Annotated in this window: 96 protein-coding genes, 1 other RNA gene and 1 pseudogene (1 of these 98 running past the window's edge); 43 read left to right on the top strand and 55 right to left on the bottom strand. The window is 58.1% G+C overall.

The genetic code is table 11. The features are described 5' to 3' along the window. Positions 1–1,162, bottom strand: a 1,162-nt coding sequence (gene argE / locus AC3ZVB_RS03610; protein ID WP_490145787.1) for an acetylornithine deacetylase, incomplete at its 3' end; no start/stop codon positions are given. Positions 1,163–1,318: 156 nt separating this feature from the next. Here argE and AC3ZVB_RS03605 point away from each other — a divergent pair. Continuing rightward, positions 1,319–2,686, top strand: coding sequence for a CYTH domain-containing protein (locus AC3ZVB_RS03605; RefSeq protein WP_162438416.1), 1,368 nt, complete (start codon positions 1,319–1,321; stop codon positions 2,684–2,686). Positions 2,687–2,802: 116 nt separating this feature from the next. On the opposite strand, the gene AC3ZVB_RS03600 is transcribed toward AC3ZVB_RS03605, so the two are convergent. After that, positions 2,803–3,267: an Lrp/AsnC family transcriptional regulator gene (locus AC3ZVB_RS03600; RefSeq protein WP_162438417.1), complete on the bottom strand. Its 465-nt coding sequence runs from the start codon at positions 3,265–3,267 to the stop codon at positions 2,803–2,805. A gap of 126 nt (positions 3,268–3,393) precedes the next feature. Between AC3ZVB_RS03600 and AC3ZVB_RS03595 the strand changes: the two genes are divergently transcribed. The 5 genes from AC3ZVB_RS03595 (at position 3,394) to AC3ZVB_RS03575 (ending at position 7,482) form a co-directional block, all read left to right on the top strand. Further along, the gene (locus AC3ZVB_RS03595) at positions 3,394–3,732 is read left to right on the top strand and encodes an ACT-like domain-containing protein (RefSeq protein ID WP_194690975.1); all 339 of its coding nucleotides are present in this window, start codon (positions 3,394–3,396) and stop codon (positions 3,730–3,732) included. Between the two features lie 90 nt (positions 3,733–3,822). Further along, a complete protein-coding gene (tfpB, locus tag AC3ZVB_RS03590) occupies positions 3,823–5,607 on the top strand; it encodes a type IV pilus assembly ATPase TfpB (RefSeq protein WP_162438419.1) in 1,785 nt (594 codons plus the stop codon). 110 nt (positions 5,608–5,717) lie between these two features. After that, positions 5,718–6,638: an SPFH domain-containing protein gene (locus tag AC3ZVB_RS03585; protein WP_008150402.1), complete on the top strand. Its 921-nt coding sequence runs from the start codon at positions 5,718–5,720 to the stop codon at positions 6,636–6,638. An 8-nt stretch (positions 6,639–6,646) separates the two neighbouring features. Further along, the gene (locus AC3ZVB_RS03580) at positions 6,647–7,093 is read left to right on the top strand and encodes an NfeD family protein (RefSeq protein WP_162438420.1); all 447 of its coding nucleotides are present in this window, start codon (positions 6,647–6,649) and stop codon (positions 7,091–7,093) included. Positions 7,094–7,164: 71 nt separating this feature from the next. Next, positions 7,165–7,482, top strand: a complete 318-nt coding sequence (locus AC3ZVB_RS03575; RefSeq protein WP_150712997.1) for a DUF2388 domain-containing protein — start codon at positions 7,165–7,167, stop codon at positions 7,480–7,482. A gap of 234 nt (positions 7,483–7,716) precedes the next feature. Here the strand turns inward: AC3ZVB_RS03575 and gcvP are convergent, their stop codons facing one another. The 10 genes from gcvP to AC3ZVB_RS03525 form a co-directional block, all read right to left on the bottom strand. Beyond that, complete coding sequence (gcvP, locus tag AC3ZVB_RS03570) at positions 7,717–10,590, bottom strand: aminomethyl-transferring glycine dehydrogenase (protein ID WP_490145786.1); 2,874 nt, start codon at positions 10,588–10,590, stop codon at positions 7,717–7,719. 154 nt (positions 10,591–10,744) lie between these two features. Further along, positions 10,745–11,128: a glycine cleavage system protein GcvH gene (gcvH, locus tag AC3ZVB_RS03565; RefSeq protein ID WP_162438422.1), complete on the bottom strand. Its 384-nt coding sequence runs from the start codon at positions 11,126–11,128 to the stop codon at positions 10,745–10,747. A 48-nt stretch (positions 11,129–11,176) separates the two neighbouring features. Next, positions 11,177–12,259, bottom strand: a complete 1,083-nt coding sequence (gcvT, locus tag AC3ZVB_RS03560; protein ID WP_490145785.1) for a glycine cleavage system aminomethyltransferase GcvT — start codon at positions 12,257–12,259, stop codon at positions 11,177–11,179. Positions 12,260–12,415: 156 nt separating this feature from the next. Next, complete coding sequence (locus tag AC3ZVB_RS03555) at positions 12,416–14,032, bottom strand: ABC transporter permease (RefSeq protein ID WP_162438424.1); 1,617 nt, start codon at positions 14,030–14,032, stop codon at positions 12,416–12,418. Positions 14,033–14,186: 154 nt separating this feature from the next. Then, on the bottom strand, positions 14,187–15,191 hold the full coding sequence (locus AC3ZVB_RS03550; RefSeq protein WP_162438425.1) for an extracellular solute-binding protein: 1,005 nt from the start codon (positions 15,189–15,191) through the stop codon (positions 14,187–14,189). A gap of 129 nt (positions 15,192–15,320) precedes the next feature. Beyond that, positions 15,321–16,538, bottom strand: coding sequence for a 2-octaprenyl-3-methyl-6-methoxy-1,4-benzoquinol hydroxylase (locus AC3ZVB_RS03545; RefSeq protein WP_490145864.1), 1,218 nt, complete (start codon positions 16,536–16,538; stop codon positions 15,321–15,323). Positions 16,539–16,547: 9 nt separating this feature from the next. Further along, positions 16,548–17,033: a DUF4442 domain-containing protein gene (locus AC3ZVB_RS03540; RefSeq protein WP_490145784.1), complete on the bottom strand. Its 486-nt coding sequence runs from the start codon at positions 17,031–17,033 to the stop codon at positions 16,548–16,550. After that, the gene (gene ubiH / locus AC3ZVB_RS03535) at positions 17,026–18,213 is read right to left on the bottom strand and encodes a 2-octaprenyl-6-methoxyphenyl hydroxylase (protein WP_490145783.1); all 1,188 of its coding nucleotides are present in this window, start codon (positions 18,211–18,213) and stop codon (positions 17,026–17,028) included. Before ubiH ends, AC3ZVB_RS03540 begins: the two co-directional genes overlap by 8 nt. Continuing rightward, positions 18,210–19,544: a Xaa-Pro aminopeptidase gene (pepP, locus tag AC3ZVB_RS03530; protein ID WP_162438429.1), complete on the bottom strand. Its 1,335-nt coding sequence runs from the start codon at positions 19,542–19,544 to the stop codon at positions 18,210–18,212. Before pepP ends, ubiH begins: the two co-directional genes overlap by 4 nt. 27 nt (positions 19,545–19,571) lie before the next feature. Then, a complete protein-coding gene (locus tag AC3ZVB_RS03525) occupies positions 19,572–20,132 on the bottom strand; it encodes a YecA/YgfB family protein (RefSeq protein ID WP_490145782.1) in 561 nt (186 codons plus the stop codon). Between the two features lie 128 nt (positions 20,133–20,260). Between AC3ZVB_RS03525 and AC3ZVB_RS03520 the strand changes: the two genes are divergently transcribed. The 4 genes from AC3ZVB_RS03520 (at position 20,261) to AC3ZVB_RS03505 (ending at position 21,684) form a co-directional block, all read left to right on the top strand. Continuing rightward, on the top strand, positions 20,261–20,470 hold the full coding sequence (locus AC3ZVB_RS03520) for a TIGR02449 family protein (protein ID WP_003177365.1): 210 nt from the start codon (positions 20,261–20,263) through the stop codon (positions 20,468–20,470). Beyond that, positions 20,467–20,784 (top strand): cell division protein ZapA, encoded by a 318-nt coding sequence (locus AC3ZVB_RS03515; RefSeq protein ID WP_007942435.1) that lies wholly within the window; start codon positions 20,467–20,469, stop codon positions 20,782–20,784. Before AC3ZVB_RS03520 ends, AC3ZVB_RS03515 begins: the two co-directional genes overlap by 4 nt. A 30-nt stretch (positions 20,785–20,814) precedes the next feature. Then, positions 20,815–20,993, top strand: a non-coding RNA gene (gene ssrS / locus AC3ZVB_RS03510) — 6S RNA. Between the two features lie 85 nt (positions 20,994–21,078). Further along, a complete protein-coding gene (locus tag AC3ZVB_RS03505; protein ID WP_194690973.1) occupies positions 21,079–21,684 on the top strand; it encodes a 5-formyltetrahydrofolate cyclo-ligase in 606 nt (201 codons plus the stop codon). A 116-nt stretch (positions 21,685–21,800) separates the two neighbouring features. On the opposite strand, the gene AC3ZVB_RS03500 is transcribed toward AC3ZVB_RS03505, so the two are convergent. After that, positions 21,801–21,953, bottom strand: a complete 153-nt coding sequence (locus tag AC3ZVB_RS03500) for a hypothetical protein (protein ID WP_178114307.1) — start codon at positions 21,951–21,953, stop codon at positions 21,801–21,803. Between the two features lie 194 nt (positions 21,954–22,147). On the opposite strand from AC3ZVB_RS03500, the gene AC3ZVB_RS03495 reads away from it, so the two are divergent. From AC3ZVB_RS03495 to AC3ZVB_RS03480, 4 genes are all read left to right on the top strand, one after another. Further along, complete coding sequence (locus AC3ZVB_RS03495) at positions 22,148–22,597, top strand: EVE domain-containing protein (protein WP_194690972.1); 450 nt, start codon at positions 22,148–22,150, stop codon at positions 22,595–22,597. Between the two features lie 130 nt (positions 22,598–22,727). Next, positions 22,728–23,693, top strand: coding sequence for an HlyD family secretion protein (locus AC3ZVB_RS03490; protein ID WP_490145781.1), 966 nt, complete (start codon positions 22,728–22,730; stop codon positions 23,691–23,693). Continuing rightward, entirely contained in the window at positions 23,690–26,413 is a 2,724-nt protein-coding gene (gene rbbA, locus AC3ZVB_RS03485; protein ID WP_490145780.1) for a ribosome-associated ATPase/putative transporter RbbA, read from the top strand. Before AC3ZVB_RS03490 ends, rbbA begins: the two co-directional genes overlap by 4 nt. Next, complete coding sequence (locus AC3ZVB_RS03480; protein WP_162440462.1) at positions 26,413–27,531, top strand: ABC transporter permease; 1,119 nt, start codon at positions 26,413–26,415, stop codon at positions 27,529–27,531. The genes rbbA and AC3ZVB_RS03480 overlap by 1 nt, the downstream gene beginning before the upstream one ends. 59 nt (positions 27,532–27,590) lie before the next feature. Here the strand turns inward: AC3ZVB_RS03480 and AC3ZVB_RS03475 are convergent, their stop codons facing one another. Beyond that, positions 27,591–27,998: a flagellar basal body-associated protein FliL gene (locus AC3ZVB_RS03475; RefSeq protein ID WP_162440463.1), complete on the bottom strand. Its 408-nt coding sequence runs from the start codon at positions 27,996–27,998 to the stop codon at positions 27,591–27,593. Between the two features lie 150 nt (positions 27,999–28,148). On the opposite strand from AC3ZVB_RS03475, the gene AC3ZVB_RS03470 reads away from it, so the two are divergent. Beyond that, positions 28,149–29,126 carry an NADPH:quinone oxidoreductase family protein gene (locus AC3ZVB_RS03470; RefSeq protein ID WP_162440464.1) on the top strand — a complete coding sequence of 326 codons (978 nt, stop codon included), beginning with the start codon at positions 28,149–28,151 and terminating at the stop codon, positions 29,124–29,126. Positions 29,127–29,187: 61 nt separating this feature from the next. Here the strand turns inward: AC3ZVB_RS03470 and AC3ZVB_RS03465 are convergent, their stop codons facing one another. After that, entirely contained in the window at positions 29,188–29,802 is a 615-nt protein-coding gene (locus tag AC3ZVB_RS03465) for an energy transducer TonB (RefSeq protein ID WP_162440465.1), read from the bottom strand. A gap of 324 nt (positions 29,803–30,126) precedes the next feature. Here AC3ZVB_RS03465 and glpT point away from each other — a divergent pair, with 324 nt between their 5' ends. Further along, the gene (gene glpT, locus AC3ZVB_RS03460; protein WP_490145779.1) at positions 30,127–31,476 is read left to right on the top strand and encodes a glycerol-3-phosphate transporter; all 1,350 of its coding nucleotides are present in this window, start codon (positions 30,127–30,129) and stop codon (positions 31,474–31,476) included. Here glpT and AC3ZVB_RS03455 read toward each other — a convergent pair. From AC3ZVB_RS03455 to trxA, 5 genes are all read right to left on the bottom strand, one after another. Further along, positions 31,452–32,120, bottom strand: a complete 669-nt coding sequence (locus tag AC3ZVB_RS03455; protein WP_162440467.1) for a gamma-glutamylcyclotransferase — start codon at positions 32,118–32,120, stop codon at positions 31,452–31,454. The two genes, glpT and AC3ZVB_RS03455, sit on opposite strands and share 25 nt — an antisense overlap. Positions 32,121–32,366: 246 nt before the next feature. Further along, positions 32,367–33,335 (bottom strand): CDP-6-deoxy-delta-3,4-glucoseen reductase, encoded by a 969-nt coding sequence (locus AC3ZVB_RS03450; protein ID WP_162440468.1) that lies wholly within the window; start codon positions 33,333–33,335, stop codon positions 32,367–32,369. Further along, complete coding sequence (ubiD, locus tag AC3ZVB_RS03445) at positions 33,335–34,801, bottom strand: 4-hydroxy-3-polyprenylbenzoate decarboxylase (protein WP_490145778.1); 1,467 nt, start codon at positions 34,799–34,801, stop codon at positions 33,335–33,337. Before ubiD ends, AC3ZVB_RS03450 begins: the two co-directional genes overlap by 1 nt. Positions 34,802–34,939: 138 nt before the next feature. Continuing rightward, on the bottom strand, positions 34,940–36,199 hold the full coding sequence (gene rho / locus AC3ZVB_RS03440) for a transcription termination factor Rho (protein WP_007942421.1): 1,260 nt from the start codon (positions 36,197–36,199) through the stop codon (positions 34,940–34,942). A gap of 248 nt (positions 36,200–36,447) precedes the next feature. After that, positions 36,448–36,777 (bottom strand): thioredoxin TrxA, encoded by a 330-nt coding sequence (gene trxA / locus AC3ZVB_RS03435; protein ID WP_003177349.1) that lies wholly within the window; start codon positions 36,775–36,777, stop codon positions 36,448–36,450. Between the two features lie 304 nt (positions 36,778–37,081). On the opposite strand from trxA, the gene ppx reads away from it, so the two are divergent. Continuing rightward, positions 37,082–38,584 carry an exopolyphosphatase gene (gene ppx / locus AC3ZVB_RS03430; RefSeq protein WP_162440470.1) on the top strand — a complete coding sequence of 501 codons (1,503 nt, stop codon included), beginning with the start codon at positions 37,082–37,084 and terminating at the stop codon, positions 38,582–38,584. Between the two features lie 185 nt (positions 38,585–38,769). Here ppx and ppk1 read toward each other — a convergent pair whose 3' ends face one another. Continuing rightward, positions 38,770–40,992, bottom strand: coding sequence for a polyphosphate kinase 1 (ppk1, locus tag AC3ZVB_RS03425; protein ID WP_490145777.1), 2,223 nt, complete (start codon positions 40,990–40,992; stop codon positions 38,770–38,772). A 17-nt stretch (positions 40,993–41,009) separates the two neighbouring features. Then, a complete protein-coding gene (gene hemB / locus AC3ZVB_RS03420) occupies positions 41,010–42,023 on the bottom strand; it encodes a porphobilinogen synthase (RefSeq protein ID WP_008150323.1) in 1,014 nt (337 codons plus the stop codon). A 208-nt stretch (positions 42,024–42,231) separates the two neighbouring features. Here hemB and AC3ZVB_RS03415 point away from each other — a divergent pair, with 208 nt between their 5' ends. Continuing rightward, the gene (locus AC3ZVB_RS03415; RefSeq protein WP_162440473.1) at positions 42,232–42,864 is read left to right on the top strand and encodes a DedA family protein; all 633 of its coding nucleotides are present in this window, start codon (positions 42,232–42,234) and stop codon (positions 42,862–42,864) included. On the opposite strand, the gene AC3ZVB_RS03410 is transcribed toward AC3ZVB_RS03415, so the two are convergent. Next, a complete protein-coding gene (locus AC3ZVB_RS03410; protein WP_490145776.1) occupies positions 42,845–44,080 on the bottom strand; it encodes a sterol desaturase family protein in 1,236 nt (411 codons plus the stop codon). The two genes, AC3ZVB_RS03415 and AC3ZVB_RS03410, sit on opposite strands and share 20 nt — an antisense overlap. A 115-nt stretch (positions 44,081–44,195) precedes the next feature. Here AC3ZVB_RS03410 and elbB point away from each other — a divergent pair, with 115 nt between their 5' ends. Then, positions 44,196–44,864, top strand: coding sequence for an isoprenoid biosynthesis glyoxalase ElbB (gene elbB, locus AC3ZVB_RS03405; RefSeq protein ID WP_490145775.1), 669 nt, complete (start codon positions 44,196–44,198; stop codon positions 44,862–44,864). Positions 44,865–44,943: 79 nt separating this feature from the next. On the opposite strand, the gene AC3ZVB_RS03400 is transcribed toward elbB, so the two are convergent. The 5 genes from AC3ZVB_RS03400 to AC3ZVB_RS03380 all read right to left on the bottom strand — a co-directional run bounded on the left by AC3ZVB_RS03400 (position 44,944) and on the right by AC3ZVB_RS03380 (position 50,926). Beyond that, the gene (locus AC3ZVB_RS03400) at positions 44,944–45,399 is read right to left on the bottom strand and encodes a YaiI/YqxD family protein (protein WP_490145774.1); all 456 of its coding nucleotides are present in this window, start codon (positions 45,397–45,399) and stop codon (positions 44,944–44,946) included. A gap of 29 nt (positions 45,400–45,428) precedes the next feature. Beyond that, a complete protein-coding gene (locus tag AC3ZVB_RS03395) occupies positions 45,429–47,327 on the bottom strand; it encodes an FTR1 family protein (RefSeq protein WP_490145773.1) in 1,899 nt (632 codons plus the stop codon). A gap of 236 nt (positions 47,328–47,563) precedes the next feature. Next, the gene (locus AC3ZVB_RS03390) at positions 47,564–48,196 is read right to left on the bottom strand and encodes a LysE family transporter (protein ID WP_162440477.1); all 633 of its coding nucleotides are present in this window, start codon (positions 48,194–48,196) and stop codon (positions 47,564–47,566) included. A gap of 238 nt (positions 48,197–48,434) precedes the next feature. Next, positions 48,435–49,016 (bottom strand): mechanosensitive ion channel family protein, encoded by a 582-nt coding sequence (locus tag AC3ZVB_RS03385; protein ID WP_162440478.1) that lies wholly within the window; start codon positions 49,014–49,016, stop codon positions 48,435–48,437. Further along, a complete protein-coding gene (locus AC3ZVB_RS03380) occupies positions 49,016–50,926 on the bottom strand; it encodes an ATP-binding cassette domain-containing protein (RefSeq protein ID WP_194690960.1) in 1,911 nt (636 codons plus the stop codon). Before AC3ZVB_RS03380 ends, AC3ZVB_RS03385 begins: the two co-directional genes overlap by 1 nt. Positions 50,927–50,976: 50 nt before the next feature. Here AC3ZVB_RS03380 and AC3ZVB_RS03375 point away from each other — a divergent pair, with 50 nt between their 5' ends. Then, complete coding sequence (locus AC3ZVB_RS03375) at positions 50,977–51,441, top strand: TIGR02444 family protein (RefSeq protein ID WP_490145772.1); 465 nt, start codon at positions 50,977–50,979, stop codon at positions 51,439–51,441. Here the strand turns inward: AC3ZVB_RS03375 and AC3ZVB_RS03370 are convergent. Next, positions 51,438–52,553, bottom strand: a complete 1,116-nt coding sequence (locus tag AC3ZVB_RS03370; RefSeq protein ID WP_490145771.1) for an AlgP family protein — start codon at positions 52,551–52,553, stop codon at positions 51,438–51,440. The genes AC3ZVB_RS03375 and AC3ZVB_RS03370 overlap by 4 nt on opposite strands. 192 nt (positions 52,554–52,745) lie before the next feature. Between AC3ZVB_RS03370 and AC3ZVB_RS03365 the strand changes: the two genes are divergently transcribed. Continuing rightward, positions 52,746–53,411: an FKBP-type peptidyl-prolyl cis-trans isomerase gene (locus AC3ZVB_RS03365; protein ID WP_162436701.1), complete on the top strand. Its 666-nt coding sequence runs from the start codon at positions 52,746–52,748 to the stop codon at positions 53,409–53,411. Between the two features lie 58 nt (positions 53,412–53,469). On the opposite strand, the gene rsd is transcribed toward AC3ZVB_RS03365, so the two are convergent. The 7 genes from rsd to AC3ZVB_RS03330 all read right to left on the bottom strand — a co-directional run bounded on the left by rsd (position 53,470) and on the right by AC3ZVB_RS03330 (position 59,884). Further along, on the bottom strand, positions 53,470–53,928 hold the full coding sequence (rsd, locus tag AC3ZVB_RS03360; RefSeq protein ID WP_490145863.1) for a sigma D regulator: 459 nt from the start codon (positions 53,926–53,928) through the stop codon (positions 53,470–53,472). Positions 53,929–54,106: 178 nt separating this feature from the next. Continuing rightward, positions 54,107–54,658, bottom strand: coding sequence for a disulfide bond formation protein B (locus tag AC3ZVB_RS03355; protein WP_162436700.1), 552 nt, complete (start codon positions 54,656–54,658; stop codon positions 54,107–54,109). A 229-nt stretch (positions 54,659–54,887) separates the two neighbouring features. Next, positions 54,888–56,126: a heme biosynthesis protein HemY gene (locus AC3ZVB_RS03350; protein ID WP_162436699.1), complete on the bottom strand. Its 1,239-nt coding sequence runs from the start codon at positions 56,124–56,126 to the stop codon at positions 54,888–54,890. Next, positions 56,123–57,277 carry a uroporphyrinogen-III C-methyltransferase gene (locus AC3ZVB_RS03345; protein WP_162436698.1) on the bottom strand — a complete coding sequence of 385 codons (1,155 nt, stop codon included), beginning with the start codon at positions 57,275–57,277 and terminating at the stop codon, positions 56,123–56,125. The genes AC3ZVB_RS03350 and AC3ZVB_RS03345 overlap by 4 nt, the downstream gene beginning before the upstream one ends. Before the next feature lie 16 nt (positions 57,278–57,293). Continuing rightward, positions 57,294–58,061 (bottom strand): uroporphyrinogen-III synthase, encoded by a 768-nt coding sequence (locus tag AC3ZVB_RS03340; protein ID WP_490145770.1) that lies wholly within the window; start codon positions 58,059–58,061, stop codon positions 57,294–57,296. Then, positions 58,058–58,999 carry a hydroxymethylbilane synthase gene (gene hemC / locus AC3ZVB_RS03335; protein ID WP_162436696.1) on the bottom strand — a complete coding sequence of 314 codons (942 nt, stop codon included), beginning with the start codon at positions 58,997–58,999 and terminating at the stop codon, positions 58,058–58,060. The genes AC3ZVB_RS03340 and hemC overlap by 4 nt, the downstream gene beginning before the upstream one ends. Before the next feature lie 138 nt (positions 59,000–59,137). After that, positions 59,138–59,884: a LytR/AlgR family response regulator transcription factor gene (locus tag AC3ZVB_RS03330; RefSeq protein WP_162436695.1), complete on the bottom strand. Its 747-nt coding sequence runs from the start codon at positions 59,882–59,884 to the stop codon at positions 59,138–59,140. A 461-nt stretch (positions 59,885–60,345) separates the two neighbouring features. On the opposite strand from AC3ZVB_RS03330, the gene argH reads away from it, so the two are divergent. Further along, positions 60,346–61,740 carry an argininosuccinate lyase gene (gene argH / locus AC3ZVB_RS03325; protein WP_194690953.1) on the top strand — a complete coding sequence of 465 codons (1,395 nt, stop codon included), beginning with the start codon at positions 60,346–60,348 and terminating at the stop codon, positions 61,738–61,740. Positions 61,741–61,847: 107 nt separating this feature from the next. On the opposite strand, the gene AC3ZVB_RS03320 is transcribed toward argH, so the two are convergent. Next, complete coding sequence (locus AC3ZVB_RS03320) at positions 61,848–62,507, bottom strand: glutathione S-transferase family protein (protein ID WP_490145769.1); 660 nt, start codon at positions 62,505–62,507, stop codon at positions 61,848–61,850. A 125-nt stretch (positions 62,508–62,632) separates the two neighbouring features. Here AC3ZVB_RS03320 and AC3ZVB_RS03315 point away from each other — a divergent pair, with 125 nt between their 5' ends. From AC3ZVB_RS03315 to AC3ZVB_RS03305, 3 genes are all read left to right on the top strand, one after another. Further along, positions 62,633–62,917: a hypothetical protein gene (locus AC3ZVB_RS03315; RefSeq protein WP_008150274.1), complete on the top strand. Its 285-nt coding sequence runs from the start codon at positions 62,633–62,635 to the stop codon at positions 62,915–62,917. A gap of 228 nt (positions 62,918–63,145) precedes the next feature. After that, a complete protein-coding gene (locus AC3ZVB_RS03310; protein ID WP_162436692.1) occupies positions 63,146–63,391 on the top strand; it encodes a TIGR02647 family protein in 246 nt (81 codons plus the stop codon). A gap of 207 nt (positions 63,392–63,598) precedes the next feature. After that, entirely contained in the window at positions 63,599–66,436 is a 2,838-nt protein-coding gene (locus AC3ZVB_RS03305; RefSeq protein WP_490145768.1) for a class I adenylate cyclase, read from the top strand. Positions 66,437–66,442: 6 nt separating this feature from the next. Here AC3ZVB_RS03305 and rnk read toward each other — a convergent pair whose 3' ends face one another. The 3 genes from rnk to cyaY form a co-directional block, all read right to left on the bottom strand. Continuing rightward, positions 66,443–66,853 carry a nucleoside diphosphate kinase regulator gene (gene rnk / locus AC3ZVB_RS03300; RefSeq protein WP_162436690.1) on the bottom strand — a complete coding sequence of 137 codons (411 nt, stop codon included), beginning with the start codon at positions 66,851–66,853 and terminating at the stop codon, positions 66,443–66,445. Between the two features lie 156 nt (positions 66,854–67,009). Beyond that, positions 67,010–67,228, bottom strand: a complete 219-nt coding sequence (locus AC3ZVB_RS03295) for a DUF1289 domain-containing protein (RefSeq protein WP_194690950.1) — start codon at positions 67,226–67,228, stop codon at positions 67,010–67,012. 4 nt (positions 67,229–67,232) lie between these two features. Further along, on the bottom strand, positions 67,233–67,565 hold the full coding sequence (gene cyaY, locus AC3ZVB_RS03290) for an iron donor protein CyaY (RefSeq protein WP_162436688.1): 333 nt from the start codon (positions 67,563–67,565) through the stop codon (positions 67,233–67,235). Positions 67,566–67,952: 387 nt separating this feature from the next. On the opposite strand from cyaY, the gene lptM reads away from it, so the two are divergent. Genes lptM through AC3ZVB_RS03260 form a run of 6 tightly spaced genes read left to right on the top strand, consistent with a single transcriptional unit; the run spans position 67,953 to position 72,566 of the window. Then, positions 67,953–68,126, top strand: coding sequence for an LPS translocon maturation chaperone LptM (gene lptM / locus AC3ZVB_RS03285; protein ID WP_162436687.1), 174 nt, complete (start codon positions 67,953–67,955; stop codon positions 68,124–68,126). 9 nt (positions 68,127–68,135) lie between these two features. Further along, the gene (lysA, locus tag AC3ZVB_RS03280; protein ID WP_052964521.1) at positions 68,136–69,383 is read left to right on the top strand and encodes a diaminopimelate decarboxylase; all 1,248 of its coding nucleotides are present in this window, start codon (positions 68,136–68,138) and stop codon (positions 69,381–69,383) included. A gap of 4 nt (positions 69,384–69,387) precedes the next feature. After that, on the top strand, positions 69,388–70,218 hold the full coding sequence (dapF, locus tag AC3ZVB_RS03275) for a diaminopimelate epimerase (RefSeq protein WP_194690948.1): 831 nt from the start codon (positions 69,388–69,390) through the stop codon (positions 70,216–70,218). A gap of 13 nt (positions 70,219–70,231) precedes the next feature. Beyond that, entirely contained in the window at positions 70,232–70,957 is a 726-nt protein-coding gene (locus tag AC3ZVB_RS03270; RefSeq protein WP_162436685.1) for a DUF484 family protein, read from the top strand. Positions 70,958–70,959: 2 nt separating this feature from the next. Beyond that, positions 70,960–71,859, top strand: a complete 900-nt coding sequence (gene xerC / locus AC3ZVB_RS03265) for a tyrosine recombinase XerC (RefSeq protein ID WP_162436684.1) — start codon at positions 70,960–70,962, stop codon at positions 71,857–71,859. After that, positions 71,856–72,566, top strand: a complete 711-nt coding sequence (locus AC3ZVB_RS03260) for an HAD family hydrolase (RefSeq protein WP_162436683.1) — start codon at positions 71,856–71,858, stop codon at positions 72,564–72,566. Before xerC ends, AC3ZVB_RS03260 begins: the two co-directional genes overlap by 4 nt. Positions 72,567–72,761: 195 nt before the next feature. Here AC3ZVB_RS03260 and sutA read toward each other — a convergent pair whose 3' ends face one another. From sutA to glnK, 4 genes are all read right to left on the bottom strand, one after another. Next, a complete protein-coding gene (sutA, locus tag AC3ZVB_RS03255) occupies positions 72,762–73,085 on the bottom strand; it encodes a dormancy-specific transcriptional regulator SutA (protein WP_094470027.1) in 324 nt (107 codons plus the stop codon). A gap of 102 nt (positions 73,086–73,187) precedes the next feature. After that, entirely contained in the window at positions 73,188–73,613 is a 426-nt protein-coding gene (locus AC3ZVB_RS03250) for a secondary thiamine-phosphate synthase enzyme YjbQ (RefSeq protein WP_046818495.1), read from the bottom strand. Positions 73,614–73,825: 212 nt separating this feature from the next. Beyond that, positions 73,826–75,163 (bottom strand): ammonium transporter, encoded by a 1,338-nt coding sequence (locus tag AC3ZVB_RS03245; protein WP_162436682.1) that lies wholly within the window; start codon positions 75,161–75,163, stop codon positions 73,826–73,828. A gap of 39 nt (positions 75,164–75,202) precedes the next feature. Then, entirely contained in the window at positions 75,203–75,541 is a 339-nt protein-coding gene (gene glnK / locus AC3ZVB_RS03240; protein ID WP_002555808.1) for a P-II family nitrogen regulator, read from the bottom strand. Positions 75,542–75,958: 417 nt separating this feature from the next. On the opposite strand from glnK, the gene AC3ZVB_RS03235 reads away from it, so the two are divergent. Both AC3ZVB_RS03235 and AC3ZVB_RS03230 read left to right on the top strand, forming a co-directional pair. Then, complete coding sequence (locus AC3ZVB_RS03235; protein ID WP_194690945.1) at positions 75,959–76,219, top strand: accessory factor UbiK family protein; 261 nt, start codon at positions 75,959–75,961, stop codon at positions 76,217–76,219. Positions 76,220–76,600: 381 nt separating this feature from the next. Beyond that, positions 76,601–77,128 (top strand): BRO-N domain-containing protein, encoded by a 528-nt coding sequence (locus AC3ZVB_RS03230; RefSeq protein ID WP_490145767.1) that lies wholly within the window; start codon positions 76,601–76,603, stop codon positions 77,126–77,128. 11 nt (positions 77,129–77,139) lie between these two features. Here AC3ZVB_RS03230 and AC3ZVB_RS03225 read toward each other — a convergent pair whose 3' ends face one another. Beyond that, on the bottom strand, positions 77,140–77,403 hold the full coding sequence (locus tag AC3ZVB_RS03225) for a HigA family addiction module antitoxin (RefSeq protein ID WP_490145766.1): 264 nt from the start codon (positions 77,401–77,403) through the stop codon (positions 77,140–77,142). A gap of 191 nt (positions 77,404–77,594) precedes the next feature. On the opposite strand from AC3ZVB_RS03225, the gene AC3ZVB_RS03220 reads away from it, so the two are divergent. The 3 genes from AC3ZVB_RS03220 (at position 77,595) to AC3ZVB_RS03210 (ending at position 80,005) form a co-directional block, all read left to right on the top strand. Continuing rightward, the gene (locus AC3ZVB_RS03220; RefSeq protein ID WP_490145765.1) at positions 77,595–78,131 is read left to right on the top strand and encodes an N-acetyltransferase; all 537 of its coding nucleotides are present in this window, start codon (positions 77,595–77,597) and stop codon (positions 78,129–78,131) included. Positions 78,132–78,164: 33 nt separating this feature from the next. Beyond that, a complete protein-coding gene (locus AC3ZVB_RS03215) occupies positions 78,165–78,335 on the top strand; it encodes a hypothetical protein (protein WP_490145764.1) in 171 nt (56 codons plus the stop codon). Between the two features lie 176 nt (positions 78,336–78,511). Beyond that, the gene (locus tag AC3ZVB_RS03210; protein ID WP_490145763.1) at positions 78,512–80,005 is read left to right on the top strand and encodes a YifB family Mg chelatase-like AAA ATPase; all 1,494 of its coding nucleotides are present in this window, start codon (positions 78,512–78,514) and stop codon (positions 80,003–80,005) included. A 129-nt stretch (positions 80,006–80,134) separates the two neighbouring features. Here AC3ZVB_RS03210 and AC3ZVB_RS03205 read toward each other — a convergent pair whose 3' ends face one another. Both AC3ZVB_RS03205 and AC3ZVB_RS03200 read right to left on the bottom strand, forming a co-directional pair. After that, positions 80,135–82,111: a methyl-accepting chemotaxis protein gene (locus AC3ZVB_RS03205; RefSeq protein ID WP_490145762.1), complete on the bottom strand. Its 1,977-nt coding sequence runs from the start codon at positions 82,109–82,111 to the stop codon at positions 80,135–80,137. Positions 82,112–82,296: 185 nt separating this feature from the next. Continuing rightward, a complete protein-coding gene (locus AC3ZVB_RS03200) occupies positions 82,297–83,217 on the bottom strand; it encodes a LysR substrate-binding domain-containing protein (RefSeq protein ID WP_194690940.1) in 921 nt (306 codons plus the stop codon). A gap of 158 nt (positions 83,218–83,375) precedes the next feature. Between AC3ZVB_RS03200 and AC3ZVB_RS03195 the strand changes: the two genes are divergently transcribed. Next, positions 83,376–84,773 (top strand): NorM family multidrug efflux MATE transporter, encoded by a 1,398-nt coding sequence (locus tag AC3ZVB_RS03195; RefSeq protein WP_162436676.1) that lies wholly within the window; start codon positions 83,376–83,378, stop codon positions 84,771–84,773. Between the two features lie 108 nt (positions 84,774–84,881). Here AC3ZVB_RS03195 and AC3ZVB_RS03190 read toward each other — a convergent pair whose 3' ends face one another. Next, positions 84,882–86,555, bottom strand: coding sequence for a putative bifunctional diguanylate cyclase/phosphodiesterase (locus tag AC3ZVB_RS03190; protein WP_490145761.1), 1,674 nt, complete (start codon positions 86,553–86,555; stop codon positions 84,882–84,884). A gap of 263 nt (positions 86,556–86,818) precedes the next feature. Between AC3ZVB_RS03190 and rep the strand changes: the two genes are divergently transcribed. Both rep and AC3ZVB_RS03180 read left to right on the top strand, forming a co-directional pair. Next, entirely contained in the window at positions 86,819–88,828 is a 2,010-nt protein-coding gene (gene rep / locus AC3ZVB_RS03185) for a DNA helicase Rep (protein ID WP_123367140.1), read from the top strand. Between the two features lie 69 nt (positions 88,829–88,897). Then, positions 88,898–89,470, top strand: coding sequence for a xanthine phosphoribosyltransferase (locus AC3ZVB_RS03180; protein ID WP_150745167.1), 573 nt, complete (start codon positions 88,898–88,900; stop codon positions 89,468–89,470). Positions 89,471–89,599: 129 nt separating this feature from the next. Here AC3ZVB_RS03180 and AC3ZVB_RS03175 read toward each other — a convergent pair whose 3' ends face one another. Beyond that, positions 89,600–91,522 carry an acetyl-CoA hydrolase/transferase C-terminal domain-containing protein gene (locus AC3ZVB_RS03175; protein ID WP_490145760.1) on the bottom strand — a complete coding sequence of 641 codons (1,923 nt, stop codon included), beginning with the start codon at positions 91,520–91,522 and terminating at the stop codon, positions 89,600–89,602. Between the two features lie 820 nt (positions 91,523–92,342). Between AC3ZVB_RS03175 and lanM the strand changes: the two genes are divergently transcribed. Genes lanM through AC3ZVB_RS03155 form a run of 4 tightly spaced genes read left to right on the top strand, consistent with a single transcriptional unit; the run spans position 92,343 to position 97,743 of the window. Beyond that, on the top strand, positions 92,343–95,279 hold the full coding sequence (gene lanM / locus AC3ZVB_RS03170; protein WP_490145759.1) for a type 2 lanthipeptide synthetase LanM: 2,937 nt from the start codon (positions 92,343–92,345) through the stop codon (positions 95,277–95,279). Beyond that, a complete protein-coding gene (locus AC3ZVB_RS03165) occupies positions 95,276–96,157 on the top strand; it encodes an ABC transporter transmembrane domain-containing protein (RefSeq protein WP_490145758.1) in 882 nt (293 codons plus the stop codon). The genes lanM and AC3ZVB_RS03165 overlap by 4 nt, the downstream gene beginning before the upstream one ends. Beyond that, the gene (locus AC3ZVB_RS03160; RefSeq protein ID WP_490145757.1) at positions 96,138–97,025 is read left to right on the top strand and encodes a 6TM ABC transporter family protein; all 888 of its coding nucleotides are present in this window, start codon (positions 96,138–96,140) and stop codon (positions 97,023–97,025) included. The genes AC3ZVB_RS03165 and AC3ZVB_RS03160 overlap by 20 nt, the downstream gene beginning before the upstream one ends. Further along, positions 97,018–97,743: an AAA family ATPase gene (locus tag AC3ZVB_RS03155; protein WP_490145756.1), complete on the top strand. Its 726-nt coding sequence runs from the start codon at positions 97,018–97,020 to the stop codon at positions 97,741–97,743. Before AC3ZVB_RS03160 ends, AC3ZVB_RS03155 begins: the two co-directional genes overlap by 8 nt. Before the next feature lie 143 nt (positions 97,744–97,886). On the opposite strand, the pseudogene ltrA reads toward AC3ZVB_RS03155, so the two are convergent. From ltrA to dadA, 6 genes and pseudogenes are all read right to left on the bottom strand, one after another. Further along, positions 97,887–98,972, bottom strand: a pseudogene (gene ltrA, locus AC3ZVB_RS03150) (group II intron reverse transcriptase/maturase); the annotation flags it as partial. A gap of 122 nt (positions 98,973–99,094) precedes the next feature. Then, positions 99,095–99,508 carry a c-type cytochrome gene (locus tag AC3ZVB_RS03145; RefSeq protein ID WP_162436673.1) on the bottom strand — a complete coding sequence of 138 codons (414 nt, stop codon included), beginning with the start codon at positions 99,506–99,508 and terminating at the stop codon, positions 99,095–99,097. Between the two features lie 182 nt (positions 99,509–99,690). After that, positions 99,691–100,239: a cupin domain-containing protein gene (locus AC3ZVB_RS03140; protein WP_064680419.1), complete on the bottom strand. Its 549-nt coding sequence runs from the start codon at positions 100,237–100,239 to the stop codon at positions 99,691–99,693. Between the two features lie 126 nt (positions 100,240–100,365). Further along, positions 100,366–101,439 carry an alanine racemase gene (gene alr / locus AC3ZVB_RS03135; protein ID WP_490145755.1) on the bottom strand — a complete coding sequence of 358 codons (1,074 nt, stop codon included), beginning with the start codon at positions 101,437–101,439 and terminating at the stop codon, positions 100,366–100,368. An 89-nt stretch (positions 101,440–101,528) separates the two neighbouring features. Further along, a complete protein-coding gene (locus AC3ZVB_RS03130) occupies positions 101,529–101,882 on the bottom strand; it encodes a RidA family protein (protein ID WP_162436671.1) in 354 nt (117 codons plus the stop codon). After that, positions 101,854–101,997, bottom strand: partial view of a D-amino acid dehydrogenase gene (gene dadA / locus AC3ZVB_RS03125; RefSeq protein ID WP_162436670.1) — the 3' end only. 1,161 nt of this gene lie beyond the right edge of the window; the window shows 144 of its 1,305 coding nt (coding positions 1,162–1,305); its start codon lies beyond the right edge, outside the window — the gene reads right to left on this strand; its stop codon occupies positions 101,854–101,856. Before dadA ends, AC3ZVB_RS03130 begins: the two co-directional genes overlap by 29 nt.

Raw genomic sequence — 101,997 nt, 5'->3', positions numbered from 1 at the left:
CAGGCACCGTGGTTTTGGCCGGTGTCAGGCAGTAATGTTCAATCAGTTGACGTAATAGATGCACCGTAGGCTGCAAACGTGACATTTCGAGGTATTCCCCCGGCTGGTGTGCGCAGGCGATATCACCTGGGCCCAGCACCAATGTTTCGCAGCCAAGGCGCTGAAGATAAGGCGCTTCGGTGCCGAACGCTACTGCTTCGGCCTGATGACCGGTGAGCTTTTGTGCAATCCGGACCAACTCGGCGTCCTCGTCCTGCTCAAAGGGCGGCACTTCAGGGAACAGCGGGGCGTAGTCGATCTGCACCTGATGGCGTTCGGCGACCGGTTTGAGCCTCGCCAGGATTTCAGCACGCAGGGCTTTGGGGTCCATGCCCGGCAGCGGTCGCAGATCAAATTCCAGCGAACATTGGCCGCAAATACGGTTCGGGTTGTCGCCGCCATGAATGCAGCCGAAATTCATCGTCGGGGTCGGCACGCCAAACTGCGGATTACGGAACTCACGCTGCCACAGCAGGCGCAGACCGCGCAGTTCGCCAATCGCATCGTGCATGGCTTCAAGGGCACTGTGACCCAGACGCGGGTCCGAGGAGTGGCCGCTCTGGCCGAGGATATCGATGCGCTCCATCATGATGCCTTTGTGCATCCGGATCGGCTTCAGTCCGGTCGGCTCGCCAATCACCGCGGCACGACCCAATGGGCGTCCGGCTGCTGCCAGGGCGCGAGCGCCAGACATCGAGCTTTCTTCATCACACGTGGCAAGAATCATCAGCGGTTGCTTGAATGGCTGGTCGAGCAACGGCAGGACCGCCTCGATGGCCAAAGCGAAAAACCCTTTCATGTCGCAACTGCCAAGTCCGACCCAGCGGCCATCGACTTCGGTCAGCTTCAACGGATTGGTCTGCCACAGCGCCTCGTCGTACGGCACGGTGTCACTGTGCCCGGCCAATACCAACCCACCGGGGCCGGAGCCAAAACTGGCGAGCAAATTGAATTTGCCGGGGCTGACCTGTTGAATGTCGCAGGCGAAACCCAGGTCGCCCAGCCATGTCGCGAGCAAATCGATCACCGGGCGGTTGGTTTGATCGAGCCTGGGCTGGGTGCAGCTGACAGACGGTGCAGCGATCAACGCGGCGAATTGATCTTTCATGGACGGCAAAGGCATCGCTGACTCCAACTCCCGAATTGATATCCATCATAGAACCATCCGGCGACAGGAATAAACCGTCGCGGCACGTACCAACTCTCACTCCTGTACACTGCACGGCCTTGGCAGCCACACATTCCCCCGGCTGCGCTCCCGATCCTGGATTTTCCGGCCATGCAGAAAGAAACCGAAATCAAACTCCGCGTCAGCCGCGAAACCCTCGCTGCTCTGCGCGAGCACCCGCTACTGAAAAAACGCAACAAAAGTGGCTGGGAACGCCGTGAACTGATGAACCAGTACTTCGACACGCCTGAGCGCGACCTGGCCCGTGCCAAGGTTGCCCTGCGCCTGCGCCGCGATGGCGAAGAAGTGATTCAGACGCTCAAGACCCGCGGCCAAAGTGTTGCTGGCCTGTCCGAGCGCAACGAGTACGACTGGAACCTGCCCAAAGCCAAGCTCGACGTGAAGAAACTCGACGGCGAATGCTGGCCCGAGGAACTGGCCGAGCTGGACAAGAAAACCCTGAAGCCGATTTTCACTACCGATTTCGTCCGCGAGCGCGCCGAGATTGCGTGGGGCCGTGGCAAGACCAAAGTGGTCATCGAAGCCGCACTGGACCTGGGCCATGTGGTTGTCGGCAAGCAGAAAGAAGAAATCTGCGAGCTGGAACTTGAATTGCGCGAAGGCGAACCGGCTGCCCTGCTGGAACTGGCCGCCGAGCTGGCCGCCACCCTGGCACTGATGCCGTGTGACATCAGCAAGGCCGAGCGTGGTTATCGTTTGTACGATGCCAACAGCTATTCGCTGAGCCTGCCAGCACCGCAGATCACTGCCGAAACTCCGCTGGATGACGCGTTTGCCGCCCTGAGCTGGCATTTGCTGAGCAGCAGCCAGCGCCTGGCTGAGCAGTATCGCTTCAATGGTCATTGGCGACTGCTGCAGGACTGGGTCGAGAACCTCGCTGAAATGCGCGCGTTGCTCAGCAGCCTGGGCCAAGCCGCTCCGCGTCAGTCGACTCACGATCTGCGCGTGGCCCTGGATGCCTTGCTGGAAGACTGGCGTCCGCTGGTACAAGCCGGTCAGGATGACGAAGACGTGCGCAAAGCGGCTCCGGAGCAGTTCCTCGAAGAACTGGAAGATCCGCGTTGGGGCTTGTTCTCGCTGAACACGTCGCGATGGTTGCTTGCGCGTACCTGGACGACTGATCGCAATGTTCGCGGCAATCGCCAGGGCGCTGCGCAACTGGGTAGCTGGCTGCCGCGCTTGTTAGGTGAAGAGGCAACCTCCCTCCAGTTGCAGCGCTACCAGCAACAACCGGAAGACCTGGCCGAACAATTGCCGCGCATCGAACGTATCCAGGCCTGGATGCACCATGCCCGCGGTGTGCTGGAGATCCCGGAAATGGATCGTCTGTACGGTGAACTGAACAAACTCGCGCAACTGGCTAACGAGCCGATTACCGATGAATCGCTGGATGCGCGCAAGCAGCAGGCGATTGCGGTGTATCAGAACCGTGCCTGGAAGATGCTGTTGCGGGTGTAATACTTTGTGGCGAGGGAGCTTGCTCCCGCTGGAGTGCGCAGCGCACCCATCATTTTGGGGCTGCTGCGCAGCCCAGCGGGAGCAAGCTCCCTCGCCACATAAGCGCTCTGCCAGTCTTAAACTGGCAGGCTGGTAGTCGACTTGATCTCCGACAACGCCACAATCGAGTTGACCTCCTGTATCCCCGGCACCATCGATAGTTTTTCGAAGAAGAAACGCTCGTACGCTTCAATGTCCGCTGTGACGATCCTCAGCAAAAAATCCACCGACCCCATTAGCACATAACATTCCAGCACCTCGGGAAAGCCCCGAATCGCTTCAGTGAACTCAGTGAAGTTCGAACGCCCATGGGCGTTGAGTTTGATCTCGGCAAAAATCTGCGTGTTCAGCCCGATCTTCTTTCGATCAAGCAGCGTCACCTGCCCCCGAATGATCCCCTCCTCCTTCATCCGCTGTATCCGCCGCCAGCACGGCGATTGCGACAGCCCCACCTGCTCGGCGATCTGCGCACTCGACAGGGAGGCGTCTTCTTGCAGCAACGCGAGAATCTTGCGGTCGTACCCATCCAGATCGCTGTGCATAAAAAAACCTGATCTCACTATGTTCTTGAATTGTTCGATTCAATCATTCTCAAATAAGCCCCATCATAGATAAGAAATGCCCCGCTTCGAATGTAAAAATTTCCCCAGTGATTTTGGAGAAATAACATGCCGCATCTGGAAGCCGTCAACACCCCTTGCGCTCGAGCCGATGTCTGGAACGTCGGCAACGCTCATTGCCGCGTCCACTACCAACTGCTGGCCGAGGCCGAACCGGATTTGCTGTGTCGCGCGCTGAATCTGTTCGCCTTGCAGTTTCTGACGCCTGAACAGGTCAATGTGCAGCGGACCGACGATCTGCTGTCCATCGACATCGTCATGGAAGGTCTCAGCTGGCATCGCGCCCAGGTAATTGCGGAAAAATTACGCAACCTGATCAGTGTGTGTTCGGTCGATCTGCAAAGGGCTGATTCAGTCTGGGAAGCGCCGGCTCAAGCGACAGGTTGAAAGAACTCGATACGGCTTCGTCGGGTAGTGGCCCAACGGTCGGCGGCAGCGCGACTATCCTTTGCGCACTGTTGTTCATGAGGAGCCCGCATGTCCGTTCAACTCGCCATTCAGGACCGCTGGCTGGATCTCAATGATTTGCTGCGCGAACTGGTCGCCCAAGGCTTTATCAGCCAGGACTCGGCCGAGCACGCGCTCAATGCCCGACGTCGCCATGCTGCCAATGGTCAACTGCATCCATTGGAATTCATCGCCAGCCAACACCTCGACGATCTCAGCCGTCCCGGCAAGCACCTCGATCTGGAAGGCCTGACCCTTTGGTTGTCGCAGCAGGCCGGCCAGCCTTACCTGCGCATCGACCCGCTGAAAATCAATGTCGCGGCCATTACACCGCTGATGTCCTATGCCTTCGCCCAACGCCACAAGATCCTTGCGGTTTCCATCGACCGCGACGCCGTGACCGTGGCCAGCGCCCAGCCGTACGTCAATGGTTGGGAAGCCGATCTGACTCACGTGCTGAAGCTGCCGATCAAGCGTGTTGTCGCCAACCCGGTCGACATCCAGCGCTTCAGCGTGGAGTTTTTCCGCCTGGCCAAATCAGTCAGCGGCGCGAGCACAGGCGATGCACAGTCAAACACCCTGGGCAACTTCGAACAGTTGCTCAATCTCGGTGCCAGCGATCAAGAACCGGATGCCAATGACGCGCACATCGTCAACATCGTCGACTGGCTGTTCCAGTACGCTTTCCAGCAGCGCGCCAGCGATATCCACATCGAACCCCGGCGCGAGCAAGGCACGGTACGTTTCCGCATCGACGGCGTACTGCACAACGTCTATCAATTCCCGCCGCAGGTGACCATGGCGATCGTCAGCCGGCTGAAAAGCCTCGGGCGGATGAACGTTGCGGAAAAACGCAAACCCCAGGACGGGCGAGTGAAGACGAAGACGCCGGACGGCGGCGAAGTCGAACTGCGCTTGTCGACGTTGCCGACGGCGTTCGGCGAAAAGATGGTCATGCGGATCTTCGACCCCGAAGTGCTGCTCAAGGATTTCGACCAGCTGGGGTTTTCCGCCGAGGACTTGCGCCGCTGGCAGGACATGACCCGCCAGCCCAACGGCATCATCCTCGTGACCGGTCCGACCGGTTCCGGCAAGACCACGACGCTCTACACCACCCTCAAGAAACTGGCGACGCCCGAGGTCAACCTCTGCACCATCGAGGACCCGATTGAAATGGTCGAGCCGGCGTTCAACCAGATGCAGGTCCAACACAATATCGACCTGACCTTCGCCGCCGGTGTTCGTGCGCTGATGCGGCAAGACCCGGACATCATCATGATCGGCGAGATCCGCGACCTCGAAACCGCAGAAATGGCGATCCAGGCCGCCCTCACCGGCCACCTGGTGCTGTCGACGCTGCACACCAACGATGCACCCAGCGCCATCAGCCGCCTGCTTGAACTCGGTGTGCCGCACTACCTGATCAAAGCCACGGTGCTTGGCGTCATGGCCCAGCGCCTGGTACGAACCCTGTGCTCGCACTGCAAGGCACCGCTGACCCTCAGTGAAGAAGACTGGCAGACCTTGACCAAACCCTGGCAGGCGCCGTTACCGGGGAATGCGCAGCGCGCCATCGGCTGCCTCGAATGTCGCGACACCGGTTACCGCGGGCGTGCCGGGGTGTATGAAATCATGCAATTGACCGACGGCGTCAAAGCCCTCATCAACCCCGACACAGATTTGCTGGCCATTCGGCGCCAGGCCTTCAAGGAAGGGATGCGCAGCTTGCGACTGTCGGGCGCGCAGAAGGTGGCAGCAGGCTTGACGACCATCGAGGAAGTGCTTCGAGTCACCCCGCAGAGCGAGCAAAAATAAATCCTTTGTCGCTTGATGATGCAACGGCCGACTTACGGTACTTATCCCGACCCGGCACCGCTACACTTCTGCGATCGTAATTTCGTTGCTTCACTCAACAGGGAATCGTTATGCAGATCGGTAGCGTGCTTTTACTTTTTGTCGGCCTGGTGGTCGCCATTCTGTTCATGGGTTTCAAGGTCGTGCCCCAGGGTTATCAATGGACGGTCGAGCGTTTCGGCCGTTACACCAACACCCTCAAACCCGGCCTGAACATCATCATCCCGGTCATGGACCGCATCGGTCGCAAGATCAACGTGATGGAAAGCGTGCTGGATATCCCGCCCCAGGAAGTCATCACCGCCGACAACGCCACGGTGCAAATCGATGCGGTGTGCTTCTTTCAGGTGGTCAACACCGCCCAGGCCGCCTACGAGGTGAACAACCTCGAACACGCGATTCGCAACCTGCTGCAAACCAACATCCGTACCGTGCTGGGTTCCATGGAACTGGACGCGATGCTCAGCCAACGTGATGGCATTAATGAAAAGCTGCTGCGCACCGTCGATGAAGCCACTGCGCCGTGGGGCATCAAGATCACCCGGATCGAGATCAAGGACATCAGTCCACCTGCGGACCTGATGGCGGCAATGTCGGGGCAGATGAAAGCTGAACGAATCAAGCGTGCGCAGATTCTTGAAGCCGAAGGCCTGCGCGCCGCGGCGATCCTGACTGCAGAAGGCAAGAAGCAGGCGCAGATCCTGGAAGCCGAAGGGGGTCGTCAGGCCGCATTCCTCGAAGCCGAAGCCCGCGAACGTCAAGCCGAAGCCGAAGCCCAGGCCACTAAAGTCGTTTCGGAAGCCATCGCCGGTGGGAACGTGCAAGCGGTCAACTATTTCGTCGCTCAGAAGTACATCGATGCGCTGGGTAAACTGGCCTCGGCCAACAACAGCAAAGTGATCCTGATGCCACTCGAGGCCAGCTCGATGATCGGCGCAGTCGGCGGCATCGGCGAAATCGTCAAGGCCACGTTCGACAACAAGAAAGCCTGAGGCGCGCTATGTGGGCATTCCTGCAACATCTATCGTTCTGGGACTGGCTGGCATTAGGCACGTTGCTGCTGATTCTTGAAGTGTTCGGCGCGGGTGGCTACCTGCTGTGGATCGGCATGGCCGCAGCCGCAGTCGGTGTACTGACCTTTCTATTGCCGGGGATGACCTGGGAAATGCAGTTTTTGCTGTTTGGGCTGCTCTCGATCGCCACGGCACTGTATTGGTGGCACCGCCAGCGCAGCGCAGTGCGCCAGAGTGATCAGCCAAATCTGAATCTGCGGGGTCAGGAACTGATCGGTAAAACCTTTGTGGTGCATGAGGCGATTGTCGACGGACGCGGCAAGATCAAGGTCGCCGATGGCGTGTGGATGGCCAGCGGAGCAGACGCCGCTCTCGGCAGCCGTGTTCGGGTGATCGGCCAGCAAGGCGCCATTTTGCTGGTTGAACCGGAGTAATAGGCCGCTATGGAACTCGATTGCCTAAATGGCAATCCAACGCCGTAGTTAATCCTGTGGAGTCACCCATCATGCGTCTCAAACTTGCTGTCGCTACCATCGCGTTGTTGTCCCTTCCAGTCGGTTCAGCGATGGCTGACAGCTTTTGGCGTAACGTTCTCTCGTCCGGTGCCACCACCGGCTCGACCTACCTGACGTTCAAGGATCACAAGCTGATCATTGCAGCCCAGGACGATGCTGGCAGCTTCGTCGCCAGCGACGGCGGCATCCGCGGCCCGTACCTGGAAGCCGCCATGCAAAAAGTCCGGGCCGACAACCCTGGCCTCCAGGCCACGGACATGGAACTGGCCAATGCGATCCTGGCGAAAAATGCCGTAGCTTCAGAATAAGTAAATGTCCCAATAAAAAATGCCGCTCATATGAGCGGCATTTTTTTACTCAAAAATCGTTAGCTGAATGAAACCTGTGGCGAGGGAGTTTACTCCCGCTGGGTCGCGCAGCGGCCCCACTCTGTTACCTGATAAGCAGGGGGCTGCTGCGCAGCCCAGCGGGAGTAAACTCCCTCGCCACGGGTGTAGTGTCGCGCTTTTTGCCTGATACAAAACACCCTGCGGCCTGAAAAATTAGCGGTATTCATCCACCGGAACGCAGGCGCAGAACAGGTTTCGATCGCCATAGACGTTGTCCACCCGGTTCACTGCCGGCCAGTACTTGTGAGCCTTGGTGTGTGCATCCGGCGTTACTGCCTGCTCAATGGTATAGGGCCGTTCCCACACCCCTGTGACATCCGCCAGCGTATGCGGCGCACCTTTGAGTGGGTTGTCTTCGGCCGGCCAGTTGCCGTTCTGCACTTCGGTGATTTCCGCGCGAATGCTCAACATCGCGCCGATAAACCGGTCCAGCTCGGCTTTCGACTCGCTTTCGGTCGGTTCGACCATCAAGGTCCCCGGGACCGGAAACGACATGGTCGGCGCATGGAAGCCATAGTCCATCAGCCGCTTGGCGACGTCCTCTTCGGTGATCCCGGTCAGCGCCTTGAGTGGTCGTAAATCGAGGATGCATTCGTGAGCCACACGCTCATTGCGTCCGGTGTAAAGCACTGGAAAGGCACCGGACAGATGCCGAGCCAGGTAATTGGCCGCGAGAATCGCCACCTCGCTGGCATCCGCCAGTTGCGGCCCCATCATGGCGATGTACATCCAGCTGATGGGCAGAATGCTTGCGCTGCCCCACGGCGCGGCACTTACCGCGCCGTTCTGCGGCAGAGGACCGTCAATTGGTATCACCGGATGGTTGGCCACGAACGGCGCCAGATGCGCCCGCACACCAATCGGCCCCATACCCGGGCCGCCACCGCCGTGTGGGATGCAAAAGGTTTTGTGCAAATTCATGTGAGAAACATCAGCGCCAATGTCCGCCGGCCGTGCCAGCCCGACCTGAGCGTTCAGGTTGGCGCCATCCATGTACACCTGGCCACCCTGGCTGTGGACAACCTCGCAGATCTCGCTGATGCCCTCCTCATACACGCCGTGGGTCGACGGATAAGTCGCCATTAGGCAGGCGAGTTTATCGCCGGCGGTCGCTGCTTTGTCCTTCAGGTCATCCAGATCGACGTTGCCCGCCTGGTCACACTCGACGATCACCACACGCATGCCGGCCATTTGCGCCGACGCGGGGTTGGTGCCGTGTGCCGAGGAAGGAATCAGGCAAATATCCCGTGCGCCCTCATGGCGGCTCTCGTGGTATTTGCGAATCGCCAGCAAGCCTGCGTACTCGCCCTGAGCGCCGGAGTTGGGCTGCATGCAGATCGCATCGAAACCGGTAATTGCGCAGAGCCAGCGCTCCAGCTCCTCGATCATCAGCGAGTAACCGACAGCCTGCTCTTTCGGCGCAAAGGGGTGCAGGTTGGCAAACTGCGGCCAGGTGATCGGGATCATCTCGCTGGTGGCATTGAGTTTCATGGTGCAGGAACCCAGCGGAATCATCGATTGGTTGAGCGCCAGGTCCTTGTTTTCCAGCTGTTTGAGATAGCGCAGCATCTCGGTTTCGCTGTGATGGGCGCTGAACACCGGGTGGCGTAGATAAGGCGAAGTGCGCAGCAATGCGTCCGGAATGCCGACCGAGAGCGTTTCAGCATCCAGTTCGTCGACCTTGAGCCCATGATCGGCACCTAGAAACACGTCAAACAGTTTGGCCACGGTGGATTCGTCGCAAGTTTCGTCCAGGCTCAGGCCCAGTTTCCCTCGCCCCAGAATGCGCAAATTGATCCGGGCGGCGTTGGCACTTTCAATGATCGCGGTTTGAGTGCCACCGACTTCCAACGTCAGCGTGTCGAAGAAGTGTTGATTGATTCTCGTGATTCCATGTCTCTCAAGCCCCGTCGCCAGGAGGCAGGTCAGGCGATGAACCCGCTGGGCAATTCGTTTAAGGCCTTCCGGACCATGGTAGACCGCGTAAAAGCTGGCGATATTGGCGAGTAATACTTGAGCAGTGCAAATGTTCGAGTTGGCTTTTTCCCGTCGGATATGTTGCTCGCGGGTTTGCAGGGCCATGCGCAACGCGACGTTGCCGCGAGCGTCTTTGGAGACACCGATGATCCGCCCCGGAATTGCGCGCTTGTACTCGTCACGACTGGCGAAGAACGCCGCGTGTGGTCCGCCGTACCCCATGGGCACGCCGAATCGCTGGGAGGAGCCGAAGACCACGTCTGCACCCAATTCCCCTGGCGGCGTCAGCAGCAGCAGGCTTAGCAGGTCGGTTGCGACGCAAGCCAGCGCTTGCTGGGCATGCAACTGGTCGATCACCGGCCGCAGATCGCGAATTTCGCCATGGGTGTCGGGATACTGCAGCAGCGCGCCAAACACCTGGTGCTGCTTCAAGTTGTCCACCGCGTCGATGATCAGCTCGAAACCGAAGCCTTCTGCACGGGTCTGCACCACAGAAATGGTCTGCGGATGGCAGTTTTCGTCGACGAAGAACAGATTGCTTTTGGACTTGGCAACCCGTTTGGCCAGCGCCATGGCTTCTGCTGCGGCGGTTGCTTCATCCAGCAGTGAAGCGTTGGCCAGCTCCAGGCCCGTGAGGTCAATGACCAATTGCTGGAAATTCAGCAGCGCCTCCAGCCGTCCCTGGGCGATCTCTGGCTGATACGGCGTGTAGGCGGTGTACCAACCTGGATTTTCCAGAACGTTTCGTAAAATCACGGCCGGTGTGAGGGTGCCGTGGTAGCCCATGCCGATCAGGCTGGTCCAGACCTGGTTCTGTTCGGCGTAACCCCGAAGCTTGGCCAGGGCGGCCTCTTCGTCGAGGGCAGGCGGCAGATCGAGCTCACGGTTCAGGCGAATTCCCGGTGGCACCGTCTGTTCGATGAGCTCAATCCGACTGCCCACGCCCAGACTGTCGAGCATCGCCTGCTGCTCGGCGGCATCGGGCCCGAGGTGGCGGCGAAGAAAGGCGTTGGGGTCGCGTAACTGGCTCAAGGACGGCAACTGGGACATGACGGGCTCTCTCTTGACTGGCGCTCTGCGTCGATGCAACACGGTCAAACCAGCATAGCAGTCAGTGCCAACAGCGAACCCTGCGCGAGCGGGCTTATTCAGCGCCCACAAAAAAGCCCCGACAGGTCGGGGCTTTGGGGGTGACGCTAAACGCTTACTCGCCGATGGCAGCCTTGTAGCCAGCCGCGTCGAGCAGCTTGTCCAGGTCGGCAGCGTTGCTTGGCTTGAGCTTGAAGATCCAGGCGCCGTACGGGTCGGAGTTCAGCAGCTCCGGGTTGGCGCTCAGCTCTTCGTTGACTGCGACCACTTCACCGGCCACCGGGGAGTAAATGTCGGAGGCGGCTTTTACCGACTCAACGACACCGGATTGATCACCCGCAGCGAAGACGGTTCCGACTTCGGTCAGCTCTACAAACACCACATCGCCCAGCGCTTCCTGCGCGTGATCGCTGATGCCCACGGTGACAGTGCCATCGGCTTCAAGACGGGCCCATTCGTGACTTTCGGCAAAACGCAGGTCGGCAGGAATATCGCTCATGTTCTGTGTCCTCAAAAAATGGTCAGCGGTCATGCCCGCCGGAAAAGGTTAAATCAAGGTTTTGCCGTGGCGTACGAAGGTCGGTTTGACCACTCGGACCGGGTACCACTTGCCACGGATTTCCACTTCTGCGCGGTCGGCTGTCGCCATCGGCACGCGCGCCAGTGCAATAGACTTGCTTAGCGTAGGAGAGAAACTACCACTGGTGATCTCTCCTTCGCCAACATCTGCGATCCGAACCACCTGATGAGCGCGCAATACCCCGCGTTCTTCAAGCACCAGACCGACCAATTTGTGCTGAATACCACCCGCTCGCTCGGCTTCCAAAGCACTACGGCCGATGAACTGGCGCGTGGCCGGCTCCCAGGCAATGCTCCAGGCCATATTGGACGCCAGCGGCGAAACGTCCTGGTGAATGTCCTGTCCATACAGGTTCATCCCGGCTTCGACCCGCAGGGTATCCCGCGCGCCAAGGCCGATCGGCGAAATCCCCGCGCCAACCAGATCGTTGAAGAATCCGGGGGCCTGATGCGCTGGCAGGATGATTTCCAGACCGTCTTCGCCGGTGTAGCCGGTGCGCGCGATGAACCAGTCACCGTCCGGCAAACCTTCGAATGGCTTGAGCATCTGGATCAGGTTGCCGCGAGACCGGGTGACGAGTTCGGAGATCTTGTGTCGGGCCTGGGGTCCCTGAATGGCCAGCATCGCCAGCTCCGCGCGCTCATTGAGCGTGACATCGAAGCTGCCGAGATGTGACTGCATCCAGGCCAGGTCCTGATCGCGAGTGGACGCATTGACCACCAGACGATAACCGTCTTCAAGACGGTAGACGATCATGTCGTCGACGATACCGCCATGCTCATTGAGCATAGTGCTGTACAGCGCACGTCCCGGGCTGTGCAGTCGTCCGACGTCATTGCTCAGCAAATGCTGGAGCCAGGCTTTGGCCTGGGGGCCGCCGATATCGATCACGGTCATGTGGGATACATCGAAAACCCCGCAATCGCGGCGCACCTGATGGTGTTCCTCGACCTGCGAGCCGTAATGCAGAGGCATATCCCAACCGCCAAAATCGACCATCTTCGCGCCGAGGGCGAGATGAAGGTCATACAGAGGCGTACGCTGTCCCATGGGTTTCTCCTTCCGGGCGTGGCGAAGGTGCGGGCAAGTACTGCACGGAGTGAAAGCCTTGAAATAGAGGGCTTTCAGCCGATTTCAGCGACCTGGTCTGTAGGACGTGCCGCACCGAATGCCGCGCATTGTAGCTGCAAGGTGTAGGACTGACACCTAGGCGTTTCGATGCGCTGAACGTCGGATCAATCCGATGACCGGTAACAACCCGACCAAAACCAGGGTCAGTGCCGGCAACGACGCACGCGCCCACTCACCCTCGCTGGTCATTTCAAAGATGCGAACCGCCAGCGTATCCCAGCCAAACGGGCGCATCAGCAGGGTTGCGGGCATTTCCTTGAGCACATCGACGAACACCAGCAAAGCAGCACTCAACGTTCCGGGCAGCAGCAACGGCAGATACACTTTGAAAAACAGTCGAGGTCCACTGACGCCCAGGCTACGTGCCGCTTCGGGCAAAGATGGCCGTATTCGCGCCAGGCTGCTTTCAAGCGGTCCGTAGGCCACCGCGATGAACCGCACCAGATAGGCCAGCAACAGTGCCGACAGGCTGCCCAGCAGCAAAGGCTTGCCAGCGCCCCCCAACCAGCCTGACAACGGAATCACCAGTTCACGATCCAGGTAACTGAATGCCAGCATGATCGAGACGGCCAATACCGAACCTGGCAGCGCATAGCCGAGGTTGGCCAGGCTGACACCGGAACGGATCGCCTGCGTGGGTGCCAGTCGACGGGCAAATGCCAACACCAGGGCCACGCTGACGGTGATCAATGCAGCGATGCCGCCCAGGTAGAGGGTATGAAGGATCAGCCCGGCATATCGCTCATCCAGGTCAAAGCGTCCGCGCTGCCAGAACCACACGACCAGTTGCAGCATCGGAATGACAAAGGCGCACGCGAACACCAGGCCGCACCAGCTCATGGCCGCCACGGCTTTGAATCCGCGCAGGTGGTACAGCGCTTTGACGCGTGGTCGTTCGTTGCTCGCCCTGTTGGCCCCGCGTGCACGACGCTCGCCGTACAGCACGACCATCACCACCAGCAGCAACAGACTGGCGAGTTGCGCCGCCGTGGAAAGGCTGAAGAACCCGTACCAGGTTTTGTAGATGGCGGTGGTAAACGTATCGAAGTTAAACACCGACACCGCACCGAAATCCGCCAGGGTTTCCATCAACGCCAACGCCACGCCTGCACCGATGGCAGGTCGCGCCATCGGCAACGCGACTCGCCAGAACGCCTGCCACGGCGATTGTCCGAGGACACGGGCCGCTTCCATCAGGCCTTTACCTTGGGCGAGGAACGCCGTGCGCGCCAACAGGTAAACGTAAGGATAGAAAACCAGCACCAGCACCAGAATCACGCCACCGGTCGAACGAACTCGAGGCAGCCGCAGCCCCGTGCCGAACCATTCGCGCAGCAGGGTTTGCACAGGGCCTGCGAAATCCAGCAAGCCAACAAAGACAAATGCCAGAACATACGCGGGAATCGCGAACGGCAGCATCAATGCCCAATCCAGCCAGCGCCGACCGGGGAATTCGCAAAGACTGGTGAGCCAGGCGAGGCTGACACCGAGCAAGGTCACGCCGACACCCACACCGACCACCAGGGTTAATGTGTTGGCCAGCAGCCGTGGCATCTGGGTTTCCCAGAGGTGGGACCAGATTTGAGTGTCGAGGGTTTGCCAGGAGAGAAACAGGACGCTTAGTGGCAGCAGGACCAGCGCAGCGATGGCGAAGACCAGGGGATACCAGCGGCGTTGGGCGGGGTGGGCCAAGGAAAAGCTCTCTGGGATAAATCAACGAAATGTACGTGAAACCCAAAAAGATCGCAGCCTGCGGCAGCTCCTACATTGAAATTGATCACCCTGTAGGAGCTGCCGAAGGCTCGGGCCGCGTTCGGACGATCTTTTGATCTTCGAACGTTGCGACTCAGTTCCAGCCAGCGCGATCCATCATGCGAATCGCTTCAGCCTGACGCTTGCCCGCGATTTCCACCGGCAAGGTGTCCGCGACAAACTTGCCCCAACTCGCCACTTCAGCGGAGGGCTGAACAGCCGGGTTGGCCGGGAATTCCTGGTTTACGTCGGCAAAGATCTTCTGCGCTTCAGGTGTGGTCATCCACTCAACCAACGCCTTGGCTGCTTCTGGATGCGGCGCATGCTTGGTCAGGCCGATGCCCGACAAGTTGACGTGCACACCACGGTCACCCTGGTTTGGCCAGAACAGCTTCACCGCCAGATCCGGCTTCTGCTTGTGCAGGCGGCCGTAGTAGTAAGTGTTGACGATGCCGACGTCGCATTGGCCAGCGTTGATCGCTTCCAGCACCGCAATGTCGTCGGAGAATACGTCGGTGGACAGGTTATTCACCCAGCCTTTGAGAATTTTCTCGGTTTTGTCGGCGCCGTGGACTTCGATCATGGTGGCAGTCAGGGACTGGTTGTAGACCTTCTTCGCTGTACGCAAGCACAAGCGACCTTCCCAGTTTTTGTCGGCCAGGCCCTCGTACGTCGTCAACTCGCCCGGTTTCACGCGGTCGGTGGAATAGGCGATGGTCCGGGCGCGCAGGCTCAGGCCGGTCCAGGCATGGGCGGAAGAGCGGTATTGCAGCGGAATATTGGCGTCGATCACCTTGGAGGTGAACGGTTGGAGGATGCCCATCTGCTCGGCCTGCCAGAGGTTCCCGGCATCGACGGTGAGCAGCAGGTCGGCGGTTGCGTTCTCGCCTTCGGCCTTGATGCGCTGCATCAGCGGCGCTTCCTTGTCGGTGATGAATTTGATTTTCACCCCGGTTTTGGCGGTGTAGGCATCGAAGACCGGCTTGATCAGCTCGTCGATCCGGGAGGAGTAAACCACCACTTCGTCGGCGGCCTGGGCGGCAGTGCTGCCAATCAGGGTCAGGGCGATTGCGGTCAGTAGACGCTTCGGTGCCAACATGGGAGCGATCCCTCGATAGAAAAGTGAGGGCAAATGATAAGGACTCACATTTACCATCTCAATCGATCAGTTCGCGGAGGCGTTACCAGATGTTGCACAGACGGAAATCGCCCCAAGGTTGTGTAGATCTTAGGGTTTGGCTAAGGCCGGAAGGTCCCCGGTCAAGCCCAGCGCTTCACGCACAAAAAGCGCCTTGGCCTCGGGCATTTGATCAACCAGCTTCAACCCGGCGTTGCGCAGCCAGCGCATCGGCAACGGGTCGGCCTGGAACAATCGCTCGAAACCTTCCATCGCCGCCATCAGCGCCAGGTTATGAGGCATGCGTCGACGCTCGTATCGGCTCAGCACTTTGACATCCGCCAGTTGTTCGCCGCGAGCGGCCGCTTGTAGCAGTACTTCGGCCAGCACGGCGGCATCAAGGAACCCAAGGTTCACGCCCTGCCCCGCCAGCGGGTGAATGGTGTGGGCTGCATCGCCGATCAGCGCCAGGCCTTGCTGGACATAACGCTTGGCATGGCGCTGGCGCAGTGGAACGCACAGACGCGGATCAGCGCTTATCACCTTGCCAAGCCGGCCTTCAAAGGCCCGCTCGAGCTCCCGGCAAAAGACTTCTTCATCCAGCGCCATCAAGCGTTCGGCTTCACTTGGGGTGGTCGACCAGACGATCGAGCACCAGTCCTGCTGTCCATCGCGCTCCAGCGGCAGAAACGCCAGCGGCCCGTTATCGGTGAAGCGCTGCCAGGCGGTCATCTGATGAGGCTGGGTACTGCGTACGCTGGTGACGATGGCGTGGTGCATATAATCCCATTCCCGCGTCGCCATGCCGGTCAGGCGCCGCACGGCCGAGTTGGCACCATCGGCAGCGATTACCAGCGGAGCCCGCAACGTGCGGCCATCCGCAAGAGTCAGCAACCAGTCATCCCCGGAGCGACGCATCTGTTCCAGGCGAGCATTGGCCAGCATGCCCAGGTCGCAGTCATGCAAGCGGTCGAGCAAAGCGTCCTGAACCACGCGGTTCTCGACAATGTGCCCGAGTACTTCGGCATGCACACTGGCGGCCGAGAAGTGAATTTTCCCGGTCCCGCTGCCGTCCCAGACATGCATGTCGGAGTAAGGACTGCTGCGTCGGTTTTCGATGCCTTCCCAGACACCCAAACGCTGCAGAATCCGCTGGCTGGCGGTCGACAAGGCACTCACTCGCGGCTCGAACGGTGTCTCGCTATCGAACGGTTTGACGCTCATGGGGCTGCCGTCCAGCAGCAGCACTTGCAGCCCGCTGTCCTGCAACGCGAGCGCCAGGGCGCTGCCGACCATTCCGGCCCCGACAATCAGCAGATCTGCGCGCATGTCCATGCTTTAAGCCTGTCTCGCTTGCGGCTTGAGCCGCACGTAAAGGGTTTTCCCGACGCGCGCCACCAAGTGACCCGCGCCATCGTGAATATCGACCTGCAACTGCGGCAGGTATTTTTCGCCATCGGCGGTCTGCCGGCGGATCTCATCGAGCAAGGTGTCGTCGATGGTGAAGCGGGCGAACACCGGACCTTTGCCCGGCGAAATGAAATCGATGTCGGCGGCCTTGTCCCAAACGATGTAACGGTGGCCCAGGTTTTCCATCAGCATCAGCATGAAAAACGGGTCGACCATCGAGTACAGGCTGCCGCCGAACTGGGTGCCAACGTAATTGCGGTTGTACCAGCCCAGACCCATGGACACCCGGACATCGCGAAAATCTTCGCTGATGTGCTGCACCCGCACACCGGCGCCGAGATACGGCGGGTAGAAAGTCATGGCCCAACGCATCAACGGCGCTTTTGCGAACCTGCTGGTGAGCCACTTAAGCATCGGGACGGGTACCCAAACCCATGGCCTGCCGGGCAAACCAGCGCTTGGCTGGCGGCAACAGATCGAGACCGAGCAGGCCGAGGTTACGGCCCAGGGAAACCAGCGGCTGGGTGCTGCCGAAAAGACGGGTCACTTGATCGGAGAAGCCTACGGTCAGGTTTTGATCCAGACGCTGGCGCTCGCGGTATGCCTGCAACGTGGCGAAGTCGCCAGGCGCTGTCTCGCTCGCCAGCAACGCATCGGCCAGCGCCTGGGCATCACGCAGCGACAGGTTGAAGCCTTGTCCGGCAATCGGGTGCAGGCTGTGAGCGGCGTTGCCGAGAATCGCCAGATGCGGGCGCACCTGTTCTTCGGCTTCGATCAACGCCAGCGGGTACAAATGCCGTGCGCCGACTTGTTTCAGGGTGCCGAGACGATAACCGAACACACCCTGCAATTCGCTGAGGAAGTCACGATCGTCCAGCGCCGCCAGCCGTTGCGCATCCATGCCCAGACGGGTCCAGACCAGGGCGCAGCGATTGTCCGGCAGCGGCAGCAACGCCATCGGGCCATCGTCGGTAAAACGTTCGAAGGCCACGCCGTTGTGGGATTCGCTCGGGGTGATGTTGGCGATCAGCGCACTCTGGTTGTACGGACGCTTCTTGATGCCGATGCCCAGTTGCTCGCGCAGCCCGGAACGACCGCCATCGGCCAGCACCGCAAGGTCACATTCCAGGGTGGTTTCATCGTTGAGGGTCAGGCGGTAGCCGTCAGTCAGCGGTTCCATCCGGGTGACTTCCGCTGGGCAACGCCAACTGATCACGTCCTCGTCCAGACCTTGCCAGAGGCATTGACCGAGCCAGGCGTTTTCCACCACATACCCGAGCGCCGGAACGCCCTCTTCCATCGCCGACAGCCGCGCGGTGGAAAAACGCCCGCGATCGGAAACATGAATCTGCTTGATCGGCTCGGCGCGGCGGGAGATTTCCTGCCACACGCCCAGCCGTTGATAAATTTGTCGGGCGCCGAAGGACAGCGCCGAAGAACGGGCGTCATAGCTCGGTTGGTAGGTGTCACCCGGAGCGAATGGCTCGATCAGCACGATCTTCCAGCCTCGCGCCTTGGCCCCGGCCTGCAATGCCAACGCCAGACTGGCGCCGACCAGACCGCCCCCGATGATTGCCAGATTGACCCGACTCATGCCGCCTGTGTCCTTGCTGCGGCCATCAGGGCCTCGATCTCGGCGACTGTTTTCGGTACGCCTTGGGTCAGGATTTCACAACCGGTTTTAGTCACCACTACGTCGTCCTCGATGCGCACGCCAATGCCACGCCATTTTTTCGCTACGTTCTGGTTATTCGGAGCGATGTAGATACCCGGCTCCACCGTCAACGCCATGCCGACCTCAAGCACCCGCCATTCACCGCCGACCCGGTACTCGCCCACGTCATGCACATCCATGCCCAGCCAGTGACCGGCGCGGTGCATGTAGAACGCCTTGTACGCCTCGCTGGCGATCAGCTCGTCTACGTCACCCTGCAACAGACCCAGTTCAACCAGGCCCGAAGTAATCACCCGGACCGTTGCTTCATGGGCCTGGTTCCAGTGCTTGTTCGGGGCAATTTCGGCAAATGCGGCTTCTTGTGAGGCCAGCACCAACTCGTAGATTGCCTTCTGTTCCGCTGAATACTTGCCGTTGACCGGCCAGGTGCGGGTGATATCGCTGGCGTAGCAGTCGATTTCACAACCCGCATCGATCAGCACCAGGTCACCATCCTTGAGCACCGCGTCGTTTTGCTGGTAATGCAGGATGCAGCTATTGCGCCCCGCCGCGACAATCGAACCATAGGCCGGCATCTTGGCCCCGCCTTTGCGGAACTCGTAGTCGAGCTCGGCTTCGAGGCTGAACTCATACAACCCTGCCCGGCTGGCCTGCATCGCGCGGATGTGCGCCTGGGCGGAAATCCGCGCGGCCTCGCGCATCACCTTCACTTCTGCCGCCGATTTATACAGGCGCATGTCGTGCAGCAGATGATCCAGGGCAACGTATTCGTTCGGCGGCTGGGCGCCAAGGTGCGCTTTGGAGCGGATCACGTTGATCCAGTCCATCAGGTGCCGATCAAACTCAGGGTTACTGCCCATGGCCGAATAGACCCGGTCGCGGCCTTCGATCAGGCCCGGCAGGATGTCGTCGATGTCGGTGATGGGAAAGGCATCGTCAGCACCGAAGTCGCGAATGGCGCCTTCCTGACCGGCACGCAGACCGTCCCATAACTCGCGTTCGGCATTGCGCTCACGGCAGAACAGGATGTATTCGCCATGCAGGCGTCCGGGCATCAACACGAGAACAGCCTGGGGTTCGGGAAAACCGCTCAGGTACTGAAAATCGCTGTCCTGACGGTAGACGTGCTCGACGTCGCGATTGCGGATAGCAACCGCGGCGGCGGGCAGAATGGCGATGCTGTTGGGTTCCATCTGCGCCATCAAGGCCTTGCGGCGACGGCTGTATTCCGATTTCGGGATATGAATCATGGGCAGATGGCGTTCCCTGGCAGTCGATTAATGCAGTGACGGCTTGGCAGCAGCAGGCGCATCCGGCTTTTTGGTTTCGCTGAACAGCAGCAGCGGTGCAACGCGCAGGTACTCCATCACTTCCATGTAGTCGCTTTCACCGTCGTCGGACACTTCCAGGGCGTCTTGCACCTGGGAAATGGCCGCCAGATCCTGCAGGACTTCCGTGGCTTCGGGGCTCAACATGCTGCTGTCACGGCAGTTCAGGCCGAAACCGCTGAGGAAGCCCTGGCACCATTGGCCCAGTGCAGCGGCACGGTCAGCCAGAGGCTCGTCATCGGTGGGCAGCAACAGTACGACGGTCACGTCGTCACCGGTAAGCTCGCCCTTGACCATCTCCTGCAAGCCGATCAAGGCATTGCGGACGTTATCCTGCGGCTCGCTTTCGAGCAGCTCGGCGGCATCGACCAGCCAGCCCTCGGCATCGAAGCCGGCACCGGCGCAACTGCGCCCGAGCAACAGGCCATGCAGTTCGGCAGGCGAGACGTTATGACCGCTGGAAGTCAGCAGGGTGGTGAAGGCTTGGTACGGGGAATTCTGAATGGGCATGGGCAGCTAGGCGCCAGACGGCGCTATGTCTAGAATGAAGGCCTTGTATCCTACATCGACAGACTCGCCAAGACTATTAAAGGCTGTCCGCCAGCTACCACACACTAGACACAATCTCAGTGGACACAATGGAAGACACAGACCTGCAAGCGCTGATGGCGAGACTCGAGTTGCTAATTGACCGAGTCGAGCAACTAAAGAGCCAAAACGGACTCCTATTAGCTCAGGAAAAGACCTGGCGCGAGGAACGCGCGCACCTCATTGAAAAAAACGAAATCGCCCGGCGTAAGGTCGAATCGATGATTTCGCGCCTCAAGGCCCTGGAGCAAGACTCATGAGTTCAAGCAATAGCGTTACCGTGCAGATCCTCGATAAAGAATATTCGATCATCTGCCCCCAGGAAGAGCGCAGCAATCTGGTGAGCGCCGCCCGTTACCTGGACGGCAAGATGCGCGAAATCCGCAGCAGCGGCAAAGTCATCGGCGCCGACCGCATCGCCGTGATGGCAGCCCTGAACATCACCCACGATCTTCTGCACAAGGAAGAACGCCCGGATGTGCAGGCCAGCGGCTCGACGCGAGAGCAGGTTCGCGACCTTCTGGATCGTGTCGATCTGGTGCTCGCGACCGATCCGGACGTCACCAAGGGCTGAAACGCGAAACAGCTTGAGGTATACTCGCATCACTCCCTGGGGTGCTTGCCAGTTGACCACGTCCCTGAGCCGATTCGCACTACCCTGGAGGTTGCACGTTGGGCTGGTGTGCATGTCCGCTAGACGGAAAGCCTTAAAGCCTACTGCATCTTCCACCTTGAACTTTCGGGTTCAAGGGCTAAGTCAGCAGCGGTTCATCCGGGGAGCCTGATTCCAGTCCGATGCCGGTTTAAATACCGGCATCGGCTTTTTTACGGGTACGATTTGAGTACCCGCCCTCCCGAGCCCGAATTCATGACCGAACCTGCGCTGCTTCCCCGCCCGCAACTTCGACGCATGCTGCGCAAGGCCCGCCGCGCACTCACACCCAGTCAGCAACGCCAGGCCGCTCGCGGGCTGTATAAGCAATTGGCCCAGCACCCGCTGTTTCGCCGCGCCAGACACCTCTCCTTTTATTTGCCCACCGACGGTGAAATAGACCCGCGCCTGCTGCTGCGTGCCGCTCAACGTCGGGGCAAAGCGACGTACCTACCGGTGCTCAGTGCCTGGCCGCGAACCAAAATGGTGTTCCAGCGGATCCGTCCGGGCGAAAAGCTCATACCCAACCGCTTCCGCATCCTTGAACCCCGGCACAACGTTGCCCGCCAACGAAAAGTCTGGACGCTGGACCTTGTGCTGCTGCCCTTGGTGGGGTTTGACGATGTCGGTGGACGACTGGGGATGGGTGGCGGCTTCTACGATCGAAGCCTGGCGTACATGGCCCGACGCAAAAACTGGCGCAAGCCGACGCTGTTGGGATTGGCCCATGAATGTCAGAAGGTCGAGCGGCTGGCTCAGGCGAGCTGGGATGTGCCGTTGCAAGGAACGGTGACAGACAAGGCGTGGTATTTCGCAGGTTAGCCCTGCAAAGGAAAAGCTTGCTCGCGGCAGGGGGTTTTCAGGCGCATCGATGTTGAATGTGACGCCGTCATCGCGAGCAAGCTTTGCTCCTACAGGTGCGGCGTCGAAAGACAGGTCTAGCGCTTGTAAGCCGACGGCTGTTGTTGCTGAGCGATTTCAATCGGCGCATCGGGGTTGTTGTTCCACAGGCTTTGGGCATAGCCGGTGGTCACGACGCCGAGACCGAACAAAATAACCAATATCCATAGTAAATCCGGTTTGCGTTTCATCGATTGCCCCCCAAAGGCACATCAACACGATGACAGCAGCGGTTTCCGTTGTAGGCCGTGCAGCAGCGTCAAGCTAAGAAGGCCGGCATTTTGCGACAACGTGACCCTACACGCAAACGCTGGCGTCAACCGACTGTCGGTTTGTCATAAAATTGCCTGACAACTTGCCCACTCAACCCGCAAGGAGCAAAACCATGGCCTATTGGCTGATGAAATCCGAGCCCGACGAGCTCTCGATCAAAGATCTGGAGAAGCTTGGCAGCGCGCGCTGGGACGGTGTTCGCAACTACCAGGCGCGCAATTTCCTGCGAGCCATGGCGGTGGGTGACGAGTTTTTCTTTTATCACTCCAGTTGCCCTGAGCCCGGTATTGCCGGGATCGGAAAGATTGTCGAAGCGGCGTATCCGGACCCGACGGCGCTGGAGCCAGAGAGTCATTATTACGATCCGAAGGCCACGCCTGAGAAAAACGCCTGGAGTGCGATTGATGTCGCACATGTCGAGACGTTTCCCAAGGTGCTTAAGCTGGATTACCTGAAGCAGCAGACAGCGTTGGCGCAGATGCCGCTGGTGCAGAAGGGTTCGAGATTGTCGGTGATGCCGGTGACGGCCGAGCAATGGGCAGCGGTACTCGATTTACGTTAAATAGGCAGAACCACCCGGTCATCCTCTTTTCTGCGCTCAATAGAGTTAGGCTGCCCCTCAGTTGACTGGTATCAACTCGCCCCGGCGTTAGATCAACCAGACTAGGACGCAACAGCCGCAGGATGCCCGCATGTCTACGCACAGTCGCTCTTCAATATTGTTTGTCAGTGCTTTAGTGATACTGCTGCTGGGTGCCGGGGGCTTTGGCTACTGGAAGTCGACGCATGACCGCTTGCCCGAAGGTTTGTACGTCGGCAATGGCCGCCTCGAAGCCACCGAAGTACAGATCGCCAGTAAAACACCCGGGCGACTGGCCGAAGTACTCGTCGATGAAGGCGACAAGGTCAGCAAAGGCCAACTCCTGGCCCGCATGGACACCCGCACCCTTGAAGCCCAACGCAATCAGGCCGAAGCCGAAGTATTGCGCGCCCGGGAGAATCTCGCCGCCGCCCAGGCCAACGTGCAATTGCGCCAGAGCGAACAACTGCTCGCGCAACAAGAGCTCAAGCGTTCCCAGGAACTGTTCAAGCACGGTTTCGTCAGTGGCCAGATCATCGATCAACAGCAGGCGCGGCGGGACACCGGCGGCGCAGCGGTCGCCGCGGCCCGAGCCCAGGTCTCGGCAGTCGGCGCAGCGATTGGTGCGGCACAGGCCCAAGTCGCGATGTTGGCCAGTGAAATCGACGACAGCAGCCTGCGGGCGCCCATCGAAGGAGTGATCCAGTTGCGCATGGCCGAACCCGGCGAAGTGCTCGGTGCAGGCGGACGGGTTTTGTTGCTGATCGACCCCAACGACCAATACATGAACCTCTACCTCCCGACCTCCGTCACCGGGCGCGTAGCCGTTGGCGATGAAGCACGTATCCTGCTCGATGCCCTGCCCGACAAGCCATTACCCGCCAAAATCACTTTCGTCGCCGGCAAGTCGCAATTCACGCCGAAAGAAGTCGAGACCCGCGATGAGCGGCAGAAACTGGTGTTCCGCGTCAAACTGCGCCTGACCGACCCCAGCGCTCTGCCCCAGGCAAAACCGGGCATGCCTGGCGCCGGTTACGTGCGCACCGCGCCTGTTAGCTGGCCGGCCAATCTGCAATGACTGGCCTGGCGCTGCAAGCCACCGGCGTCAATCACCGTTACGGAAAACAACAGGCCCTGGCCGACATCACTTTCAGCCTTCCCGCCGGCACCCGTTGCGGATTGATCGGCCCGGACGGCGCCGGCAAGTCGAGCTTGCTGGGGCTGATCGCCGGGGTGAAAAGCCTGCAACAAGGTCAACTGGACGTGTTGGGCGGCTCAATCCAGGATCGCCGCCATCGCAACAGCCTCTACCCGCGTATCGCCTTCATGCCTCAGGGTTTGGGCGGCAACCTGTATCCCGAGTTGTCGATCAGCGAGAACATCCACTTTTTCGCCACCCTGTTCGGCCTGTCGAAAGCCGAGTGCGATCAGCGCATGCACAGCCTGCTACTGGCCACCGATCTGCTGCACTTCGCCGATCGCCCGGCCGGCAAGCTTTCGGGCGGCATGAAGCAGAAGCTCGGGCTTTGCTGTGCGCTGATCCATGAGCCTGACCTGCTGATCCTCGATGAGCCGACCACCGGCGTCGATCCGTTGTCCCGGCGGCGCTTCTGGGAACTGGTGGACGATGTGCGCCGCCAGCGCCCGCAACTGACGCTGCTGGTTGCCACGGCATACATGGAAGAAGCCGAGCAGTTCGAACATTGTCTGATGCTCGACGGTGGCAAACTAATCGCCACAGGCCTGAGCAGCGAACTGGCCGCGGTGACCCCCAGCGCTAAACTCGACGAAGCTTTTACCCATTTCCAGGGCGACAGCGGACACGACAACCAAGCCTTGGTGATCCCGCCGCGAACCGGCGCCAATACCGACATCGCCATCGAAGCCCACGACCTTACACTCCGCTTCGGCGACTTCACGGCAGTGGACAAGGTCAGCTTCGCCATCGGTCGCGGGGAAATTTTCGGCTTTCTCGGCTCCAACGGCTGCGGCAAGACCACCACCATGAAAGTCCTCACCGGACTGATACCGGCCAGCGAAGGTTCCGCCACGCTGCTCGGCAAACCGGTGAACGCCAAGGACCTGACCACCCGCAAACGGGTCGGTTTCATGTCGCAGAGCTTCTCGCTGTATGGCGAGTTGAGCGTGCGGCAAAACCTGGATTTGCACGCTCGACTGTTCGATTTACCCAAGGCCCACAGTGACCAGCGCATCGATGAACTGATCCAGCGCTTCAACCTGGTCAACGTTGCCGATCAACAGGCCGGCGGCCTGCCCTTGGGTTTGCGTCAACGCCTATCCTTGGCAGTCGCGGTGCTGCATCGCCCGGAAGTGCTGATCCTCGATGAACCGACCTCCGGCGTCGACCCCGCCGCGCGGGATGACTTCTGGCGATTGCTGATCGAGTTGTCCCGCGAGCAAGGCGTGACGATTTTTCTCTCCACCCACTTCATGAACGAGGCCCAGCGCTGCGACCGCATCTCGCTGATGCACGCCGGCAAGGTGCTGGCCTGTGATACCCCGGCGGCGCTGCAAGAGCAGTTCAAGGGTGAGACTCTGGAGGCGGCGTTTGTTATCTGCCTGGAGCAAGCCCAGGGCCCGGCAGAAACGCCCACGCCCGCAGCGTCCGCCGACGCACTTGTCACACCCGCCGCGCCGATGAAGGAACGTGGTTTCAGTGTCGGGCGCCTGATGGCGGTGGCCAGTCGCGAAGGCAAGGAACTGCTACGCGATAAAGTGCGAATGGCCTTCGCCCTGCTGGGGGCCATTTTCATGATGGTGATCTTCGGCTACGGGATTTCCCTCGACGTGGAAAAACTGGCCTTCGCCGTGTTCGATCAAGACCAGACGCCGCAAAGTCGCACCTACCTGGAGGCGTTCCGCAGCTCACGCTACTTCGCCGAACAGGCACCGATTCGCGACAGCAAAGAACTGCACCGACGCCTGCAACGCTCGGAAATCAAACTGGCGCTGGAGATTCCACCAGGCTTTGGCCGCGACTTGTACGCCGGACTCCAACCGACCGTGGCTGCGTGGCTGGATGGCGGCATGCCGTTTCGCGCCGAGACCAGCCGCAACTATGTGGAAGCGGTGCACCAAGCGAACATCGAGCAGTTAGCCGAGCAAAGCAGCCCTGCGCTGAACCGGCCGCCAGCGGCGAAACTGGAAACCCGTTTCCGCTACAACCAGGACGTGGTCAGCGTTAACGCCATCGGCCCTGGGGTGATGGCGCTGATCCTCGCCTTCATCCCGGCGATGCTCACCGCGCTGGGGATCGTGCGTGAGAAAGAGTTGGGCTCGATCACCAATTTCTACGCCACACCGTTAACCCGGCTGGAATTCCTGTTGGGCAAACAGGCGCCGTATCTGGCGATTAGCCTGGTCAATCTGGCGGTGCTGGTGGCGATGAACCGTTGGCTGTTTGGCGTGCCGTTCAAGGGCAGCGGCGTGACCCTGGCCTTCGGCGGTTTGCTCTACGTGCTGGCCACCACCAGCATGGGCTTGTTGATTTCGGCGTTCACCCGCACCCAGATCGCCGCGATCCTCGGCACCATGATCATCACCAGCCTGCCGACCATCCAGTTTTCCGGGCTGATAGTACCGCGCTCATCCCTCGAAGGCGCAGCGGCCGTGATGGGCATGCTGTTCCCGGCTGGTTACTTCCTCGACATCGCCGTTGGCACCTTCACCAAAGCACTGGACCTGCGACAGTTATGGCCACAATGCCTGGCGCTGTTCGGGTTCTTTCTCGGGTTCACCGGGCTCAGCCTGGTCATGCTGAAAAAGCAGGAGGCCTGATGCATAAGCTTGCGCATATTTTGCGGCTGGGCCTAAAGGAACTGACCAGCCTGCGCCACGACAGTGTGTTACTGCTGTTTCTGTTCTACGCCTTTACCGTGGCGATCTACATGCCCGCCGCCGGCTCCGTTATCGGCGTGCACAACGCCAGCGTGGCCATCGTCGATGAAGATCACAGCCAACTCTCGCGGGAGCTGACCCAGGCCCTGCAACCCCCAGAGTTCCAGCGCCCGGTATTGCTGCCTTACGGGCAACTCGATCAGGTCATGGACAGCGGCCAGTACACGTTCGTGATCAACGTGCCAGCGAATTTCCAGACAGATCTGCTGGCCGGTCGCCAACCGGCGGTGCAGGTCAACGTCGATGCCACGGCAATGAGCCAGGCATTCATGGGCGCGGGCTACATCGGACGGATATTCCAGCGCGAACTGCTGACCTACAGCGGCCAGACCGATCCAGCCAGCAAGGCGCCAGCGCTGCTGACCACTCGCTCGCTGTTCAATACCAATCTGGAAGGAGGCTGGTTCCTGGCGGTGATTCAGATCGTCAACAACATCACCATCCTCGCCATCATCCTCACCGGTACGGCGCTGCTGCGGGAACGGGAACACGGCACCCTCGACCATCTCTTGGTGCTACCACTGACCGCGCTGGAAATCATGTTGGCGAAAATCTGGAGCAACATGCTGGTGGTGGTACTTTGCACCTGGATCTCGCTGGAAGTCATCGTCAAAGGTGCACTGGGCGTGCCGTTGGCGGGATCGATGACGTTGTTTTTGCTGGTGACTGCGGTGTATCTGTTCGCCAGTACGGCGCTGGGGATTTTTCTCGCGACGCTGGCCCGCTCGACGCCGCAGTTCGGTCTGTTAGCGATTCCGGTGATCATCCCGATGTTGCTGCTGTCCGGCGGCAGCACGCCACTGGATAGCATGCCGCAATGGCTGCAATGGGTCATGCAGGGCTCACCGTCGACACATTTTGTCAGCCTGAGCGCCGCGATTCTGTTTCGCGACGCCGGGCTGAGCGTTGTCTGGCCGGACTTGCTCGCGCTGACCGCCATTGGGCTGGTGTTCTTTGCGATTGCGCTGATGCGGTTTCGCAAGAGCCTGGCGTCTTGAGGGAGCGAGCTTGCTACGGGCGGCGTTCCGACGATGAGGCCAGCCCGGACAACAATGACTTACTGAATGATGAGGTTGTTGAACAACAAATCCTCGACCACCGGCTTGCCGGTCTCGTCATTCATGATTTGCTGGGTCTGTCTTAAGGCTTCCTGACGAAGCTTTTCCTTGGCATCCACATTGTTCATCGCCTCAGTCGTTTGCTGGGCAAACAACGCCACCAGTTGATTGCGAATCAACGGTTCATTGGCCTTGACCAGCTTGGTCGCCTCATCACCGGTCACGCGTAACGCTACATCAGCCTTGTAAACCTTGAGCTTCGGCGTCCCGTCCAACCCATAATTGCCCACGAACGGCGGGCTGAGGGTGATGTAGTTAACCTTCGGCGCTGCCTCTTCCTTGGCTTCTTCGGCAATGGCTGCAACAGGCAGCGACAAGGCCAACATCAACATGATCCACGCTTTCACAATTCGCTCCTTATCCGGTTTGCGGTCTAGCATAACGACCCCCTCCTCAAGCACAAGCTTATGGCTGACTATCAGGGTCGGGCATGCTCGTTGACCCATCGACTCACACACCTACACTTATCGGCCATCACTCCCAAAGGAATAGCCCTGATGAAAGCCGTGCTGTGCAAAGCCTTCGGCCCTGCCGAATCGCTGGTGCTGGAAGACGTCGCCAGTCCTGTCGCGAAGAAGAATGAAATCCTGCTGGATGTACATGCCGCCGGGGTGAATTTTCCCGACACGCTGATCATTGAGGGCAAATACCAGTTCAAGCCGCCCTTCCCGTTTTCCCCGGGCGGTGAAGCAGCGGGTGTGGTCAGCGCGGTGGGCGAAAAGGTCAGCCATCTGAAAGTTGGTGACCGGGTCATGGCCCTGACGGGCTGGGGCAGCTTCGCCGAACAGGTGGCCGTTCCCGGCTACAACGTGCTACCGATTCCACCGTCCATGGACTTCAACACCGCCGCCGCCTTCAGCATGACCTACGGCACGTCGATGCATGCGCTCAAACAACGAGGCAACCTGCAACCGGGTGAAACCCTGTTGGTGCTAGGCGCATCCGGCGGCGTCGGGCTGGCCGCTGTGGAAATCGGTAAAGCCATGGGCGCTCGTGTGATTGCCGCCGCCAGCAGCGCGGAGAAACTGGCCGTGGCCAAGGCGGCCGGTGCCGATGAACTGATCAATTACAGTGAAACCAGCCTCAAGGACGAAATCAAGCGCCTGACCGATGGCCAGGGCGCCGACGTGATCTACGACCCGGTCGGCGGCGACCTGTTCGACCAGGCTGTGCGCGCCATCGCCTGGAACGGCCGTCTGCTGGTAGTCGGCTTCGCCAGCGGACGCATTCCGGAATTGCCTGTGAATCTGGCATTGCTCAAGGGCGCCGCGGTCGTCGGCGTATTCTGGGGTTCGTTCGCGCAACGTCAGCCACAGGACAACGCGGCGAACTTCCAGCAGTTGTTCGGCTGGTTCGCGGAAGGCAAGTTAAAGCCGTTGGTGTCGCAGGTTTACCCACTGAGCAATGCCGCGCAGGCAATCAATGATCTCGGCCAGCGCAAGGCCGTCGGGAAAGTGGTGGTGCAGGTTCGCTGAGTGACTCGAAGGCGGTGATCCGGGCTGCAGCAACGCTGTCCAGATCACGCCTTCGACGTGATTAAAGCAACTGTCGAATCTCCTCCGGCAGCAAACTCATGTACTTGCGCACAGGGCTCGCCCTGCATTGCTGGACAATCGTCGGCACACGCTTGTTCAGCTTTGCGATCCATTCCAGCCGTTGTTCCTTCGGCAACTGGGTGGTGTGAAAGACGTTCGACAGATATGCGCGGGTGTAATGAAACGGTCTGGCATCAATCCAGGCGTACTCCGGTACATGGAGCAACTCTTCGTTAATGTCACGGCACTTCAGTCCTTTGATCCACTGATTGGTATGAATGGGCGAAGTCAGATCCAGTCGGAATACCAGCGGCGCGACCACTTCCAACTCAGATGGTCGATCGTCTTTGACAACCCACGGTTTGAACCGCCACTTCTCAATCGTCACTCTAGAAGCTTCAGCCAGGTCCGGGTGGTCGGACTCCAGAATCTTCACCCGGTTAACCGAACCATCGGCATTGACATAGAAGCTGACCCGAACATCACCGGTGAACCCGGCCCGCTGGAGGTTCCTGGGGTACGTCGGCCGGGGATTATCCTCCGGTATCAGAAGCACTTCCTGCGCCTTGACCTCTACTGCCAACACCAGCAAAAGCAAAATGGCTAACCGCCGCATACCGCTCTCCTCCATGAACAAAACTCCAAAACTGCTTCCTGCAAAGGTTACGGCTCAACGCCCTGAAACAGAACGTCACGACTTCCTGTTTGAACGAAGGATCCTTCCGAGAACCTTCCGTTAAAACGAGAAGATGCAGCGCTGAATGACGCGAAGGTAACGTTTCCCACAACGTCCTGCACTTACGTCTGAGCGACATGTTCGTAAAAGAACATGCGATCTTCAATATTTCCGCTGTTTGACCTATGCGAACCGGTGCTATTTTCGGTAACGAAACTGTAACATTCGCATCCGCAGTCAAAACAAGAAAACTGGAGCTCTTGAATGTTTGCTTTCTTTCGTCCTGCCGCACATCAGGCTCCATTGCCTGACGAAAAAATAGACAGCATCTACCGACGTCATCGCTGGCAAATTTTTGCCGGGATTTTCATCGGCTATGCAGGTTATTACCTGCTGCGTAAAAACTTCTCCCTGGCCATGCCCTATCTCATCGAAGAGGGTTACACCCGCGGTGAATTGGGTCTGGCGTTGTCGGCCATTGCCATCGCTTACGGCTTGTCCAAGTTCCTGATGGGCATCGTTTCCGACCGCTCCAACCCGCGCTTTTTCCTGCCGTTCGGCCTGCTGGTGTCGGCGGGGGTCATGTTCATTTTCGGTTTCGCTCCGTGGGCGACGTCGAGCGTGACCATCATGTTCATCCTGCTCTTCATCAATGGATGGGCGCAGGGCATGGGCTGGCCGCCAAGCGGACGAACCATGGTTCATTGGTGGTCGCAGAAAGAACGCGGTGGCGTGGTGTCACTGTGGAACGTGGCGCATAACGTTGGCGGAGGCCTGATTGGCCCGCTGTTCCTGCTCGGCATGGGCCTGTTCAATGACTGGCACGCTGCATTCTATGTGCCCGCCGCGGTCGCATTGGCGGTAGCGGTATTTGCCTTCGCTACGATGCGCGATACCCCGCAATCGGTCGGCCTGCCGCCCATTGAGAAGTACAAGAACGATTACCCGGAAGGCTACGATGCCAGCCACGAAGAAGAATTCAGCGCCAAGGAAATCTTCGTCAAGTACGTGCTGCGCAACAAAATGCTCTGGTACATCGCCTTGGCCAACGTTTTTGTTTACCTGTTGCGCTACGGCGTACTGGACTGGGCGCCGACCTATCTGAAGGAAGCCAAGGGCTTCTCCGTGGATAAAACCTCCTGGGCCTATTTCTTCTACGAGTGGGCCGGTATTCCGGGCACGCTGCTGTGCGGCTGGATGTCGGACAAGATCTTCCGTGGCAACCGTGGCCTGACCGGCATGGTGTTCATGGCCCTGGTGACCGTGGCGACACTGGTGTACTGGCTGAATCCGGCCGGCAACCCGACGGTGGATATGATCGCATTGGTTTCGATTGGCTTCCTGATCTACGGCCCGGTCATGCTGATCGGTTTGCAGGCACTGGAACTCGCGCCGAAAAAAGCGGCGGGTACTGCGGCAGGTTTCACGGGGCTGTTCGGCTATCTGGGCGGTTCGGTCGCGGCCAGTGCAGCGATGGGCTACACCGTGGACCACTTCGGTTGGGATGGCGGCTTCGTGCTGCTGATCGGCTCGTGTCTGCTGGCAATGGCGTTCCTCGCCCCCACGCTGTGGCACAAACAAGTGGCCAGTCAGGGCCGTGAAGCGGTTGCCTGATCGCCCGATGACCTGCAGCGCTTGAGCCGCGCCTCCAGATTTCGGTCTGGCATGGCGTGGCTGCGCAGGGCGTGTGCGGTTTGCTCGACATAATCGCGAGTCGTGCCGTATCGCCCGCAAGCGCTTTCGAACACCTGGCTCAGCACATGATCCGGCAAGTTGCCGGCGTAGCTGGGCAGGTGTCGCTCCAACACAAAGCCCAATGCCTGAACCTGACTGCCGTCTTCGAGACGGCAGTTGAGCCAGTGCGGGCGATAGGACGGGAATGGCATTTCGCGTTGCCACAGGGCGTAAAGCGAGGCATCAAGTTGCTCTTCGGGCAAGCGATAGGCAAAACCGCTGCAAGAGCCGCCACGATCCAGACCAAAGACCAGACCCGGCACTTCCGGTGTGCCGCGATGTTCGTGGGACCACAGGTACAGGCCGCGGTGATAGCCATGCACTCGGCCGCGCACACGTTCAACGGCCGGGCATTCAGGGCGCCAGATCAACGAACCATAAGCGAACAACCAGACCGGCCCACCTTTGTGACGCGCCATGGTCGACTGCATCGAGCTAAGCAATTGTTCGTGAGTGAGCTGCGGCCCCAGATCGAGCCGCGGAGGGTAAGCCAGATTCAAAAAAGCAGATTCAATGGCGCTCATGGCGATTAGCGTTCAGCTCCCCGCGAGTGAAGAATTACTTAATAGAACGCACCGCTGTAACAATAAGGCACATATGTTTTAAGGCAATTTAAGTGCCATGGCACAGTTCTTTAAAAGTTGCCTTTGAGAGATATAACCTACCGGTATTTATAAGATTCTATAAATACCGATCGGCTATATGGGGAGTTATAACGAATAGAGCGAGGATCAAGATCGTGGATCAAGATCGCGGATCAAGATCGCGGATCAAGATCGCGGCGCGTACGCAAATACGTCGGCACGCATCTGATGAGCATCCATACCCGCTTCGACCAGCGCATCCAGCGTGCCGTAGACCATCGCCGGAGAGCCGCTCGCGTACACATGAAGTGGCTTCAGGTCCTGAAAGTCCTCGCATACCGCTTCATGCAACATGCCGCAACGTCCTTCCCAGCCACATTGATCGCTGACGACTTTATGCAAAAACAGGTTAGGCAGCTTCCGCCATTCATCCCAATGCTCGATTTCATAGAAATCTTCAGGACGACGCACACCCCAATACAGATGGACCGGATGTTTGAAACCCGCAGCCCGGCAATGCTCGATCAGGCTATGGATCTGCCCCATGCCCGTGCCAGCGGCGATCAGCACCAGTGGACCGTCCGGCAATTCCGCCAGATGGGTATCGCCGAACGGCATCTCGATGCGCACTAACGGGTTGCGTTGCAGCTGTTCGATCAGGCTGAGCGCACTACTTTCGCGCGCCAGCACATGGATTTGCAGGTCTCGTCCCGCGTGGGGTGCCGAGGCCAGGGAAAATGCGGATTTTTCGCCGTTCTCGCGCTCGATCATCAAATACTGACCGGCATGATAGCGAGGTGGTTTACCAGCGGGCGCTCGCAGGCTGACTCGCCAGGTGTCACCGCCGACGTCCCTGCATTCAATGACCTGACACGCCAAACTGCGCACCGGCAATTCTCCCAGCGCGAGCACGCCATCCCACAGCACGATGCAGTCTTCCAGCGGCTCTGCTATGCAAGTGTAGAACTCGCCGTGGTCGCGCACATTGCCGGCCTGCTCGACCCGACCTTCCACCAACAGTGCAGCGCACACATGGCAATTGCCGTTGCGGCAGCTCTGCGGGCACTCATAGCCCAGGCGCCGCGCTCCATCAAGAATCCGCTCGCCGGGCAGAATCTCAAGCACTGCTCCGGAAGGCTGCAAGGTTACACGCATCAATCTATTCCTAACTGATTCCAGATGGCATCGATCCGTTGGGTCACGGCTTCGTCCTTGACGATGACCCGGCCCCACTCGCGGGTGGTTTCGCCCGGCCATTTATGCGTGGCATCGAGCCCCATCTTCGATCCCAGGCCGGATACCGGCGAGGCGAAGTCGAGGTAGTCGATCGGCGTGTTATCGATCATCACCGTGTCGCGCTTGGGGTCCATGCGCGTGGTGATGGCCCAGATCACGTCGTTCCAGTCACGTGCGTTGATATCGTCGTCACAGACGATAACGAACTTGGTGTACATGAACTGTCGCAAAAACGACCAGACACCCAGCATTACCCGCTTCGCATGGCCGGGATAGGACTTCTTCATGGTCACAATGGCCATGCGGTACGAGCAGCCTTCAGGCGGCAGGTAGAAGTCGGTGATCTCCGGGAACTGCTTCTGCAGGATCGGCACGAACACTTCGTTCAGGGCGACACCCAGAATCGCCGGCTCATCCGGCGGACGACCGGTGTAGGTGCTGTGGTAGATCGGTTTGATCCGGTGGGTGATGCGCTCGACGGTGAACACCGGGAAGCTGTCGACTTCGTTGTAGTAACCGGTGTGGTCGCCATACGGACCTTCGTCGGCCATTTCACCCGGATGAATCACGCCTTCAAGAATGATCTCGGCGGTGGCCGGTACTTGCAGATCGTTGCCGCGGCATTTCACCAGTTCGGTGCGGTTGCCCCGCAGCAGACCGGCGAAGGCGTATTCGGAGAGGCTGTCAGGGACAGGCGTCACGGCACCGAGGATGGTTGCCGGATCAGCGCCCAGGGCCACAGACACCGGGAACGGCTGACCAGGATGCTTCTCGCACCACTCACGATAATCCAGCGCGCCGCCACGGTGGCTCAACCAGCGCATGATGACCTTGTTGCGGCCGATCACTTGCTGACGGTAGATACCCAGGTTCTGGCGATCTTTGTTCGGACCTTTGGTAACCGTCAGGCCCCACGTGATCAGCGGACCGACGTCGCCGGGCCAGCAGGTCTGCACGGGCAGCATCGAAAGGTCGACGTCGTCGCCTTCGATGACCACTTCCTGGCACACCGCGTCTTTGACGACCTTGGGTGCCATGGCGATGATCTTGCGAAAAATCGGCAGTTTGGACCAGGCGTCTTTCAGGCCCTTCGGTGGCTCGGGTTCCTTGAGGAACGCCAGCAGCTTACCGATTTCGCGCAACTCGCTGACCGCTTCGGCGCCCATACCCAGCGCGACGCGCTCAGGTGTGCCGAACAGGTTACCGAGTACAGGAATGTCGTAGCCCGTCGGGTTTTCGAAAAGCAGGGCCGGGCCTTTGGCGCGCAAGGTGCGATCGCACACTTCGGTCATTTCGAGTACTGGGGACACCGGAACCTGGATGCGCTTGAGTTCGCCGCGCTTTTCCAGACCGCTGATAAAGTCGCGCAAGTCGCGATACTGCATGCGTGAGCCTCGTATTGCCGTGGCGTTCGGGGTTGGCAGTTTAGCGCCGAACCCTTCTGTTCAGAACAACGAACTGCCGTTCATCAAAAATCAGATAGCAAAAAGCCGGGTTTCCCCGGCTTTTGCTGGTCTATCGACTTACTTGCGTTTCATCGACAGGAAGAACTCATCATTGGTCTTGGTCGTCTTCAACTTGTCGACCAGGAACTCGATGGCAGCGATTTCGTCCATCGGGTGCAGCAGCTTGCGCAGAATCCACATGCGTTGCAACTCGTCGTCGGCCGTCAGCAACTCTTCACGGCGGGTGCCGGAACGGTTGATGTTGATGGCCGGGAAAACGCGTTTTTCAGCGATACGACGGTCCAGAGGCAGTTCCATGTTGCCGGTGCCTTTGAATTCTTCGTAGATCACTTCGTCCATCTTCGAGCCGGTTTCAACCAGCGCCGTGGCGATGATGGTCAGCGAACCGCCTTCTTCGATGTTCCGCGCGGCACCGAAGAAACGTTTCGGTTTCTCCAGGGCGTGGGCATCGACACCACCGGTGAGTACCTTGCCGGAGCTCGGGATCACGGTGTTGTAGGCGCGAGCCAGACGGGTGATGGAGTCAAGCAGGATCACCACGTCTTTCTTGTGTTCGACCAGGCGCTTGGCCTTTTCGATCACCATTTCGGCAACCTGCACGTGGCGGGTTGGCGGCTCGTCGAACGTCGAGGCAACCACTTCGCCACGCACGGTGCGCTGCATTTCGGTTACTTCTTCCGGACGCTCATCGATCAGCAAAACGATCAGGTGAACTTCAGGGTTGTTACGAGCGATGTTCGCCGCGATGTTCTGCAGCATGATCGTCTTACCGGCTTTCGGCGGTGCAACAATCAGACCGCGCTGGCCTTTGCCGATCGGGGCGCACAGGTCGATCACACGACCGGTCAAATCTTCGGTGGAACCGTTGCCGGCTTCCATCTTCATGCGCACAGTCGGGAACAGCGGGGTCAGGTTCTCGAAGAGAATCTTGTTTTTCGCGTTCTCGGGACGATCGTAGTTGATCGTGTCGACCTTGAGCAGCGCGAAATAACGCTCGCCTTCCTTTGGAGGGCGGATCTTGCCAACGATGGTGTCACCGGTGCGCAAGTTGAAACGACGAATCTGGCTTGGCGAGACGTAGATATCGTCAGGGCCAGCGAGATAGGAAGCGTCAGCGGAGCGAAGGAAGCCGAAGCCGTCCTGGAGAATCTCCAGCACGCCATCACCGGAGATTTCCTCGCCGCTTTTAGCGTGCTTTTTGAGCAGGGAGAAAATCACGTCCTGCTTGCGCGAACGGGCCATATTTTCTATGCCCATCTGTTCGGCCAATTCGAGCAGTTCGGTAATCGGCTTTTGCTTGAGTTCAGTCAGATTCATATAGGAATGACGTAATCATTTATGGAGGGGGGAAATTAAGCTTTTGGCTTAATGAGGCCGCGCCGCAGAGAAGGCGACAGGATCGCGTACTTATTCGAAAAGGAGTGCGTCGGCGACGGCTAGCAGGGGGCAATGGAGAAACCAGTGCGGGGCCGAATGTACCACCTGAGTTTCGGAGCGTCTAGCCCTCAATAACGAAAAAGCCCCGCAATTAGCGGGGCCTTTTTTCGGACACTTTACATCGACACTTAGATGTTGGCGTCGAGGAAAGCAGCCAGTTGCGACTTCGACAGTGCGCCAACCTTGGTCGCTTCAACGTTTCCGTTCTTGAACAGCATCAGGGTCGGGATACCACGCACGCCGTGCTTGGCCGGAGTTTCCTGGTTCTCGTCGATGTTCAGCTTGGCAATAGTCAGCTTGCCTTTGTAGGTTTCTGCAATCTCGTCCAGAACAGGAGCGATCATTTTGCAAGGGCCGCACCATTCAGCCCAGTAGTCGACCAGTACAGCGCCTTCGGCCTTGAGTACATCGGCCTCGAAGCTAGCGTCGCTAACGTGTTTGATAAGATCGCTGCTCATGGAAGTCTCCAGGTTGTAAGCAAAAAAACGTGGCCCATCATAGCTGCCCTTCCCTCGTTCAGGAAGGTGCAGATGATTGAGTCTCGCTATGGTGCTGCATGAGTTTGGGTATAGCTCAAGTCAAGGAGTGACGGGGCCGGAGGAGAGAAATTCGGTGCGTAATCCGACATTGGGTGCTTTCAAGGCAGCCATCGCGAGCAGTCACCGGCTTTCCTGCGCCGGATCAATGCTTTGAACACTGCGCGTTGGCGGCAGCGTTTGATCGTGGCACGATGTCGAGGTTATCGACCGAGACCCCCTGACCATGCCGCAATCCCAAGCCAAGAATCTGTCCCTGATCGCCGCAATCGACCTGGGCTCTAACAGCTTTCACATGGTCGTGGCCAAAGCCCAGAACGGCGAAATCCGTATTCTCGAACGTCTCGGGGAGAAGGTTCAGCTGGCCGCCGGCATCGACGATGAACGCCAGCTCAACGAAGAATCCATGCAACGCGGCCTGGACTGCCTGAAGCGCTTTGCCCAACTGATCAACGGTATGCCTTTGGGTGCCGTGCGAATCGTTGGCACCAACGCCCTGCGTGAAGCCCGCAACCGCGGCGAATTCATCCGCCGCGCCGAAGCCATTCTCGGACACCCCGTGGAAGTCATCTCCGGCCGCGAAGAAGCGCGCCTGATTTACCTCGGCGTTTCCCACACCCTCGCCGACACCCCGGGCAAACGTCTGGTGGCGGACATCGGCGGCGGCAGTACTGAATTCATCATCGGCCAGCGTTTCGAACCGCTGCTGCGCGAAAGCCTGCAAATGGGCTGCGTGAGCTTCACCCAGCGCTATTTCAAGGACGGCAAGATCACTCCGGCCCGCTACGCCCAGGCGTACACGGCGGCACGCCTGGAGATCATGAGCATCGAACACGCCCTGCACCGCCTGACCTGGGATGAAGCCATCGGCTCCTCGGGCACCATCCGCGCCATCGGTCTTGCGCTGAAGGCTGGCGGTCATGGTACTGGCGAGGTGAATGCCGAAGGCCTCGCCTGGCTCAAGCGCAAGCTGTTCAAACTGGGCGACGTCGAGAAAATCGATTTCGAAGGCATCAAGCCTGACCGTCGGGCGATTTTCCCGGCCGGCCTGGCGATTCTTGAAGCAATCTTCGATGCCCTCGAACTGCAGCGCATGGACCACTGTGAAGGCGCCCTTCGCGAAGGCGTGCTGTACGACCTGCTGGGCCGTCATCATCACGAAGACGTCCGCGAGCGTACGCTCAGCTCGTTGATGGAGCGTTATCACGTCGATCTGGAACAGGCTGCACGGGTTGAACGCAAAGCGCTGCACGCGTTCGATCAAGTTGCCGAAGATTGGGACCTGGACGAGGGTGTCTGGCGTGAATTGCTCGGCTGGGCAGCCAAGGTCCATGAAGTGGGCCTGGACATTGCTCACTATCATTACCACAAGCACGGCGCCTACCTGATCGAGCACTCCGACCTTGCCGGATTCTCCCGAGAAGACCAGCAAATGCTCGCTTTGCTGGTGCGTGGTCATCGACGCAACATTCCAAAAGACAAGTTTGCCGAGTTTGGTGATGACGGCATCAAGCTGATTCGCCTGTGCGTTCTGTTGCGCTTTGCAATCCTGTTCCATCACATCCGCGGCACACAGGAAATGCCTCAGGTGATACTGCGCGCCAATCGCGACAGTCTGGATGTGTTGTTCCCGGCCAACTGGCTGGACGAAAACCAGCTGACCCAGGCTGATTTCGCGCTGGAAGCGGAATGGCTGACGCGGGTTGGTTTCGTGCTCAACGTCCGTTAAAGCTGTCGCGGTATTTGATGATTCGCACCCCCTGTAGGAGCTGCCGAAGGCTGCGATCTTTTGATTCTTAAAAGCAAGATCAAAAGATCGCAGCCTTCGGCAGCTCCTACAGGGGGTGGTTCAGGCAGATAAATAAAAATGGCGATCCGCAGGGATCGCCATTTTTTTGCTTCGACTAATGCTGCTTAACGCACTGCCAGAATCGGACTGCCCAACCGCTCCAGCAGCGTGGCCTGGGCACTGCGTGGGTTCTGGTTGCCGGTCGGCGTGTTGCGGATGTAGCGACCGTCAGACTGCAGGCTCCAGCTGTGAGTGTTATCGGTGAGATAAAGCTCCAGCTCTTTCTTGACCCGCATGACCAGCTTCTTGCCCTCCACCGGGAAACAGGTCTCGACGCGCTTGTCGAGGTTGCGCTCCATCCAGTCGGCGCTGGACAGGAACATCTGTTCTTCGCCGCCATTGAGGAAGTAGAAGACCCTTGTGTGCTCCAGGAAGCGACCGATGATCGAGCGCACGTGAATGTTGTGCGAAACCCCGGCGATGCCAGGACGCAGGCAGCACATGCCGCGCACCACCAGATCGATACGCACCCCGGACTGGCTGGCCTTGTACAACGCGCGAATGATCTTCGGATCGGTCAGCGAGTTGAACTTGGCGATGATGTGCGCCGGTTTGCCGTCGAGGGCGAACTGGGTCTCCCGGGCAATCATGTCGAGCATGCCCTTCTTCAGCGTGAAGGGTGCGTGCAGCAGCTTCTTCATGCGCAGGGTTTTACCCATGCCGATCAACTGACTGAACAACTTGCCGACGTCTTCGCACAAGGCGTCGTCCGACGTCAGCAGGCTGTAGTCGGTGTACAGACGGGCGTTGGCCGCGTGGTAGTTACCGGTGCCCAAGTGCGCGTAACGCACGATCTCACCGGCTTCGCGGCGCAGGATCAGCATCATCTTGGCGTGCGTCTTGAAGCCGACCACACCGTAGATCACCACTGCGCCGGCTGCCTGCAGACGGCTGGCGAGTTGCAGGTTGGATTCTTCATCGAACCGCGCACGCAATTCGATCACCGCGGTGACTTCCTTGCCGTTGCGCGCGGCATCGACCAGTGCATCGACGATTTCCGAGTTGGCGCCGGAGCGGTACAGCGTCTGACGGACCGCCAGTACATGCGGGTCCTTCGCGGCCTGACGCAGCAGGTCGACGACCGGCGTGAAGGACTCGAACGGGTGCAGCAACAGGATGTCCTGCTTGCTGATCACGCTGAAGATGTTCTCACTGTTCTGCAGCAGCTTCGGGATCTGCGGCGTGAACGGCATGTATTGCAGCTCGCGCTGACTGTCCAGGCCAGTGATGCTGAACAGACGGGTCAGGTTCACCGGGCCGTTGACCTGATACAGCTCGGTTTCGTGCAGGTTGAACTGCTTGAGCAAGTAGTCGGACAGGTGTTTAGGGCAAGTGTCAGCCACTTCCAGACGCACCGCGTCACCGTAGCGACGGGAAAACAGCTCGCCGCGCAGGGCGCGGGCCAGGTCTTCCACGTCTTCGGTATCCACCGCGAGGTCGGCGTTTCGGGTCAGGCGGAACTGGTAGCAGCCCTTGACCTTCATGCCTTGGAACAGGTCATCGGCGTGCGCGTGGATCATTGACGACAGGAACACATAATTGTCGCCAGAGCCGCCCACTTCTTCCGGCAACTTGATAACGCGCGGGAGTAGACGCGGGGCCGGAATGATCGCCAGACCGGAATCGCGACCGAAAGCGTCGATGCCTTCGAGCTCGACGATGAAGTTCAGGCTCTTGTTCACCAACAGCGGGAACGGGTGCGTCGGGTCGAGGCCGATCGGGGTGATGATCGGCGCGATCTCGTCGCGGAAATAACGGCGCACCCAGGTTTTGATCTTGGTGGTCCAGTGACGCCGACGGATGAAGCGGACCTGATGCTTTTCCAGTTCCGGCAACAGAATGTCGTTGAGGATCGCGTACTGGCGGTCGACGTGGCCGTGTACCAGCTCACTGATGCGCGCCAGAGCCTGATGCGGTTGCAGGCCGTCGGCACCGGCTTGTTCACGGGCGAAGGTGATCTGCTTCTTCAGGCCGGCAACACGAATCTCGAAGAACTCGTCCAGGTTGCTGGAGAAGATCAGCAGGAACTTCAGCCGCTCCAGCAAGGGGTAGGACTCATCCAGCGCCTGCTCCAGCACCCGGATGTTGAACTGCAGTTGCGAGAGCTCGCGGTGGATGTACAGGCTGCTGTCATCCAGGCCGGGAATGGCAATCGCGGGCGCCGCCGAAACGGGCTCGGCCACTACCGTGGGGGGAGCAGGCTCAAGCTCCGGCGGCGTTTCGGCAATTTGCTCCACCACGGGTTGAGCTTCTTTTACGGCAACTTCAGTGAGTCCTTCGGTATTCATGACCTTTTCCTGGAGGGCTATTTTTGCTCTCGTAGCAATTGAGCGGCACGGACGGCAAAGTAAGTCAGGATGCCATCGGCGCCTGCACGTTTAAAAGCGGTCAGGGATTCGAGGATAACCCCTTCGCTCAACCAGCCATTCTGGATTGCCGCCATGTGCATGGCGTATTCGCCGCTGACTTGGTAAACAAACGTCGGCACTTTGAATTCTTCTTTGACCCGGTAAAGGATGTCCAGGTACGGCATGCCTGGCTTGACCATGACCATGTCCGCGCCTTCTGACAAGTCTGCCGCCACTTCGTGCAGGGCTTCGTTGCTGTTCGCCGGGTCCATCTGATAGGAGGCCTTGTTGGCCTTGCCCAGGTTCAGCGCCGAACCGACCGCATCGCGGAACGGCCCGTAGTACGCGCTGGCGTACTTCGCCGAGTAGGCCATGATCCGCACGTTGACGTGATCGGCCAGTTCCAGTGCTTCGCGGATCGCCTGGATCCGACCGTCCATCATGTCCGAGGGGGCCACCACCTGGGCGCCTGCCTCGGCGTGGGACAAGGCCTGCTTGACCAGCGCATCGACGGTGATGTCGTTCTGCACATAGCCTTCTTCGTCGAGGATACCGTCCTGCCCGTGGGTGGTGAACGGGTCCAGGGCGACGTCGGTGATCACGCCAAGCTCCGGGAACTGCGCTCGCAGCGCTCGCGTGGCGCGTTGGGCAATACCGTTGGGGTTCCAGGCTTCGGCGGCGTCCAGGGACTTGAGTTCCGGCGGGGTCACCGGAAACAGTGCCAGGGCCGGAATGCCCAGCTCGACCCACTTCGCCGCTTCTTCCAGCAACAAGTCGATGGTCAGGCGTTCGACACCCGGCATCGAGGCCACCGCTTCACGACGGTTTTCACCGTCCAGCACAAACACCGGCAGGATCAGGTCATCGACGGTCAGAACGTTTTCACGGACCAGTCGACGCGAAAAATCATCGCGACGGTTGCGACGCAGGCGGGTTGCAGGAAACAAACGATTGGCGGGGGTGAAACTCACGGCAGACTCCTGAGCCCGTGCTGACGGGCGAGCGTGACAGTTATAAGCGGGCATTATGACCGTCGTGTGACAGTTATGTGCACTCCCATATTCTGTAGCCACATTCCATTGTCCTTGTAGGAAATGTTCACGTCGAGACACATTTGGACACTTTCATGAATGTGCACGAAGGGTTAGGCTGCGCGTTCATTTCGCCAGCACCCAGACAATGCTCCAGCAATTTCTTCAGGAATTCGGGTATTTCGCCCTCTTTCTCGGCACGTTCTTCGAAGGCGAAACCATTCTGGTGCTCGCGGGCTTCCTCGCGTTTCGCGGATACATGGACATCAAGATCGTCACCATCGTGGCGTTCTGTGGCAGTTACGCGGGTGACCAGCTGTGGTACTTCCTGGGTCGCAAGCACGGGCGCAAGTTGCTCGCGCGTAAACCACGCTGGCAGTTGCTGGGTGATCGGGCGCTGGAGCATATCCGCAAGCACCCCGACATCTGGGTCCTGAGTTTTCGGTTTGTCTACGGTTTGCGCACCGTCATGCCCGTGGCGATTGGCCTGTCGGGCTATCCGCCGGGACGCTATCTGTTGCTGAACGGCATCGGCGCGGCGATCTGGGCAAGCGCGCTGGCAGCGGCGGCTTATCACTTCGGCGCGGTGCTTGAAGGCATGCTCGGCAGCGTCAAGAAATACGAGCTATGGGTGCTCGGCGCCCTGCTGGTGCTGGGTGTCGGCCTGTGGCTGCGCCGGCGCTTCAAGAACGCTCGCCTGGCCAGGAAAGTCTACGCTGACGAGCAAGCCCTGAAGGCCGAACAGGCCAAAGCTGACGCGACTAAGACGCCAACCGAGTAACCCGGTCTCTGCAGCAGTAGAGGCCGATCCCGCTCAGCAGGCTGTAGCTCAGCAACGCGATCCAGCCCACCGCACTGGCAGGCCACAGCCCGACCATCGGCGCCAGCCATACGAGCGGCACGTTCGAAGCCAGCCTCAGCAGCTCGAGCTTCACCGCCCACGGCCGATTCTCCAGGGCGACGCCCAACGTGAACAATCCCAACGCCACCGCGCCCCAGCCGAGCACCAGTGCGGCGCTCGACAGGCTTCGCTCCATATTCATCAAATAGCTGCCAAACGCGATGTAGACGCAAAACTGCAGCGCCACATACACCTGCAGACGCCCGTCCAGAGGCACTTCAAACTTGCGGAACTGACTCAGGTCCGGCTTGCTCATCGGGTAGCTTGCCGCGACATCTGCCGGGCGCCATCCGGTGCGCATGAACCAGATGCGCAGCTTGTCCCATCTGCTCTGCGTCCGTCGCGCGTCATCCCACAACTGCACGTAAAACTGCACGTTCGCCCACAGTGGGTTCCAGCTCGCGAGCGGTGTGGTCACGCCGAAGATAACCGGCTCGTTGTCGTCTTCTTCCTGGAACGAGCCAAACAGACGGTCCCAAATAATGAACACACCGCCATAGTTGCGATCCATGTAGAGAGCGTTCTGTGCATGGTGAGCCCGATGATTGGATGGCGTGACAAAAAACCACTCGTACCAGCCAAGTTTGGGAATGTGTCGGGTATGCACCCAGAATTGGTACAGCAGGTTCAGCGCCGCGACGCTGATGAACACCAGCAGCGGTACACCCAGCACGGCCATGGGCAGGTAGAAAATCCAGCTCAGCAAGAAGCCGGTGCTGGTTTGGCGCAAAGCCGTGGAGAGGTTGTAGTCCTCGCTCTGGTGATGCACCGAATGCGCGGCCCAGAGAATGTTGCGTTCATGGCCCATACGATGCAGCCAGTAGTAGCAGAAATCGTAAAGGACAAAGGCAAACACCCAGACCCAGACGCTGTCGGCAGACAGCTCGAACAGCGCCAGATGCTTGAGCGCATAGGCATAGGTCAGCAACCCGACACCTTTGGTCAGCAGTCCCGTGGTGGTCGACAAGACACCGGTGCTGATGCTGTTGATCGCGTCGGCGATCCGGTAATTGCTCATCCCGCGCCAACGGTCAGCCAACAGCTCTACGGCGATCAGCACCAGGAAAAACGGAACGGCATACAGAATGAGGTCCATGACGCGTCCTGATCGGGATCTTGAACACAGATCCTAGGTGTAGCCGCCCATTATCCCTATGGCAACCGATGACAAATTAGTGGACATTTAGCGCCATAAATAAGGAGAAAAGCCCATGAGCAAAAAAATTGCAGTGATCCTTTCCGGCTGTGGCGTTTACGACGGCGCCGAAATCCACGAGAGCGTGATCACTCTACTGCGATTGGACCAGCGCGGCGCTCAGGTGCAGTGCTTTGCCCCAAACATCGCGCAGCTGCATGTGATCAACCATCTGACGGGGGAAGAAATGCCCGAGTCGCGCAATGTGCTGGTGGAGTCCGCGCGAATCGCACGGGGCAATATCAAGGACATTCGCGAAGCCAGTGTCGATGACTTCGACGCGCTGATCGTGCCGGGCGGTTTCGGCGCGGCGAAAAATCTGTCGAACTTTGCCATCGAAGGCGCCGGCTGCTCGGTGCATCCGGACGTTCTGGCGCTGACCGAAGCCTTCGCCGAAGCGGGTAAGCCGGTCGGGCAGATCTGCATTTCTCCGGCGCTTGCGGCGAAAATCTATGGTCCTGGCGTGACCTGCACCATCGGCAACGATGCCGAGACAGCTGCCGCCATGAACAAAATGGGGGCTACTCACGCGGATTGCGCGGTGACTGACATCGTTGAAGACAAGGCGCGCAAACTGGTGAGCACCCCAGCTTACATGCTTGCTCAGAGCATCGGTGAGGCGGCATCGGGGATCAATAAACTGGTCGACCGCGTGCTCGAGCTGACCCACGAAAACGATGTGTAAAAGAAAAATCAAAAGATCGCAGGCTGCGCCAGCTCCTACGTGGACTGGATGCGCACCTTTTTAAGAGCCTGCGATCGTTTCAGGGCTTGCGGGAAAGCCGTGTGAGTATCCGTTCCAGCGCATTGGCAAACGCTTGCTTCTCGCGCTCGCCAAACGGCGCTGGACCACCGCTCATCTGACCCTGCTCACGCAGATCGGTGAACAGGTTACGCACCGCCAGTCGATCGCCCATGTTCTGTGCATCGAACTCCTTGCCACGGGGATCCAGCGCAGCAACGCCCTTCTTCACCAGACGATCGGCCAGCGGTACATCACTGCAGATCACCAGCTCGCCAGGCACCGCGTGTTCCACCAAATAGTCGTCTGCCGCGTCCGGCCCGCTGGGCACCACAATCAATTTCACCAGGGCCAGACCCGGTTTGATTTGCGGCTGCCCGGCCACCAGCACCACTTCGAACTGGCGCTTGAGGGCGAACTTCACGACCAGGTCCTTCGCCGCCCGAGGGCAGGCATCGGCATCGATCCACACACGCATGAATGTTTCCTCTTTAAACACCAATCAGGTCAGGAAACCTGAACCCGCCGCTTCTCCGCCAACCGGCTACGGCCATACAAGACAATGATCGCAATGATCGCCGCCGCCTGCGCACTCAGCGAATAGGCATCAGCGTGGATGCCCAGCCAGTCGAAGTCAAAGAACGGCACGGGATGGGTGCCAAAGATGCCGGCTTCCTGCAATGCCTTCACGCCATGCCCGGCGAACACCACCGACAACGCGCACAGCAGGCCAGCGTTGATGCCGAAGAACAACGACAACGGCAGTTTCGCCGAGCCTCGCAGGATCACCCAGGCCAAACCGACCAGCAGCACCAACGCCGTTGCTCCGCCGGCCAGCACCGCGTTATGACCGGCCGGGCCCGCCTGCAACCACAAGGTTTCGTAGAACAGGATGACCTCGAACAACTCGCGGTAGACGGAGAAAAACGCCAGCGTCGCGAACCCGAAACGCCCACCACCGCCCACCAGGCTGCTCTTGATGTAATCCTGCCAGGCCGCCGCATGACGGCGATCGTGCATCCAGACGCCGAGCCACAGCACCATGACGCTGGCAAACAGTGCCGTCGCGCCTTCGAGCAATTCGCGCTGGGAACCGCTGACATCGATCACATACGCCGCCAGCGCCCAGGTGGCCAGACCTGCCAGCAGCGCCAGGCCCCACCCCACGTTGACGCTGCGCACGGCGGATTGCTGGCCGGTGTTACGCAGGAACGCAAGGATCGCCGCCAGCACCAGAATCGCTTCCAGGCCTTCGCGCAACAGAATCAACAGACCGGAAATGTAGCTCAGGGACCAACTCAGGCCGTCACTGCCCAACAGACCGGCCGATTCCTTCAATTTGGTTTTCGCCGTGTCCAGTCGTTGCTGAACCTGGGCCACTGGCAGACCATCCTGCAATGCCTGACGGTACGCCATCAGCGACTTTTCAGTGTCCTTGCGGACGTTGGCGTCGACGTTGTCCAGGGAGCTCTCGACCAGTTCGAAGCCCTCCAGGTAAGCCGCTACCGACAAGTCATACGCCTGATCGTGATCGCCCGCACGGTAGGCCGCGATGCTCTTGTCCAGGGTCGCTGCCGTGTAGTCGAGCAGTTGCGCCGGGCCGCGCTTGGCCTGCGGTGGCTGAGCTCGCTGCGCACGATAGACCCCGGCGGCTTGCTGTCCTTCGGCGGCCTGCACTTCAGCAGGCGTTTGTCGGGACAGGTCCGCAATATTGTAGGTTTTCTCAGATGCCGCAGCAGGCGGATCGGCGCTGAAGCTGGCGATATAGGTCGCCAGGTCCCAGCGCTGACGATCGTCCAGTTGATCTGCAAAGGCTGGCATATCGGTGCCTTCGATACCCAGGCCCAGCGTGCTGTAGATCGCGTAGAGACTCAGGTGATCCATGCGTGCGCTGTCGCGCAAATTGGATGGCGGCGGCGTCAGGCCAACGCCAGCCGGGCCGTCGCCTGCGCCCGCATCACCGTGGCAGACCGAACAATGATGTGCATACAGCGGCGCACCCCGGGTCGGGTCGGGCGTAATGATCGGCGCCTGACTGACTTCGTAAGCGACGGCGAGTTTTGCACCGAGCTGCCGCGCCTGACGGGTGACGTCCGCGCCGTTCCGGTGTTCGGTAACGGCACTGCGCAATGCGCTGACGCCCTGCTCCAGCCCGACTTGCTCCGGCTTGGCGGGCATCGCGACGATCAGGCCTTGTAGCGCTTTTATGGAATCGAGCTGCGCCTGGTATTTGGATTCATTGATGACCTTGCCCGCCTGGACCGCTTGCGGATAGTCGGCGCCAATGTAATCGAGCATGTGCAGCGCTTGTGGCGCGCCTTCCACGGTGTCGGCCAGCAGTTGGAAACTGCCGAGCGCAGCGAGCGGCAACACGAGCCAAGCCAGTAGTCGTGACGGGGCAATCATGAATGAATCTCAGTTGGAAATACGAAGTTACACATTGTTCACTTCGAATCCCATTCACTCAAGCTTTGTTCGCTGATACCGGACGTTCTGCGCAGATGACAGAACCCTGTTGAGTCCTCTGTAGCAGCTGCCGAGGTACGAGTCTGCGTTGCGTGTCCGCAGGACCGCCCTCAGGGGCCGCTACGCAGCCCGACGCAGCCTCGAGGACTCAACAGGGTTCCTGGATGTTGGATGATTTACACCGCCGCCTTGCGCAATGTCGCCATAAACGCCGCCGCACCGATGAACAGGCCGGCAAACGTACGGTTCATGCGTTTTTGCTGCGTGGGTGTGCGCAGCAGACGCAGCACCTTCGATGCCAGGCCTGTGTAGCCGGCCATGACGATCAGATCCACACAGACCATGGTGACGCCGATGATCAGGTATTGAGCCAACAGCGGCGCATGCGGGTCAATGAACTGCGGCAGCACCGCCAGCATGAATACCAGTGCCTTGGGGTTGCTGATGTTGACCAGGAAGCCGCGGAACACCAGAGCCATCGGCTTGCCGATCTGACGTATCGCCGCATCGTCGCTCATGTCACTGGGCAGCGCGCGCCATTGCTTGATCGCGAGGTAAACCAGGTAGGCAACGCCGAACCATTTGATGGCATAGAACGCCGTGGCTGATGCGGTGAGGATCGCGCCTACACCCGCACCGACGATTGCAATCTGCACCGCCAGGCCCAGCTGCAAGCCGAGTGCGTTCCAGTAACCGCGCCAGAAACCGTATTGCAGACCACTGGACATCGACGCAATAGCGCCGGCACCGGGGGACAGGCTGATCACCCAGCAGGCGGCAAAGAACGCCAGCCATGTTTGAAGCTCCATTGCACACCTCGACTTGGACTCGTTGACAGACGTCTAAGCTAATGCGGCGCTGGGCCGATGACTAATGATTTTTTTGCAGGATGTTGCGACTAAGGGACGTGCTGAGGGCCTGGAGCGGGCGTCGTCTGACAGACCGTGATCGCGAAGGTTTGCGGTTGGATTGCGGATGTGTGATCGACGCGCTCCCTTTGAGGGAGCGAGCCTGCCCGCGATGACGGAATGTCATGCAACGGAAAAGCTATTTTTCAAACCCGCTCGAAGGAAACACATCACTTCCGCGCCAGCGTCGAACCGAGCGCTGGAAGAACAGGCTATTGGGTACTTGCACCATGGCGCTGCCGGTACCGAGTTCTTCGGCCTCGATCAGCGTGGTGTAGAGCAGGTTGATTGCCACCACCCGACCTTTGACGCCCGGCTTGTCGGTGGTGTCCACCAACTCGACCACATCACCGATGCGAAACGGGCCGACCGTAAAGATCAAAATGGCGCAAAGCAGATTGGAGAGCACGCTCCACATGGCAAAGAACGCCACAGCTGCTACGGCAACGAAACCGGACAATGCCGTCCAGAGCACCGTGGCCGATACCCCGAGTCGTTCCAGCACGAAGATCAGCGCACTGCCCATGATCAGCCAGCGCAGACCGCCTCGCAGCGGCAACAGCAACTGTGGTGGAAACGGATAACGCTCGCCCAGACGGTTCAGGCATTTGGCGACAAAGCGCTGGGCGATGTAACCCGCCAACAGGATCAGCAGAATCTGCACAACCAGCCAGATCGGTTCGATCCACACAGCCGACAGCGGTACCCTGAACGCTTCCATCAGGACAGCGCCTCCAGCTCCGCCTGCATGCTTTCGAGCAATTCGAGGGCTTCCATCCAGGCTTCCTCCAGCTCGGCTTCACGCACCTTCAGCCTGGCTTGTTCAGCCAGCAGATCTCGCAATTCGTTCTTGCGCGCCGGCTCGTAAATATCACTGTCACCAAGGCTGGTATCGATCTTCGCCAGTTTCTCGTGAAGTTTGCCCAGCTCGACTTCAAGCTTGTCCGCTTCGCGCTTGTGCGGCGCCAGTTGCTGACGCAATGCGGCGGCAGCCTGACGTTGGGCCTTCTTGTCGGTCTTGTCCGGATTGACCGGTGTGTTGCTGACCGGCGCATTGCGCTGGCGATAATCCACCAGCCAACGGGTGTAGTCCTCAAGGTCGCCGTCGAACTCCTCGACCTTGCCATCCGCCACCAGGTAGAAATTGTCGGTGGTGCTTTTGAGCAGATGGCGATCGTGGGAGACCACCAGTACCGCGCCCGAGAACTCTTGCAGCGCCATGGTCAGTGCCAGACGCATTTCCAGATCGAGGTGGTTGGTGGGTTCGTCGAGCAGAAGCAGGTTCGGCCGGCCCCAGGCGATCAACGCCAAAGCCAGACGGGCTTTCTCACCACCGGAGAAATTCAGGACGGGCTCGTCGATACGCGCCCCACGGAAGTCGAAACCACCGAGGAAATCGCGCAGGGTCTGTTCGCGCTCGGTCGGCGCCAGTCGCTGCATGTGCAGCAATGGGCTGGCCTTGGAGTCGAGCGAGTCCAGCTGATGCTGGGCAAAATAACCAACCACGGTGTTCTCGCCACGGGTCAGGCGCCCGGACAACGGCTCGAGCTCACCGGCAAGGTTTTTGATCAGGGTCGATTTACCGGCACCGTTGGGACCGAGCAAACCGATACGCGCACCGGGGGTCAGTTGCAGCTTGACCTTCTCCAGCACGGCTCGCTCGCCGTAACCCAATCGAGCGTCGGAGATGTCAATCAACGGGCTGGAAATCTTGTGCGACTCGCGGAAAACGAAGTCGAACGGCGAATCAACGTGGGCGGCGGACAATTCCTCCATCCGCTCCAGCGCCTTGATCCGGCTCTGCGCCTGACGGGCCTTGGTGGCCTGGGCCTTGAAGCGGGCGATGTAGCTTTCCATGTGCGCACGTTGCGCCTGCTGCTTCTCGTACGCCTGCTGCTGCTGAGCCAGACGCTCGGCACGGGCGCGTTCGAAGGCGCTATAGCCACCGCGATACAAGGTGATCTTGCGCTGATCGACGTGCGCCACGTGATCGACCACGGCATCGAGGAAATCCCGGTCGTGGGAAATCAGCATCAAGGTGCCTGGATAGCTTTTCAGCCATTCTTCGAGCCAGATAATGGCGTCGAGGTCCAAGTGGTTGGTTGGTTCGTCGAGCAACAACAGGTCCGATGGGCACATCAATGCCTGCGCCAGGTTCAGACGCATCCGCCAGCCACCGGAGAAATCCCCAACCTGACGATCCATCTGATCGTTGGTGAACCCCAGACCGGCCAGCAGCTTGCGCGCCCGGGCGTCGGCGGTGTAACCGTCGGCGCTGTCGAGTTCAGCGTGCAGGCGGGCCTGAGCGGCACCGTCATGGGCCGCTTCGGCCGCGGCGAGGTCACGTTGCACCTCACGCAGGCGCAGGTCACCATCGAGCACGTAGTCGACCGCGATGCGATCGAGGGTGTCGATCTCCTGGCGCATGTGGGCGATGCGCCAGTCCGCCGGCAAGAAGCAATCACCCGAATCCGGGTGCAGGTCGCCCAGTAGCAAGGCGAACAGGCTCGATTTGCCGGCGCCGTTGGCACCGATGAGGCCGGCTTTGTGGCCGGCGTGCAGGGTCAGCTCGGCGTCTTCTAGCAGACGTTGAGGGCCACGCTGTAAAGTCAGGTTCTGAAGTCGAATCATAATGGCGGCGGAGTCTACCAGCTTCGCTCGCAACTGGCGCGAGTAGCACTATGTCCTCTGACCTGTGGAGCTTTTCCCTTACCACGTACGCCCGACCCGGCGTTGAACAGGCATGCCTGAAATTGCAGGCGGCGGGTGCGAACGTGTGCCTGCTGCTTTGTGGGCTGTGGCTGGATCAACGGAAAGTCGCATGCAGTGAGCAGCGATTGCAGCAGCTTGGACGCATAGCCGAGGATTGGGACGCAGATGTCGTGCAGCCACTTCGTGCTTTGCGTACTCAATGGAAGGCCGCCGCGGCCGAAGATGCCGATCTGGATGCGTTACGCGAGAAAGTGAAGGCGCTGGAACTGGAAGCCGAGCGACGCCTGTTGCTGCGTTTGGAGCAAACGGCGCAGCGATGGCCGCAAGATGAGGTGACCGATTTATCGGCCTGGCTGGAAGGTGTCGCGGCGGACACCGCCAACCTGGACCGCGACGCGCTGCATCAGCTGCGCGTCGCGGCGACCGGCACTTAGGAAGCGCTGGTCGGCGTGGTGCTGGTGCTCGACGAAGCGGCTGGCGTTGGCGCCGGCGAGGTAGTCGAGGTAGTGGCGGCTGGAGCAGTCGAAGCCGAAGCAGACGGCGCTGCAGCTGCTGGTTTGGCAGCAGGAGCAACGGTCGGTTTCACAGCAGCAGCCGGTTTTTTCACGGCAGGTTTTGCAGCCGGTTTTGCAGCCGGTTTTGCGGCGGCCGGTTTCGCAGCAGCAGTTTTTGCAGCCGGCTTGGCGGCAGGCTTGGCCGCGGCTTTTGCAGCAGGTTTAGCAGCTGGTTTTGCAGCTGGTTTTGCCGCCGGCTTGGCAGCGGTTTTTGCCGCTACAGGTTTCGCGGCAGGCTTGGCAGCCGGTTTCGCAGCAGCAGTTTTAGCGGCCGGTTTCGCCGCTGGCTTGGCAGCGGTTTTTGCGGCTACCGGTTTTGCAGCGGCCTTGGCAGCCGGCTTCGCAGCAGCGGTTTTAGCCACTGGTTTGGCAGCAGGTTTTGCAGCTGGCTTGGCCGCTGGTTTGGCAGCAGCTGTTTTCGCCACAGCAGGTTTGGCAGCGGCAGTTCTTGCAGCTGGTTTGGCGGCAGCAGTTTTGGCGGCAGGTTTTGTTGCAGCTTTCACTGGTGCTTTCGCGGCAGCTTTAACCGGTGCTTTTGCAGCAGCGGGTTTGGCAGCGGCTTTCTTGGCAGGTGCAGAAGCAGGCTTGGCTGAACGCAGGGACAACGCCTTGCCGACAGCCTCTTGCACACGACCGACGCCCTGGGCCAGTTTCAGGCTTTCTTGAGCATCGCGTTTGAGTTGCAGAATGTAGGTACGCGTTTCGGATTGACGATCCTTGAGGGCATCGAGCAGGTCCTCAAGTTCTTTCACCGCACCCTTGGCTTTAGTCTGTGCCTTGGCCTTTCCGGCGGACGCCGCATCTTGCAATTTGGTGCGGGACTTGTGCAGTTTTTCCTGCGCTTTTCCGCGCTGCTTTTCCAGTTTGGCGAGCAGTTTTTCAGCATCAGCCAAGGCTTGTGAACAAGCGGTTTCCAAATGTTCGAGCAGGCTGCCCGAGAGTTGTTGGAGTAAGTGCAACGGGGTATTTACTGGCTTCTTGGTGGCCGACATGGTTTACCTCCTGGCTGACGTGGGTGCGGCTCATACTAGACCTCTGCAGACACCGCCGCTAGGTCATCTTGACAGTATCGAAAGCACTACGTTGCAAAGGATCGAAAATCTTCTGCGCCCACGCAAAACCAGTTCACCGTTAAGCGTATTTACGCTGGCATAATCTGCCGCATCTCAGGCCGGAGAGTGCCCATGTCGCGTTACCTTTTTTTATCGTTGTGCGTGTTTTTTTCCGTCGCGCAAGCTGCCGAAAAACCCACAGGAAATGACGCCCATGATCTCGCGTACAGCCTGGGTGCGAGCCTCGGTGAACGCCTTCGCCAAGAGGTTCCGGACTTGCAGCTGCAGGCGCTGCTGGAAGGCTTGCAGCAAGCGTATCAAGGCAAGCCGCTGGCGCTGAAAGACGAGCAGATCGATCAGATTCTGGCCGAGCACGAAGCGCAGATCGCGGAGCAACCGGCCATACCGCAAAGCGAAGTCGCACTGGAAAGAGAGCAGCGATTTCTCACCGAAGAAAAAGCCAAGCCGGGTGTTCGTGAGTTGGAGAACGGAATTTTGCTGACGGAGCTGACACCCGGCACCGGCGCCAAAGCCGGACCGAACGGAAAAGTGCAGGTGCTGTACATCGGACGCCTTCCCGATGGCTCGGTGTTCGATCAGAACAGTCAGCCGCAATGGTTCAGTCTCGACAGTGTGATCACTGGTTGGCGCACTGCCCTGCAGAATATGCCGGTGGGCGCGAAATGGCGTCTGGTGATTCCGTCAGCCCAAGCCTATGGCGCGGACGGAGCCGGCGACCTGATCGCGCCGTTCACTCCTTTGGTGTTCGAAGTAGAATTACGCGGCGCCACGGGTTAAACGGCGGGCACAAAAAAACGGCGCGCAAAGCGCACCGTTTTATCTTGCGGGAAGAGATTCAGGCCTGAACCGAATCCTCTTCCTTGTGAGCGGTGTGCAGCACTTCGATCAGGCAGTCTTCCAGTTCGAAGCGTTCATGCAACAAGCCACCCAGCTCTTTGAATTTCTCAGCGACACATTGACCGGCATCACACAGGTCGTTGAACGCGAGCAGCTTCTCGGTGATGACGTCGATACGAGGGTAGAGGGTCTCGGCCAACTCCAGCCCACGAGTATCGCCAAATGCCTTGGCCTCACCGGTCAACTGTTCGTAGATCTCGAAATGCCCCGCCGATACGTAATCGACCAGCACTCCGCAGAACTCCTGCAACAGCTTTCGGTTCTCGCCCAGAGCCTCAGGCTTGGCGCCGAGAGCATCATAGGCCCGAACCAGTTCGTGACGCTCCTGCAACCAGCGATCGATCAGCAGATGCACTCCACCCCATCGTTCTTGAGCATTCTGACAACTTTCGAGCATGGTGATCTCTCTTCCCTTGTGGGTCATGCTGCCCTACACCTGTCGCACACTTGAAGATCAAGGATCGGCCAGGCAGAGCGTCATTCGAGCAACATAATTCCAATGACACGTGCGGGCCAGATTATGCCCGCGCGACTATCGCTTCAAGGTACGCAGGAGAGAAAGTTCATACAAGTGTTTAATCGCCCGCCAGGGCCCGGTGCGACGACTCGCCGCTGAGTGGTCGGCGAAACGCGATCCAGAGCAGTCGCTGCATCTGCGCGCCTGCTAAAACCATCACGGCGACGAAGAACAACAAACTCCATTCAGGGATACTCAAGTCGAACAATGTCCAGGACATTTGCGCGCACTCGGCGGTGCCGCTGAACAATTGCTCCACCCTGCTCAACCAGGGTGCGTCCTTGAAAACCTCAGACAGACCGGACGAGCAATCGGACAAGTAACGCAGCGGATCACTCTGCAAAACCACTTGCCGCCAAGCCGTGACCATCCCCCCCAAGCTGCAGATAGATACAAGCAGCCAATACAGGGAAGTGCCGAGGCGCCCGGGCCCCTGCACCGCAGCCAGCAGACAAAAGCCGGTTAACAACGCCAGGCTGCCTCGCTGCATGAGGCACAAACCGCAAGGCTTGAGGCCGACCGCATATTCCAGGTAATAGGAAACGCCCAACGCCAGAGCACCCGCGATAAACGCCATGAAAAACAAGGATCGTGAGCAGGCCAAAGACATGGCTTTTCCGTAACAGTAAGAGACAAGCGTTTACGTTAGAGGAAAGAGAGCCGACCTTTCAAGGGATGCCAGCAGGGACAGGGCTATAGAGGTCGAGGGAATTGCCGACAGGATCTGGAGGATCAGGTGTAGCCCTTTGTAGGATGTTTCCTGCAAAGGACCACAAGGGAATAAATCTGACAGCTGGGGGTAATTTTTTGAAGAGGGAGCGGGCTCCCTCATCACAAAATCATGCGTGTACTGGTACCGGGAGCGGTGCTGCCAGCAAGCGTTCATCCAGTAGACCCAAACCTTCCTGGAACAGTTGATTGCTGCGTTCGGTATCGCCCAACTGTGCCAGCAGCCGCGCCAGTTCAGCGCAGGCCTCAGGGTTGCGCTGCACTCGCAAACTGCTCTCAAGATAGTCTCGGGCTTTGCCCCACAGGCTGCTTTGCAGACACAGGCGTCCCAGCGTCAGCAGCAGGCTCGGGTCAGCCGGATGGTCCTTGAGCCAGCCCTCGGCGGTTTGCAGTTGACGAGCCGGATCATTGCCTCGAACAAGTCCATACAATCTGGCCAAATGGCTGTCATAGCTACGCTTGAGCGCTGTACGCAAAACTTCTTCGGCTTCAGCCTGAGCACCCAGTTGACGCAATTGCTCTGCGTAGGCGAGCACCAACTGCGGCTCCTGGCGCTGAGCCGAGGTCAGTTGCTGCCAGGCGCGATTGAGTGACTGCAAGCCGACGGTTCCGTCTTCCTCCCGATGCGCGGCCAGCGAGAGATTTTCTCCCCAGGCTCGGCGCTCCAGTTCTGCGAGTTCGGAGGGGGGCAGAACCTTGTCCTTGCGCAGCTCTGGCAACAGACGAATCACCGCAGACCAATCGCCGCGTTGTTGATGCAGGCGTTGCAACTGACGCAAAGTCTGGACGTTATGCGGATGGCGTTCGTGCATGGCTTGCAGGGTGGCGAGTGCGCCTTCGGTGTCTCCACGGTCGGTTTGCAGTTGCGCATGGTTCAGGGCAATGGCCAACTCTGCCTGAGGCTGACGCTCCAGCGCGCGTTCGAGCAGGTTATCGCTCTCTTCGTACTTGCCCTGCTCGTTCGCGGCGCGGGCAGCGCCGAGGTAGTAAAGAAGCGGTTGACGCTCAGCTTCCGCAGCGCGATGAAGGTGACGCTGCGCGCTGGCCCAGCGACCCTCCGCCAGATCAAGTTGACCGTGTTCGATGGCCACCTGAACCCGGCGGCTGCGATTACGCCGCGACCACGGGTTGACCACGCCACTGGAGGTCATCACGAGCTCGATCAACGCCTTGATGCCCCAGAACACCAGCCAGAGCACCGCAACCAGCGCCAGGGTCGCCCACAGGCTCGACTCGAAACGAAAGCTTTTGTAGGCGATCAGGACATAGCCGGAATGCTCGGCAATGGCCAACCCAAGTGCCGCCGCCGCAGCGATCACCAGAAACACGATCACATAGAGGCGTTTCATGGTGTGGCCTCCTGCGCGGTGTCTGCGGCAGGCTTGGGCATCGGTTTGATCGAGTCCTCGGCGTTCACATTACGCCGCTCCAGATACCCCTGGACTGCGCTCAGTGTGCCGGTCAGGTCCGGTGTGACGACAGTGACAGGTTGCTTGCTCAGTTCGCCAACCTGCTCGAGCATCACTTTGCTCTGGGGATTATCCGGGTTGAAATTACCCTTGAGGACATCCCGCGCTTCGGCCAGCGCCTGAGTGTAAACCGCCGCCTGACCATTGAGCGCCGCCCATTGTGCCTGCTCCAGCGCCAGGCTCAACGCCAGGCGAACCTGGCTCAGGCTCTGACCTGCGAGTAACGGACGGACATTTTTGTCGGCATTGAAATCGATGCGAATGTAACGCGAGATCTGGTCCCACCATTGAGCCCAGCGACTGGCGCCATCGCCATCGGCGGTCAGCCCCAGCAGCGATTCGCCACGGTCCTTGTACTCGGGCGCCAGCTCGGTAAGGCTGATGACCTGGTCACGCAGAGCCCCCAGGCGCAGGAACAAACCGGTGCGATCAGGCTGCTCGGTACTGCGCAGCGCCACCAGCGTTTTGGCCACTTGCTCACGAGCTGCAAAGGAACCCGGATCGTTTTGCTCGCGCAAAATCTCATCCGCTCCCTGGACCAGGGCCTGGGCGCTGCTGATGTCTTGCAGTGCAGAAAGACGCAGGCTGGCCAGGCGCAGCAAGTGCTCCGCCTCCGCCAGACGCCAATCCTTGCGACTGGCACCGAGCACTGTTTCCAGGCGCTGGTTCAGGCGTTGCTGATCGCCTTGCAGCTGAGTCACCAGCCGGTTGCGAGCTTCAAGTTCGTCAGCAGGGGGAAGCTGCTCAAGCCGGGCGCTCAGACGCTGCTCATTGAGTTTCAGGCTCTGAGCCTGATCGTTCAACGCCTGCACCTGACTAAGCTGCTGCTGGTTGTTGGCTTGCAGGTGACGCACCTGCCAGACTCCCCAGCCGCCGACGGCGACACCGGCGGCGCCCAACAGCAGAGCGACGATTGCCAACCCATTGCTACGGCGCTCCACTGGCGCGGGTGGTTCAGTTTGAACCGGTGCTTCTCCTGGCGCGTCGAGCACCGGCAGGACGTCATCTTTTGGCAAGGCTGTTTCGCTCACGTGTCCATCCTTTGCATTAGAGAACGGGTTCGGGATGCTCCCGCAACGCCGTCAGCAAAGCCGCGGCACTGGCGCCACGACAATCCACAACTATTTGGGCCCCGGCGGCGCACGCCAGCTCGGCGACCCTGGGGCTTGGAACAAACAACGGCAACCTCGCCAATTGCGGCCATGCATCGCCAGCCAATTGGTGCAGGTGCTCAAAACCCTGTCCACTGCTGACCACCAGCCCGTTCAAGCGTTCCGCCTGAATCCGGTCGGCAAGCGTTCCCGGTGGGTAGTGAGGCAGCTCGCGGCGGTACAACTCCAGATACTCGACACTAGCACCAAGCTCGCGCAAACGCTCAGCCAGCAACTCCCGACCGCCCTCCCCGCGCATGATCAACACACGAGGATTGTTCCGGGTGATTGCCTCGGACAACGAGGCCAGCCCGAGCAAGGCTTCACTGTCATCACCTTCCTGCGGGAAGCTGACGTCCAGTCCATGGTCTTCCAGAATCCGGGCAGTCGCGGCCCCCACGCTGAACCACTTCGAGGCGGGCGTCTGTGGACAATACTGGCTGACCAGATTCACCGCGATCCGGGCTGCGGGCTTGCTGACTACGATCACTGCGCAGAAGCGATCCAGATCCTGAATCACTTCGCGCATTGTGTCCGAGACCGGCATCGGCGCTATGTCCAGAAGCGGCAAGCTGCTGCTGAAAATCCCCGCGTCGGCAAGAACGCTGCTCAGCGCCGCCGACTCATCCGCCGGACGCGTCAGCAGCAGGCGCCAGCCAGTCACTCGTGACCTGCCTCGCCGTAGACTGCCTTGAGAATGTCGTTGGCGCCCTGACTCAAGAGGTCTTCAGCGACTCGTACGCCCAGGTTCTCGGCATCACTGCGCGGTGCACGGCCTTCGGCACTGAGCAGCAGCCCGCCGCTCGGATCACCCACCAGGCCACGCAACCAGATCTGCTCGCCTTCAAGCACGGCGTAGCAGGCGATCGGCACCTGGCAGCCGCCATTCAGATGTTTGTTGAGAGCTCGTTCTGCGGTCACGCGGGTGGCGGTGTCCAGATGATGCAGCGGGGCCAGCAGCGCGTGAATCTCACTATCAACGCTGCGGCATTCAATGCCCACTGCGCCCTGGCCGCCGGCGGGCAGGCTGTCGTCGACACTGATCGCTGAGGTGATGCGGTCTTCGAAGCCCAGGCGAATCAGGCCGGCAGCGGCAAGGATGATGGCGTCGTATTCACCCGCATCGAGCTTGGCCAACCGAGTGTTGACGTTGCCACGCAGGAAACGGATTTCCAGGTCCGGGCGACGGGTCAGCAATTGAGCCTGGCGGCGTAGGCTGGACGTACCGACGATGCTGCCTGGCGGGAGTTCTTCAAGGCTGGCGAACGTGTTGGAAACGAATGCGTCGCGTGGATCTTCACGCTCGCAAATGCAGAACAGCCCAAGACCTTCCGGGAAGTCCATTGGCACATCCTTCATGGAGTGCACGGCAATATCGGCTTCGTTTTCCAGCAGCGCGGTTTCCAGTTCTTTGACGAACAGGCCTTTGCCACCGATCTTCGACAGTGGCGAGTCGAGCAGCTTGTCGCCGCGACTGACCATGGGTACCAACGTCACAAGCAGACCCGGATGGGCTTCTTCCAGACGGGCTTTGACGTATTCGGCCTGCCACAGGGCGAGAGCACTTTTGCGGGTGGCGATGCGGATTTCGCGAGAGGACATGGATCAATCCGTACTGAATAGATACGGCGGATAATAACAGCTCAGCCAAATCCGCTTTGACTTGTATCAGAAACAGCGTGGCCTCCCTGGCCCTGGATGTCCTGCAATGGGGTACACAACACGCCGACGAGCAGCGGATTAAAGCTGTTGCATCATCTTTCGAACGCCTGCCACATGGCGGCGACTGACGATCAAGGCATCACCGTTCAAGCCTTTGAGGAACAGCTGAAAATGCCCCAGAGGTGTCCGCTGCAAACGCTCGATGCGTTCACGGGCAACCAGTGCGTTGCGATGAATACGCACAAATCGGTCGCCAAACTCATCCTCGAGCGCTTTGAGCGGCTCATCCAGCAACACCTCGCCGCCTTCGTGGCGCAAGGTCACGTACTTGTGATCCGCAATAAAATAAACCACCTGGTCCAGCGGAATCAGCTCGATGCCCTTTCGAGTGCGAGCGCTGATATGGCTGCGTGGGCCACTGCCAGTTTCGGCGGCGGGACGGGTCAATGCTGCAAGCTGAACGCGATTGGGTCGCTCGGCTTTTTTTAATGCTTCATGAAGTTGTTCTGTGCGCACAGGTTTCACCACATAGCCTACGGCGCTGGCCTGTAAGGCTTCCACGGCAAATTCATCGGGCCCTGTGCAAAACACCACGGCGGGCGGGGTTTCGCGTTCGCACAATCGCGCAGCCACTTGCAGGCCATCGAGGCCTGGCATCCGGATATCGAGCAACACGATATCCGGTTTATGGCTGTCAATCAGTGCCAACGCTTCTTCGCCGTTCGTGGCGCTGGGCTCCAGGACGCTGTATCCCTCGAGTTCGCCGACCATTCGGCTCAGGCGCTCGCGGGCCAAGGGTTCGTCATCAACGATCAGGACATTCATATTGCGCTGGATTCCTGCGTGAGTCTCGCACAAGGATAGCGTAGACAGGTGAAGTGACGTCCGTCACCGCGATCCACGCTAAGACTAGCGCGAGGGCCAAAAAGTGCCGCTGGAACGACGGCTAAATTTTCATCTGCCGGGCGTTTGGCGGCCCAGGCCCGCGTTGGCGAGGCATCGCCGTAGGGTTTGCTGATACACAATACGAACACCCCCTCTTCTTATAGTCGTTTTCCAGCGCCCGGAAGTGCGCTGATCCTTCTGTCCAACTGTAGACGGTTGCCGGGACGATATTGCTCAATCGAAAAATATCGTTGCGCAAATCACGACAACCCCTGATCCGAGTATGGACCGCTCTGAGAGAAAAAAACCTGTCGACCAGCGTCAACGACAGGATTGGCAACCCTGTTATTATCCGCGACAGCTTTCAACGTCACTTTTTTCCAGCCGATACGAGCGAATTCATGAGCACTGACAAGACCAATCAGTCCTGGGGCGGCCGCTTCAGTGAACCCGTCGACGCCTTCGTCGCCCGCTTCACCGCCTCCGTCACCTTCGACCAGCGCCTGTATCGCCACGACATCATGGGCTCGATCGCCCACGCAACCATGCTGGCCAAAGTCGGCGTGCTGACCGATGCCGAGCGCGACAGCATCACCGATGGCCTGAAAACCATTCAGGGTGAAATCGAGGCCGGCCAGTTCGACTGGCGCATCGACCTCGAAGACGTGCACATGAACATCGAAGCGCGCCTGACCGACCGGATCGGCGTGACCGGTAAAAAACTGCACACCGGCCGCAGCCGTAACGACCAGGTCGCTACCGATATCCGCCTGTGGCTGCGGGACGAAATCGACCTGATCCTGGCCGAGATCACTCGCCTGCAGCAAGGTTTGCTGGAACAAGCCGAACGCGAAGCCGGCAGCATCATGCCGGGCTTCACTCACCTGCAAACCGCCCAGCCAGTGACCTTCGGGCACCACATGCTGGCCTGGTTCGAGATGCTCAGCCGCGACTATGAGCGCCTGGTGGACTGCCGCAAGCGCACCAACCGCATGCCGCTGGGCAGCGCTGCACTCGCGGGCACCACCTACCCGATCGACCGTGAGTACACGGCTCAGCTGTTGGGCTTCGACGCGGTCGGCGGCAATTCTCTGGACAACGTGTCGGATCGCGACTTCGCCATCGAATTCTGCTCGGCTGCGAGTATCGCGATGATGCACTTGTCGCGATTCTCCGAAGAACTGGTCCTGTGGACCAGCGCCCAGTTCCAGTTCATCGATCTGCCAGACCGCTTCTGCACCGGCAGCTCGATCATGCCGCAAAAGAAAAACCCGGACGTTCCTGAGCTGGTGCGAGGCAAGACTGGCCGCGTATTCGGCGCCCTGATGGGCTTGCTGACCCTGATGAAAGGCCAGCCATTGGCCTACAACAAGGACAACCAGGAAGATAAAGAGCCGCTGTTCGATGCCGCCGACACGTTGCGCGACTCGCTGCGGGCGTTTGCCGACATGATCCCGGCGATCAAACCGAAACACGCGATCATGCGTGAAGCGGCGTTGCGCGGTTTCTCCACCGCGACCGACCTCGCCGACTACCTGGTTCGCCGTGGCCTGCCGTTCCGCGATTGCCACGAAATCGTTGGCCATGCCGTGAAGTACGGCGTGGAAAGCGGGAAAGACCTGGCGGAAATGAGCCTGGAAGAACTGCGCAAGTTCAGCGACCAGATTGACCAGGACGTGTTCGCGGTGCTGACCCTGGAAGGCTCGGTGAATGCCCGTGACCATATCGGCGGTACTGCGCCGGCGCAGGTCAAGAAGGCTGTGGCACGCGGTCAGGCACTACTCGCCAGCCGCTAAAAGCATCGCGGGCAAGCTCACTCCCACATTGGATTGATGGTGAACACCTTGAATCCAGTGTGGTATTGAGCCTGCTCGCGATGGCTGACTTCACAACACGGCAAAACTCATTTCTTGGACGCAACCATCGCCATAAACGCCGGCATCGCCGCGTCCTTGTCTTTCGCGATTCGCTGCACGTTCGGGTTCTGCTCCAAACGCTCCAGCAGCGCTTTCGCCGCCGGCATCTCAGCCAGCAGATCCAGATCAAACAGCTTCTTCGCCACCGCGCAAGCCAGCGGCACGCTGTACAGAAAATACAAATCCGCCACACTCAAGCTTTCCCCTGCGACATAAGGGGCGAACTTGCCATGCCTGCCCAACGAGGCGAATCCCAGCAGTAGCTCAGCCTTGGTCTTCTCCTTGATCGCATCCGGCAGGGGCATGCCAAAAAATGCCTCGCCGTAGGAGGCTCGCCCCGGGAGTTCGATGTACAGCTCGATTTCCTTGGCCAGGGCCAGCACCTGCGCCCGCTCAAAAGGATCGGTCGGTAACAGCGGCACGCCTGCCTGGCTTTGCTCGATGTATTCGAGAATCACACTGGTTTCATTGATGAAACCTTGCTCGACCTCCAGAACAGGTACCTTGCCACGCGGGCTGATCGCCAGCGCTTCGGGGCTGGTGCCCGCATAGAACGGTACTTCTTCAAACGGCAGCCCTTTTTCCAGCAGTGCCAGTTTGACCATGTTGTAGTAGTTGCTGACGGAAAATCCATAAAGCTTGAGCATCACAAAGCCTCCAGGCCGTGCGGGGTTGGCAGTGCCTGTTTTATAGAACGCCGAAGCTGTTTCTGCCAGCAGCATCACGACGCTGAATGCAGGTAAACTGCCCGTCTTAACTTGAGGAGCCTGCCATGAGCGAGCCAACTGATATCGAGATTGACGAAGAAGAGTTCGCCGAGAACACCCTGGTTGAAGCAATCGAAAACCAGATCGAAAGCGACAACCCGCCGGCGGCCAAAGCAACCTTCAACAAACTGACCCTGGTGGGTTACGAGCGTGAAGAAATCCTGAACTTGATGGCCCACGTATTGGCGGTAGAAATCGACGCAATCCTGGAAGAAGACCGCGCGTTCAATACCGAATGGTACGAAGCAGCGTTGCGTGCATTGCCGGAATTGCCGCCAGAAAAGAAGTAAGCCAATCCCCGTGTGGGCGCGGCAAATGCCCGCTCCCACACAGATTGTCACCAATCAAACCTGCCTTCCCCAAGACCCTGACTACACTGGTACGCACCCCGCTGCCGCCCTACCTGCCGGGGAATGCTGCCCCAGGTGAAAAACCCTGTCGCGAGCACTGGACATGCCGCACGAGTGGGATCACCTTAGGGGCGCTGTCGTCCAATTCCTAGAAAGTCTGGAGTCCTTATGTCGTTTACCCCTGAGTTGGTTGCCGAACTGGAAATCCTCGCACTCTTCCCCCTGGACAGCTCCCAGGAAGGTTTGAAAATCCATCAGACCGCTGCCCCGAAAGCCATCGCCGCTGCTCGACGCCTGTATGAGAAAGACCTGATCGACCAACCCGATGGCGGTTATCTGACCAGCCTGGGTCGTGACGCTGCGCAAAATGTGCAAACCGTACTGACGATTTTGAACGTAGAAGAAACTGCCTGATACGCACTGCATCGCCCACGGGAACCCCTGTCACGGGATTTCCGCGGGCCTGTTTCGTACCTGCCCTGTTATCTGCCGTCGCCCTGCGATAAAAATCTGACGCCAGAAATACAAAATCAGCTAAAAAGTCCCGGGACCGAGGCGCTAAACTGCCCCTCATCCTTGAGACCACCTACGTCCGTGCCTCGCGAGCCGGTTTGAGCTGACATGACCCGCAACCATGAAATCCGCCCCGACCTGGACGAAGGAATCGACCGCAAGGTATTGAGCCAGCTGCGCGCCCGTTTTCTGAAGCTCAACGAAGGCCGCATGGCCCGCGCCATGGAAGGTTTGTCGACCCGCCAACAAACCGTGCTGGCACTCCTGCCGCTGTTCTTCCACGTTAATCATCCGCTGCTGCCCGGTTATGTCTCCAGCAGTACACCGGCCGGTTTATCGAACTACGAACCTGAGGCCAATACCCTCGCAGAAGCCCAGCGCCTGACCCGATCGTTTTCCTACAAGCCGCGTCATGGCAGCAACCCGCCGCGACCGATTCACGGCCTGTTCCTGATGGGCAGCCTCGGCACGCTGGCTCAGGCTGATCAGAGCGATATGGACGTCTGGGTCTGCCACGCAACGGATCTCGGCGAGAACGAACTCAACGAGCTGCGCAAAAAATGCCAACTCCTGGAGGTCTGGGCGGCCAGCCAGGGTGCCGAGGCGCACTTCTTTTTAATCGACGCGCCGCGCTTTGTTCGCGGCGAGCGTGACACACAACTCAGCTCCGAGGATTGCGGCACAAGCCAGCACTACCTGTTGCTCGACGAGTTTTACCGCACCGCGATCTGGCTGGCCGGACGTACGCCGATCTGGTGGCTGGTGCCGGTCTACGAAGAAGCGAGTTACGACCGGTATACCCACACGCTGATGTCGAAGCGATTCATTCGCGCCGATGAAACGTTGGACCTCGGGCACTTGGCCTACATCCCTCCCGGCGAATTCATCGGTGCCGGGCTCTGGCAGCTGTTCAAGGGCATCGAATCGCCCTACAAATCAGTGCTCAAGCTGCTGTTGATCGAGGTCTACGCCAGCGAACACCCCAGGGTTCATTGCCTCAGCCTGCGTTTCAAGCAAGCGGTTTTCGCCAATCAGCTCGACCTGGACGAGCTGGACCCTTATGTCGTGGTCTACCGACGCATCGAGGAATACCTTACAGCCCGTGGCGAGCTGGAACGCCTGGAGTTGGTGCGCCGTGCGCTGTATTTGAAGGTCAATCGCAAGCTCACCGGCAGCAGCCGCACCCCGAGCTGGCAGCGTTCCCTGCTCGAACGCCTGGCCCGTGAATGGCAATGGGACGCTCGCCAGCTGGCCTTGCTCGATAGCCGTAGCCAGTGGAAAGTCCGCCAGGTCAGCGCTGAGCGGCGGGCGCTGGTGAGCGAGTTGAATTACAGCTACCGCTTTCTGACCCAATTCGCGCGCACTGAACAAACCGTCAGCCTGATTAACAAGCGTGACCTTAACGTACTGGGACGACGGTTGTACGCAGCGTTTGAGCGCAAGGCGAACAAGGTCGAATTCGTCAACCCGGGCATCGCACCGGACCTGGCCGAAGACACGCTCACCCTGGTGTACGCGGCGAACAAGAAAGAACCAGGACAAACCCAATGGGGCTTGTACAACGGCAGCCTGACTGCCCATGAGTGGGAGCATTTCGCCCCGATCAAGCGCAGCCGCCAATTGCTGGAACTGTTGACCTGGTGCCACCGTAACGGCGTGATCGACAGCAGCACCCGTCTGGCCTTGCATCCGGGCAGCAGCGATATGAGCGAGTTCGAGTTGTTCAACCTGCTCGGCAGCCTTCAACAGAGCATCGCCCTGCCCCTGACCACCGTCGCCGAAGAACCGCTGCTGCGCGCCAGCGTCCCCAGCGAGGTGCTGATTCTGGTCAACGTCGGCGTTGACCCGCTCAAGCACCATCGCGACCTGAACATTCTGATGACCACCGAACGCACCGACTCACTGAGTTACGCCGGTGTCCGGGAAAACCTGGTGTTAACCCTGGACCAGATCACGCTGAACAGCTGGAATGAAGTGCTGGTCAACCGCTTCGATGGCCCGCACGCGCTGCTCGACTGCCTGCGCGATTACCTCAACAACTTGCCGAACGGGCCGCGACAACCGAAGTTGCGCGTACGCTGTTTCTGCCATAACCGCGCGCAGTTCATTGCGCAGCGGGTTGAGGACATCCTCGACACTGCGCAGAACCTGCTGCTGAGCCAGCTCAATCATCGTTACCTGATTCAGGTGCAGCAGCATTACCACGTCATGGAACTGGTGCCCGGCCAGGTCAAGCACATCGCCCTCGCTACGCTACCGGCACTGGTCGACTACCTGGGTGCCGAGCGAACTCGCTACAGCCCGCTGCACCTGGATCCGATGGCGCTGGAAGACCAGGATCTGGCCTTGATTCTGCCGATGGGTCAGCCGGATTGTATCCAGGTGTTTTACCGGGTTCACGACGATCAGGCCGATGTGTACGTGCTGGATGAATTCGATGCCCTGTGGCAACAGCGATTGCCCTATCACGACGACCAAAGCTTGCTGGTGCCGGTGCAACGGTTCTTGCAGGCGATTCTTTATCGACGTGACGCGTTGCAGCCACTGAACACCGTTCAACCGATGGATATCATTTATTACCAATTGCTGCCATCGGGCCCGGTCAGGGCTCGCCGTGTTGAAGCACGACCCGCCCCACAAACCCCCGCCAACAAACCGTTTTACGACGTGCAGGCCATCGTCGGCAAAGCTGCGCCGGGGAAAGTGCACATCACCTTGTATTGCAATCAGCGGGAGTTTTCAGAGCTGGAACATGGCGACCAATTGTTCAAAGTGGTCGCCCGAGAGATTGTCGAGCAGCGACGCGAAACGGAGCGCTATCGCTGCTACATCACCGATCTGGACCTGACGGGCCTGCTCGGTGACGGGCAGAGCTCAAGCAATGTGTATCTGCGCTACAAGTCTGACCTGGAGCGCGCATTGAACGAGGCGCTCGAGCAGTTTTGAACGGTTTTACTCCGGGAAGTCGCCGCCATTGGCAGGCTGAGATTCGACTTCAAGCAGTGTCAGTTTCAGCGTTTTGCCACCAGGCGCTGGCCAATCGATGTGCTGCCCGACCTTGAGGCCGAGCAACGCGCTGCCAACAGGCGCCAGAATGGAGATCTTGCCTTCGTCGGCATTGGCATCCTTGGGATAGACCAACGTCAGGTGATAGTCCTTGCCGCTGCTTTCTTCACGGCAATGGACTTTGGAGTTCATGGTCACGACATCGGCGGGCACATCTTCGTGGCCGACCAGAGTATCGGCGCGATCCAGCTCGGTTTGCAGCGCGATAACGCCCGGCAGCGAGTCATCCAGGCTGTCGATCAGGCGCTCCAGACGTTGTACGTCCAGTCGGGTAAGGGTGATGGAAGGTGCGGTCATGATCAGGGCAGACTCCTTTCTTCTGCACGAAAAAAGCAAAACCCCGCCAGAAAAAGGCGGGGTTTTCACGAACCTCGATGAGTTGAGGTGTATCCGGACACTATCACAGCTCAATAAATATACAAGCCAGGGGCGACCACGGCCCGACGCGGATCATTACGCCAAGGTTTTGCGCTGTGCCGCCTGGGCGCAAATGACACGGCGACGGTCGTCGTCTGCCGAGCGCCATTCGCGAATGTCTTCGACATGGCGAAAACATCCCAGGCAGACCTTTTGCTCGTCCAGCCGACAGACACCGCTGCACGGCGAAGCCACCGCCGGGCTGACATTGCTGTAAAGCGGCTTGGGCGGACGAACAGGGGCGGGCTGGGTCACGATCTCACAAGCCTTCGAAATCAAGTTCGACACCGGCCTGCTGGACCACGATGCGCTCCAGCATTTCGCCTAGCTGCTCTTCGCTCTTGTCGCACATCCAGCGCTCGCTCTCGGCGTCGTAGTCAAAGTGAAAACCACCCGACACGGCCGCCAGCCACAACTGACGCAAAGGTTCCTGACGGCTGAAGATCAACTGGCTGCCATTTTCGAACTTCACGGTCAGTACACCGGCCGAACTTTCCAGGTCGATATCCAGGTCGCTCTCGTCGAAAATATCCTCCAGCGTTTGCTGGGTAGCATCGACCAGATCGTGGAAACGGGCTTCGGTCAAACTCATTACGGCAACCTCAAAAAGTGTCTGATCAGGCTCAAGCGCCGCACGATACGGCCGAGCCCCGGTGAATGCAAAGGATAACGCGGAACTTGTGGGAACGAGCCTGTGGCGAGGGGATTTAACGAAACGTCGCACCGCCCCGTTGGGTCGCGAAGCGGCCCTGATTTTCGGGCTCCGGTGTGTATCAGAAAAATCGCACTCACCGGTTTTGCGACTGCTTCGCAGCCGAACGGGGATAAATCACCTCGCCACAGGCCCGCTCCAACGGGGTTGCGCATAACTGACAGGCACCAAGCACAAGCCCCGCCGGACGGGAGCCCCGTCGCATAGGCAAGCTGACGGGTGGCCGGTATACTCCGGCGCAATTAAAGCATTTTCAAGGATTTCGCCATGAAGCGCCTGATCTCTTCCCTTGCTGCGCTCCTCGCGGTTGCCTGCCTGGTATCGGCCTGCGGTCAAAAAGGCCCGTTGTACCTGCCTGACGATAGCCAGGACCCGGTCGAGCAGGCCAAGTCGTCGCAGCAGCAGCCTGCATCCAAAGCACACAAGCACGACGTCTACTAAGGGAACGCCATGGACGCTTTTAACTACCGTGACGGTGAACTGTTCGCGGAAGGTGTTGCCCTGTCCGCCATCGCCGAGCGCTTTGGCACACCGACCTACGTTTACTCGCGCGCACACATCGAAGCCCAGTACCTGGCTTACGCCGATGCACTGGCCGGCATGCCGCACCTGGTCTGCTTTGCAGTCAAAGCCAACTCCAACCTGGGTGTACTGAATGTCCTGGCGCGCCTCGGCGCCGGTTTTGACATCGTCTCCCGTGGCGAGCTGGAACGTGTGCTGGCCGCTGGCGGCAGCGCTGACAAGATCGTGTTTTCCGGCGTCGGCAAGACCCGTGACGACATGCGTCGCGCCCTGGAAGTCGGCGTGCATTGCTTCAACGTCGAATCCACCGACGAACTGGAACGCCTTCAGGTCGTGGCCGCCGAGCTGGGCGTTCGCGCGCCGATCTCGCTGCGCGTCAACCCGGACGTCGATGCCGGCACTCACCCGTACATCTCTACCGGTCTTAAAGAAAACAAGTTCGGCATCGCCATCGCCGACGCCGAAGACGTGTACATCCGCGCCGCGCAACTGCCTAACCTGGAAGTGGTCGGCGTCGATTGCCACATCGGTTCGCAACTGACCACCCTGCCGCCGTTCATCGATGCACTCGACCGCCTGCTGGGCCTGGTCGACCGTCTCGGCGATTGCGGCATCTACCTGCGCCACATCGACCTCGGTGGTGGCCTGGGCGTGCGTTATCGCGATGAAGAGCCGCCACTGGCTGCCGACTACATCAAAGCCGTGCGCGAGCGTCTTGACGGTCGTGACCTGGCGCTGGTGTTCGAGCCGGGCCGCTTCATCGTCGCCAACGCCGGCGTGCTGCTGACCCAGGTCGAGTACCTCAAGCACACCGAACACAAAGACTTCGCCATCGTCGATGCGGCCATGAACGACCTGATCCGCCCGGCGCTGTACCAGGCCTGGATGGACGTCACCGCCGTGCGCCCTCGCGACTCCGCTGCACGTGCCTACGACATCGTCGGCCCGATCTGCGAGACCGGCGATTTCCTGGCCAAGGACCGTCAGCTTGCGCTGGAGGAAGGCGATCTGCTGGCTGTGCATTCGGCCGGCGCCTATGGGTTTGTCATGAGTTCCAACTACAACACTCGCGGCCGCGCCGCAGAAGTGCTGGTGGACGGTGATCAGGCATTTGAAGTGCGTCGCCGTGAGACGGTAGCCGAGTTGTTTGCTGGCGAAAGCCTGCTGCCGGAGTAAAACCATGCTGCTGCGTTTTACCAAGATGCACGGCTTGGGTAATGACTTCATGGTCCTCGACCTGGTCAGCCAGCACGCGCACATCCTGCCCAAGCATGCCAAGCAATGGGGCGATCGGCACACCGGTATCGGTTTTGACCAATTGCTGATTGTCGAAGCACCGAGCAATCCGGATGTGGATTTCCGTTATCGGATCTTCAATTCAGACGGCTCCGAAGTGGAACAGTGCGGCAACGGCGCGCGCTGTTTCGCCCGCTTCGTACTCGACAAGCGCCTGACCGCGAAACGGCAGATCCGCGTCGAGACCAAAAGCGGCATCATCGAACTGGATATCCGCAGCGACGGCCAGATTGGTGTGAACATGGGTGCGCCACGCCTGGTGCCGGCCGACATCCCGTTCGATGCGCCAGAACAGGCCGTGAGCTACCAGATCGATGTCGATGGCACGCCGGTCGAACTGGCCGCCGTGTCCATGGGTAACCCCCATGCGGTGCTGCGGGTCAGCGACATCAACAATGCGCCGGTGCATGAGCTGGGACCGAAAATCGAACACCACCCGCGCTTCCCGGCACGGGTCAATGTTGGTTTTCTTCAGGTCATCGACCGTAACCGCGCGCAACTGCGTGTCTGGGAACGCGGGGCCGGGGAAACCCAGGCTTGCGGAACCGGCGCGTGTGCGGCCGCAGTGGCCGCGATCAGCCAGGGGTGGATGGATTCGCCGCTATTGATCGACCTGCCCGGCGGGCGTCTGTCCATTGAATGGGCAGGCCCTGGCCAACCGGTGATGATGACCGGCCCGGCAGTTCGTGTTTACGAAGGACAAGTACGTCTTTGAGTGAGTCAAACCCATGACCGACAAGCCCCAGGTTCCCGCCCTACAGCCCGACGAATCCCCTTCCGAAAGCCTTGAGGCGGCGGCGATTGCCGCGTACCTGGAGGCTCATCCGGACTTTTTCGTCGCGCACGAAGAACTGCTACCGTCCTTGCGCATTCCGCATCAGCGAGGGGACACCATCTCGCTGGTCGAACGCCAGATGACCATCCTGCGCGACCGCAACATCGAGTTGCGTCACCGCCTCTCGCATTTGATGGACGTCGCCCGCGACAACGATCGCCTCTTCGACAAGACCCGCCGCCTGATACTCGCGCTGATGGACGCCAATAGCCTTGAAGACGTGGTGATCAGCGTCGAAGACAGCTTGCGCCAGGACTTCCAGGTGCCCTTTGTCAGCCTGATCCTGCTCGGTGACAACCCGATGCCGGTCGGCCGCTGGGTCACTCATGCCGACGCGCAGACAGCCATTGGCGGCCTGCTCTCGGAAGACAAAAGTGTCAGCGGCAGCCTGCGCGAGCATGAGCTGGACTTCCTGTTCGGTGAAGAGCAGCGCAAGCAGATCGGCTCCACCGCCGTCGTCGCCATCAGCTATCAAGGCATCCACGGTGTGCTCGCGATCGCCAGCCGCGACCCACAGCACTACAAGAGCTCCGTGGGTACGCTGTTCCTGAGCTACATCGCTGAAGTCATGGGTCGCGTGCTGCCACGGGTCAACAACTCCCTGCGCTCGGTACGTTAACCATGGAACGGCAACTGGACGCTTACTGCGAACACCTGCGCAGTGAGCGGCAGGTGTCGCCTCACACGCTGTATGCCTATCGCCGCGACCTCGACAAGGTTCTGGGCTGGTGCATCAAACAGAACATCAGTAGTTGGGCGGCCCTGGACATCCAGCGTCTGCGCGGCTTGATCGCTCGTTTACACTCTCAGGGCCAATCGTCCCGCAGCCTGGCGCGACTGCTGTCCGCAGTGCGCGGGCTGTACCATTATCTGAATCGCGAAGGCTTGTGCGACCACGATCCGGCCAACGGCCTGGCACCGCCCAAGGGTGAACGCCGTCTGCCCAAAACCCTCGATACTGACCGCGCGCTACAGCTGCTTGAAGGCGCGGTGGAGGATGATTTCCTGGCGCGTCGGGATCAGGCCATTCTGGAGCTGTTCTATTCTTCCGGGCTGCGACTTTCGGAGCTGACCGGCCTCAATCTCGATCAGCTGGACCTCGCTGACGGCATGGTTCAGGTCCTGGGCAAGGGCAGCAAGACGCGACTGTTGCCAGTGGGTAAAAAAGCCCGCGAAGCCTTGGAGCTGTGGCTCCCGTTGCGGGCCTTGACCAACCCGGCGGACGATGCGGTGTTTGTCAGCCAGCAAGGTCGGCGCCTGGGTCCGCGCGCGATTCAGGTACGGGTCAAGGCCGCCGGTGAACGCGAGCTGGGGCAGAACCTGCACCCACACATGCTTCGACATTCCTTTGCCAGCCACTTGCTGGAGTCCTCCCAGGACTTGCGCGCGGTGCAGGAATTGCTCGGCCATTCGGACATCAAGACGACGCAGATCTACACCCACCTGGACTTCCAGCACCTGGCGACGGTCTACGACAGTGCCCATCCACGGGCCAAACGCATTAAGGGCGATGATTCATGACTCTCCAACTGATCACCTTCGACCTCGACGACACGCTCTGGGACACCGCCCCGGTGATCATCAGCGCTGAAGCGATACTGCGCACCTGGCTCACCGATCATGCGCCCAACCTGGGCGCGGTGCCGGTGGAACATCTGTGGGCCATTCGCGAACGCATCCTGAGCATCGAGCCAAACCTCAAGCACCGCATCAGTGCCCTGCGTCGACGCGTGTTGTTCCAGGCGCTGGAAGAAGCCGGCTACCCTCACGCAGAGGCGTCTGAACTGGCCGATCAGAGTTTTGAAGTGTTCCTGCATGCCCGGCACCAGCTGGAAATCTTCCCTGAGGTGCAACCCACCCTGGAACTGCTGGCCAACCATTACGCTCTCGGCGTGGTCACCAATGGCAACGCTGACGTACGTCGTTTAGGGCTGGCGGACTACTTCAAGTTCGCGTTGTGCGCCGAAGACATCGGCATCGCCAAACCCGATGCCCGGTTATTTCATGAAGCCTTGCAGCGCGGTGGCGCCACGGCTGAGACGGCGGTGCACATCGGTGATCATCCGGGTGATGACATCGCGGGGGCACAGCAGGCTGGCTTGCGGGCGATCTGGTTTAATCCGGCGGGTAAAATCTGGGAGGCCGATCACTCGCCTGATGCCGAAATTCGCAGCCTGACCGAATTGCCGGCGTTGCTGGCTCGCTGGAACTCCCGACACCCGTCCTGATATCACCGATATCCCCTTGTAGGAGTGAGCCTGCTCGCGATTGCGGTGTGACATTCAGCATTTATGTTGCCTGACACACCGCAATCGCGAGCAGGCTCACTCCTACAGGGGATCGACGCAGGCCCAAGATTTTTGTTTCACCCATGAAAAAGCCCGCAGCGACGGCGGGCTTTTTCAGCAAGCAAGGGCAGACGCTTAGATAGGCCGGCTGCCGTACTTGTTATCAGGCTTCTTGGGAGGATCGGCGACCACATTGGCCTCCACTTCCTGCACCTTGCCGCCCTTGGCCAGGAACTCTTCCATGGCCCGCGCAAGCGCATCGCGCTCTTTATTCTTCGCTTCGACGCTCGGCAGCTCATCGACCGAAACCGCAGCCTTGGCTTTGCCTTTGGCGGTCGGAACGGGCGTTTCACCGCCATCGTCTTCAGCGACGTCTTCCGCCGCTGCTTCCAGACCTTCTTCGGTTTCGTCGTCGTCGCCTACTTCGAGGTCGTCGTTTTCCAGATCATCGTCGCTCATGTTCTACCTCATGACTTGCGAAAAGCAGATTAGTTATAGCCCAGCTTCACCGTCTGTCGACGGCTGCCAGAAAAAATTCCACCGCCATTGGTGACCAACGGCTTATGCCCCTTCACCGTGCAAGGTGGCGAGGACTTTACGGGCACCGCCATGATCACGGTGCTCGCCCAGATAAACGCCTTGCCAGGTGCCCAACGCCAGTCGGCCTGCCGAAATCGGCAAACTGAGCTGACAGCCAAGTACGCTGGCCTTGAAGTGCGCCGGGAGGTCGTCCAGGCCTTCGTCGTTATGCTCATAGCCGTCTGTTCCTTGTGGGATCAGACGATTGAAAAATCGTTCGAAGTCGCGACGTACCGCCGGATCGGCGTTCTCGTTGATGGTCAACGACGCCGAGGTATGCTGCAGCCACAAGTGCAACAGACCGACCCGACATGCCTTGAGTTCAGGCAAGCCGGCGAGTAACTCGTCCGTTACCAGATGAAAGCCTCGGGGCCTTGCCCGCAAGGTAATCAGAGTCTGTTGCCACATACAGTTCTCCGCACGTTCGGGGCGCATTCTAGCGCGCTCTGGGAAAAAACAAAGGCCCTAATATTCCTTCAACGTTGTAAGCGATTGGCCGTACAAAATTGCCTGTTGAAAAGGTGTCGAAAGCTGACAGAAAAAACCTTTCAGCCTCACCTTCAATGACAAATCCCGGACAAAAAAATGCCCGGCGAACCGGGCATTATTTTTGCGCGTACTTACAAGTTGTAGCCGCGTTCGTTGTGAAGTGCCAGATCGAGACCGACCGCTTCCTCTTCCTCGGTCACGCGCAGACCCATGACGGCATCCAGGACCTTGAGGATGATGAAGGTGACGATCGCGGTGTAGATCACCGTGAAGCCGACGCCTTTGCACTGAATCCAGACTTGTGCGGCAATGTCGGTCACAGTGCCGAAACCACCCAGGGACGGTGCGGCAAACACACCGGTCAGGATCGCGCCGAGGATACCGCCGATGCCGTGTACGCCAAATGCGTCCAGGGAATCGTCATAACCGAGTTTGCGTTTCAGCGTAGTCGCGCAGAAGAAGCACACGACGCCCGCTGCCAGACCAATCACCAGTGCACCCATCGGGCCCACAGTGCCAGCGGCAGGAGTAATTGCTACCAGACCGGCCACAACACCCGATGCAATACCCAGAGCACTTGGTTTGCCGTGAGTAATCCACTCAGCGAACATCCAGCCCAATGCAGCAGCAGCGGTTGCGATCTGGGTGACCAGCATCGCCATACCTGCAGTGCCGTTTGCTGCAGCAGCAGAGCCGGCGTTGAAACCGAACCAGCCTACCCACAGCATTGCAGCACCCATCAGCGTGTAACCGAGGTTGTGCGGCGCCATTGGCGTGGTCGGGAAGCCTTTGCGCTTGCCCAGTACCAGGCAGCAAATCAGACCAGCCACACCGGCGTTGATGTGCACAACGGTGCCGCCAGCGAAGTCCAGCACGCCCCAGTCCCACATCAGGCCACCGTTACCGGACCAGACCATGTGCGCGATCGGCGCATAAACCAGGGTGAACCAGATGCCCATGAAGATCAGCATGGCGGAGAACTTCATCCGCTCGGCGAAAGCACCGACGATCAACGCAGGGGTAATGATGGCGAAGGTCATCTGGAAGGTGATGAACACCGCCTCAGGAAACAGTGCCGCAGGACCGGTCAGGCTCGATGGCGTGACACCGGCGAGGAACGCCTTGCCCATGCCGCCAAAGAACGAGTTGAAGTTGACGACGCCCTGCTCCATGCCGGTAGTGTCGAACGCAATGCTGTAGCCATAAATGACCCACAGAATGCTGATCAGACCGGTAATGGCGAAGCACTGCATCATCACGGAAAGAATGTTTTTGGACCGAACCATGCCACCGTAGAACAGCGCGAGGCCGGGAATGGTCATGAACAGCACGAGGGCTGTCGAGGTCAACATCCAGGCGGTGTCGCCGGAGTTGAGGACTGGGGCCGCCACTTCGTCTGCCGCCATAGCCAGGCTGGGCATTACGAGGGACAACAGGGCTCCTAGCCCTGCGAATTTACGCAGAGTCATATTGTTTTCTCCTGGGGCGTTGGGTTTGTGGCGGCTTTTTTAGATTGCGTCGGTATCGGTTTCGCCGGTACGGATGCGAATCGCCTGTTCCAGATTAACCACGAAGATCTTGCCGTCACCGATCTTGCCGGTGTTGGCTGCCTTGGTTATCGCTTCGATAACCCGATCAAGATCCTTGTCGTCAATGGCGACGTCGATCTTCACCTTTGGCAGGAAATCGACCACGTATTCCGCGCCGCGATACAGCTCGGTGTGACCCTTCTGCCGACCGAAGCCTTTGACTTCAGTAACGGTAATGCCCTGCACGCCGATCTCGGACAGCGACTCGCGCACGTCGTCCAGTTTGAACGGCTTGATGATGGCAGTGACTAGCTTCATGAAAACTCTCTCCCGAATTGGTGGACTTGCCCCAGGAAAACAAACCCGACTCAAGTCTAAGCGCAGTGCCTGGCTTTGTAACGCATCGTCGGCCTTACCTGCCCGTCCGACGCCAGTTAACCGCTCCTGACGAAACACTTCCCCGTTCCGCTCGGCGCACTGCATTCGTCACAGCGACTGCATCAGTGCATGGGTCACTAGGCACTAAGCAGAAAGCTTGCCATCTCCACAAAAACGACTGAATTCAATCCCTTGGCCTCAGCGACCAGCCACTTCACCCGAATGGCCCGCTGTATACGCACAACAACGGTGCGATGCCGTCCGTCCGCATGCGCGAAAAGCGTGCACCCCTGGCATCGAGATTGACTATAGACACTGCGTGATACACTGCCCGTCATTGTTTCCAGGACCTTTCCCATGCTCGCGCCCAAAGACTTCCTCGACGCCCTGACAGGCACTGCCTCCCGCCTTTTCAGCGGCGACACCCCGCTGCCGAAAAGCGAAATCGAAAGCCAGTTCAAGGCGTTGTTGCAGAGCGGCTTCAGCAAGCTGGACCTGGTGAGCCGGGAAGAGTTTGATAGTCAGATGGTCGTGCTCGCACGCACTCGTGCACGGCTGGAAAGCCTTGAGGCGAAAGTCGCCGAGATGGAAGCGAAGCTGACCCCGCCAGCCGAATAAACGCTCCAAACCCTGTGGGAGCGGGCTTGCCCGCGATTGAAGGTCAGCACGACCTGTAGGAGCTGCCGCAGGCTGCGATCTTTTGATCTTGAAGCCTGCAAACATCCCGGCAACGTCCTACAAAATTCTCATCCGCCGTCCGATTGCGCCGCACAGCTCCGGTTCCTAAGCTCACCCACTGCTGAATGTTCAGCACTGGGTTTGGCGACCTGGAAGTTTAAGGAACGCGACGACCATCGACTCGAGTCATGGCGGTTGTGCGTGGGAGACCTTCGGGTCTGCCGGGTTCCTTTTGCTCCGGCTCGCCAACCCGCGCACAACTGCCACCCAATTGTTTGGCGACAATTACTGGCAGCCCTTTAGGCAAAAGGAGCTGTATCAATGAATTGCAATGACGATTATCTAACCCCGCACGTCTTCACCCGCCACAAACTCCACCTCCACGCCCTCCTCCTAGAAAATCAACCCTGGTTCAGCGCCCGCGACTTGGGCCGCCTCATCCGCCTCTACATCGACGAACGCACCCTTCGAAAACTCGACCCGGACCAACACCAATCCGCTCGAACGCTCATCCACGGCAGCCTGGAAAACACCCTGCTGATCAGCGAATCCGGCGTCTACGCACTGCTCGTCTACCACTACTGCCCCGAATACCGAAGCCTGCGCGAATGGCTCACCCACGACGTGGTGACAGCACTCCGAGACGCAGAGCAACCGACCTCAACCGAGCGACCGGTGCTGAGCCTGTTGAATTGGCCAGAGATGTCGTTGAGCTTGCTGCACTGGAACAACAAGCCGTGGATTCGACTGGAGGACGTGCCGCTCGTACTGCCTGATCAGGAGGTACCAAAAGCTTCGCTCAATAGACCGTGGTGGAAGCGAGCGTCGCAGGCCTTGCAATCACTATGAGTATTTGAAACTTATCCACGCCCAACTTCGAACTTACGCTGATCGTAGGTCGATTGGAGATCCAGCCAGAACTCGGGCGTGGTGTTCAGATGAATGGATAACTTCCTCGCGAAAGCAGCACTGACGCCACGCTGCTGCTTCACAAAGTCGCTCACTTCGGCTTCAGACTCGTTCATAGAGCGAGCAAAAGCCTCAGGCGAAATACTCAGCGGCCTCAAAAACTCTTCGCCAAGAATCTCACCAGGATGAATTGGGCGCATCCCGGTCCTCTTCATTCATGCCTCCTATTGCTGCGTTCGGCGAGATCATAAGCAGCCACCTTCGCCCGGCAAGTCCAGTTACGCTCTTTCACCGATGTCCTTCACCTATCTCGGCACAGTCCTACAAAAAGCAGCTCTCTCGCCTGATTTATCATTCCTCACCCGCTCTCTACGCTTCTCGGCTCGATATTCGATAGATGTTTGCAATGAGAAGAAAAGGGAAAGGCACGGACCTGCGTAACCAGACTTTTAAATCGGACGCAAGGAAGCTCACCTACAAAGCATTTATCAATCAAATCGCACCTCGCGCTTTAAAAATCGACGTAGCACCTGTGAGGTTTGAGCCGATTACCGCCGCAGCGATAGAGAAATGTCATTTATGGAAAGGAGCAGCAATCTATCCGTGGGATCACATCGCCGAGTGGAAGCGTAAAGATGCCAAGGGCTTGGATCTGGCCATTTGGTATGGGCAGAATCTGTGCGGCTTGTGTTATGCAACACCGAGAAGAAGCGCAATCTGTCTGAAAATAGTTCTTCTGCAGGGGGATCCAGACACAGCCCATCCTCTTCGTGGTGTGATAGCTCCAATCGCCATACTCGCCGCTGATTTCTATGCGCGTATGCTTGGATGCAAAGTGATTGAAATCCAGGAACCTGATCCGAACGTTATTTTTTATTATCGAGATCTCGGATTCGACTTTGACCAGAACAACCGCCTTGTCATGTTCTTGAACGACCAATAACATTCAAAAAACAACCCATCGCAGGAGGAGTGCATGAGCCCAAAAAAGCGAAAGGCGAAACTTTTACAAATTGTTGAGTTCCACGCTGAAGCCCGTCGCCTGGCTGGAAACTTATCGGCCAATCAACTGCGAATTATTGAAGTCGGCATCGCGCGCGGTAAAGAACTTGAGCCTGGTGGCTGGTTAGCTGGCGGACGAAGCTAATTTTTTATGAGAGAAACCGTATCCCGAAGGCGGTTTTTTTTTGCCTGCAGTTCAGGGAAGCTACTCGCAACATCCAGTGAAAGTTCGCCCGCGTAATCACCCCACCAAATCCCTGCTCTCCGACTACCCTTCAAAAACCCGCAGGAAGCGGCTCCCGTACAACTCAAGGAACGACCATGTCCCTCTCCATCGTCCACAGCCGTGCCCAGATTGGCGTGGAAGCACCTGCCGTGACCGTCGAAGTCCACCTCGCCAATGGCTTGCCATCACTGACAATGGTCGGCTTGCCTGAGGCAGCGGTGAAGGAAAGCAAGGACCGTGTACGCAGCGCGATCATCAATTCGGGGCTGCAATTTCCGGCGCGGCGCATCACGCTGAATCTCGCACCGGCAGATCTGCCCAAAGATGGCGGACGGTTTGATCTGGCGATTGCCTTGGGGATTCTTTCGGCCAGTGTCCAGGTGCCGGCGCTCACACTGGATGACATCGAGTGTCTGGGAGAGTTGGCGCTGTCGGGGGCAGTAAGGGCGGTGCGAGGCGTGCTACCGGCAGCACTGGCGGCGCGCAAGGCCGGGCGTTCGTTGATGGTGCCGCGGGCGAATGCCGAGGAGGCCTGTCTGGCGTCAGGGTTGAAGGTGATCGCGGTGGATCACCTGCTGGAAGCCGTTTCGCATTTCAATGGGCACCTGCCCATTGCGCCTTACGTTTCAGATGGCTTGATGCATGCCAGCAGGCCCTACCCGGATTTAAACGAGGTGCAGGGCCAAATGGCGGCCAAGCGTGCCTTGCTGATTGCCGCGGCGGGTGCGCATAACCTGTTATTCAGCGGACCTCCGGGGACGGGGAAGACGTTGCTCGCGAGCCGCCTGCCAGGCTTGCTGCCACCGCTGGCCGAGAGCGAAGCACTGGAAGTCGCGGCCATCAAGTCGGTGGTCAGTTGCGTCCCCTTGAGTCACTGGCCACAGCGCCCGTTCCGGCAGCCCCATCACTCGGCTTCCGGCCCTGCATTGGTCGGCGGCGGCTCGAAACCGCAACCCGGCGAAATCACCCTCGCCCATCACGGCGTACTGTTTCTGGACGAGCTTCCCGAGTTTGATCGCAAAGTATTGGAAGTGCTGAGGGAGCCGCTGGAGTCGGGACATATCGTGATCTCCCGGGCCAAAGACCGGGTGCGGTTTCCGGCTCGCTTCCAGTTGGTGGCGGCGATGAATCCTTGCCCCTGTGGATATCTTGGTGAGCCCACGGGCCGCTGCTCCTGCACGCCGGACATGATTCAACGCTATCGCAACAAGTTGTCAGGCCCGCTGCTGGATCGTATCGACCTGCACCTGACCGTCGCCCGGGAAGCCACTGCGTTGAATCCAGCGGCCAAACCTGGAGATGACACCGCAACGGCGGCCGCTCTGGTTGCCGAAGCTCGGGAGCGACAGCACAAGCGTCAGGGTTGCGCGAACGCGTTCCTCGATCTGCCGGGTTTGCGTGCTCACTGCACGTTATCCACAGCGGATGAAAGCTGGCTGGAGTCTGCCTGTGAGCGGTTGACGCTGTCGCTGCGCTCGGCTCATCGGCTGCTGAAGGTAGCGCGCACGTTGGCGGACCTTGAGCAGGTCGACGAGATTACGCGCGGGCATTTGGCGGAGGCGTTGCAGTATCGACCGGCGACTCAGTAAATGCTGAAACCGAGTCGTCCCCATCGCGAGCAGGCTCACTCCCACAGGGTTTTTGTTGTTTACAAAATTTGCGAACGGCGCACACCCTGTGGGAGTGAGCCTGTTCGCGATGGCGATCTCAGAGGCGACTCACCGAAACCGGTCAACCTCGGAACGCAATTCTGCTGCCAGGCTCTCCAGCTCTTTGGCCGTCACCGCCAGGTTCGACACCACTTCGCGCTGCTCACTGTTCGCCAAGGCAATGCTTTGCAGGTTGCTACTCAGCAACGTTGCCGTGCTGCTCTGCTCCTGGGTCGCCGTGGTGATGGCAGCAAACTGCTGACCCGCCGAGCGGCTCTGCTCATCGATCCGCGCCAGCGCCGTGGCGACATTGGCGTTACGTGACAAGCCTTCCTGCATCAGCACATTGCCCTGTTCCATGGTGCTGATGGCGTTGCCCGTCTCTTGCTGGATGCTTTGGATCATCACCGAAATTTCATCCGTGGCCTGACGCGTACGCGAAGCCAGATTGCGAACTTCATCCGCCACCACTGCGAATCCACGGCCCTGCTCACCGGCACGGGCAGCTTCGATCGCCGCGTTCAGCGCCAGCAGGTTGGTCTGTTCGGCGATCGAAGTAATGACCCCGACGATGCCGCCGATTTCCTGTGAACGCTGACCCAAGGTGTTTATAACGGTCGCGGTACTGTTCAGTGCGCCAGCGATTTGTTCCAGAGACGAGGACGCTTCCTCCATCGATGTACGACCTATCCGCGTTTGTTGTGCGTTCTCTTGAGCCAGGCGCTGGGTGCTGCCCATGTTGTCGGCAATGTTCAACGAGGTCGCACTGAACTCCTCCACCGCGCCGGCCATGCTGGTGATTTCGCCCGACTGCTGCTCCATTCCTTCGTACGCGCCGCCAGATAACCCGGACAACGCCTGCGCGCGCCTGTTGACCTCTTCCGAGGCTTTGCGGATGTGTTCCACCATGGTCGACAGTGCCTGACTCATCTGATTGAAAGCCCGGGCCAACTGACCGATTTCGTCGTGGCTCGACACGTTCAGGCGCACGCTCAAATCACCTGCACCCAAGGCTTCGGCCTGACGCACCAGATCGCCCAGCGGCGCGAGCTTGCTACGCAACAGCCAGACTGCCGAACCCACCGCAATCAACATGGCCAGCAGGCTGCCAATTGCCAATCGAATCCCGACGCTCCAGGTCACCGCGTTGATTTCAGCTTTCGGCATGCTCGCGACCACCGACCAGGGGCCGCCCTCAAACGGCACCGCCACGCTGTAGAACGCTTCGGACTTGTCGCTCCAGAAATCGCCCGTTCCCGGTGTCTTGGACAGTGCAAGGATGGCCGGAACGGCCTGATCCAGCGCTTGCACGCCAGCGATCGGCACCAGCCACTTGCCCTGCTCATCCAGCAACGCCAACGAGCCGGTTTGACCAATACGGAAACGCTTGAGGTTGGCAAATTGCGCATTCTGCGCATCGGTGTAATCGAATCCTACAAACAGCACGGCAATGACCTTGCCGCCACTGTCACGTACGGGGGTGTACTGCGTCATGTAGGACCGTTCGAAGAGCAAGGCACGACCGACGTAGCTCTGCCCCGCCATCAGGCGTGCATAAGCCGGATGCGCGTGATCGAGCAGCGTACCGATGGCCCGCGTGCCGTCCTGTTTGCTCAGGGACGTACTGACGCGGATAAAGTCATCGCCGTTGCGCACGAACAACGTGGCGACGCCGGCAGTCATTTGCTTGAACTCGTCCACTTCGCTGAAGTTGTTGTTCAGCACTTCGCTGCCCAGGTGCAGGCCGGGAGTCTGTACGCCGGCCACTGTCACCGGCTCATCAGGATGCAGGCTAAGGCCGACGCTGAAACGCTTTTCGAACAATCCGCTGAGGCGCTGGGTGCTTTCGCGCAACGTACCGTGGAAGGTGCTCAACTGATCGGCCAGCAGCCGGGCTTCACTGGCCAGATGTTCTTCGCGGGTGGCGAGGTTGGCTGTATCCAGCGAGCGCAACGCGAACAGCGTACTGCCGCTGATGACCACCGCCAGTATCACGGCCAGCGCTAGCCCCAGTTGTGAGGCGATCCGGGCACGAGGTTGAGACATGACTGCTCCTGGCCGAGTGACCGGATCATCCTGATCGCGACGCACACTCAGCAAAATTTCTAATAATGGGAATTCGGTCGAACCTGCACGAAGGTTCCACCTGCAGACTTTCGGCGGCAAAGCTGAATACTTGAGTGATTCACCGGGAGATAGCTCAAAGCCGTCATTGCGACGGCTCTATCGATTCAGCTCAAATGCTCGACATCGGGCAACTCCATTGCCCGAACTTCGCCTTGCAGGAAATCACTGAGTCGGCGCATTCGTTCGCCGCCGGGGCGGGTTTTCGGCCAGACCAGGTAATATTTCTCACCGCTGGCGACAGCCGTCGGCCACGGCAAACTCAGGCGCCCTTGCGCCACATCCTCGGCCACCATCAGCAGATCGCCCATCGACACACCGTACCCGCGCGCAGCGGCGATCATGCCCAGCTCCAGCGTATCGAACACCTGCCCACCCTTGAGCGACACCTGATCGGCCATATCCATGCGTTCCAGCCAGTTGCGCCAGTCGCGACGATCCGGGGTCGGGTGCAGCAATTCAGTGTTGGCCAGGCGCGTGACATCCCAGGGTTGATCGTTCAAAAGGTTCGGCGCGCCGACCGGGATCAACTCTTCCGGAAACAGGTAGCTCGCCTCCCAGTCAGGCGGGAAATGCCCGTTGCTCAGCAATACGGCGCAGTCGAAGGGCTCGTCGTTGAAATCCACCGAGTCGACGTCCATCCAGGCGCTGGTCAGCTGCACTTCATTGCCCGGTTGCAGGTGACGGAAGCGACTCAGTCGTGCCAACAGCCAGCGCATCGTCAAGGTCGAGGGGGCCTTCATGCGCAAGACGTCGTCTTCCGCGCGCAAGGTATTGCACGCCCGTTCAAGCGCAGTGAAGCCTTCGCGAATCCCCGGCAATAGCAAACGGGCTGATTCGGTCAACTGCAGGTTTCGGCCACTGCGGTGAAACAGTCGACAGGCAAAATGCTCTTCGAGCGTACGAATGTGCCGACTGACAGCGCTCTGCGTGATCGACAGCTCTTCTGCGGCTCGGGTGAACGAACTGTGGCGCGCTGCTGCTTCGAATGCGCGAAGGGCATACAAGGGAGGAAGACGACGGGACATCGGGAACGCTCCTTCAACTGCGCAACATGAACCAGACGCAAACTATTCTGCATGAGTTTAAATCATGCGACCCATCCTTTTTATCCCTTTGTGCAATCCCCTGAGAGCGCCGAGAATCGACGGTCTACTGTTCCCCTTGAAAATTGAGCGTGATGATCATGAAGCATCCAGCACGTGTTGAACTCTGGGCCATTCTGCGGCTGGCGGGGCCGTTGATTGCCTCACAGTTGGCGCACATGCTGATGGTTCTTACCGATACGTTGATGATGGCCCGCCTCAGCCCCGAGGCGCTGGCCGGCGGCGGTCTGGGGGCGGCGGCCTATTCCTTCGTGGCGTTTTTCTGCATCGGTGTAATTGCTGCGGTCGGCACCCTGGTGTCTATCCGCAAAGGTGCAGGCGATACCGTTGGGGCGGCGCGACTGACCCAGGCGGGGTTGTGGCTGGCGTGGTTGATGGCGCTGGTGGCGGGCTTGCTGTTGTGGAACCTCAAGCCGGTGTTGTTGCTGTTCGGTCAGACCGAAACCAACGTCCAGATGGCTGGGCAGTTTCTGTTGATCCTGCCGTTCGCCCTGCCCGGCTATCTGAGCTTCATGGCCCTGCGCGGTTTCACCAGTGCGATCGGCCGGGCGACGCCCGTCATGGTCATCAGCCTCGCCGGTACGGTCGCTAACTTTCTGCTCAACTATGCGTTGATCACCGGCATGTTTGGCTTGCCGAAATTGGGCCTGGTCGGGATCGGACTGGTCACGGCCATTGTCGCCAACCTCATGGCAGTGGCACTCGCGTTGCACATCCGCCGGCATCCCGCGTACGACGCTTATCCGTTGCGCGCGGGCCTGTCGCGGCCCAATCGTCAGTACCTCAAAGAGCTTTGGCGCCTGGGCCTGCCCATTGGCGGCACCTATGCGGTGGAAGTCGGGCTATTTGCCTTTGCCGCGCTGTGCATGGGCACCATGGGAAGCACGCAATTGGGGGCGCATCAGATCGCGCTGCAAATCGTTTCGGTGGCGTTCATGATTCCGGCGGGACTCTCCTATGCGATCACCATGCGCATCGGCCAGCATTACGGCGCAGGGCAACTGCTGGATGCGCGGTTGGCAGGCAGGGTCGGCCTGGCCTTCGGAGCGATAGCGATGCTGGGTTTCGCGATGGTGTTCTGGCTGCTGCCAAATCAGTTGATTGGTTTGTTTCTGGACCACAACGACCCGGCGTTTCGCCCGGTCATTGAGCTCGCCGTGAGTCTGCTGGCGGTGGCGGCGTGGTTCGAGCTGTTCGACGGTACGCAAACCATTGCCATGGGCTGCATCCGTGGGCTCAAGGACGCCAAGACCACATTCCTTGTCGGACTGGGTTGCTATTGGCTGATCGGTGCACCGGCCGCTTGGTGGATGGCCTTCCATTTGGACTGGGGGCCGACGGGAGTCTGGTGGGGTTTGGCGCTGGGCCTGGCTTGCGCGGCGGTGGGTCTGACGCTGGCGTTTGAATGGAAGATGAAGCGGATGATCCGGCGGGAGCCGTCTTCGGCGGAAAGTTTCCAGATCGCCCAGCCTGACTGAAGTTTCCTGTAGGAGCGAGCCTGCTCGCGATGAGGTCGTATCAGTTAACATCAATGCCACTGATACATCGCTATCGCGAGCAGGCTCGCCCCCACAGTTGATTATCGGCTAACTCACGACTTCCAATGCAGGCTGCTGGCTCGAACCAAACGTCAAATACTCAACCAGTTCCGCCAACGGCAGCGGCTTGCTGATCAGGTATCCCTGCACCTGATCGCAACCAAACCCGCGCAACAGATCCAGCTGTGCCGCGGTTTCCACCCCTTCGGCAACCACTTCCAGGTTTAGGTTATGCGCGAGGTTGATCATCGCGTGGACCAGTTTGCGATTTTCCTCACGCTCTTCCATGCCGCCGACAAAGCTTTTGTCGACCTTCAGCAAGGCAATCGGCAGGCTGTTGAGGTGCACGAACGACGAAAATCCGGTCCCGAAATCATCCAGTGAGAAGCGCACACCCAGGCGCCCGAGGGCATCCATGGTCTGCTTCACCAGATCGCTGCGGCGCATGACTGCCGTTTCGGTCAACTCGAACTCCAGCCACTGCGCCTCGACGCCGCGCTCGACGATCAAGCGACTCAATGTCGGCAGTAGCTGGCTGTCCTGAAACTGCCGGAATGACAGGTTGATCGCCATGTGCAACGCCGGCAGACCGCGCTCGCGCAGCGCCTGCATGTCACGCAACGCACGGGAAATAACCCAGTAACCCAGCGGCACGATCAAACCGCTTTGTTCGGCCAGCGGGACAAATTCGCTCGGAGGCAGCAAACCACGCTCGGCATGCCGCCAGCGCACCAAAGCTTCGAGGCCGACAATCTGCCCGTCCGCAAGATTCAGCCTGGGTTGGTAATGCAGCTCCAGTTCATCCCGACGCAACGCCCGGCGCAGCTCGCTTTCGAGGTCGGCCATGCTGCGGGCATTGCGGTTGATGCGTTCGTTGAAGATGTGGAAGGTGCAGCCCTGCGTGCTCTTGGCCTGCTGCATCGCGATGTGGGCATGCCACATCAGCGGATCGGCACCGGCCTGGGCCCGGGCGTGGGCAATGCCCAGGCTGGAACCGATCAACAGGCTTTCGCCGTCGACCCAATAAGGTTCGGCCAGGGCTTCGGTAATACGTTCGGCCATCCATTCCGCGCGTTGAGGGGCGCGACGGGTGTCGATCAGCAAGGCAAATTCATCGCTGCCCAGCCGCGCCAGCTGATCGCCGGCCTCAAGCTGGCTTTTCAACCGCGCGACGACTTGCAGGATCAACCGGTCGCCAGCCTGATGGCCAAGGGCGTCGTTGGCATGACGGAAGTTATCGAGATCCAGGTGACCGAGCGCCAGGCCTCGGCCGTCGTTTTCCACCAAGCGCGCCGCCAGCAATGTCTGGAACCCCTGCCGGTTGGCGATGCCGGTCAACGGGTCTTGCTCGGCCAGGCGCTGCAGGGTGTTTTCCAGCAGTCCGCGTTCGCGCACGTGGCGCAGGCAGCGACGCAACATGCCCGAATCCAGTACGTTGCGCACCAACCAGTCGCTCACACCATCGGGTGGCGAAACGGGTTCGTGTTCGAGCAGCAATACAGTCGGCAGAGTGCATTGGCCTGGCAGCGGCGCCAGTGCAGGAATCGTCAACAACACCGCATTGCGGTTGTCATCGAACAGACTGCTGACCGACTCCCAGCTCGGCGCGCTGATCAGCACGGCCGAGCTCCCCATCGGAGCCAGACACTCGCGCAACAACGCTGCCCACGCTGGCTCTTCGGCCAGTAGCAGCAAACGCAAGGGTTCGACAGGCGTAGACAAGCTAGCTCCCTAGACTCTGCAAAGAGGTGGCGACCGGCATTATGCCGCGCCGATAACCAATGACCAAATGACATCAGTTATCAAACGAGGCTTTTGTATCAGGAATTACGAACATTAGACGCAAATTAATCATGCATCCTGCGTGAAAGTATCAAAACCGGCAAATACAGATCGCGTGTTACGTCACAAGTCGGAGAGAGCAGCACAATTCGCTGAGCCTGTTAAAATGCCGGCCCATTTCGCAAACGACTCCCTGATTCCGTATGTCCCGACTCAATCCCCGGCAGCAAGAAGCCGTGAGCTACGTCGGCGGCCCTCTTTTGGTGCTCGCCGGCGCAGGCTCCGGCAAGACGAGTGTGATCACGCGCAAAATCGCGCATTTGATCCAGAACTGCGGCATTCGCGCCCAGTACATCGTCGCCATGACCTTTACCAACAAGGCCGCGCGCGAGATGAAGGAACGGGTCGGCACCCTGCTCAAGGGCGGCGAAGGCCGCGGCCTGACGGTGTGTACCTTCCACAACCTGGGCTTGAACATCATCCGCAAGGAACACGTTCGCCTGGGCTACAAGCCGGGTTTTTCGATCTTTGACGAGACCGACGTCAAAGCCTTGATGACCGACATCATGCAGAAGGAATACTCGGGCGACGACGGCGTCGACGAGATCAAGAACATGATCGGCTCGTGGAAAAACGACCTGATCCTGCCGCCCGAAGCCCTGGAAAACGCGCGCAATCCCAAGGAGCAGACCGCCGCCATCGTCTATACCCACTATCAGCGCACGCTCAAGGCGTTCAACGCGGTGGACTTCGACGACCTGATCCTGCTGCCGGTAAAGCTGTTCCAGGAACACGCCGACATTCTCGAAAAGTGGCAGAACAAGGTCCGCTACCTGCTGGTGGACGAATACCAGGACACCAACGCCAGCCAGTATTTGCTGGTGAAACTGCTGATCGGCACGCGCAACCAGTTCACCGTGGTGGGCGACGATGACCAGTCGATTTATGCCTGGCGTGGCGCGCGCCCGGAAAACCTGATGCTGCTCAAGGACGATTACCCGTCCCTGAAAGTGGTAATGCTGGAGCAGAACTATCGCTCCACCAGCCGCATCCTGCGTTGCGCGAACGTGCTGATCTCCAATAACCCGCACGAATTCGAAAAGCAGCTGTGGAGCGAGATGGGTCACGGCGATGAAATCCGCGTGATCCGTTGCCGCAACGAAGACGCCGAAGCCGAGCGTGTGGCCGTTGAGCTGTTGACCCTGCACTTGCGCACCGACCGGCCGTACAGCGACTTTGCGATCCTGTACCGCGGTAACTACCAGGCCAAGTTGATCGAACTGAAGCTGCAGCACCACCAGATTCCCTATCGTCTGTCTGGCGGCAACAGCTTCTTCGGACGTCAGGAAGTGAAAGACCTGATGGCCTACTTCCGCCTGATCGTGAACCCGGACGACGACAACGCCTTCTTGCGGGTGATCAACGTCCCGCGCCGGGAAATCGGTTCGACCACGCTGGAGAAGCTGGGTAACTACGCCACCGAGCGAAAGATCTCGATGTACGCCGCCACCGATGAAATCGGCCTGGGCGAGCATCTGGACACCCGTTTCACCGATCGCCTGTCGCGATTCAAACGCTTCATGGACAAAGTCCGCGAGCAGTGTGCGGGCGAAGACCCGATCTCCGCGCTGCGCAGCATGGTCATGGACATCGACTACGAGAACTGGCTGCGCACCAACAGTTCCAGCGACAAGGCCGCCGATTACCGCATGGGTAACGTCTGGTTCCTGATCGAGGCGTTGAAAAACACCCTCGAGAAGGACGAGGAAGGCGAAATGACCGTCGAGGATGCCATCGGCAAACTGGTGCTGCGCGACATGCTGGAACGGCAGCAGGAAGAGGAAGACGGTGCCGAAGGTGTGCAGATGATGACCTTGCACGCCTCCAAGGGCCTTGAATTTCCCTACGTGTTCATCATGGGCATGGAGGAGGAAATCCTTCCGCACCGCTCCAGCATCGAAGCCGACACCATCGAAGAAGAACGCCGCCTGGCCTACGTCGGCATTACCCGCGCGCGTCAGACTTTGGCCTTCACCTTCGCGGCCAAGCGTAAGCAGTACGGCGAGATCATCGATTGCGCACCGAGCCGCTTCCTCGATGAACTGCCGCCGGACGACCTGGCCTGGGAAGGCAACGACGACACGCCAGTTGAAGTCAAAGCCGTTCGCGGTAATACCGCACTGGCGGATATACGCGCGATGTTAAAGCGCTAGAATTGAGCACTTTTTAACCAAACACTTTTTACAAGCTAGGCGCATACCGCGTCAGTAGAGGAAAGCTTCATGGAAGCACTGCACAAGAAAATTCGCGAAGAAGGCATCGTGCTTTCCGATCAGGTTCTGAAGGTCGACGCCTTTTTGAACCACCAGATCGACCCGGCCCTGATGAAGCTGATTGGCGACGAGTTCGCCACGCTGTTCAAGGACTCGGGCATCACCAAGATCGTGACCATCGAGGCCTCGGGCATTGCTCCGGCCATCATGACGGGCCTGAACCTTGGCGTGCCGGTGATCTTTGCGCGCAAGCATCAGTCCCTGACCCTGACCGAAAACCTGCTGTCGGCGACCGTGTACTCGTTCACCAAGCAGACCGAAAGCACGGTAGCGATCTCGCCGCGTCACCTGACCAGCAGCGACCGCGTACTGATCATCGATGACTTTTTGGCCAACGGTAAGGCGTCCCAGGCGCTGATCTCGATCATCAAACAGGCCGGCGCGACCGTGGCCGGTTTGGGGATCGTGATCGAGAAGTCGTTCCAGGGTGGCCGTGCCGAGCTGGATGCGCAGGGTTACCGCGTTGAATCCCTGGCCCGGGTGCTGTCGTTGAAAGATGGCGTTGTGACGTTTATCGAGTAATCCGCCACTGCGCGTTACCCCTGTGGGAGCCAGCCTGCTGGCGATGGCATCGTGTCAGTCACACTCTTCATGACTGACAGACAGCCATCGCCAGCAGGCTGGCTCCCACAGTTGGTTTTGCGATGGGCGTTATTGCGCGGTGGCTTTAAGGCCGGTGAGCAATAGCCGCTGAAACAGATCCTCTTTCAACCCCTCCGGACTCGTCAGCTGCATCCGCTCCAGATGCGCGGGAAATTCCGACGCTGGCGGCGCATCCAGCGCAGCCTTGCCCAGTTCCAGTATCTCCGTGAGCTTGAACTTGCTCTTCAACCAGTTCAGCGCCCGCAACACATCCCGTTCCTGCGCGGTGAAATCACACCCCAGCGGATATTCGGGAAACAGCTGCGGATGCCGTGCCTGAATGTCCTGCAAACGCTGCGCAGTGTTGTCGGTGAATCGCGGATCCATGCGGAAATCCTTGGGCAATTTCCCGACCTTCTGCGCTTGCTCGATCAAGTCCGCCTGAAAGCGAGAATCGCTGATGTTCAGCAGCGCCTCAATCACCGCCGCATCGTTTTTGCCGCGTAGATCAGCGATGCCGTACTCGGTGACCACGATGTCGCGCAGGTGCCGTGGAATGGTGCAATGGCCGTATTCCCAAACAATGTTTGAGCTGACCTCCCCGCCCGCCTCTCGCCAGCTGCGCAGAATCAGCACCGACCGCGCCCCTTCCAGCGCATGGCCCTGGGCGACGAAGTTGTATTGCCCGCCCACCCCGCTGAGCACCCGCCCGTCTTCCAGCTGATCGGCTACACCGGCGCCCATCAGGGTCATGGTGAACACCGTGTTGATGAAACGCGCGTCCAGGCGCTGCAAGCGCTTGAGTTCTTCCTGGCCGTAGAGTTCGTTGATGTAGCTGATGCGGGTCATGTTGAATTCGAGCCGTTTACTTTGCGGCAATTCACGCAAACGCTCGTAGAAGCTGCGCGGCCCGAGGAAAAATCCGCCATGCACCGAGATGCCGTCACTCTGTGCGGCCTCATCGAGGGTGCCGGCATTGGCCTGTTGCTGCGTCGGTACGTCGGGATACACCTTGCGCCGTACGATCCCGGCGTCGGCCAATACCAGCAAGCCGTTCACGAACATTTCACTGCAACCGTACAGCCCTTTGGCGAATGGCTCGACGCCCCCTTCGCGGTCGATAAGTTGCGCCCACTGGCTGAGATTGATATCCGCCAGCAGTGCCTTGTAACCGTCGTTATCGGCTTGCCGCGCCAGCAATGCGGAGGTCAGCGCGTCCCCCATGGAACCGATACCAATCTGCAAGGTACCGCCATCGCGCACCAGCGTGCTGGCATGCAATCCGATGAAGTGATCCTGAAAACCTACGGGCATGTTGGGCGTCGAGAACAGGGTGGTGCTGTCCTTTGCGTCGATCAAAAAGTCGAATGCATCGATGCCGATTTCTGCGTCACCGGGCATGTAGGGCAAGTCGTTGTGCACCTGGCCTACCATCAGGATCGTCTCTCCGGCGTCTCGGCGCTTGGCGATCATCGGAAACAAGTCGAGGGTGATATCCGGGTTGCAGCTCAGGCTCAGACGATCAGGGTGTTCGCTGTGGCTGGCCACCAGCTGGGCGATCAGGTTCAACCCGGCGGCATTGATGTCGCGCGCTGCGTGGCTGTAATTGCTACTGACATAGTCCTGTTGCGCCGATGCACTGTGAAGCAGGCTGCCGGGTTGCATGAAGAATTGCTGGATATGAATGTTGGGCGGCAAGTTGTCTTTTTGCAGGTCCGGGAGAAATGCCAATTCCGGATAGTCCCCGAAAACCCGTTCGATAAAGGGTTCAAGGAAACGCTTCTGCAAGCCGTCGCCCAAGGAAGGCCGACCCAGGCACAGCGCGGTATAGATCGTCAGCTGGCGCTCAGGCAGTTGCGCGACGCGCCGATACAGCGCGTTCACGAAGTGGTTGGGCTTACCCAACCCCAAAGGCAGGCCCATGTGGATATGTGCCGGCAACCGCGCCAGGACATCATCGACCGCTTGCTCGATAGAACACAGCTGCACCATCTGATCCTCCCTTACATTCCGTGAATTGGGGTTGGACCGAGCTTGCCGCGTCTTTGCTGCGATGGAAAGGGGGCTTGGTAATATTTCTTACACGACAAATCACTATCACGGTAGGACATTTCGCACTATCAGTGAATTAAAACCAAATTTTCCTACCAACAATCATGTTCACATTCAGATCGGAAAAGTTTCCTACATTTTTTTTGCTTTTCCGAAGTTGGACCTACAAAAACTGGAATCGCAGCCTACGTGAAAAACACCAAGATACTTAATCAAGAGCAGACATGTCTGATTGTTAAATTTATACGCATCGTCAATAGTTAACAGATAAAGCACGGCATCAAAATTTACCTGCCAGAGACATACTAATTGATTGCCAGCACCGCAAATGCCATGCAAAAAAATCACGTGTAAAAAGGAGGAATTATCATGCATAAAACTTAGGCCCTAAGATATCCCTACAACCTATTACAAACACTATCCCGACAAATTAAAGCATCGGGTGTATGCGCTGTAGAACTAAAAATCAAGTTACACCACTACTCCATTAAGGTAATGAGGTGAATCATGCATATAGATCTAAACGCTATCCAGAATGCAAGAAACAATATGCTGAGTTTGAGCGAACCAATTTCCGCACTGGTAATACAGGCGTACAGCAATCTTACCGCCGCGTCTAGCGGAACACGCCCTTGTACAAGCTGCTGTACTCAATGCTGGAATAAATGCTGCCTCGCTACTTATGGCTATTGATTGAAAGGAGCGGCCGAATATCTCGGCCGCGTCCTCACTACTCACCGCTTGATGGAGGAATTACGTCATGGCCCGACCGATTGATTTTCTAAATGATGAATTTTTAGAACAAACAATAAAATTGAGTACCGACTGCCCTGTTTGGCCCTATCTAGCCTATTACGCTCATAAGACAGAAGAAAAATTCAAAAACATAGGCGGTATAAGTCAGGATGAAAAAACAGTTGTAATTAACGGTTTTTTAAACAACTTATCATCCAGAATTGTCGCAGCGTCAAACAATGTATTATTTGCAGAAAGAGAAATCTTAGAAAAATCATCGATTGGGCACCCTATATCAGTGAAGGAGCATTTCAAATTAATTAAAGAGACGCCTGCATACCTTCGTAATATTTTACTAGCTTACCCTGAACTAGATAGGCTCTTGGAAAGGGTATCAGAAAATTTCGCAGCACAAAGTGTGCGCCTTGTCGAAAATTTTATAAACGACAAACCCATTTTATCTAACAGCTTCAACTTGCAGGGTGGCAGCTCTATTATAGAATGTGAAGTATCTGAAGGTGAAACTCATAACGGCTCTATGACCGTATGCATCTTAACCTTCTCTAATAAAGAACGACTGGTCTACAAACCTAGAAACCTTGAACTCGAATCTTCTGCGTCAAAAATATTAAAATCACTAGCAGATAAAGGAGGAGCTAACTACAGCGACTGGACTATTCCATTTTATATTATTGGCGATAATCACGGCTGGACTGAATATGTGCCTCAGAAACCTGTTGAACGCGAAATAGACATTGCTAAATATTATCAAAGGGCAGGTTTTCTACTCGGATACTGCACTGCTTTTACTGCATCAGATATCACGTCTGACAACCTCATCGCGCACGGCACTAGCCCGGTTCCTATCGATTTAGAAACAGTTTTCTATAGCGTGCTTAGTACAGAAAACATTCCTAAAGAAGTCCGCTGGAATTCGACGCAGACCAGTATTCTCCCTAACTGGACGTGGAAAGGGACTGACGGAATTGGAGTAGACTTAAGTGCCCTTGGCGGCCTTAAAGAGCAGTATGTCAGCTTAAACTTATATCAACATATAGAAGATAAAGACGGAAATGATAGTTTTGGAATGGATGGAGTTAAAATTCAGCCTGGGAAAAACGTTCTTTACTTCAATGACAAGCCTGCTACACCATGGAAATATGAAAAGGAAATAATAGAAGGCTTCGAATGCTTTTTCAGAACCCTCAAGGAACACCGCTTTTTAATTACTGAATCTATCAAAGCATTATCCGGATTAACTTGCAGGTATGTACCACGCTCAACAGCAACATATCACTATGCAGTTCAATGCTCTCTCCACGCGTCTTTAATGAACAGTTCAGAAAATAGAAAAGCTTTTTTAAAGAAAATACTAGACAACGACACCGCACCGGCTATTGGCTTTTTGGACTCCGAAATACAGGCCTGCTTAAACTTGGACATTCCATACGCTCAAGGTAATGTGGGAACGCTTACCTTTATCGAACCCTGCTATTCTGGGGAGGGGTATTTAGATAGCAATGACTACCTCGACGGTCTGTCGCATAGCATCGGCTACATAGAAAATATAACTCCGGCCCGCATCTCGTTCGAAGTGAGCTTGATCAGCAACACATTACTTGCAATGCGGTATATGTATGACCATGACAAGAAGCTGACAGAGCACAAATTCCGTGAAAATGACCCGCTAGACAGCTTCGAAGAGCAAAACTTAAATTCAATATTTGAAAAAATCGAGCTTTCGCAAAACAAAAATACAGATTTTATCAATAATCAGCTCCGCAATGAACTGTCCATTAATGGATTATGGCTAGGCTTCCACGCTTCTCCTGGTGGATACATAGAATATTCCGAGTTAGGAGAAGACTTCTATTACGGTTTGTCTGGAATATTGTACGGTTGCATCAGCGCAAGTAAGTGGGTCCATATCCCAGAAAATTTACTACGCTCACTAATGGAACAAGTATACGCGAGAATTTATACAAAACTAAAAAACAAAGGATCACATCTTGGAGGATTCCATTTTGGCCTTTCATCTGCAATTACCCCATTATATATAAGCCTTTCTTATTTTGCTGATAGCAGAAAAGAATTATTGCTTACCGATTACAAGAAATACATCGAGGATATTTTAGACGAAACCTGGTGGCAAAAAAATTTTTGGGGAGTTGATTTGCTTTCCGGAACATGTGGAACGCTAGCCGTTATTACTAAGCTTTATGAACTTACAAATGATGAAGCATTTGCGGCACTGGCCAAATCGTTATATTCGAAAATAGAGACAGAGCTTAGTAGTCACCACGGTCGTAAGATACCCACTTTTGACAAATCAATAACCACGCGCGCTGACGGACTTTTGAGTGGAATTTCTCACGGTGTGATGGGATGTGCCTACGCCATATTTTACTTTAATGAAACGATTACAAAAGACAAATCCATTTACTCAACATTTATGGGGTTTTTAGAGTGGGAGTTGTCCGAGTTTGATGTAAACATTCAAAACTGGAACGACTACAGAAAAAGATCAAAATCTGAAAAAGGAGAGTTTTCCTGGAGTCACGGATTACCGGGGAACTATCTTGCGTTAAAATACTTTGCCTCAAAAAACGTCAGCGAAGCGATAAGTTTCCTTGAAAAATATCCAGCCGAAATTCTATTCTCTTATGAAAACTTACACATAAGAAATCGACCAACAAATGACTCGCTATGCCATGGAGCATATGGCTTGTTAAATATAATAAAGAAGGTGTGCCCAGACATTCTACTTGATCATAGAGTTTATATTTGGGCTAACATACCAAACCTGACGGAGCAAGACACTCGGGAACTGCGAACGAGAGCAGCTGATCCTTTAGGTCTATGGGTAGGCAAAGTAGGCTCGATACTTGGATCAATTGGAGTTCTCAACAAAGAATATGAATTCCCATTCCTCGCGCATGAAATGAATTATATACAACAATGATTTCAAACTGGAGATTGGTATTTATGGGGATAATCGTTGCTCTTTCGAGCATCGCCTCCCCATATTTAATAGGCATGGCAGTCAACTCTTACTCCGCGAAAGGAGACGTGAATGTATTCATTGTTTTTCTGTCATGCGTATTTATAATAGCAACTCCGTGCTTAAGAATGGGCTCAAATATATACACGCAAAAAATATCCTTATCCACAAAGAAACTATTAAAAGAGCACCTCATAAAAAAGATCGTTGTAGACTTGAACAGCGAAAAAAATACCGATGGAGAGGTCATTGATCTAATTGATGGTGACGTCGAGGGAGCCATATACCTGTACCACAACATCTACCTCGACATCACGCTGAATATTTCAATCATGCTTTTATCACTTTATATAATATACAGCTATAGCCCTATTATGGCTCTAGCACCTTTGGCGGCGATTCTATACACGCTATTTTTTCATCTTACTTTTCGAAATATCACTCAAACACTATATACTTCGTACGTTGAACATAACACTAAACTCATCAGTTCGATTGTTGAGTCGATAGAACGAAAACCTCGCCCCTCATTTGAACATCAATTAACACAATGCGGGATAGTCAAAAAATCTTCACTAATTGCGTGTGCCAAGGTATCAAGTCTTGAGTTCTGCTCTGGACTATCATACCTGATAGGTATTTTCCTATTATTTACAATAGGCTCGATATCCATAATTGAAGGCACACTATCTATTGGAGACCTAATTTCTTCAGCTATATATATCGAGCGAGTACTCTCTCCCACAATCGCTCTTGTCAGCATCTACTACGCGACAAGTGAAGCATTGTATCGCAGGGCAAGATTACAGAAAAATTTAAATGGCAACCAAAATGCATAATTTGTTAAAGAAGAACTTCGCGCTATTCATATTGGTTGGATTGTGCCTAACTCTGGTCGCATACTGTCAGCTTTCTATTCCACACCTACTTGCGCTTGCAGTTTCTAACATCGAAGATTTTGACGAAACTAAAGACTTGCTTATGATTTTCGGTGCTTTGTATATTGGTAAAGGCTTTGCGCAAGGCGCTGCGAATAGTTTAAGTACTTATCTTGAGTCATCTATACGTATGGATTTGATAAGTTATATCTATAAAAACGTTAATACCGATAGTCAAGGGAGGGTGATCACGATGATCAAAGAAGATGCCGAACGAATCGCCTCGGCGATAACAAACACTCTCAACCTATCGGGTTCAAGCATATTGGTCATATTTACATTTTATTCACTTATTACTGAAACACCTTACTTTTCTTTGCCATTGATAGCGATTTTTATACTCACTGCAAAGCATCTAAAAAACTCTTCCAAGTTAGTATCAGAAAGCTACAAAAACGAGATCAACAAAGAAGAGCAATACAAGTCATCAATCTTGGAATTAATTCAATTGCGAAAGTTGCATCTACCGAAAATCACTTCGAAATTAGCTGCCAGCTGTCTGTATATGAACAATGCAACTACAGCGCGATATGAGTATGAAAAACTAAACCTTAAACTATGCTTCGTTCCCGAAGCTATAGTCGCTGTGGGTACGGCGTTAATTATTGGACTTACGGCAATCATTTCACCGAAATCTTTCGGCTCAGACTATATTTACTATCTTGGATACCTAGGGATTTTCGCAATGGCATGCAGGCACTCCCTAGAGACCATGCTATCTCTAGTTGGCGTCAATGAATCTATTAAAAGAGTTTTCAGTCATGAATAATCTTTATTTGCAGGAAATTCGTCTAAAGCCAGGCGCGAAAATATTACCTTATTTAATAAATTTCTTTCCGATAAAGTTTACGAACAATTTAACAATTATCGTAGGTGAGAATGGAAGCGGCAAGTCAACCATCCTTGAAAGCATTGCGTTGAAACTTGGTTGCAACCCAGAAGGAGGGGGGCGAAATTTCGCCTTCAAAACGGAAGACACTCACTCTGATCTTCACGAGAAATTAGTACTATCTAAAGGCCATCGTCGGGAAAAGGATGTTTTTTTCTATAGAGCTGAAACATTTTATAACCTGAATACAGAGATCAGGCGATTAGACGAAGAAAAGAGCTTTGGACCAGAAATCAAGTCGTTTTATGGTGGTCACGACTTACATACTTTATCTCACGGAGAGGCGATGCAAGGTCTCTTTGAAAACCGCTTTAAAAATGAAGGGATTTATATACTTGATGAGCCAGAGGCATCATTATCGCCCCAGAGGCAATTGAACTTTATAGTTCGTATAACTGAACTAGCTCGCCAAGGCGCTCAATTTATTATAGCAACACACTCGCCTCTCATAATGTCAACTCCAGATTCTGAACTACTCCAGATTACAGAGGGCAAGTTGGAAAAAACAATCCCTGAAGACACGGTTGCCTACAGCGTTTATAAGGCCGTATTGAATTCATCTGGGAGTTATCTAAAAAAAATGGTTACTGACACATAAATTTATTTCAGCACCGTAATTTTGTTTGCCGGCCCTTTGCTGCAATGAACTGTCTCGCGCGGTAAATCGCAAATCGAGTAGGAGGCGGCTTCACAGCCGCCGTCTTCTCAAACCACCGTACGTACGGCTCCGTATACGGCGGTTCAGGTTATGCGGTTAAGTCGGTTTATCGTATCCAGTATAGAGACCAGCCCTAGCCGATCCCACAGCTTCTTCGCCAACGCCTGATTCATATGTGACGCTCCCGGGCCCTGCCCATTGGACGCCGATCTACGAGCGCGTGCTTCGTCGATCCTCAGACGCATCGGTTACGCGCCCTGATTGAGGGCTGCTTCCATTGGCGCCAGAGGATGCAGCGGAGCCTGTGACGGATCCAGTCGTCCAACTCCTTAAGAGGTCGTTTGCTCTGTCTGAGATTGAAGTAACCAGGCCAACCGCGCAGTACAGGCTTAGTCCGCTCGATGACGCTCGCCATCTTACAGCCATGCGCTCCGCGCAGCAGTTCTCTAACCCGGTCGCGCAAGCGTCCTAGACTCGTCGTCGCTACTCTTAGCCTCGGCTGCTGATGCCAGCTCATCCCGTCACCCAGGTAATCGCACATCCAAGATCCGGATACCCGGCTCTTGTCCCGGTTCAACGTCAATTTAAGGCGCTGGTTCAGGAACCGCTCCACGCCGGCCATCACTCGCTCGCCAGCACGATGGCTGCGCACATAAATGTTCGCGTCATCGACACAACGCACGAAGTGATGACCCCGCCGTTCCAGCTCACGGTCGAGTTCGTTGAGCAGGATGTTCGACAGCAACGGCGAGAGCGGGCCGCCTTGCGGCGTCCCTTCCTGCCGGCGGCTGACAAGTCCGCCCGACATCGTTCCCGCTTCGAGGTAACGACGGATAGCGTGAGCACACACCTGTCTTCGATTTGACGCGCCACCTAGGCCATCAGGATATCGTGGTTGACCCGATCAAAGAACTTCTCGAGATCAAGTTCCACGCACCAACGGTGACCCGCCGCCACATGGCTGCGAGCGGTTTCGATGGCTTGGTGAGCGCTTCTACCCGGACAGAAACTGTAGCTGTGGTCCGAGAACAGCGGGTCGAAGATCGGCGTGAGCTGTTGCAGCAGTGCCTGTTGGATCAAGCGGTCCACGACGCTGGGAATGCCCAGCTGCTTTGTGCCACGGGCTTGGGGATGTCGACGGCACGTACACCTTGTGGGTGGTACTCGCCGACACCTCCAAGTCACCAGCGAGGCCACCACAGCCGGCTGGTTGCGCTTGCGCGCAACGCGCCATGCCTGGCGCACCACAAAAAAACCGCTCGAAAGCGGCTTTTTGCTGAAAAATGAACGCTTATTTCAAGCCGGACATTTTCTCGATGGCGCCTTTGAGATCCGCATCCGAGCAATCGGCACAGGTGCCTTTTGGCGGCATTGCATTGATCCCGGTGATCGCTTTGGCCAGGATACCGTCGAGGCCGCCCTGGTGATCAGCACGTTCTTTCCACGCTGCAGTGTCACCAATTTTTGGCGCGCCCAGCAGGCCGGTGCCGTGGCAAGCGTTGCAATGCTTTGCAATGATCGAGTCAGGGGTCTTGGCATCACCGCCGCCGGCAGAAACCGCAACTTCCATACCCTTACATTCTTGACCTGCTACACAGACCTGGCCAACTGGCGCAAGGCGCTTGGCAATATCGTCGGAGGTCGCAGCTTGAGCGCTGACAGCCCATAGGGCCAATACAGTTGCTGGTGCAGCCAGCATTTTCATAATTAGATTCACGCGTTCACCCTCAATGGTGGCTAGTCACGCCTACGGCCACGGTTCGCAGGCGGGCGCAAGTATAACGGTAAGCCCGTCACACTGAAACAACCCCAAAGTCGAAGGGGTCTTGTCGCACGGCGTTAAAACAGTTCGGGCGCCTCTGCGATGCTGGCAGGGCGCCTCTTCTCTTAAAAGTTTGCGGGCGTCGCTGCGCTGATTAGTCGCGCCGGCGCATCGAACGGATTACGGAAACGGTGCGGCTTGGTACTTTCAAAGTAGTAGCTGTCGCCAGCTTCGAGCACAAAAGTTTCAAGCCCGACCACCAGTTCCAGCCGCCCCTCCAGCAAAATTCCGGTTTCCTCGCCCTCATGGGTGAGCATCTCTTCACCGGTATCGGCGCCTGGTGGATAGATTTCATTAAGGAAGGCGATGGCGCGACTCGGGTGAGCCCGGCCGACGAGTTTCATGGTCACTGCCCCATCGGAGATATCGATCAGCTCGTTGGCTTTGTAAACGATCTGAGTCGGTTTTTCCTGCAGGATTTCTTCGGAAAAGAACTCGACCATGGACATGGGAATTCCGCCCAGTACTTTCCTCAGCGAACTGATCGAGGGGCTGACGCTGTTCTTCTCGATCATCGAAATGGTGCTGTTAGTGACGCCCGCACGTTTGGCGAGCTCACGCTGGGAAAGGCCTTTGAGCTTTCGGATAGATTGCAGTCGTTCACCGACGTCCAAGCTTGCGCCTCCAGAATTCAGGTTGTTGAAATATTGAGCGTTATCATGGCGACAGCGTTCAGTATTTACAACACTTGGTCCTGAATCCGGTTCGACGACGTCATTCCTGGCAGGCCTGTTGGCGCTTTAAACCGCGGAATAGAGCTTCGGCACTCGGCGCAGGTTGCAGAATATCTGGTAAGGAATAGTGTCGGCGGCTGAGGCCACTTCACTGGCGAGGATATTTTTCCCCCACAACTCGACAGTCGAACCCAGCCCGGCTTGCGGCACATCGGTCAAATCGATGCACAGCATGTCCATCGAAACCCGGCCGATCAATTGGCTGCGCTGCCCGGCAACCATCACCGGCGTGCCGGTGGGCGCCTGACGTGGATAACCATCGGCATAACCCATCGCAACCACGCCCACACGCATCGGTTTTGGCGTGATGAATTTGGCGCCGTAACCAATCGGTTCGCCAGCGGGAAGCTCACGTACGCAGATCACCTTGGATTCGAGCGTCATGACCGGTTGCAGGCGCGAAGCTACGGTGTTGGCTTCTTCGAACGGCGTCGCTCCGTAGAGCATGATGCCGGGGCGTACCCAATCGCTTGGCACCTGAGGCCAACCCATCACCGCCGGCGAGTTACGCAAGCTGATTTCGGCCGACAACCCTTTGCGCGCGGCTTCAAATACAGCGACCTGATCAGCGCTGCTTTGATCGTGCAACTCATCGGCACGGGCGAAGTGGCTCATCAGGACAATCTTCGCGACTTTGCCACTGGCCAGGAGCCGTTGATACGCCGCCTGATAATCCGCCGGATGCAGGCCGACCCGGTGCATGCCCGAATCAAGCTTGAGCCAGACGGTGATGGGCTTGCCCAGTGCCGCTTTTTCGATGGCTTCAAGCTGCCACAACGAATGCACGACACACCAGAAATCATGCTCGACGATCAACGCCAGCTCATCAGCCTCGAAAAAACCTTCCAGCAGCAACACCGGGGCACGAATACCCGCAGCACGCAGTTCGAGCGCTTCTTCGATACAGGCCACGGCAAACCCGTCCGCCTCGGCCTCCAACGCCTGGGCACAACGCACCGCGCCATGACCGTAGGCATCGGCTTTGATCACGGCAAGGGCCTTGGCCCCGGTGATTTCGCGGGCAATCTGGTAATTGTGACGCAGGGCTTGAAGGTCGATCAGGGCACGGGCAGGTCGCATGGCGGCAGACTTCTGGTCGGTCAATGGAATAAAAAACCGGTGCTGGCTGACGGCGTAAACCGCCAGTAGCACCGTGAGAGGGATCTTGCTTATGGCAGAGCGGCTACAACCGAGAGCTCAACCAGGATTTGCGGGTTGCACAGCTTCGATTCGACGGTGGCACGGGCCGGAGCGACGCCTTTTGGCAGCCACGTGTCCCACACCGCATTCATGCCCTGGAAGTGCGCATCAATGTCTTTCAGGTAAATCGTCACCGACAGCAGGTGGCCCTTGTCGGTCCCGGCCAGATCCAGCAGACGCTCGATGTTGGCGAGTATTTCACGGGTTTGCTGTTCAATCCCGGCGTTTAAATCGTCGCCGACCTGCCCCGACAGATACACGGTGCCGTTATGAGCGACGATCTGACTCATGCGCTCATTGGTGAGCTGGCGCTGGATTGCCATGTTTTGCGGACTCCTGAATTTTTTTGCCGTAACGGGAAATATCGAGGCCTTCGGCGCTGATCTGCGGCGTTTTCTTTGCCATCAGGTCGGCCAACAAGCGACCGGAACCACACGC

It is taken from the genome of Pseudomonas sp. MDV22-iso1, from assembly GCF_058145095.1.
Note: the sequence above shows the minus strand (reverse complement) of the source record. Positions and strands in the feature narration are given on the sequence as shown.

Coding starts and splice junctions, on each gene's coding strand:
- AC3ZVB_RS03605 (WP_162438416.1), top strand. CDS start 1,319: ATGCAGAAAGAAACCGAAATCAAACTCCGCGTCAGCCGCGAAACCCTC.
- AC3ZVB_RS03600 (WP_162438417.1), bottom strand. CDS start 3,267: ATGCACAGCGATCTGGATGGGTACGACCGCAAGATTCTCGCGTTGCTG.
- AC3ZVB_RS03595 (WP_194690975.1), top strand. CDS start 3,394: ATGCCGCATCTGGAAGCCGTCAACACCCCTTGCGCTCGAGCCGATGTC.
- tfpB (WP_162438419.1), top strand. CDS start 3,823: ATGTCCGTTCAACTCGCCATTCAGGACCGCTGGCTGGATCTCAATGAT.
- AC3ZVB_RS03585 (WP_008150402.1), top strand. CDS start 5,718: ATGCAGATCGGTAGCGTGCTTTTACTTTTTGTCGGCCTGGTGGTCGCC.
- AC3ZVB_RS03580 (WP_162438420.1), top strand. CDS start 6,647: ATGTGGGCATTCCTGCAACATCTATCGTTCTGGGACTGGCTGGCATTA.
- AC3ZVB_RS03575 (WP_150712997.1), top strand. CDS start 7,165: ATGCGTCTCAAACTTGCTGTCGCTACCATCGCGTTGTTGTCCCTTCCA.
- gcvP (WP_490145786.1), bottom strand. CDS start 10,590: ATGTCCCAGTTGCCGTCCTTGAGCCAGTTACGCGACCCCAACGCCTTT.
- gcvH (WP_162438422.1), bottom strand. CDS start 11,128: ATGAGCGATATTCCTGCCGACCTGCGTTTTGCCGAAAGTCACGAATGG.
- gcvT (WP_490145785.1), bottom strand. CDS start 12,259: ATGGGACAGCGTACGCCTCTGTATGACCTTCATCTCGCCCTCGGCGCG.
- AC3ZVB_RS03550 (WP_162438425.1), bottom strand. CDS start 15,191: ATGTTGGCACCGAAGCGTCTACTGACCGCAATCGCCCTGACCCTGATT.
- AC3ZVB_RS03545 (WP_490145864.1), bottom strand. CDS start 16,538: ATGCGCGCAGATCTGCTGATTGTCGGGGCCGGAATGGTCGGCAGCGCC.
- AC3ZVB_RS03540 (WP_490145784.1), bottom strand. CDS start 17,033: ATGCTTAAGTGGCTCACCAGCAGGTTCGCAAAAGCGCCGTTGATGCGT.
- ubiH (WP_490145783.1), bottom strand. CDS start 18,213: ATGAGTCGGGTCAATCTGGCAATCATCGGGGGCGGTCTGGTCGGCGCC.
- pepP (WP_162438429.1), bottom strand. CDS start 19,544: ATGATTCATATCCCGAAATCGGAATACAGCCGTCGCCGCAAGGCCTTG.
- AC3ZVB_RS03525 (WP_490145782.1), bottom strand. CDS start 20,132: ATGCCCATTCAGAATTCCCCGTACCAAGCCTTCACCACCCTGCTGACT.
- AC3ZVB_RS03520 (WP_003177365.1), top strand. CDS start 20,261: ATGGAAGACACAGACCTGCAAGCGCTGATGGCGAGACTCGAGTTGCTA.
- AC3ZVB_RS03515 (WP_007942435.1), top strand. CDS start 20,467: ATGAGTTCAAGCAATAGCGTTACCGTGCAGATCCTCGATAAAGAATAT.
- AC3ZVB_RS03505 (WP_194690973.1), top strand. CDS start 21,079: ATGACCGAACCTGCGCTGCTTCCCCGCCCGCAACTTCGACGCATGCTG.
- AC3ZVB_RS03500 (WP_178114307.1), bottom strand. CDS start 21,953: ATGAAACGCAAACCGGATTTACTATGGATATTGGTTATTTTGTTCGGT.
- AC3ZVB_RS03495 (WP_194690972.1), top strand. CDS start 22,148: ATGGCCTATTGGCTGATGAAATCCGAGCCCGACGAGCTCTCGATCAAA.
- AC3ZVB_RS03490 (WP_490145781.1), top strand. CDS start 22,728: ATGTCTACGCACAGTCGCTCTTCAATATTGTTTGTCAGTGCTTTAGTG.
- rbbA (WP_490145780.1), top strand. CDS start 23,690: ATGACTGGCCTGGCGCTGCAAGCCACCGGCGTCAATCACCGTTACGGA.
- AC3ZVB_RS03480 (WP_162440462.1), top strand. CDS start 26,413: ATGCATAAGCTTGCGCATATTTTGCGGCTGGGCCTAAAGGAACTGACC.
- AC3ZVB_RS03470 (WP_162440464.1), top strand. CDS start 28,149: ATGAAAGCCGTGCTGTGCAAAGCCTTCGGCCCTGCCGAATCGCTGGTG.
- AC3ZVB_RS03465 (WP_162440465.1), bottom strand. CDS start 29,802: ATGCGGCGGTTAGCCATTTTGCTTTTGCTGGTGTTGGCAGTAGAGGTC.
- glpT (WP_490145779.1), top strand. CDS start 30,127: ATGTTTGCTTTCTTTCGTCCTGCCGCACATCAGGCTCCATTGCCTGAC.
- AC3ZVB_RS03455 (WP_162440467.1), bottom strand. CDS start 32,120: ATGAGCGCCATTGAATCTGCTTTTTTGAATCTGGCTTACCCTCCGCGG.
- AC3ZVB_RS03450 (WP_162440468.1), bottom strand. CDS start 33,335: ATGCGTGTAACCTTGCAGCCTTCCGGAGCAGTGCTTGAGATTCTGCCC.
- ubiD (WP_490145778.1), bottom strand. CDS start 34,801: ATGCAGTATCGCGACTTGCGCGACTTTATCAGCGGTCTGGAAAAGCGC.
- rho (WP_007942421.1), bottom strand. CDS start 36,199: ATGAATCTGACTGAACTCAAGCAAAAGCCGATTACCGAACTGCTCGAA.
- trxA (WP_003177349.1), bottom strand. CDS start 36,777: ATGAGCAGCGATCTTATCAAACACGTTAGCGACGCTAGCTTCGAGGCC.
- ppx (WP_162440470.1), top strand. CDS start 37,082: ATGCCGCAATCCCAAGCCAAGAATCTGTCCCTGATCGCCGCAATCGAC.
- ppk1 (WP_490145777.1), bottom strand. CDS start 40,992: ATGAATACCGAAGGACTCACTGAAGTTGCCGTAAAAGAAGCTCAACCC.
- AC3ZVB_RS03415 (WP_162440473.1), top strand. CDS start 42,232: ATGCTCCAGCAATTTCTTCAGGAATTCGGGTATTTCGCCCTCTTTCTC.
- AC3ZVB_RS03410 (WP_490145776.1), bottom strand. CDS start 44,080: ATGGACCTCATTCTGTATGCCGTTCCGTTTTTCCTGGTGCTGATCGCC.
- elbB (WP_490145775.1), top strand. CDS start 44,196: ATGAGCAAAAAAATTGCAGTGATCCTTTCCGGCTGTGGCGTTTACGAC.
- AC3ZVB_RS03400 (WP_490145774.1), bottom strand. CDS start 45,399: ATGCGTGTGTGGATCGATGCCGATGCCTGCCCTCGGGCGGCGAAGGAC.
- AC3ZVB_RS03395 (WP_490145773.1), bottom strand. CDS start 47,327: ATGATTGCCCCGTCACGACTACTGGCTTGGCTCGTGTTGCCGCTCGCT.
- AC3ZVB_RS03390 (WP_162440477.1), bottom strand. CDS start 48,196: ATGGAGCTTCAAACATGGCTGGCGTTCTTTGCCGCCTGCTGGGTGATC.
- AC3ZVB_RS03385 (WP_162440478.1), bottom strand. CDS start 49,016: ATGGAAGCGTTCAGGGTACCGCTGTCGGCTGTGTGGATCGAACCGATC.
- AC3ZVB_RS03380 (WP_194690960.1), bottom strand. CDS start 50,926: ATGATTCGACTTCAGAACCTGACTTTACAGCGTGGCCCTCAACGTCTG.
- AC3ZVB_RS03375 (WP_490145772.1), top strand. CDS start 50,977: ATGTCCTCTGACCTGTGGAGCTTTTCCCTTACCACGTACGCCCGACCC.
- AC3ZVB_RS03370 (WP_490145771.1), bottom strand. CDS start 52,553: ATGTCGGCCACCAAGAAGCCAGTAAATACCCCGTTGCACTTACTCCAA.
- AC3ZVB_RS03365 (WP_162436701.1), top strand. CDS start 52,746: ATGTCGCGTTACCTTTTTTTATCGTTGTGCGTGTTTTTTTCCGTCGCG.
- rsd (WP_490145863.1), bottom strand. CDS start 53,928: ATGCTCGAAAGTTGTCAGAATGCTCAAGAACGATGGGGTGGAGTGCAT.
- AC3ZVB_RS03355 (WP_162436700.1), bottom strand. CDS start 54,658: ATGTCTTTGGCCTGCTCACGATCCTTGTTTTTCATGGCGTTTATCGCG.
- AC3ZVB_RS03350 (WP_162436699.1), bottom strand. CDS start 56,126: ATGAAACGCCTCTATGTGATCGTGTTTCTGGTGATCGCTGCGGCGGCG.
- hemC (WP_162436696.1), bottom strand. CDS start 58,999: ATGTCCTCTCGCGAAATCCGCATCGCCACCCGCAAAAGTGCTCTCGCC.
- AC3ZVB_RS03330 (WP_162436695.1), bottom strand. CDS start 59,884: ATGAATGTCCTGATCGTTGATGACGAACCCTTGGCCCGCGAGCGCCTG.
- argH (WP_194690953.1), top strand. CDS start 60,346: ATGAGCACTGACAAGACCAATCAGTCCTGGGGCGGCCGCTTCAGTGAA.
- AC3ZVB_RS03320 (WP_490145769.1), bottom strand. CDS start 62,507: ATGCTCAAGCTTTATGGATTTTCCGTCAGCAACTACTACAACATGGTC.
- AC3ZVB_RS03315 (WP_008150274.1), top strand. CDS start 62,633: ATGAGCGAGCCAACTGATATCGAGATTGACGAAGAAGAGTTCGCCGAG.
- AC3ZVB_RS03310 (WP_162436692.1), top strand. CDS start 63,146: ATGTCGTTTACCCCTGAGTTGGTTGCCGAACTGGAAATCCTCGCACTC.
- AC3ZVB_RS03305 (WP_490145768.1), top strand. CDS start 63,599: ATGACCCGCAACCATGAAATCCGCCCCGACCTGGACGAAGGAATCGAC.
- rnk (WP_162436690.1), bottom strand. CDS start 66,853: ATGACCGCACCTTCCATCACCCTTACCCGACTGGACGTACAACGTCTG.
- cyaY (WP_162436688.1), bottom strand. CDS start 67,565: ATGAGTTTGACCGAAGCCCGTTTCCACGATCTGGTCGATGCTACCCAG.
- lptM (WP_162436687.1), top strand. CDS start 67,953: ATGAAGCGCCTGATCTCTTCCCTTGCTGCGCTCCTCGCGGTTGCCTGC.
- lysA (WP_052964521.1), top strand. CDS start 68,136: ATGGACGCTTTTAACTACCGTGACGGTGAACTGTTCGCGGAAGGTGTT.
- dapF (WP_194690948.1), top strand. CDS start 69,388: ATGCTGCTGCGTTTTACCAAGATGCACGGCTTGGGTAATGACTTCATG.
- AC3ZVB_RS03270 (WP_162436685.1), top strand. CDS start 70,232: ATGACCGACAAGCCCCAGGTTCCCGCCCTACAGCCCGACGAATCCCCT.
- xerC (WP_162436684.1), top strand. CDS start 70,960: ATGGAACGGCAACTGGACGCTTACTGCGAACACCTGCGCAGTGAGCGG.
- AC3ZVB_RS03260 (WP_162436683.1), top strand. CDS start 71,856: ATGACTCTCCAACTGATCACCTTCGACCTCGACGACACGCTCTGGGAC.
- sutA (WP_094470027.1), bottom strand. CDS start 73,085: ATGAGCGACGATGATCTGGAAAACGACGACCTCGAAGTAGGCGACGAC.
- AC3ZVB_RS03250 (WP_046818495.1), bottom strand. CDS start 73,613: ATGTGGCAACAGACTCTGATTACCTTGCGGGCAAGGCCCCGAGGCTTT.
- AC3ZVB_RS03245 (WP_162436682.1), bottom strand. CDS start 75,163: ATGACTCTGCGTAAATTCGCAGGGCTAGGAGCCCTGTTGTCCCTCGTA.
- glnK (WP_002555808.1), bottom strand. CDS start 75,541: ATGAAGCTAGTCACTGCCATCATCAAGCCGTTCAAACTGGACGACGTG.
- AC3ZVB_RS03235 (WP_194690945.1), top strand. CDS start 75,959: ATGCTCGCGCCCAAAGACTTCCTCGACGCCCTGACAGGCACTGCCTCC.
- AC3ZVB_RS03230 (WP_490145767.1), top strand. CDS start 76,601: ATGAATTGCAATGACGATTATCTAACCCCGCACGTCTTCACCCGCCAC.
- AC3ZVB_RS03225 (WP_490145766.1), bottom strand. CDS start 77,403: ATGAAGAGGACCGGGATGCGCCCAATTCATCCTGGTGAGATTCTTGGC.
- AC3ZVB_RS03220 (WP_490145765.1), top strand. CDS start 77,595: ATGAGAAGAAAAGGGAAAGGCACGGACCTGCGTAACCAGACTTTTAAA.
- AC3ZVB_RS03215 (WP_490145764.1), top strand. CDS start 78,165: ATGAGCCCAAAAAAGCGAAAGGCGAAACTTTTACAAATTGTTGAGTTC.
- AC3ZVB_RS03210 (WP_490145763.1), top strand. CDS start 78,512: ATGTCCCTCTCCATCGTCCACAGCCGTGCCCAGATTGGCGTGGAAGCA.
- AC3ZVB_RS03205 (WP_490145762.1), bottom strand. CDS start 82,111: ATGTCTCAACCTCGTGCCCGGATCGCCTCACAACTGGGGCTAGCGCTG.
- AC3ZVB_RS03200 (WP_194690940.1), bottom strand. CDS start 83,217: ATGTCCCGTCGTCTTCCTCCCTTGTATGCCCTTCGCGCATTCGAAGCA.
- AC3ZVB_RS03195 (WP_162436676.1), top strand. CDS start 83,376: ATGAAGCATCCAGCACGTGTTGAACTCTGGGCCATTCTGCGGCTGGCG.
- rep (WP_123367140.1), top strand. CDS start 86,819: ATGTCCCGACTCAATCCCCGGCAGCAAGAAGCCGTGAGCTACGTCGGC.
- AC3ZVB_RS03180 (WP_150745167.1), top strand. CDS start 88,898: ATGGAAGCACTGCACAAGAAAATTCGCGAAGAAGGCATCGTGCTTTCC.
- AC3ZVB_RS03175 (WP_490145760.1), bottom strand. CDS start 91,522: ATGGTGCAGCTGTGTTCTATCGAGCAAGCGGTCGATGATGTCCTGGCG.
- lanM (WP_490145759.1), top strand. CDS start 92,343: ATGGCCCGACCGATTGATTTTCTAAATGATGAATTTTTAGAACAAACA.
- AC3ZVB_RS03165 (WP_490145758.1), top strand. CDS start 95,276: ATGATTTCAAACTGGAGATTGGTATTTATGGGGATAATCGTTGCTCTT.
- AC3ZVB_RS03160 (WP_490145757.1), top strand. CDS start 96,138: ATGGCAACCAAAATGCATAATTTGTTAAAGAAGAACTTCGCGCTATTC.
- AC3ZVB_RS03155 (WP_490145756.1), top strand. CDS start 97,018: ATGAATAATCTTTATTTGCAGGAAATTCGTCTAAAGCCAGGCGCGAAA.
- AC3ZVB_RS03145 (WP_162436673.1), bottom strand. CDS start 99,508: ATGAAAATGCTGGCTGCACCAGCAACTGTATTGGCCCTATGGGCTGTC.
- alr (WP_490145755.1), bottom strand. CDS start 101,439: ATGCGACCTGCCCGTGCCCTGATCGACCTTCAAGCCCTGCGTCACAAT.
- AC3ZVB_RS03130 (WP_162436671.1), bottom strand. CDS start 101,882: ATGGCAATCCAGCGCCAGCTCACCAATGAGCGCATGAGTCAGATCGTC.